The 115343-nt window shown below is 44.9% G+C and carries 103 protein-coding genes and 2 pseudogenes (2 of these 105 cut by a window edge); 25 read left to right on the top strand and 80 right to left on the bottom strand.

The genetic code is table 11. The annotated features are described in order from the left end of the window. The 4 genes from GUA98_RS07075 to GUA98_RS07090 form a co-directional block, all read right to left on the bottom strand. Positions 1–3035, bottom strand: the 5' portion of a protein-coding gene (locus GUA98_RS07075; protein ID WP_193722535.1) for a discoidin domain-containing protein. Its footprint begins 337 nt before the window's first position; the window shows 3035 of its 3372 coding nt (coding positions 1–3035); the start codon lies at positions 3033–3035; its stop codon lies off the left edge, out of view. 288 nt (positions 3036–3323) lie between these two features. Then, entirely contained in the window at positions 3324–4937 is a 1614-nt protein-coding gene (locus tag GUA98_RS07080) for an extracellular solute-binding protein (RefSeq protein ID WP_193722536.1), read from the bottom strand. Between the two features lie 38 nt (positions 4938–4975). Further along, positions 4976–5896 carry a carbohydrate ABC transporter permease gene (locus GUA98_RS07085; protein WP_415753000.1) on the bottom strand — a complete coding sequence of 307 codons (921 nt, stop codon included), beginning with the start codon at positions 5894–5896 and terminating at the stop codon, positions 4976–4978. 16 nt (positions 5897–5912) lie between these two features. Then, the gene (locus GUA98_RS07090) at positions 5913–6803 is read right to left on the bottom strand and encodes an ABC transporter permease (protein WP_227779464.1); all 891 of its coding nucleotides are present in this window, start codon (positions 6801–6803) and stop codon (positions 5913–5915) included. Between the two features lie 319 nt (positions 6804–7122). On the opposite strand from GUA98_RS07090, the gene GUA98_RS07095 reads away from it, so the two are divergent. Then, on the top strand, positions 7123–8922 hold the full coding sequence (locus GUA98_RS07095; protein WP_227779465.1) for a sensor histidine kinase: 1800 nt from the start codon (positions 7123–7125) through the stop codon (positions 8920–8922). Beyond that, positions 8903–10522, top strand: coding sequence for a response regulator (locus GUA98_RS07100; RefSeq protein ID WP_193722538.1), 1620 nt, complete (start codon positions 8903–8905; stop codon positions 10520–10522). Before GUA98_RS07095 ends, GUA98_RS07100 begins: the two co-directional genes overlap by 20 nt. Before the next feature lie 333 nt (positions 10523–10855). Here GUA98_RS07100 and GUA98_RS07105 read toward each other — a convergent pair whose 3' ends face one another. The 4 genes from GUA98_RS07105 to GUA98_RS07120 all read right to left on the bottom strand — a co-directional run bounded on the left by GUA98_RS07105 (position 10856) and on the right by GUA98_RS07120 (position 15050). Beyond that, on the bottom strand, positions 10856–12034 hold the full coding sequence (locus GUA98_RS07105) for an MFS transporter (RefSeq protein ID WP_193722539.1): 1179 nt from the start codon (positions 12032–12034) through the stop codon (positions 10856–10858). A gap of 143 nt (positions 12035–12177) precedes the next feature. Beyond that, positions 12178–12480 (bottom strand): ArsR/SmtB family transcription factor, encoded by a 303-nt coding sequence (locus GUA98_RS07110; RefSeq protein ID WP_095357945.1) that lies wholly within the window; start codon positions 12478–12480, stop codon positions 12178–12180. Positions 12481–12839: 359 nt separating this feature from the next. Beyond that, positions 12840–13820: an SDR family oxidoreductase gene (locus GUA98_RS07115; protein ID WP_193722540.1), complete on the bottom strand. Its 981-nt coding sequence runs from the start codon at positions 13818–13820 to the stop codon at positions 12840–12842. A gap of 351 nt (positions 13821–14171) precedes the next feature. Further along, positions 14172–15050, bottom strand: a complete 879-nt coding sequence (locus GUA98_RS07120; RefSeq protein ID WP_193722541.1) for an alpha/beta fold hydrolase — start codon at positions 15048–15050, stop codon at positions 14172–14174. Positions 15051–15202: 152 nt separating this feature from the next. On the opposite strand from GUA98_RS07120, the gene GUA98_RS07125 reads away from it, so the two are divergent. Continuing rightward, positions 15203–15901: a MerR family DNA-binding transcriptional regulator gene (locus GUA98_RS07125; RefSeq protein WP_153978645.1), complete on the top strand. Its 699-nt coding sequence runs from the start codon at positions 15203–15205 to the stop codon at positions 15899–15901. A 255-nt stretch (positions 15902–16156) separates the two neighbouring features. Here the strand turns inward: GUA98_RS07125 and GUA98_RS07130 are convergent, their stop codons facing one another. Both GUA98_RS07130 and GUA98_RS07135 read right to left on the bottom strand, forming a co-directional pair. Further along, positions 16157–16816, bottom strand: coding sequence for a DUF2306 domain-containing protein (locus GUA98_RS07130; protein WP_193722542.1), 660 nt, complete (start codon positions 16814–16816; stop codon positions 16157–16159). Positions 16817–16866: 50 nt separating this feature from the next. Next, entirely contained in the window at positions 16867–17886 is a 1020-nt protein-coding gene (locus tag GUA98_RS07135; protein ID WP_193722543.1) for a DJ-1/PfpI family protein, read from the bottom strand. A gap of 193 nt (positions 17887–18079) precedes the next feature. Here GUA98_RS07135 and GUA98_RS07140 point away from each other — a divergent pair, with 193 nt between their 5' ends. Beyond that, a complete protein-coding gene (locus GUA98_RS07140) occupies positions 18080–18793 on the top strand; it encodes a response regulator transcription factor (RefSeq protein WP_193722544.1) in 714 nt (237 codons plus the stop codon). Then, positions 18771–20096, top strand: a complete 1326-nt coding sequence (locus GUA98_RS07145; protein ID WP_193722545.1) for a sensor histidine kinase — start codon at positions 18771–18773, stop codon at positions 20094–20096. Before GUA98_RS07140 ends, GUA98_RS07145 begins: the two co-directional genes overlap by 23 nt. Before the next feature lie 166 nt (positions 20097–20262). On the opposite strand, the gene GUA98_RS07150 is transcribed toward GUA98_RS07145, so the two are convergent. The 4 genes and pseudogenes from GUA98_RS07150 to GUA98_RS07165 all read right to left on the bottom strand — a co-directional run bounded on the left by GUA98_RS07150 (position 20263) and on the right by GUA98_RS07165 (position 23253). Beyond that, a complete protein-coding gene (locus GUA98_RS07150) occupies positions 20263–20802 on the bottom strand; it encodes a nucleotidyltransferase domain-containing protein (RefSeq protein ID WP_193722546.1) in 540 nt (179 codons plus the stop codon). A 235-nt stretch (positions 20803–21037) separates the two neighbouring features. Further along, positions 21038–21865 (bottom strand): aldo/keto reductase, encoded by an 828-nt coding sequence (locus tag GUA98_RS07155; RefSeq protein ID WP_193722547.1) that lies wholly within the window; start codon positions 21863–21865, stop codon positions 21038–21040. Between the two features lie 101 nt (positions 21866–21966). Then, positions 21967–22306 (bottom strand): annotated as a pseudogene (locus tag GUA98_RS07160) (family 1 glycosylhydrolase); the annotation flags it as partial. 53 nt (positions 22307–22359) lie between these two features. Further along, the gene (locus tag GUA98_RS07165; protein WP_193722548.1) at positions 22360–23253 is read right to left on the bottom strand and encodes a LysR family transcriptional regulator; all 894 of its coding nucleotides are present in this window, start codon (positions 23251–23253) and stop codon (positions 22360–22362) included. Between the two features lie 115 nt (positions 23254–23368). Here GUA98_RS07165 and GUA98_RS07170 point away from each other — a divergent pair, with 115 nt between their 5' ends. Next, a complete protein-coding gene (locus tag GUA98_RS07170; protein WP_193722549.1) occupies positions 23369–24757 on the top strand; it encodes an MFS transporter in 1389 nt (462 codons plus the stop codon). A gap of 440 nt (positions 24758–25197) precedes the next feature. On the opposite strand, the gene GUA98_RS07175 is transcribed toward GUA98_RS07170, so the two are convergent. Further along, positions 25198–25824 carry a TetR/AcrR family transcriptional regulator gene (locus GUA98_RS07175; RefSeq protein WP_193722550.1) on the bottom strand — a complete coding sequence of 209 codons (627 nt, stop codon included), beginning with the start codon at positions 25822–25824 and terminating at the stop codon, positions 25198–25200. A gap of 121 nt (positions 25825–25945) precedes the next feature. On the opposite strand from GUA98_RS07175, the gene GUA98_RS07180 reads away from it, so the two are divergent. The 3 genes from GUA98_RS07180 (at position 25946) to GUA98_RS07190 (ending at position 29232) form a co-directional block, all read left to right on the top strand. Continuing rightward, complete coding sequence (locus GUA98_RS07180; RefSeq protein WP_193722551.1) at positions 25946–27514, top strand: FAD-dependent monooxygenase; 1569 nt, start codon at positions 25946–25948, stop codon at positions 27512–27514. A gap of 91 nt (positions 27515–27605) precedes the next feature. Further along, on the top strand, positions 27606–28550 hold the full coding sequence (locus GUA98_RS07185) for an ABC transporter ATP-binding protein (RefSeq protein ID WP_153978651.1): 945 nt from the start codon (positions 27606–27608) through the stop codon (positions 28548–28550). Next, a complete protein-coding gene (locus GUA98_RS07190; RefSeq protein ID WP_193722552.1) occupies positions 28525–29232 on the top strand; it encodes an ABC transporter permease in 708 nt (235 codons plus the stop codon). The genes GUA98_RS07185 and GUA98_RS07190 overlap by 26 nt, the downstream gene beginning before the upstream one ends. 234 nt (positions 29233–29466) lie before the next feature. Here GUA98_RS07190 and GUA98_RS07195 read toward each other — a convergent pair whose 3' ends face one another. The 16 genes from GUA98_RS07195 to GUA98_RS07270 all read right to left on the bottom strand — a co-directional run bounded on the left by GUA98_RS07195 (position 29467) and on the right by GUA98_RS07270 (position 44763). Then, positions 29467–29898 carry a universal stress protein gene (locus tag GUA98_RS07195; protein ID WP_193722553.1) on the bottom strand — a complete coding sequence of 144 codons (432 nt, stop codon included), beginning with the start codon at positions 29896–29898 and terminating at the stop codon, positions 29467–29469. After that, complete coding sequence (locus GUA98_RS07200) at positions 29891–31135, bottom strand: CynX/NimT family MFS transporter (RefSeq protein ID WP_193722554.1); 1245 nt, start codon at positions 31133–31135, stop codon at positions 29891–29893. Before GUA98_RS07200 ends, GUA98_RS07195 begins: the two co-directional genes overlap by 8 nt. 217 nt (positions 31136–31352) lie before the next feature. After that, complete coding sequence (locus GUA98_RS07205; RefSeq protein WP_193722555.1) at positions 31353–31913, bottom strand: helix-turn-helix domain-containing protein; 561 nt, start codon at positions 31911–31913, stop codon at positions 31353–31355. A gap of 434 nt (positions 31914–32347) precedes the next feature. Beyond that, complete coding sequence (locus GUA98_RS07210) at positions 32348–33442, bottom strand: Ger(x)C family spore germination C-terminal domain-containing protein (RefSeq protein WP_193722556.1); 1095 nt, start codon at positions 33440–33442, stop codon at positions 32348–32350. Next, entirely contained in the window at positions 33439–34584 is a 1146-nt protein-coding gene (locus GUA98_RS07215) for a GerAB/ArcD/ProY family transporter (protein ID WP_227779466.1), read from the bottom strand. Before GUA98_RS07215 ends, GUA98_RS07210 begins: the two co-directional genes overlap by 4 nt. After that, positions 34557–36023 carry a spore germination protein gene (locus tag GUA98_RS07220; protein ID WP_193722557.1) on the bottom strand — a complete coding sequence of 489 codons (1467 nt, stop codon included), beginning with the start codon at positions 36021–36023 and terminating at the stop codon, positions 34557–34559. The genes GUA98_RS07215 and GUA98_RS07220 overlap by 28 nt, the downstream gene beginning before the upstream one ends. Before the next feature lie 432 nt (positions 36024–36455). Beyond that, positions 36456–37001 carry a GNAT family N-acetyltransferase gene (locus GUA98_RS07225; protein WP_227779467.1) on the bottom strand — a complete coding sequence of 182 codons (546 nt, stop codon included), beginning with the start codon at positions 36999–37001 and terminating at the stop codon, positions 36456–36458. Positions 37002–37509: 508 nt separating this feature from the next. Continuing rightward, on the bottom strand, positions 37510–38298 hold the full coding sequence (locus GUA98_RS07230; RefSeq protein ID WP_193722559.1) for a glucose 1-dehydrogenase: 789 nt from the start codon (positions 38296–38298) through the stop codon (positions 37510–37512). 284 nt (positions 38299–38582) lie between these two features. Next, positions 38583–39104: a carbohydrate-binding protein gene (locus GUA98_RS07235; protein ID WP_227779468.1), complete on the bottom strand. Its 522-nt coding sequence runs from the start codon at positions 39102–39104 to the stop codon at positions 38583–38585. After that, entirely contained in the window at positions 39088–39969 is an 882-nt protein-coding gene (locus tag GUA98_RS07240) for a lytic polysaccharide monooxygenase (protein ID WP_193722561.1), read from the bottom strand. Before GUA98_RS07240 ends, GUA98_RS07235 begins: the two co-directional genes overlap by 17 nt. 385 nt (positions 39970–40354) lie before the next feature. Beyond that, positions 40355–40687 carry a chaperone CsaA gene (csaA, locus tag GUA98_RS07245; protein WP_193722562.1) on the bottom strand — a complete coding sequence of 111 codons (333 nt, stop codon included), beginning with the start codon at positions 40685–40687 and terminating at the stop codon, positions 40355–40357. A 26-nt stretch (positions 40688–40713) separates the two neighbouring features. Then, positions 40714–41037 carry a putative quinol monooxygenase gene (locus tag GUA98_RS07250; RefSeq protein WP_193722563.1) on the bottom strand — a complete coding sequence of 108 codons (324 nt, stop codon included), beginning with the start codon at positions 41035–41037 and terminating at the stop codon, positions 40714–40716. A gap of 142 nt (positions 41038–41179) precedes the next feature. Next, positions 41180–42031, bottom strand: coding sequence for an SDR family NAD(P)-dependent oxidoreductase (locus GUA98_RS07255; protein ID WP_193722564.1), 852 nt, complete (start codon positions 42029–42031; stop codon positions 41180–41182). Between the two features lie 360 nt (positions 42032–42391). Beyond that, positions 42392–42967, bottom strand: coding sequence for a TetR/AcrR family transcriptional regulator (locus GUA98_RS07260; protein ID WP_193722862.1), 576 nt, complete (start codon positions 42965–42967; stop codon positions 42392–42394). Between the two features lie 125 nt (positions 42968–43092). Continuing rightward, positions 43093–44208, bottom strand: a complete 1116-nt coding sequence (locus tag GUA98_RS07265) for an L-dopachrome tautomerase-related protein (RefSeq protein ID WP_193722863.1) — start codon at positions 44206–44208, stop codon at positions 43093–43095. Between the two features lie 276 nt (positions 44209–44484). Then, the gene (locus GUA98_RS07270; RefSeq protein ID WP_153978672.1) at positions 44485–44763 is read right to left on the bottom strand and encodes a hypothetical protein; all 279 of its coding nucleotides are present in this window, start codon (positions 44761–44763) and stop codon (positions 44485–44487) included. Positions 44764–44947: 184 nt separating this feature from the next. Between GUA98_RS07270 and GUA98_RS07275 the strand changes: the two genes are divergently transcribed. The 5 genes from GUA98_RS07275 to GUA98_RS07295 are packed head-to-tail and all read left to right on the top strand — an operon-like array spanning position 44948 to position 47261. Further along, a complete protein-coding gene (locus tag GUA98_RS07275; protein WP_153978673.1) occupies positions 44948–45190 on the top strand; it encodes a spore gernimation protein GerQ in 243 nt (80 codons plus the stop codon). 11 nt (positions 45191–45201) lie between these two features. Beyond that, on the top strand, positions 45202–45588 hold the full coding sequence (locus GUA98_RS07280) for a spore coat protein (RefSeq protein WP_095357838.1): 387 nt from the start codon (positions 45202–45204) through the stop codon (positions 45586–45588). Further along, on the top strand, positions 45585–46721 hold the full coding sequence (locus GUA98_RS07285) for a zinc-dependent alcohol dehydrogenase (RefSeq protein WP_193722565.1): 1137 nt from the start codon (positions 45585–45587) through the stop codon (positions 46719–46721). The genes GUA98_RS07280 and GUA98_RS07285 overlap by 4 nt, the downstream gene beginning before the upstream one ends. A gap of 31 nt (positions 46722–46752) precedes the next feature. Beyond that, positions 46753–46953 (top strand): hypothetical protein, encoded by a 201-nt coding sequence (locus GUA98_RS07290; RefSeq protein WP_153978675.1) that lies wholly within the window; start codon positions 46753–46755, stop codon positions 46951–46953. Between the two features lie 11 nt (positions 46954–46964). Beyond that, positions 46965–47261, top strand: a complete 297-nt coding sequence (locus GUA98_RS07295; protein WP_193722566.1) for a spore coat protein — start codon at positions 46965–46967, stop codon at positions 47259–47261. A gap of 195 nt (positions 47262–47456) precedes the next feature. On the opposite strand, the gene GUA98_RS07300 is transcribed toward GUA98_RS07295, so the two are convergent. The 5 genes from GUA98_RS07300 to GUA98_RS07320 form a co-directional block, all read right to left on the bottom strand. Further along, on the bottom strand, positions 47457–49196 hold the full coding sequence (locus tag GUA98_RS07300) for an ABC-F family ATP-binding cassette domain-containing protein (RefSeq protein WP_193722567.1): 1740 nt from the start codon (positions 49194–49196) through the stop codon (positions 47457–47459). 254 nt (positions 49197–49450) lie between these two features. Next, positions 49451–49867 carry a YjdF family protein gene (locus tag GUA98_RS07305; RefSeq protein ID WP_193722568.1) on the bottom strand — a complete coding sequence of 139 codons (417 nt, stop codon included), beginning with the start codon at positions 49865–49867 and terminating at the stop codon, positions 49451–49453. 383 nt (positions 49868–50250) lie between these two features. Then, the gene (locus GUA98_RS07310) at positions 50251–50946 is read right to left on the bottom strand and encodes a hypothetical protein (protein ID WP_193722569.1); all 696 of its coding nucleotides are present in this window, start codon (positions 50944–50946) and stop codon (positions 50251–50253) included. Between the two features lie 143 nt (positions 50947–51089). Further along, positions 51090–52442 (bottom strand): HAMP domain-containing sensor histidine kinase, encoded by a 1353-nt coding sequence (locus tag GUA98_RS07315; protein ID WP_321573842.1) that lies wholly within the window; start codon positions 52440–52442, stop codon positions 51090–51092. Between the two features lie 71 nt (positions 52443–52513). Further along, entirely contained in the window at positions 52514–53221 is a 708-nt protein-coding gene (locus tag GUA98_RS07320; protein WP_193722571.1) for a response regulator transcription factor, read from the bottom strand. Positions 53222–53376: 155 nt separating this feature from the next. Between GUA98_RS07320 and GUA98_RS07325 the strand changes: the two genes are divergently transcribed. Beyond that, a complete protein-coding gene (locus GUA98_RS07325; RefSeq protein ID WP_024630063.1) occupies positions 53377–53634 on the top strand; it encodes a GlsB/YeaQ/YmgE family stress response membrane protein in 258 nt (85 codons plus the stop codon). A 145-nt stretch (positions 53635–53779) separates the two neighbouring features. Here the strand turns inward: GUA98_RS07325 and GUA98_RS07330 are convergent, their stop codons facing one another. Together GUA98_RS07330 and GUA98_RS29440 are read right to left on the bottom strand one after the other, a co-directional pair. Further along, positions 53780–55177, bottom strand: a complete 1398-nt coding sequence (locus GUA98_RS07330) for a catalase (protein WP_193722572.1) — start codon at positions 55175–55177, stop codon at positions 53780–53782. A 259-nt stretch (positions 55178–55436) separates the two neighbouring features. Beyond that, complete coding sequence (locus tag GUA98_RS29440; protein WP_227779469.1) at positions 55437–55916, bottom strand: pentapeptide repeat-containing protein; 480 nt, start codon at positions 55914–55916, stop codon at positions 55437–55439. Between the two features lie 527 nt (positions 55917–56443). Between GUA98_RS29440 and GUA98_RS07340 the strand changes: the two genes are divergently transcribed. Beyond that, entirely contained in the window at positions 56444–57982 is a 1539-nt protein-coding gene (locus tag GUA98_RS07340; protein ID WP_193722573.1) for a glycine betaine uptake BCCT transporter, read from the top strand. A gap of 200 nt (positions 57983–58182) precedes the next feature. Further along, on the top strand, positions 58183–59439 hold the full coding sequence (locus GUA98_RS07345) for a sugar efflux transporter (RefSeq protein ID WP_227779470.1): 1257 nt from the start codon (positions 58183–58185) through the stop codon (positions 59437–59439). A 355-nt stretch (positions 59440–59794) separates the two neighbouring features. Here GUA98_RS07345 and ggt read toward each other — a convergent pair whose 3' ends face one another. The 13 genes from ggt to GUA98_RS07410 form a co-directional block, all read right to left on the bottom strand. Continuing rightward, positions 59795–61375 (bottom strand): gamma-glutamyltransferase, encoded by a 1581-nt coding sequence (gene ggt, locus GUA98_RS07350; protein WP_193722864.1) that lies wholly within the window; start codon positions 61373–61375, stop codon positions 59795–59797. 58 nt (positions 61376–61433) lie between these two features. Further along, positions 61434–62762, bottom strand: coding sequence for an amidohydrolase family protein (locus tag GUA98_RS07355; RefSeq protein WP_193722574.1), 1329 nt, complete (start codon positions 62760–62762; stop codon positions 61434–61436). Then, on the bottom strand, positions 62759–63205 hold the full coding sequence (locus GUA98_RS07360; RefSeq protein ID WP_227779471.1) for a cupin domain-containing protein: 447 nt from the start codon (positions 63203–63205) through the stop codon (positions 62759–62761). Before GUA98_RS07360 ends, GUA98_RS07355 begins: the two co-directional genes overlap by 4 nt. 40 nt (positions 63206–63245) lie before the next feature. After that, positions 63246–64928: a CocE/NonD family hydrolase gene (locus tag GUA98_RS07365; RefSeq protein WP_193722575.1), complete on the bottom strand. Its 1683-nt coding sequence runs from the start codon at positions 64926–64928 to the stop codon at positions 63246–63248. A 96-nt stretch (positions 64929–65024) separates the two neighbouring features. Then, positions 65025–66359 (bottom strand): FAD-binding oxidoreductase, encoded by a 1335-nt coding sequence (locus GUA98_RS07370; protein WP_193722576.1) that lies wholly within the window; start codon positions 66357–66359, stop codon positions 65025–65027. A 47-nt stretch (positions 66360–66406) separates the two neighbouring features. Next, positions 66407–67423, bottom strand: a complete 1017-nt coding sequence (locus GUA98_RS07375; protein ID WP_193722577.1) for an ABC transporter substrate-binding protein — start codon at positions 67421–67423, stop codon at positions 66407–66409. Between the two features lie 35 nt (positions 67424–67458). Next, positions 67459–68325: a fumarylacetoacetate hydrolase family protein gene (locus GUA98_RS07380; RefSeq protein WP_193722578.1), complete on the bottom strand. Its 867-nt coding sequence runs from the start codon at positions 68323–68325 to the stop codon at positions 67459–67461. Continuing rightward, a complete protein-coding gene (locus GUA98_RS07385) occupies positions 68322–69164 on the bottom strand; it encodes a creatininase family protein (RefSeq protein WP_153978691.1) in 843 nt (280 codons plus the stop codon). The genes GUA98_RS07380 and GUA98_RS07385 overlap by 4 nt, the downstream gene beginning before the upstream one ends. A gap of 71 nt (positions 69165–69235) precedes the next feature. Next, positions 69236–70423, bottom strand: a complete 1188-nt coding sequence (locus GUA98_RS07390; protein ID WP_193722579.1) for an amidase — start codon at positions 70421–70423, stop codon at positions 69236–69238. Between the two features lie 21 nt (positions 70424–70444). Next, positions 70445–71257 carry a cysteine hydrolase family protein gene (locus GUA98_RS07395; RefSeq protein WP_193722580.1) on the bottom strand — a complete coding sequence of 271 codons (813 nt, stop codon included), beginning with the start codon at positions 71255–71257 and terminating at the stop codon, positions 70445–70447. 63 nt (positions 71258–71320) lie between these two features. Beyond that, entirely contained in the window at positions 71321–72349 is a 1029-nt protein-coding gene (locus tag GUA98_RS07400) for an ABC transporter substrate-binding protein (RefSeq protein ID WP_193722581.1), read from the bottom strand. A gap of 26 nt (positions 72350–72375) precedes the next feature. Continuing rightward, the gene (locus GUA98_RS07405; RefSeq protein WP_153978695.1) at positions 72376–73254 is read right to left on the bottom strand and encodes an ABC transporter permease; all 879 of its coding nucleotides are present in this window, start codon (positions 73252–73254) and stop codon (positions 72376–72378) included. Positions 73255–73284: 30 nt separating this feature from the next. Next, positions 73285–74082, bottom strand: coding sequence for an ABC transporter ATP-binding protein (locus GUA98_RS07410; RefSeq protein WP_110822780.1), 798 nt, complete (start codon positions 74080–74082; stop codon positions 73285–73287). 273 nt (positions 74083–74355) lie between these two features. Here GUA98_RS07410 and GUA98_RS07415 point away from each other — a divergent pair, with 273 nt between their 5' ends. After that, entirely contained in the window at positions 74356–75954 is a 1599-nt protein-coding gene (locus tag GUA98_RS07415) for a PucR family transcriptional regulator (RefSeq protein WP_193722582.1), read from the top strand. A gap of 199 nt (positions 75955–76153) precedes the next feature. Here GUA98_RS07415 and GUA98_RS07420 read toward each other — a convergent pair whose 3' ends face one another. The 3 genes from GUA98_RS07420 to GUA98_RS07425 form a co-directional block, all read right to left on the bottom strand. Then, on the bottom strand, positions 76154–76300 hold the full coding sequence (locus GUA98_RS07420; protein ID WP_167301698.1) for a hypothetical protein: 147 nt from the start codon (positions 76298–76300) through the stop codon (positions 76154–76156). A 249-nt stretch (positions 76301–76549) separates the two neighbouring features. Beyond that, positions 76550–76687, bottom strand: coding sequence for a hypothetical protein (locus GUA98_RS29445; protein WP_227779472.1), 138 nt, complete (start codon positions 76685–76687; stop codon positions 76550–76552). Positions 76688–76817: 130 nt separating this feature from the next. Beyond that, positions 76818–77267, bottom strand: a complete 450-nt coding sequence (locus tag GUA98_RS07425; protein WP_193722583.1) for a MerR family transcriptional regulator — start codon at positions 77265–77267, stop codon at positions 76818–76820. A 169-nt stretch (positions 77268–77436) separates the two neighbouring features. Between GUA98_RS07425 and GUA98_RS07430 the strand changes: the two genes are divergently transcribed. After that, positions 77437–78288 carry an aldo/keto reductase gene (locus GUA98_RS07430; RefSeq protein ID WP_193722584.1) on the top strand — a complete coding sequence of 284 codons (852 nt, stop codon included), beginning with the start codon at positions 77437–77439 and terminating at the stop codon, positions 78286–78288. A gap of 241 nt (positions 78289–78529) precedes the next feature. Here GUA98_RS07430 and GUA98_RS07435 read toward each other — a convergent pair whose 3' ends face one another. The 5 genes from GUA98_RS07435 to GUA98_RS29450 all read right to left on the bottom strand — a co-directional run bounded on the left by GUA98_RS07435 (position 78530) and on the right by GUA98_RS29450 (position 82433). After that, positions 78530–78949 carry a MarR family winged helix-turn-helix transcriptional regulator gene (locus tag GUA98_RS07435; protein WP_153978699.1) on the bottom strand — a complete coding sequence of 140 codons (420 nt, stop codon included), beginning with the start codon at positions 78947–78949 and terminating at the stop codon, positions 78530–78532. 226 nt (positions 78950–79175) lie between these two features. Continuing rightward, on the bottom strand, positions 79176–80192 hold the full coding sequence (locus tag GUA98_RS07440; protein ID WP_193722585.1) for a hypothetical protein: 1017 nt from the start codon (positions 80190–80192) through the stop codon (positions 79176–79178). 18 nt (positions 80193–80210) lie between these two features. Further along, on the bottom strand, positions 80211–81209 hold the full coding sequence (locus tag GUA98_RS07445; protein WP_193722586.1) for a hypothetical protein: 999 nt from the start codon (positions 81207–81209) through the stop codon (positions 80211–80213). Positions 81210–81232: 23 nt separating this feature from the next. Then, the gene (locus GUA98_RS07450) at positions 81233–82153 is read right to left on the bottom strand and encodes a helix-turn-helix transcriptional regulator (protein ID WP_193722587.1); all 921 of its coding nucleotides are present in this window, start codon (positions 82151–82153) and stop codon (positions 81233–81235) included. A 91-nt stretch (positions 82154–82244) separates the two neighbouring features. Beyond that, on the bottom strand, positions 82245–82433 hold the full coding sequence (locus GUA98_RS29450; RefSeq protein WP_095286843.1) for a hypothetical protein: 189 nt from the start codon (positions 82431–82433) through the stop codon (positions 82245–82247). Between the two features lie 54 nt (positions 82434–82487). Between GUA98_RS29450 and GUA98_RS29455 the strand changes: the two genes are divergently transcribed. Then, positions 82488–82643: a hypothetical protein gene (locus GUA98_RS29455; protein ID WP_227779473.1), complete on the top strand. Its 156-nt coding sequence runs from the start codon at positions 82488–82490 to the stop codon at positions 82641–82643. Between the two features lie 7 nt (positions 82644–82650). Here GUA98_RS29455 and GUA98_RS07455 read toward each other — a convergent pair whose 3' ends face one another. Continuing rightward, positions 82651–84582 carry a fructose-1,6-bisphosphatase gene (locus tag GUA98_RS07455; protein WP_193722588.1) on the bottom strand — a complete coding sequence of 644 codons (1932 nt, stop codon included), beginning with the start codon at positions 84580–84582 and terminating at the stop codon, positions 82651–82653. Between the two features lie 358 nt (positions 84583–84940). Here GUA98_RS07455 and GUA98_RS07460 point away from each other — a divergent pair, with 358 nt between their 5' ends. Next, a complete protein-coding gene (locus GUA98_RS07460; protein ID WP_153978705.1) occupies positions 84941–86104 on the top strand; it encodes a glycoside hydrolase family 27 protein in 1164 nt (387 codons plus the stop codon). After that, positions 86105–86308 (top strand): hypothetical protein, encoded by a 204-nt coding sequence (locus tag GUA98_RS07465; RefSeq protein WP_095286840.1) that lies wholly within the window; start codon positions 86105–86107, stop codon positions 86306–86308. 48 nt (positions 86309–86356) lie between these two features. Here GUA98_RS07465 and GUA98_RS07470 read toward each other — a convergent pair whose 3' ends face one another. Further along, positions 86357–87172 carry an AraC family transcriptional regulator gene (locus tag GUA98_RS07470; protein WP_193722589.1) on the bottom strand — a complete coding sequence of 272 codons (816 nt, stop codon included), beginning with the start codon at positions 87170–87172 and terminating at the stop codon, positions 86357–86359. Between the two features lie 202 nt (positions 87173–87374). Here GUA98_RS07470 and GUA98_RS07475 point away from each other — a divergent pair, with 202 nt between their 5' ends. Beyond that, complete coding sequence (locus GUA98_RS07475) at positions 87375–88910, top strand: carboxylesterase/lipase family protein (protein WP_193722590.1); 1536 nt, start codon at positions 87375–87377, stop codon at positions 88908–88910. Positions 88911–89062: 152 nt separating this feature from the next. On the opposite strand, the gene GUA98_RS07480 is transcribed toward GUA98_RS07475, so the two are convergent. Continuing rightward, entirely contained in the window at positions 89063–89956 is an 894-nt protein-coding gene (locus GUA98_RS07480) for a LysR family transcriptional regulator (protein WP_193722591.1), read from the bottom strand. 152 nt (positions 89957–90108) lie between these two features. Here GUA98_RS07480 and GUA98_RS07485 point away from each other — a divergent pair. Continuing rightward, positions 90109–91159, top strand: a pseudogene (locus GUA98_RS07485) (YeiH family protein). A gap of 247 nt (positions 91160–91406) precedes the next feature. Here the strand turns inward: GUA98_RS07485 and GUA98_RS07490 are convergent. Then, positions 91407–92201 (bottom strand): Cof-type HAD-IIB family hydrolase, encoded by a 795-nt coding sequence (locus GUA98_RS07490; RefSeq protein WP_193722592.1) that lies wholly within the window; start codon positions 92199–92201, stop codon positions 91407–91409. A 225-nt stretch (positions 92202–92426) separates the two neighbouring features. Between GUA98_RS07490 and GUA98_RS07495 the strand changes: the two genes are divergently transcribed. Continuing rightward, complete coding sequence (locus tag GUA98_RS07495; RefSeq protein WP_193722593.1) at positions 92427–92975, top strand: hypothetical protein; 549 nt, start codon at positions 92427–92429, stop codon at positions 92973–92975. Positions 92976–93282: 307 nt separating this feature from the next. On the opposite strand, the gene GUA98_RS07500 is transcribed toward GUA98_RS07495, so the two are convergent. The 17 genes from GUA98_RS07500 to GUA98_RS07580 form a co-directional block, all read right to left on the bottom strand. Next, the gene (locus GUA98_RS07500; RefSeq protein WP_193722594.1) at positions 93283–94248 is read right to left on the bottom strand and encodes a hypothetical protein; all 966 of its coding nucleotides are present in this window, start codon (positions 94246–94248) and stop codon (positions 93283–93285) included. Further along, complete coding sequence (locus GUA98_RS07505) at positions 94217–94738, bottom strand: RNA polymerase sigma factor (RefSeq protein ID WP_193722595.1); 522 nt, start codon at positions 94736–94738, stop codon at positions 94217–94219. Before GUA98_RS07505 ends, GUA98_RS07500 begins: the two co-directional genes overlap by 32 nt. Before the next feature lie 242 nt (positions 94739–94980). Then, entirely contained in the window at positions 94981–95349 is a 369-nt protein-coding gene (locus tag GUA98_RS07510) for a hypothetical protein (protein WP_095357757.1), read from the bottom strand. Next, positions 95333–95698 carry a YolD-like family protein gene (locus GUA98_RS07515; protein ID WP_153978715.1) on the bottom strand — a complete coding sequence of 122 codons (366 nt, stop codon included), beginning with the start codon at positions 95696–95698 and terminating at the stop codon, positions 95333–95335. Before GUA98_RS07515 ends, GUA98_RS07510 begins: the two co-directional genes overlap by 17 nt. Then, a complete protein-coding gene (locus tag GUA98_RS07520; RefSeq protein WP_193722865.1) occupies positions 95695–96912 on the bottom strand; it encodes a DNA polymerase IV in 1218 nt (405 codons plus the stop codon). The genes GUA98_RS07515 and GUA98_RS07520 overlap by 4 nt, the downstream gene beginning before the upstream one ends. A gap of 347 nt (positions 96913–97259) precedes the next feature. Then, the gene (locus GUA98_RS07525; protein WP_193722596.1) at positions 97260–99761 is read right to left on the bottom strand and encodes an FAD-dependent oxidoreductase; all 2502 of its coding nucleotides are present in this window, start codon (positions 99759–99761) and stop codon (positions 97260–97262) included. Beyond that, a complete protein-coding gene (locus GUA98_RS07530) occupies positions 99758–100075 on the bottom strand; it encodes an ArsR/SmtB family transcription factor (RefSeq protein ID WP_227779475.1) in 318 nt (105 codons plus the stop codon). Before GUA98_RS07530 ends, GUA98_RS07525 begins: the two co-directional genes overlap by 4 nt. 291 nt (positions 100076–100366) lie before the next feature. Then, positions 100367–103621 (bottom strand): PQQ-binding-like beta-propeller repeat protein, encoded by a 3255-nt coding sequence (locus GUA98_RS07535; protein WP_227779476.1) that lies wholly within the window; start codon positions 103619–103621, stop codon positions 100367–100369. Between the two features lie 24 nt (positions 103622–103645). Beyond that, positions 103646–104653, bottom strand: coding sequence for a zinc-dependent alcohol dehydrogenase (locus GUA98_RS07540; protein WP_193722598.1), 1008 nt, complete (start codon positions 104651–104653; stop codon positions 103646–103648). A gap of 26 nt (positions 104654–104679) precedes the next feature. Then, positions 104680–105543 carry a carbohydrate ABC transporter permease gene (locus GUA98_RS07545; protein WP_193722599.1) on the bottom strand — a complete coding sequence of 288 codons (864 nt, stop codon included), beginning with the start codon at positions 105541–105543 and terminating at the stop codon, positions 104680–104682. Further along, positions 105537–106514 carry an ABC transporter permease gene (locus tag GUA98_RS07550; protein ID WP_193722600.1) on the bottom strand — a complete coding sequence of 326 codons (978 nt, stop codon included), beginning with the start codon at positions 106512–106514 and terminating at the stop codon, positions 105537–105539. The genes GUA98_RS07545 and GUA98_RS07550 overlap by 7 nt, the downstream gene beginning before the upstream one ends. 86 nt (positions 106515–106600) lie before the next feature. Continuing rightward, entirely contained in the window at positions 106601–108190 is a 1590-nt protein-coding gene (locus tag GUA98_RS07555; protein ID WP_193722601.1) for an extracellular solute-binding protein, read from the bottom strand. A gap of 69 nt (positions 108191–108259) precedes the next feature. Then, positions 108260–109132: a Gfo/Idh/MocA family oxidoreductase gene (locus GUA98_RS07560; protein WP_153978722.1), complete on the bottom strand. Its 873-nt coding sequence runs from the start codon at positions 109130–109132 to the stop codon at positions 108260–108262. After that, entirely contained in the window at positions 109129–110226 is a 1098-nt protein-coding gene (locus tag GUA98_RS07565) for a dihydrodipicolinate synthase family protein (protein ID WP_193722602.1), read from the bottom strand. Before GUA98_RS07565 ends, GUA98_RS07560 begins: the two co-directional genes overlap by 4 nt. Then, positions 110227–111243 carry an NAD-dependent epimerase/dehydratase family protein gene (locus GUA98_RS07570; protein WP_193722603.1) on the bottom strand — a complete coding sequence of 339 codons (1017 nt, stop codon included), beginning with the start codon at positions 111241–111243 and terminating at the stop codon, positions 110227–110229. Between the two features lie 174 nt (positions 111244–111417). Next, positions 111418–112791 (bottom strand): extracellular solute-binding protein, encoded by a 1374-nt coding sequence (locus GUA98_RS07575; protein ID WP_193722604.1) that lies wholly within the window; start codon positions 112789–112791, stop codon positions 111418–111420. A gap of 233 nt (positions 112792–113024) precedes the next feature. Then, positions 113025–115343, bottom strand: partial view of a DUF5107 domain-containing protein gene (locus GUA98_RS07580; protein WP_193722605.1) — the 3' portion only. 1032 nt of this gene lie beyond the right edge of the window; the window shows 2319 of its 3351 coding nt (coding positions 1033–3351); the start codon falls outside the window, past its right edge; the stop codon is at positions 113025–113027.

The following is a 115343-nucleotide window of genomic DNA, read 5'->3' on the forward strand; positions in this document are numbered from 1 at the left end:
AGATCCTTGCTGGTACCACTATTAATAATCGTTGTATCCGAGAACTGAATGCCCGTGTTGTTTTGGAAATGGTACCCCGGGAAGACGGTATTCATTCGGATTGCTGAACCGCCAACTGTATCAACTATCAGATTGTTGGTGGCCTTATGTCCGCTACCTCCAAAAAAGGCGATTCCCGCTGCACGCCAGTTGTTCTCGATAGTGTTAAACGAGAAGGTGTTGTTCACTCCTGCAGGAGCACCATTCACGTTGCTGGTCCATACGGCCAGACCATCATCACCATTGTTGCGAACACTGCTATTACGCACTGCCGAGTTGCTCGTGCCTTGTGCAAAATTGACACCATCAGCAAGGTTATTCCGAATACGACTGTTCTCAATGACCAAGCCATCGGCGATGATCGCTGGTGTGTGTGCATAATCCCCTACCCAGAACCCGCATTCAAAATGCTCAACCCAAACATTGCTGACCTTTGAGTTTTTACCAAAATTGTCCATAAAGCCCTTGTAGACTGCATTCTCGCTATAACGCGAGCGCAGCATGGAGTTCATATAGACATTGCTGAAGTCGAGTTTGCCTTGCACTAGGAAAGAAATACCACCCGATGCTGCATTCGGATTGGTGAATTGAATATTTGTGTGCCAAATGCCTGCACCAACAACCGTGAGGTTATTAATCATGTTTGTTGGCGTTCCAATCTTCCACATGTTGCCCAGATGGAATGTACCTTCCGGGATATATAACGTTTTGCCTGTAGAAACGGCGGATTGAACGGCTGCTTCAAATGCGGCAAGATCATCCTTACCATCGTTAGCCACCGCACCAAAATCGGTTACCGAAACAGCGTTGGCCGGACGCGAGATTGCAGCAGGTACAGATTCGATTTCAAGAAAATCAACGCCATATTCAAGGTTATCCCCATTGGTCTTTTGAATACGAATCGTGTCTCCAGCTTTCAGAGGTGTATCCAGTTTCCAGTGAACTTCGTCAAAACGGAACAATGGACGTCCTGCGCTGGGCGTATCTCCCGGATGATCACTAGAGAAATACTGCCAGTTGTAATAAGAGGTCAGAGGAACGGTTTTGACCTTGCTGCCATTTACATACACATCCAGCGATCCATCCAGTCCCATACCGTCTGCCGAATCCGGCATCGTAAATCGCATGGTAACCCCGGCGCCGCCTTCGCCTTGTCTGACCGTCCATTGTGCGTAGGAACCATTGGTTGGCAGGGCAATATACTTCTGCCCCGAGGCTTCCGACGCCGTTAATGCCTGGTCAAAAGTCGGTGCTGACTTCAGCGTTGCACTACCTCCACGTGTTGCATCATCCGTATCGTACCTTGTGTACGGCATGCTCGCTCCGCGGGCAGAATATACAGTCAGCGGGATTGTCGATACGTTGTTCGATTGTTTTACCTGGGCTTCATTACTATCGGCGGCAACGGTCGTTGTCACATTATAGTTACCGTTTGCAGCTGTCCAGCTGCCGACATTGACATTGACGGATGCACCCGGAGCCAACACACCGTTATATGAGCCAGAGTACGTCTGAATGGTTGCTCCGACAGCATTTTTGAGTACAACGGTAACACCGTGCGCACCGCCTGCTGAAGCCTGATTTCCCTGATTTTTCAGATTAACAGCAAAAGCTACCGTGCTGTTTGCGGTAGGATTGCTCGGACTCCAAGAGACCGTTCCTACCAGATCCGAGCTTGTAATTGGTGCAATGATCAGAGCAGATGAATGCGTATAGTGGTTGTTACTTTCATTTTCTTCGATGATCTGATTTTTCTCATCCACCTTCGCACTTAGCGTATATGATGCGGCGGTCCGGTTGCCGGCGTTAAGCGATACTGTTGTTGAAGCACCGGCCTGCAGCGCATTTACAGATGCAGAACCAGCCAGCTCATTATTCAGATAAAAGTTGACGATAGATGCCGGAGATGCAGCAGAGCCCATGTTTTTAACTATGGCATTCAGCGTGATAGGACTGTTTTCAACAGGTGAAGAAGGTGTCCAGGACATGCCTGTAATCGTCAGATCAGGATTCGGTGCAGCGGTGCCAAATACCTGAAATTCAGCAATTTGACCAGCTGGTGCACCCGAGTTCGCTGTAATGTTTAATTGCAGACGTTTCACCGTTGCTGTAACAGGAATCTTCACGTTGTTACCTGAAGCTGGATTAAACGTGTACGATTGGGCAGACACCAAATTACTGAAAGTGGTTGTGTCCTGGTTATGTCCAAGTACTTGAATCGTCTGCGTTCGTGTACTCCAAATCGGATCCGGGTTTAGTCTCAGTACAATGGCTGTAATCTGATGATTGGAACCGAGATCCAGCGTCAGCGTGCTCGGATTGCTGCCTCCCTCCCAGTACGTATTGATATTATTATCGTTTGCATTCGCAGCGACATAAGACTGACTGCTGGAAGATGCCGTGATTGCTTTACCGATTGCAATATTCGTTCCTTCCACAGGTATTCCGGGTTCGGTCGGTTCAGGACTGGGTACCTGCGAAGATGGACCGTAAATTTCAAATTCGGACAATTGAGCAGCGGGCCATTCGGTATTTCCGGTCACCATGAGACGAACATATCGTGTTTCTGTTGCTTCAAAATTAATCGTAGTTGTATTCTCTGCCACGGATGGATCAAATATATAGTCCTTGGAAGCAACGATATCTGTGAACGTTGAACCGTTACTGCTTCCTTGAATGGTGATCGTCTGTGAGCGAGTTTCCCAGGCTGAAGGCAGCTTTAATTTGATTTGTTCAATCGTCGTATTTGTTCCAAGGTCCACTTGTATCCATTGCGGAAATGCGTTGTTTGCACTCTCCCAATACGTCGTCTGATTATTATCAATCACATGGGCCGGGCTATAGGTTTGGTTGTAGCTGCTTGCCGTAACCTGTTTACCCAGTGACAGATTCTCCCCACCAGCAGCCGAAACTTTGGCAGGAAATCCTACATTCAGGAATATGTTCGAGACCAGCATCGTTAATACGAGTGACCATACAATGGTTTTGCTGCGCATTACATTCCTCCTCAGGATGCTATAAACCGCTACTTAAAATATTCTCTGCGCCACTCCGAGCGCAGTACCATCTTCGATCCCTGATATCCCCGGATTTTTTGAATTACCTTCTCAAAGGGAATATCCGGTGAAGCTTATGCTTCCGATACAGCATTCTTTCAGAATGCTTTTAAGCGAGCAATCCACTTCCTAAGATCAATCGGTTCTGCCTCTCCATTAATGCATGGATGTTTGGTGCGGTTTATATAGCAAAATTTTTTTTCAAATAAAGTGAATCTTAATTCCAGCTTATTTAACGTTCATATAACGCTCATAAGCATCATTACGGATGGTCACCAACCGTTCAAGACCCATGTCATTCAGCTTTTTGACATAAGCATCCCACCCCTCTTCAATACCTCCTTTCGTTACCCATTGGGCACGCATCGTTGCCACATAACCATCAATATCCGTTGTCAGCGTTGGCAGCTCCTGAAACTCTTCTGCATTGTACATGACCTTTGGATAAGGCGTTGTTACATCTGCGCTGCCCAACTGATCGATTTGCAGTTTGAGTCCGTCTCCCGCCTCTGGATTGAGCTTGATGTTTTCTTCAAAGGAAGGGCTTACATATTTAGGCCCAAAATCACGCAGCGATTGATCCCAGTACCATGCATCGGCACTTGTGCCTGCAGGAGGATCCATCAGTGTGTAGGTACCATCATCATTTTTCTCAATAACAGTTCCGATTGCACCCCAGAAATTCTGAATGCTAGCTTCATTCGTATAGAATTGATCGGCCCAGCGTGCTGCTACTTCCGGAACCGTACATGAACTTGTAATGAGCAATTCATTACGAGCCAGATTCATACCGCCAGGGTCGCCTGGCTGATAACGTTTGCCATCAGGTCCTGCAATAGGCGCAATCGCTTCATACTGGTCGCTCCACTTGCCAAACACCGCATCAGGGGTCCATTGGTTACTGAAGCCGACAATGGGAATGTCTGCATTTTGCCATTTGGCTGAGGTCATGGTGTTGTCTTGGGTGAACAATTCCTGATCGATCAAACCTTCTGAATACAATTTATGCGTGTAAATAAGAGCTTCTTTATAAGCGTCCGTTGTTGGAAAATAGACCGGTTTGCCATCCTGAACGATCATGCTGCTTGCATTAATATCCGTGATCCCGAACGGATTCAGAAAGTCCATATTCAGACCCGTTTCAGTGTATGGAATCTCATCCGGTTTCCCGTTTCCGTTTGGATCTTTCTCCTTAAACGCTTTCAATACCTGATACAGTTCTTCTGTGGTTGTAGGTGCCTTCAACCCTAGTTTATCGAGCCATGCCTTGTTGATTACAGGTTGATTCCTGCTCTTCGGACGGGAAGGTAATCGGGTAGGCATGGAGTATATTTTGCCGTCAGGAAATGTGCTTATTTTCTTCATGTCAGGCGTCTCTTCCATCGCTGCCTTCAAGTTAGGCATATACGAATCGATGTATTCATCCAGCGGACGGAAATAGCTCAGGTTATTGACAATGTCGGAATCGCTGAACACCTGATCCCCCAGAATAATATCCGGAAGCGTACCACTCGCCAGCATAATCGATTTCTGCTCACCCCAGTCATTAGAGGACATGACCTGCCATTCAATTTTTACGTTAGTCTCCTTCTCCAAATCCTTGAGCCATTGGTTCTGGGTGAAGGTGTCACCCATGTTCCCCCAGCGAACCGTTAGTACTTTGAGTGTTACCGGGTTATTGACAATCGGCAGTCCTTCTTTATTAAAATCGCTTGATATTGGAGTCTCTGCAACCTCGCTGCTATTACCACTGCTGCATCCAACAACGCTTACCAGCATCACGGTAACGAGCAGCAAACTATTCATTTTGGTAAAAAACTTCTTGCCTATCTTCTTCCTCATGTAGGACCCTCCTTGATTCGTAATGAATGACATTTGCCTTATTCCTTCACTGCGCCGATCATCACCCCCTGATTGAAATACTTTTGGATGAACGGATAGACACACATGATCGGAATCGTGGCAATAATAATCACGGAATACCTCATTAGATTTGCAAGACGCAAGGCGACTTGTGCAGCCTCCCCGGTTCCCATGCCAGACTGCATCTGATTCGTAATGAGAATGTTACGCAGGATCAATTGAAGCGGATACAGGTTAGGATCTTTCAGATAGATGAGAGCATTAAAATATGAATTCCAATACCCTACGGCAATCCATAACCCCAAAACTGCGATGATTGCTTTGGACAAGGGCAGTACAACCAGCACAAAATACCGCAGATTACCACAACCATCGATCTGGGCTGCCTCCCAGAGATCCCCTGGAATACTGGTCTGAAAGAATGTCCGGGCGACGATCATATCGAACACCACCACAGAAAACGGAAGTACCATGACGAGAAACGTATTGTAAAGGTGAAAATCGCGAATGGTCAGGAAGGTTGGAATTAAACCGCCACTAAAAAACATCGTAAAAATAAAGAACAGAGAGAAAAATTTTCGTCCAACCAGATCTTTTCTTGATAAGGCATAAGCCGCCGAAATATTAACAACAAGTCCGATAAGCGTTCCTACCACCGTGTATAGAATGGTATTGCGATATCCGATCCATATATTTTCGTGCCTCAGCAGTTCCTTGTACCCTTCAAGCGTAAAGCCTTTGGGAAAGATCCATACCTGTCCGTTAGCCACAGAAGAGGGATCACTGAAGGAGGCAATGACTATAAAATAGATCGGATACATGATTGCAATCAGAAAAAGAATAGCAAAAGCATACATTATACCTTCTGCCACTGTCATGCGTGATCGTCGCTTCACTCGGGGAGTTCTGGTGGTTGCTGCCGTCTCCATAACGCTCATTTGGTTGTTCTCCCCTTCACCATAGACTGTTCTCACTGTATTTCTTGGACAACTGATTAACCAGAATCAGCAAAATGAAATTAATCACCGTATTAAACAGGTTAATTGCCGAGGAGAAGCTGTATTGACTGCTCAGCAAACCGATTTTGTATACATACGTAGACAGAATCTCACTGGAAAGGATGTTCAAGTCGTTCTGCATAAGATAGACCTTCTCAAATCCAACACCAAGCAGTCCGCCCATCCTTAGAATGAGCAGCGTGATCGCCGTCGGCAGAAGCATCGGAATATCAATATAACGTATCTTGTGCCACCTGCTTGCCCCATCGACCGTTGCCGCTTCATAGAGGCTTGGATCTACGGCAGACAACGCGGCAATATAGATGATGCTGTCCCAACCGACGTGCTGCCACACATCAGACCATACATACACGCTGCTGAACAGAGCCGATGAGCCCATTAAGTCCGGCGCCTGTGCTCCAAACAGCTGATACATATTGCCAACCAGTCCAGTGCTAGGCGAGAACAAAATTAGCATTAATCCGACCATGACTACCGTTGAAATAAAGTGGGGCATATAGGAGACGGTCTGGAAAAATCGCTTGAACCTCCCTGCCCTCATCTGGTTCACCATTAATGCAAGCATAATCGGCAGAGGAAATGTAGCTAAACTGTACAGGCTGATTATAAGTGTGTTACGTATCGTATTCGTAAATTGATAGGAATGAAAAAACTTCTCAAAATACTTGAATCCCGCCCATGGACTGCCCCCGATTCCTGAGGCCGAACTATAATCCTTGAATGCGATAATAACGCCGTACATTGGCTTATAAGCAAAAAGTAGTGTTAACACGAAAGCCGGTAAAAGTAAAACGTAAAGCCCCCAATTACGCCTGATTCTTTCCATTGTCTTTCCAAAGAATAGTGGGTAAGTCCGCACAGTTCTTTCTTCCCTCCTTCCCATATACTGATGCTGTTTTCCCGTTTGAATCTTTCATCTCAGGAATAACCTCAGTATAAACGGCTTCCCACTCTCTTTATCGGACCCCTTCGTACGGTATTCGGACTTCTGATGTTCCTTTCTGGGGTTGCCTGCGGGTAACCTCATTCTTGCGAAAGATAACATATTGCAATCCAGACCTTCATGTGTGTATTCCGGACTTTTGAACTCCAAAAATACAAATCTTTATGTTTTTTTCATGCAAAGGTTTTATACTATTTCTGAGATGTTAAAGCGTTTACATTATGAAGCATTCAAGAAAGGGTGTATTGTTCTGGCAAACCTGGGCGCCATTAAACCCTATCCGATTCGTCATTATATTCGCATGATGTTCGTCATTTCATTTGTCGTGTTCGTTCTGGATCTGATCATCAGTGTCGCTTCCATCTCCTTGGTCAGGCAGCAGTCCGCCCAATACTTGCAGGACACCACGGATCTGTACATCAATCGCATTAATCATGATTTTGCCTACATTAATCATTTCATGGGATGGACTCTCGCCAATGACGAAAATCTGGAAACGATGAATACGTATGGTGTGAATAGCATTCCTTTTCTGAAGTCCAACGAGAAATTACATAAGCTTTTTGCCGAATTACAACGAAACTATGGCCAGTCGTACAATTTCTTTTATTATTTGGAAAACAGTGAATACTTCCTCAACTGTGCGCCAATAAGCATCTCTTATTCGGATTATTCTGAAGTGAAAAGACAGATCATTACTCTTACTCGTGATAAAGCTGTATATGAGAAGTTCTATTCCCACTGGACACCTATTCACGTGAATGGCACTTCATATCTGATCAATATTGTACCTTACTACAATAGGTATCTTATCGCGTTGATCTCCGCAGATGATCTCATCGCTCCGTTACAGCAAATGAATCTGGGCTCGAGCGGATACGCCTCTCTCGTGGATGTGAATGGCATGCAGCTTTCCGGACCTGCCAGAGGAGAAAACAGCGTTGAAGCAAAGACTTCGTTTATGGATGTGCTCCAGTCACACAGCGTAGTCAGCAGTGACTTTTCCAACGCGGATTTCAGTGCACGCATGGTTATCAAATTCGGTGCATTTGAGAAAATCATGGTGGCTCAGCTGCTCATCATGCTGCTTTTTTTGATTGTAACCTCCTCATTAAGCGCAATCCTTATGTTTTTCAGAAAGAATCTGCTTGTTCCCATTCAGCGTTTTTCCAAAAATCTTGCTCGAATAAACGAGGGTGACGAGGCGACAGATCATAAGAGCAGCCGGATTACGGAACTGGAACAGGTTAATGCACAATTCAAGGAACTGGTGGGCCAGATTAAGCGCTTCAAGATTGATCGCTATGAGCAGGAATTGGAGAAACAGAAAATACGTTTGGATTATATGAAGTTACAGATCAAACCTCACTTTTTCCTTAATTGTCTGACAAGCATGTACAGTATGGCACAGATGCAAATGTTTGAGGAGATTGAAAGCATGGCTCTCGCCACGTCCCGGTATTTCCGGTATATCTTTCAAAGCGGAGACAATTTCGTTCTGCTGGAGAACGAGATTGAACATGTGAGAACGTATCTGGACATCCAGAAATCACGTTACCGCGATGCCTTCTCCTATCGAATTGCAACGTCCGAAACGATCACAGGTATCGCTGTTCCACCACTGGTAATACAAACCTTCATCGAAAATGCTGTCAAATACGGAGTCTCACGGGAACGGGAATTATGTATTACGTTATCCGTTAATGTAGAACAACAGGAAAATGGTGATCGAGTGCTGATCCATATCTCTGATACGGGACCCGGATTTAAGCCTGAAATTCTTGAAGCTCTCATCCGTGGAGAAGCACTGGAACAAACAGGAGGCAACCGCATTGGCATTATGAATACCATTCAACGTTTGGAGCTGCTATACAGGCATGAAGCTGCAATTACGTTTGCAAACGACACCATTGGCGCTCGAATCACGCTTTCCTTGCCTAAAATGGTATTGAATTCAGAGCGTACTGGAGAGGTGATAAATCATGAATGTATTGCTGGTTGATGATGATTACTTTGTTGTCATGGCATTGGAAAATAAAATTGACTGGGAAGCCCTGGGAATTAATACGATCTTCACGGCCTACAATATTGCGCAAGCCAAAGAGGTACTGCAAAATCATCCGGTTCAGATTCTTGTATGTGATATTGAGATGCCGCAGGGAAGCGGACTCGAGCTGCTCGCCTGGGTCCGTGATGAATCGTATAACGTACAAACGATCTTTCTTACCAATTATGCCGATTTCAACTATGCGCAAAAAGCCATCGAGTTGCAAAGCTTTGATTATTTTCTAAAGCCCATCGAATTCGACAAGTTGACTCTGATTATTCAGAAGGCAGTTGCCAAAGCCCGGGATCAGCAGTTTATTCAGAAGGCCATTCATGAAGGTGAACTTTGGCAGAAAAATAGAAGCAAGCTTATTGAGGACAGCTGGCGCAGGCTCATCTCCAGTAAAGTCTATCTGTCCAGCTCCGCTGATGTTTCTGCATTTTTGTCTGAGCAGCATCTGCCATATGAGCCAACGGATCTATTTCTTCCTATGCTGGTTAATCTGTTTCCGTATGATGGTACGCTGGGCAAAACCGACAAAAATCTGTTTGATTACGCTTGTTTGAACGTGATGGTTGAACGGTTTCAAGACCGCAAGTTCTCTATTGAAGCGATATCCGAGATCAAGGATCATAACTGGATGGTTATTATTAAATGGAACAGGTTACCGGATGTACAACTTATCGAATCGATGTGCAGCGCCTTCATTCCGGAGGTAAATAGCTACCTGAAATCGGATGCCTGCTGTACGATCGGCTTCTCTCTGCCGCTCGGGCAAATCCATCATACGGTGAATGAACTATTGTTGATGAATGAGGAGCGAATCAAACACCGCAACCAAACCTTCTTGCTGGAGAACTACAAAAAGCCCAAATTAGATTATATACCGCCTGATCTGGGACTGCTGGAGCAATTGCTGAATGAGAATCGTTTCCAATCTTTTCTGGATGAAACCGGTCGTTATATGCATCAACTTGTCCATGAAGGCAACGTAGGTACCGCTGTACTCAGTCTTTTGCGTCTTGATCTGGTGCAGCTAGTTTATGCCCAATTGAAAAGTAAGGGAATTGAAGTCCACAAGCTGTACATGGGCAGTACGAATGATCAATTGTTCATGCAGTCTCTGCATTCGATTGAAGATATGCAATCGTACATTGCCTATCTGGTCAATACGGCTGCGGAATATATGAATGACTCCGAGCAGCCGACGTCGGTTGTACACGAGATTTCCCAGTATATACGCACCCACTATGGAGAAGACCTGACAAGAAATAGCCTTGGAGACAGGGTTTATATGAACCCTGATTATCTCGCAAGGCTGTTCAAGAAAGAGATGGGCATGTCCCTCGGCAATTATGTGATTCACATCCGTCTTGTAGCTGCAAGGCATCTATTGGAGACCACCACACAATCGATTCATTCCATTGCCGGACATGTGGGGTATACCAACTACTCACACTTTACCAAACTGTTCAAACAGGAAATAGGATGCAGCCCTAATGAATATCGTAAAAAATATAGAGAAAGTTCACACGCAATAGGATGCCAAGGCTGACGATTAAGTTAATCAACTGCTTTCCAAATACCTCTCCAGCATAACCGCGATTCCTTCTTCATTTTATTATTTGAATATCTGCCGCAATTAGCAGTAACGGCAGAGAATCTCCATTCCATCGCGTTTAGGCATCAACCTTGTTCGATGTGTGCAAGGTCCTCTACTACAGAAAGCTGCAGAAGATCCTTGGATCTACCTGGAGCTTTCTTAAGTAATAGGTTTACAAGTAGTTTAGATTGATTGCTCACTTTGAATAATATAATTAACTATTTGTTGAGCATCGGATCTAACCCAACCTTATAGAGCACTCTCCAGGAGAGTGCTCATTGTAATTCATCTATAGTTGATGCTGGAATTAACTTTTGTAACGGTATTCATTTTATTTAGGACGACCAATGCAAGTATGGCAATCGCAATCCCTGCAGCACCAATCCATGTAATCGACGTGAGAGAGATCGTTTCAATAGCTATCCCTCCCACTCCAGCACCTGCTGCCATAGCAAGCTGCATCATGGACTGATTAAGACCAAGCATAACTCCTGATGCCTCAGGTTCAATTGTCGTTAAATGATATTGCTGCGTTGGACCGGATGACCATGCTGAGAAGGACCACAACAAAAGAACGATCATAACACCAAGTAATGTATGGGTCACAACGGACAACAGGATCAGCATGACAATGTGGAGTGCCAATCCACCGGATAATGTTCGATGAACGCCCCACCGGTCCGTACTGAATCCGCCGATTTTGGAACCAATCATGCTGGCTATACCAAATATAAGCAATGCGCCGCTGAGATATTTATCACCTAATCCCGATACTTCAATCAAATAGGGAGAGAGATACGTATAAGCGATGGAGTAACCTCCAAGCCAAAAGAAAGTAATCGATAATCCCAATGCAACTTTAGGCTTTTTCAATAATCTTAACTGCTGTCTTAATGGGATGGGCGCGTCACCCTTAATACGCGGAATGGCGAAAGAAAGAATGATCATTGCGATAATCCCCACAAGTGCAATCCCCCCAAACACGGATTTCCAACCAAGAGTGTCGGCTGTGATTCGTCCAAGAGGTACACCAACGATTAATGATGCCGTGAAACCCATGACCACTGTGGCAATAGCACTTGCTTGTTTGCCTGCAGGTGCTATTTTAGCTGCAATATTTAAAGCAGTGACCACAACAACTCCCGCACCAATCGCCATAATGATACGAGCAACTACAAACAGGCCATATCCTGGTAGGGTAAATGCGAGGATATTAGAAATCACAAATATTCCTAGGCCAATCAGGATTAATTTTCGTCTGTCCATACTCGCGGTTACCGCCATTAAAATTGGAGTGAATATAGCATAGACCAGAGAAAAAATGGTGATTAACTGACCAGCTGCAGCAAGTGAGACATCAAAAGACCCGGCTACCTTATCTAAAATGCCAGATAAAATATACTCAGAAGTCCCAACCAAAAAACTAACGATAGCTAAAATATAGACCTTCAAACTCGATGACATATATAATACAACTCCTTTAATAAAGTATAATAAATTACATATCGCGAAATGTAGATATGTATAATTACAGATAAACATATAACGAATTGTCGAAATGATTGGCGAAGAAAAAACTGAATTCTTGGTAAGAACTCAGTAACGACTTACATATCATTCATCATATAACGAGCCAACTGTTTTATGGCTTCCTCGTCTCTCTGATAATACGTAAATTTGCCTATCCGTTTTGTTGTAATCAACCCTGCTCGCTGCAATATCGTAAGATATTGAGAAGCCGTTGACTGTGTCATGTTAAGCTTGTCGGTTATTTGACTTACACAAACCCCTACTTCCTTCATATCCACTCCTTCATGGGGTTTGAAATGCACGTATGGTTCTTTGAGCCACTGTAAGATCTGTAACCTGGATTCATTCGAAATAGCTTTAAATACTTCAATTGGATTCATAACACTTATTATATCGATCATTTGCGATATGTCAATTTAAATTTCTTATAACATATAGATCATGGAAAGTACCATCCAATCGCCAATCGGTACAAGTTCTTGTCCTTGACTTGGGACAAGAAGCTTGTTCCGATAAACTAATGAGGTGAAATCGAAGTCTTTATGTCTGATATGATTTAGATTATTGGATAATTCAGCTCGTACCTTGGGTAGCAATAGTATGGTGGTCTCAGCCCTATCTTTGACATGGGCCAGGAATCCTCTATATAGACCATCTTTACTTTTTCATTTGAATGGTTTACAAGCAATAGCTTTACTTCTGGATTAAACTCATATCTCAAAATGGTAACCCCCTTCGATTAGGAATGTGAGGACTCTCCCCCATCAACATGAAGAACTTGACCAGTAACAAAACGAGAATCATCAGAAGCAAGATAGACAAAGGTTGGCGCGAGTTCAAATGGATGGGCAACGCGTTCCATTGGATTAAATGCTCCGTACACAGCGACTTGGTCTGACGAGAAGCTTGCGGAAATAAGTGGAGTCCAAATTCTGCCGGGGGCGACGGCATTGACTCGGATCCCTTGTTTCACGACATTTTTTGCCAGAGCACGTGTCCAACCGACTATTGCGCCTTTTGTGGCCGTATAATCAATCATTTGCTGCTCACCTACGTACGTCACCACCGAAGAAGTGCCAATGATTGAGCTGCCTGGTTTTAAGTAAGGAAGCGCTGCTCTTGTTGTGTAAAAATGAGAATATATATTCACTTTGAAGGTGTCATCAAATTGTTCATCGGTAATGTCAAGCAGACTTAGTTGTTGGAATTGGATACCCACGTGGTTACAAAGAATATCTAGACGTCCAAACGTATTTACGGTCTGTTCTACAATGGAGATACACTGTTGTTTGTCTCGCAAGTCACCAGGCATTAGAATACAACGTTGTCCGAGTTGTTCAATTCTCGTTTTTGTTCTATTTGCATCCTCATGTTCATCTAAGTAAGAAATAGCGACATCTGCGCCTTCTTTAGCAAACGCAATGGCAACTGCTGCACCAATCCCACTGTCACCTCCTGTAATAAGTGCAACTTTTCCTGTTAGCTTTCCGCTCCCCTTATAATTCGGATTTTCGATAATTGGAAGGGGTACCATTAATTTTTCCACGCCGGGATGGCGGAGCTGGCGCTGTTCAGGCAAACTTATCGGAATTTCTTGGTAACGCGTGATTTTCCCATAGTTAGGGTACATAGGATAGGGTTGAGTTATCATATTCGCCTTAAACATTTGTTGCATTTGCTTTATTTGGTCTAGTTGACGACTTTGGTCGTTTTGATCCATGGAAACCTCCTGTAGAAACAATTTTCTTCTATAGAATGTTTATGTTGATCACTAAAAATAAAGTAATAATAGTGAGAAAAAAGTTGATTCATGTTGTCCACGCTCCCCTCTCCTCTGGTTATTTGCCTCTAAGACATAGCTCCACTAAATCGTGCACATTCTTATACTCGGCTTGGGACAAGAAATTGTACCCATAAAACACAAAAAGCCGCTAAATATAGCGACTTCAATCAGACTATGTCTTGTCCCTCCGCAATTTCATACGTTACGATAAAATGTTGTTAGATGAAATATTGTAGACTAGGGCTAGTTAACTAAAGGTTTCTGTTAGTTCAATCAATATCTGCATAATTAGTTTTGTTTTAATGTTTTAATCAACCAAGCCTTTATCAATGGCAGAACTATGATTGGTTGCATGGCTTTGGTGTGATTTATCTCATTTCCCTTTATGATTTCTACCTCCCATCCCCAGTGTTGTAATTCTTCTTTAGTTTTTTCTAGTATTCCTACAATATCAACTGTGACACTCCCGAAGTTTTCTCCATAAACAATGGTATCTTGTTCACCTGCAAACGTCAGTTTTGGAATAGACAACTGATGTTGAATGTTTCGATCATTAAAATTCATTAAATTTTTATACATTGTTACAAATTGTTTGGTTTGATTTGTGTCAATCTTCACCTTTATCATATCCCAATCGATCTCTTCTGGACTTTCAATGTTTTGTTGTTCATCGAGAACTGGAGAGTTTTGATTCTCCAAAGCCTGTTGGTACGTCTTGTTGGTAACTACCATCATTTCTTTGTATGGACCATCCAATGGGGGAAAACCACCCATAATTAAACTTTCTAATCGATTTGTCCTAATGGCTAATTGTAAGCCAACTAAAGCCAACCAAGAGTAACCATAATAGCTGAACGTATTTATGTTCATTTCATCAGCAATCAATATCAAATCATTTACAATGTGATTAGGTGTAAGATTTTCTGGATTCGTGTTTTGCAATCGATGTCCTTCATAGTCAAAATACATAACTTGAAACTCGTTTACCAGTCCTTCAACAAAGTGTTTTCCAAGCTCAGGATCCATTCCCCACAACTTTAAGTTTTCTGCTTCTTGCCCATAAACAGATTCCTTTGCTATGGGTAACATGATTGTCTTATGATTGGGATTTCCAACTAAACCAACTTTTATTTCTGTTTCATCCATAAGTTTAATGATTTTCTCCATATGAATCCCTCCTGGCTTGTTTATACTACTATCATATAACGTTCATGCAATCTTTCGGTTTTATGATTAATATCCCTTTAGTGATAGGAGTTCAATTAAAATATACTTATTGAGGCACTTGAAGCTTTTACTTTAATGAAGGAGTATTAAAAATGGATAAATACACCCCCAAGCAGATTGCTGAAATTTTAAATATCAGCACCACAACCTTGCGAAGATATGAAGAACAAGATCTGATCCCAGAGGTACCGAGAACGATAAGTAATCACCGTATCTATACATCGGTCCATCTCCAAGCTTTTAATGTTATTAGAACTTTGTTAAAAGGTTATGAAATTCCTAGGGTCTACAAAGTAATGAGAACGATTAAGAAAAAAAGATTTGATACAGCTCTTTGGTTAGTAAATGAACAACTATTTCATATACAAGTCGAGAAGCAAAGAGTGGAAGAAATACTCACTATGATTCAAACTACTGATTTTACACAATTTAAAAAGTTTAAATTAAAGGAACTCATGAGTATTGGAGAGGTTGCAGAGATAGCAGGCGTAAATACTTCAGCTATACGGCATTGGGAACACGAAGGATTGATTCATTCAGAACGAAACAAAAACAACGGTTATAGGTTATTCACCCTGCTTGAACTACGCAAAATATTAGTCATTAGCAGTTTAAGAAAATCTGTTTATTATATCGAAAATATGAAGAAGCTTTTACATGATCTGGATTCACACTCCTATGTTCAAATTGAACGATCTCTTCAGCTCGCTTTGGAAAATCTAAATGAACAACTTTTTCTTCAATTTAAAGGCATCGAAGAACTAATGAAATATGTAGATTTATTAGAATAGAAAACATATATATGAGATGAACACGGGTTAGCTCTTTCTTTTCATATACTAATCAACAAATTTAAATGAATTGTTACCTTTCTTGGACTAACCTGCGCATAAGCTTAACAAAACAGCCGATCACATTGATCGGCTGCTCCTTTGTATAATTACGCTACTGTTTTTAATGAACTCGTTTTTTTAGAAAACAAGAGAGGATCTCAAACCAATGTCAAACCGCATGATTTCTGCCGGCCCGGTAACGTGGAATGTGATCTACGAAAAATAGGTTCCGCTAGTTTTGTTCTTTTCAATCTTATTCAGATACCGGATAATCATCTCCGGCAAGATCAATAACAGAACGAGGCTGCTATACAAACCATATGTATAACTACTCGCATAGGCCAAGCCGAAGCCTTCATTGAACATAAACGTGATTAGATGAATCAACATATTCGTAAAGCAAAAAGCATAACTTCGGATCATGTAATTCCGATGTTTTACGATTCGTTTCTTTTTAATCTGCACAATCGCCATAACTGTCATGACTGGCCAAATGATGTTGATTATGTTAAATGCAATGCTGTTGATTTTGCCGCCTGTGGAATAAGGAGCCATGTACCCGGATGTTAGCACAACCAGCATCACAGAGACGACATAGACATACCCGTTGATCCGATGAATTTTCCGGTGTTTCTCCAGTATGAAGCGTGAAAAATTGACTAATCCTGCTGCCATTGCTAAACATGCAAATGCAACATGAATGTACATGATTTTCAGCCATACCGGAAGATTCAATTCACGCTTCAGCCCGGTTTTGTGACTGAGAAATGCGGTTGCTTCCGGATCGAATACGTAATGCCTAACTAGCGAATACAGAATGAAAATGATGCTGACACCGACCAAAACGCGGTAGGCCATGTTTGTTTTTCTCATAAATGAACCTTTCCATTTCTAATTTCATCTGTCGTTACATTGAAGCTCAATCAAACTAAGCGATGCCCATTCAGTTTCGATGCTGGCAAGAAGGCAGCCTTGGCAGTTCCAGTCATCACATCCCCTTGTACGATTACCTCAAAATGGAGCTGTAACTTCATCGGTTTGCTTACCCGAAGATCCCAGACTAACTTATCACCCTGATCCCGAGGATGGATGAGTTCCACGGTCTCCCCGTCTTGCGTAGCTGTGCCTCGAATGCTGCCGTTATCTGTATGAATCACAAGCCTAGTTTCTAGTTTTCCAATTGGTGTTGAGATGATTACTTCCCATTTCCCTTCATAATCAGGCGCAGAGGAATGCATCTGCTCTATGGTAATCGGCGCGAATTCGGTTCCTTCTTCTTTTCCTGGCGCGTCCATGTCATCCGCCCGCACCACCCCTTCTGCTTTCCATACCGTTCCCCGCCGTTCAAATTCAAACAGCTGTTCCACGGCATGTGCAATGCGAGGGCCTAGTGCACGTTCCACTAAGTATAACGCAACATCAAGCCCAGAAGTCACACCACCTGCACTCACCAAATTGCCGTCATCCACTATGCGTGCCTGAATAGGAATCGCACCGGTAGCGCCCAATACTCCTATGCCCATATGATGTGTAACTGCGTGTCTGCCTTCAAGCAAACCAGCCATGGCAAGCAGAAGCGAACCGCCACACACCGTAGCAACTAGAACATCTTCTCGTTCCAATGCTTGTCTAATTTGTACAGAAATTTCTGTACCAGCAGCACGGTTCAGAATAATTGGAATTGAATCAGCCTCCTCTCCGGAGACTTTACCGGATGCGCCTGGCACAAGGATCATGCCCCCACATTCAGGATCCAGTTTCCCAGTCGCCTCGATCTCCAGCCCTTGAATGCCACTTGTAACGTGCCTTGGCCCTTCCGCGGTGACTAATTCTACCCTCAGGGCTTCTTCGGCATACATCGATGCCGCAATAAATACTTCATAAGGCGCAATTGCATCCAATAGATCAAAACCATCAAACAACACAATTTGAACATTCAGCATAAATATGCCCTCCCTATGATTTCGATCTTGATGCAGGGAATTCTCCCTGTTCCTTTGAAAAGGATACCAACAAAACCTCTCGAAAGAAGGCGCACACCCGCCACAAAACCATCAACAAAATATCACAAAATTATAAACATTCATTCGTTTTAAATACGACCATGTTACACTAGGTTTTGAAGGTGGGATACGTATGAACGATTCAATTACTGTGCTTATTGTTGACGACGACATTAGCATTGTCGAATTATTAAAAGACTTTTTGGAACACGAACAATTTCGCGTCATCACGGCTTGCAACGCTACTGAGGCCTGGGATGTGCTCCAGCACTGTGCCATTCAATGTATCGTATTGGACATCATGATGCCTGGACAGAACGGCTTCGATTTGTGCCGCCAGATTCGCAAAGTCAGTCCTGTGCCGATTTTGTTCTTAAGCGCCAAAAGTGATGACGTGGATAAAATTAGAGGGCTTTCGCTGGGTGGAGATGACTACATTGTGAAAACGGCTTCTCCTGGCGAAATTGTCGCTAGAGTGAAGGCTGTATTAAGACGTACCTCTTCCCCACCTCAAACCACGGTAGAATCATTGCTGGAAAACGGTCATCTGCGATTAAACCTCGTATCCAGAGAAGTGTTCGTAGAAGGCAACAAGGTCATGTTTACCCCCAAGGAATATGAATTGTTGCTGCTGTTTACCCAGCACCCCAAGCAAGTATTTACGTATGATCAGTTGCTTGACAAGTATTGGGCTGGCATTGGCGACAGACATACGGTTCGTGTGCATGTAAGCCGCTTGCGCGAGAAGATCGAAATCGATCCGGCTAACCCGCAATATCTGGTGAACGTTTGGGGCGTGGGATATCGCTACGAAGGAGGTTCACGTGAGAACATTACGGATTCGTAAACTCATGCTGCTTTTTCTGCTGTTCATCCTGCTGTTGCCTTGGCTCCTCTTTTTGACCGCTCATTTTATCGAAACCGGAACCTTACGATTTTCCTCAGCTCCACTGCTGAATGAAAAACAACAAATGCAACAGAATGAGATCATTGGGCAGATCGAAGCGAATATGAACCGCTGGAGTGTACCCGAATGGCAGGTGCAGTTGAAAGGCCTGTTGGATGATACAAACATGAATGTTTCCCTGCTCTCCGCTGCCGGAAAGGAGATTTATCGTAGTAATGCGGACCATAACAACAGATATTCATCGGTTGAACGATATACATTGCTCGCAGATGGTCAAATCAAAGGGAAAATCGAACTTTACATTCCTAAAACAAACCAGCTCCAAGTGTTCTCCATCTTGATCGGATTTTTGCTTGCCTTGTTGGTCATCAGCATGGCGATGCGCTATTTTTTGATCAAACCGCTTGAGAGGCTTAGTACGTCTGTGCGATTACTTGCTTCTGGGGATTGGAACGTGCCTATTCCTGCTTCACACATCAAGGAGATTGCCGATGTCCGGGATGCTTTCGACGAGATGGTGCAGGGTTTGCAAACGTCTCACTTGAAACAAACGAGCCTCGAAGAGGAACGTCGTTTCGTCATTGCCGCTGTCGCGCACGATCTTAGAACCCCGCTCTTTGCACTGCGTGGATACCTCGAAGGACTTGAGCTGGGGATAGCCCAATCACAAGAAAAAACAGCGAAGTATGTCGCCGTATGCAAAGAAAAAGCATTACAGCTGCACCGTTTGGTCGAGGATCTATTTACGTTTTCCAAAATGGATTATAGCGAAGATATGCTTCTCGAAGAAGTCGTAAACCTGCACGCTGTTCTGCAGCAATCAGTAGAAAGTGTGGCGCCCTCGGCTCAGCAAAAGAATATCTCAATAAATTTGCATTTAACAGGTACATGCATTGTTCGCGGCGACGCTCATCTCTTAGAACGCGCGATCAGCAATTTGTTAGATAATGCCGTCAGATACACGCCTGATTTCGGAAAAATGATAATAGAGTGCAACAGCATAACCGACCAAGTCAGGTTTACAATTCGGGACACGGGTTCAGGATTTGCAGAGAATGAACTGAAGCGGGTATTCGAACCTTTATTTCGAGGCGAGATGTCCCGGAACCGTTCTACTGGAGGCAGCGGTCTGGGTATGGCTATATCCGAACGCATCATCCGGCGACATGGAGGCGAACTTATGGCCGACAACGATATCCGCGGCGGAGCACTCTTGTCGGGATGGCTTCCATCCATGAATTAATCATGCAAGAGGCTACCAATTGATTGATAGAGACCAGTCCATTAGTAAAACAAGCAGCGATCATACAGATCAGCTGCTTTTTTAGTTTGATTAGGCTATCATTTGTTCGTTAGTTGAATGACACACACTCTCTCCAATTAGTGTAACTAAGTATCTTGTCCAAACATCAATAATCTAACTCGGTTATTATACGGTGCAATATAGTTTTGCTATTTTCATCCTTGGGTCGAGGTTCTCTACCGATTTGTTTGTAAACCTCCTTTTCCTCTAAAAGTTGTCTCGGGTGTAAGACATGAGCTGATATTCCGTTTAACATACAGCTTTGTGATAGCAACGAATCGTGGCGCCATACCCACTCTGGTAAGCCATTCATAATAATACTTCCATCATCAGTAACCGTTATGTAGCCAAATGTAATATCTACGCCATCCTTACTAAAATCAGACTGCCTCCCACGAAACTGCTCTTTTACAGAAGTCTGTTCATAACCAGCTTTCGCAAGTGCATGTTCTAACTGCTCTCTGTTTTGTATCCATGCTATCAGGTCAATATCGTCATGTGGACGGGTAATCTTTCCGACCAAAAAATCTATTGCCCATCCACCACGCAACCAGAATTTGCATTCAATTGTTGCACAAATTGTGCTTATTTCACTTAACAACTTTAATTGTGACTCTGTTTGGTTACCAAACGCTTGATCTACCATGTGTATCCCCTTTCAAAATGAAACCCATACCTTTTACACAAATAATACCATTAAAATTACGTCGATGTGGGGTCGTCCAATGCCCACTTGCAATACTTGGATAACTCTTTGCGTATAATAACAAAAGTAAAGTGCATCAGACAGTCCGCTTGTTTTAGAAAGAAAAAGCAGTTGTTTTAAAAAAACAACTGCAAAATTACACCCCTAGTTTATACTTAATCAGGATTTATGTTCTTTATGATCGGGATCGAAACTTGCTCATATCAGGCTTGGGGAGCTTCTCATTTTTATTTAACAAATCAATGCTGCTCATCTCTTCTTCGGTCAACGTGAAATCAAAAATCGAAATATTCTCCAACAGCCGGGTTGCATTAAATGATTTGGGAATAGTCACAAAACCACTCTGTATATCCCAACGCAGAATGACCTGTGCTACCGTTTTGCCGTGTTTATTTGCGATATTCTCCAGCGTTTCATTGCCAGACAGCTGACCCTTCATCATTGGGGACCAGGCTTCCATCTGAATTTGATGCTGTTTGCAGAAAGCTCTTAATTCCAGATGAGTTAAATGAGGATGGAATTCGATTTGATTGACCATGGGAACAACTTCTGCCACAGACAACAGACCTTCCAGGTCATTAATTTGAAAATTGCTTACCCCTATGGCTCTGACTCTTTTTTGTTTGTACAGATGCTCTAGCGCTCTCCAAGTATCAAGGGACTTCCCCTCGACCGGCCAATGAATCAAGTATAGATCCAAATAGTCCAATTGCAACTTCTCCATGCTGGATTCGAAAGCATGCAGCGTCGAGTCGTACCCTTGATCCCCGTTAGCCACTTTTGTGGTTATGAATATATCTTCTCTTGGAATTCCTGACTCAGCTACAACCCTGCCCACCTGTTTCTCATTTTCATAAGCCGATGCTGTGTCAATACTCCTGTAACCTATTTCCAAAGCCTGTTTAATAGCTTCCGTTGCATCTTCACGTTCGGGCGTCCAGACCCCAAGTCCGATCCATGGCATCTGCACTCCATTCCTGAGTTGGGTATAGTGACGGTTCATAGATATATCCCTCCTGAATATTTCTAAAAAACCTCCTGGATCCAAAATCCAAGAGGTTATTGTAATGATACATATTAATAATTATATCGTGTCTGATGATTCTAGTCCAAGTTTGAACCATTGGATGCAATGACTTTCTTGTACCAGCCAAAGCTTTTCTTTCTGACCCGTACCGTTTTTTATTTCCCCAGTGGACGCGCTAATCAAGTCAATGGGCCCCCAGCTAATATATCCCATCAGATCAACGCCGTCCTGAATCGCTTTGGAAACTTGCGAGAGATGCTTCCGTAGATAATCGATACGGTAATCATCATTAATGACGTCGTTTGCTTTTACGTGATCCACTGCTCCCAGACCATTTTCCACGATAAACAATGGTTTCTGGTAACGATCATACAAAAAATTTAGAGCAAGTCTCAATCCAAGTGGATCAATTTTCCAACTTAGGGGTAATCGGGTTGTACCCTGTTTCCTTAATTTTCTCCTAATCAAAATCAATCAATAAGGGTCTGCTTGGATATCGACCCGAAGTATTCCACAACTACCTCACGGAATTCAAGAGCAGCCTGCGAAATGTACCGACTCCTGTGCCATAACAGAGCGATCTCCCGTACCAACTCATGATTCTCTACTTTGAGATATTTGATATGTTCCCCAGAATACCTTGCTGTACTTGGTATAAATGCTATGCCAATTCCCGCTTCCACTAGAGAACTTAGCCTTGCAGGTTCATCGCCTTCATACACATATGTAGGTATAAATCCAGCCGATTTGCATATAGAATCCACTAGATCGCGAGTACCGTAGCCTCTTTTTACCCCAACAAAAGATTCATCCCTTAGCTCAGTCAAAGATATGCTGTTTCGGTCAGCAAGCCGATGCCCTTTGGGAACAGCTACAAGAATCGGGTCGATGAACATGATTTGACATTCAATGTCTTCCCCTCGTATAGGAGGTGAGGACAAGCAAAAATCAACCTCTCCTCTATGAAGAAGCGTAACCATTTCCTGCGTGGTAAGCATTTGCACATGAAATTGGATATTAGGTCGCTTGTTCCGAAACTCTCGAAGGATCTGAGGCAATGTGCTTGCAGTGGTCACCGCCAATTCGAGTGTGCCATGTTCTGCGCTGGACAAATCGCTAATCTCCTGCTTCCCCTGTTCCAATTCAAACAATGCCCTTTCTGCACGGAGATAGAATCTGCTTCCAAACTCATTCAATCGCAGTTTCCTCCCTACTCGATCGAATAACGGGACTCCCAAATCCACTTCCAAGCGCCCAATCGTTTTGCTTAGTGATGATTGAGTGACATGCAAACTTTGTGCTGCTTCGGTCATATGTTCCAAACGAGCTACCTCGAGAAAATATTTCAGTTGAAGAAGTTCCATTTTACACCCTCCACTCATTCCTTTGAGTCAATGAAATCATAACACAAAATGCATTGGAATAAATAAATGATTTCAAGTACGATGATGACACTAATATACAGAGTGGGGGATTGAAATGAGTATTCGCAGTAGGTGGTTGATGATTTCCGTTGGACTAGGGATTCTATTGAACCCTTTGAATTCTTCAATGATTTCAGTTGCTATTCCAAGGCTGCAAAATGGGTTCCAGCTCGACTTTACTGTGGTATCCTGGATTATTTTTTCGTTCTACATCGCGAGTGCTATCGCTCAACCGATCATGGGAAAAGCCAGCGATTTATTCGGTAGGAGGAGGATATTTCTTAGTGGACTTGTTGTATCCTTCGTTGCATCATTATTAGCTCCACTATCCCCAAACTTTGGATGGCTCATCGTGTTCCGCATTGTGCAATCCGTCGGAACAAGCATGATGGTTGCGGTTGGAATGGCCATTGTGCGAATTCATATTACGGAGAAACAAGCAACTGCACTGTCAATGTTATCCATATTCTTATCCGGAGCGGCAGCAATTGGCCCCTTTATTGGCGGGGTCATCATTCATTGGTGGGGCTGGCCTGCTATCTTTTTGGTTAATATTCCTTTCGTGGTAACAAGCTTTTTATTAGCTTGGAAGCATATTCCTAAGGATGATCCGTCTAAGACATCCGTTTCTCGCAACATGTCCTTTCGCAAATGGTTTGAATTGATTGATGCATATGGAGTCCTGCTATTCACCGTGGGTCTGGTTGCTCTGCTCGTTGGATTATTGTCCGCAAAATCATCTGGTCAAATTTCATTTAATAACGCTATTGTCGGACTGATTGGCTTCGTTGGACTGGGAGCTTTCGTGCGACATGAGCTAAAAGCCAAGGAACCCTTTATTCCTTTACGCACTTTCGCTAAATATCCTGCTATGACTTGGATCAATGTGCAATTCACGATCGTTAACCTGCTTTTTTACTCTCTCTTTTTTGGGCTTCCTTCTTACTTGCAAATCGTACGTCATATCAGCGAGTTTCATACAGGGATGCTCATGCTAAGCTTAGGCTTATGTTCGCTCATTGCTTCGCCAATTGCAGGACGCTGGATCGATAAATCAGGACCCGGGCCAGCATTGCTTATGTCTGGTATGCTGATGACATTCGGGTCCATGTGGATCGTAACACTGGATCAGACTTCTCCCGTTATCAGTGTGTGTCTAGCTTTAGCTGCATTCGGTATTAGCAATGGGTTGAACAGTGTCGCTATGCAAGCAGCCTTATTCAGAAGTTCACCAAAAGAAATTATTGGTGTAGCATCTGGAATATTTAATACATCAAGATACCTGGGAACCATCCTCTCTTCTTTACTAATTAGCATCGTAATGGGGAATAACTTCAGCTTCGAAGGATTTCGAATACTTGGAATGATCCTCACGTTAATTGCATTGTCATTGGTATTCATGAATTGGCGGCATAAGGAGACAGGGCAGTTACATGAGTCCTAATTATCTGACAGATGTAAACTATCCAATGTTACTCAACAGAAAGCGGCAGCTGATTGTGAAAATCGGCTGCCGTATTATCTTGTTGAATTAACGTTTCCCGCTATTATCATGACGGCAGGATAATCTTATCATCTCTTATCATCTATTCATTAACGATATTTGGCGGACCAACTTATTGTCTTTTTATTATTCTTCTATGGACATTTCTCAATACCACGACGATATTACAACAAAAAAACCGTTAATATTAAACTTAACGGTCTAAAAAATTCGATATGTTTTCATATGAATCAACTATTTTTTGAGATTACACTCGATGTAGTTTATTTGCTTATTGATAAGATAACTATACTTGAGAGCTATTTTGGGGAACGATTGATCTTCATCTCAATGATTTTCTTTCCCGAGAGGAACACTGATCTCCTCACTTCTCTTCCCTGCTATTTTCCATATGCACAAAGAAAGACGCGTACGCCTTCTGTGATGATGCGTTTGGTTTGTTGTTCCCCCAAATCGCCTGCTTTTATCGGTTGATCAAATACCAACAAAAACGTTAAGGCAGCGAAGTGTTTAGTAGCCATTACAGGATCGGGCACATCGAGCAGTCCGGTTTGTCCAAACTCGGTAAACCTCCTGATTATCCCCTCTTCCGTTGCGTTATCCAGCTTTTCTAGAAACGAGCCAGGCAGGTTGGCGGCTTCCAAATTAACCAGACGGATCAAAGCACTGTAATCGGACGAACCGTTCGCAGAAGCTACGAATTGTTCGCAGAATAAGATAAGCGCCTGCTGCAGATCCTCAAATTCCCAGAGGTAGTCTGATATCCCTTGCTTGATCATGTCCAGAACCGCCTCACTGGTTTCTTCCACTACAGCAATCAGCAAGTTCTGTTTGTCGCCATAATAATCATAAACGGTCCGTTTGGAAACTCCCGCTTTAGCTGCGACTGCATCGACGCTGGAGCGATCAAACCCATCTGAAAGAAACAGGTCTCGTGCTGCCGCCATAATTTTGGCTCGTTTGTCTGAAGAGCCTTTACGTATTTTTTTGTTTACCGTATTATCCATCCTTATGTTTCCCCCCTACAGATATACTATCAAAAATAAGTTGCACTTTACAAACTACACTGTACGGTGTAGTGTAATTATTGCAACATATCATACTCTCTGATCAAGGAGGATTTCATCTATGAAAACCGTGCAGTCTGTTGTTGATGTTCTCATTGTCGGGGCCGGACCAACAGGTCTTACACTTGCCTGCGACCTTGCCCGTCGAAACGTCGACCATCGTATTATTGAACGAAGCCCCTTATATACCGTAGCGTCTCGCGCCAAAGCAATCCAGCCCCGCTCGCTTGAGGTTGTTGATGATTTGGAGGCCGTTCGTTACATTGTGGACACAGGTGTTGTGGATTTGCCTGTTCGTTACTATACCGCAGATGGCAGGAGTGTCGACAATCCGGCTATTACCATTGCAGCCAGCGCTGAATTGGAGACACCCTATCGTGATCCGGTCTGGATTGCTCAGTATGATGTGGAAAAAGCATTGCGCGAACGCTATGCGGCGCTTGGCCGTCATGTTGAGTTGGGCGTGGAAGCTGTAGGGCTTGAACAGGATTCGGATGTTGTGACGGTAACCGTGAATTCACCACTTGGAGAAGAGCACATTCGCGCTCGTTATGTCGTCGGCGCTGACGGGGGCAAAAGCAATATTCGCAAGTTTATTCACGTACCGCTGGTTGGGGAAACACACGATGATGAGCGATGGTATCTTGGCGATGTCCGATTGGAAGGGTTGGATCGCGATCATATTCATATCTGGACATCTTCGGAGGGGATGGTTGGGGTGACACCACTTCCGAAATCCGATATTTGGCAGCTGCAGGCTACAATTCCGGCAGATATCGAAGAACCTGAGCAGCCATCACTAGAGGCGTATCAAGCCATGTTTGACCGACGGGCCGGAGCAGGACTTGTTCGGCTCACGGATGCTTCCTGGCTTTCCATCTACCGTGTCAATGTCCGTATGGTTGAATGTTACCGTAACGGCCGGGTCTTCCTTGCCGGCGATGCTGCTCATGTTCATTCGCCGGCCGGCGGTCAAGGCATGAATACGGGCATTCAGGATGCGTACAACCTCGGTTGGAAGCTGGCGACTGTCATACGCGGAGCAGACACCACCTTGCTTGACACTTACGATGAGGAACGCCGTCCTGTTGCTCAAACCGTGCTTGAGGACAGCACAAAGAAGATGCAAGAGGTCATAGGAACGGCGACTGAAGGCGGTGGATTGTCCCAATCTTTGAGCACCATATCTGACGATCTGACTAGTGGGCTTCTCATTTCCTATCGTTCAACTTCTCTTACCTGCCCGTCTGCCTGTAGGAATCTTACCCGTTCATTGCCCGGGGACCGTGCTCCTAATGCCGAGGGTCTGCAGGGTATAGGATTTGCAGGAAGTGTATTTGACCTATTGCGCGGCCCACACTGGACTCTTTTGGCTTTTGTAAACCGCACAGATCATCCTTCTTTAGAAAATATCGCCTACAACGAACTCCATGTGCATTGCATCCTTCCATCGCATGCGGAAAAAGTGGAAGGAATAATAGATACCGAAGGGAATACCTATCGGATTTACGATGCAGCAAGTAATGAACTTGTATTGATTCGTCCCGACGGTTACATTGCACTGCGGGCCTCTATTAATGATACCGCATCGCTTATAAATTATTTGAATTCCATTTATCGAGCAAATTGATTTGGTCATGGCCAGCGGAATTTGTTTCAACATCTCATATGGATGACGGCTCTTATATTCGTTTTATTTTGGTTATGGAAGGACTGTTACTATGGAAGATATTATTCGAACCGTTAACTTGACCAAGCAGTACGGAAGTAATGTTATTGTAGATCGCGTTTCGATTTCCGTTAAGAAAGGAGAAATCTATGGATTCCTTGGGTTGAACGGTGCAGGGAAAACGACGACCATCCGAGCTCTTCTCGGAATGAGTAAGCCTTCTTCTGGAGAAGTGTATTTATTTGGTCAGTGCTGGGCGAATGGGAATCCCGATATGTCAAGACGAGTAGGTTATATGGTGGAAGTTCCTTATGCCTACCCTACCTTTACGGTTAGGGAAAACTTGAGTTTAGTAGCCAGATTGCGAGGATTATCGGTTCCGAAGGCAGTTAACGAAATTATGGAGCAATTGAATTTGACCCAATATGCAGATAGTAAGGCAAGAGATTTGTCACTTGGAAACGCGCAGAAACTTGGATTGGCCAAAGCATTAATTCATAAACCGGACGTCCTGATTCTTGATGAGCCAACCAATGCGCTTGATCCAGCCGGAATTGTCGAGATAAGGGAGCTGCTGAAAGCCCTAGCGTCTCAACAAGGGGTTACCGTGTTTATATCGAGCCATATCCTTGAGGAAATATCCAAAATGGCTTCTCGAATCGGCATTATTCACAAAGGCGTATTGCTTGAAGAACTGACAACAAAAGACTTTGAAACCATCCGCCGAAAGCAGTTGATAATCGGAACAAAGGATGATCGAAAGGCTCAAGCTATTCTTACAGAGTCCGGGTATGCGGTACATTCGACTTCGAACGGCTTTGCGCTACCGGACGAACATGCCGTTAAACATCCCGAACATATTGCGAGATTGCTTGCTCATCATGAAATACCGCTTACCTTGCTTAACATTGAAGAAGAGAATTTGGAGCATTATTTTCTCAATGTAATCGGAGCCGAGGAGGAAAAACGTATTGAGACCATTGTTGACAGCCTGTAGTGTTGAAGTTTACAAATTGCGTCGTTCCTATGTTTTATGGGGCACGCTTCTGTTTATATTGTTTGTGATCACGTTGTTCTTAGGACAGCCCAATTGGCATTCCTTTTTTGAACGGACTGCGTTTTTGTACGCATCTGTGTTTGGACTGCTGGGGTTTGGATTGGTAACAAGTTGGACATTCGGCCGAGAGTATTCCGATCGAACGCTTAAGGATTTGCTCGTTTTACCTGTATCACGTGGTAAAATTGCGATTGCCAAATATGTCGCAATTATATTCTGGTGTTTTGTAATGATGTTGATCAGCTTGGTTTATGCCTTAATACTTGGTTTTGCACTCAGACTTCCTGGCTTTTCGTTTGCGATTGTACAACATTATTTGTTCTTAATACTTACTATTGGTGCTCTCCACCTATTATTAAGTGCACCTCTTGCCCTATTGGCCTGTATATCGCGAGGTTATCTGGTACCGATCGGTTTTGCATTTACAACTTTAATGTTAGCATTGGTGTTCGGTCCTACCGCCATTGGAGCCTATCTGCCATGGTCTGTCCCTGCTTTGCATTTGCAGGAAAGCGGAGTATCTTTATTTCCGTTGCTGGCTACTAGTTACTTACTGGTTTTCTTAATCGGACTCCTAGGTCTCATTGGAACGGTTACATGGTTACAAAACAGAGAGCAGTGATTACCAGTCTCTTATTCTTCATGGAAAGTACAACCTTCAACATGTATCTGAGCTCTGTAGCATAGGAAGGCTCAACCATATCGTCTACAGGCCCTCCCTCCATTATCTTCAGCGCCAGCATTTGATCAGCTAAAAGGATATTGAAACAGCGGCATGGTAGGACACAAAATCCCACCATGCCGCTGTACGTTCCACGTTCGTATATTAATACGTCATCTCTGCATTACAGAGAAGTTAATGAACAATGAGAACTGGACAAATTGCCAGCTGGGAAACCTTGTGGCTGACACTTCCAAGCATGATTTCTTTTATACCGCTTAGCCCGCGGCTTCCAATAATAATGAGTTGCTGCTCAGTATCCCTTGCATATTTTAATATTTCATGTGCAGGGTTTCCCTTAAGATGAACTGTTTTCGGGTTAATCCCCTCAGATTCTAATTTGGATTTGGCTTGTTGTAATTGTTCCAAACTCGCTTTCTCCATTTCGTTCAATATTTCTTCCAGGAAATTCTCTGGTACATATGTCATGCCATTCGAAACATATTCCTGGCTGACATGAATCAAGGTAACTTGAGTTGATTTGTTTCGGGCTATTTCAACGGTTGCATCAAGGATTTTGTTCGTTATTTCATCTTCATCAATGGCCACCATAATGTTCTCAAACATTTTTATCTTCCTTTCCATGCAGCACATAGCTATACCGATTACCTACAAAACGGTTTCTTGCTGCTCCAATCCCAACTAAAAAGAGTAAGACTGAAGCACCAAGTAGAATGAAAAGTGGCAGTTTCCAGCTATTTGTCGCATCATGCAGATATCCTATAAGGGCCGGACCGACTGCGGCAAGAAGATATCCGATTGATTGCGCCATGCCTGACAGTTCGGCAGCTTGATGGGCATTTTCAGTACGTAATCCAAAAAACATCATGGACAAACTAAAGGCGAAGCCTCCCCCAATGCCGAGGATTATAATCCATAACAATATGATATCGGAACTACCGTAAAGAAGTCCGAGCGTTCCCGTCAAAAGCAAAGTGGTTGTGATGCCCACTAACAAACGTTGGCTAGACATTCGCCCAGCAATAACGGGAACAAGAAAGGTAAATGGAAGCATGGCTAACTGCACGATCGAGAGGTACCATCCGGATTGGTTGGAGTCAATTCCTTGTTGCTTTAAAATTTCGGGCAACCATGCGATCAACACATAGAACACCATAGATTGAATACCCATAAACAAGGTTACTTGCCAGGCAAGAGGGGATCGCCATACATTGACATCGTTACTGTCCTTCTGTTGGCTCGTCGTGGCTGTTTGCCTCGTTTGATTTCTTAATTGGGGTAACCAACAAAGGATCGATACGAAGCTTAGAATCCCCCATATTCCCAATGCTCCCTGCCATTTTAGACCTGCGTTCACGGCTAGCGGTACACTTATTCCTGATGCGATTGCTCCACATAAACTCATTGAAATGGAGTAAAGACCTGTCACGGAACCTATTTTATTTGGGAAATCCCTTTTGATAATACTAGGCAATAATACATTACATACGGCAATTGCGAACCCGAGAATTGCAGTTCCTAGATACAGGTTAGCTGCGCCAGATAAAGAACGTATTACAATCCCAACCGTCAGAAATATGAGTGCAATCAAAATGATGCGTTCAACACCATACATTCGTCCTAATTTGGGTACTAGAGGCGATAATAAAGCAAAGGCAAGCAAGGGCAGCGTTGTTATGAGGCCGGCTAATGTATTTGAAATTTGAACGTCATCCCTTATGAGACTCACTAAAGGCCCGACTGAGGTTAAGGGAGTACGTAAATTAGCTGCAATCACTATAATGCCGAGAATGATAAATCCTATAGAGGATGGAATGGCTTTTTTATTTTGTTGGTTCGGCATTCTTCAATTCTCCCTTCTGAATTTATACGTATAGTTTGTTTCCTGCTGATTAAAAAAAGACGCAATAACATCCGCGCGGACAATAAAAGTATATTATAATATATTATTATTTACAATAATTATTATTTAATATATTTTTGGTTGTTTGGAAACAAAAATACAACTCCGATTTCCCGTCATGGAATTCGGAGTTGTATGATAAGTCAAATTATGATCTTTAGAAACCATACTTTAAAGAGATATGGAGCACTGTCTCGCTATTCGTATGATTGGTATAAGCGTGAGGACAATCTGCACGAAAACTGATCGTATCATATTGATTCAATGTGTGAATCTCTTCGTTGACTTGAATTTCAATGGAACCCGTCATTACTGTTGCAATTTCAGTTGTATTAACATGATGACCTTCAGGGTGATACGAGCTATTTGGCTGTAAGTAAGCCCGACACATTTCAATACCGTTGCTTTTAAAGACGGGTTCAATGATCCAATTTTTTTGATCATTAGAAAATCGCAGTCCTTCGCCCGCTCGATACAAACTCACAGGGTCTTCTGATTTGAACAAAGCCAAGAGCGGCATAGATATGCCTTTTGATATTTTCCAAATAATCGCCAACGTTGGATTGGTCTCGCCGCGTTCGATATTCCCCAGTGTAAGTTTGCTTACGCCCGTTAATTCCGCCAAGTCATCCAAGCTCATATTTTTTTCTTTTCTGTACTTTTTCAAGGCACCACCCAATTGTAATACCATTTGTTTTGATTCATTGACTTCATCCATTAAATATTCACCTCAACCGTAAACTATTATAGCTAGTATATTGTTTATCTGAATGCTTTTCCAGACGATAAGTATTTGTTCCGCAACTGTCTTCTGCTAATAATTGTGTTTGGAAAGCCTCCCTCCTCAATATTTAGATATAATGTATATACTTCCAAGTATTTGAGATTTACAACATTTTATTTATAAAGTTATTTTGAAAGACAAGCGATCAATCCATCGTAGGAAACCAAGGCAATATTCAACGGGTGGCGAAGGCCACCCGTTGGCTACAGAATAACTATTTACAGCCATTAAAAATTGCCAATTTGGCTAAAATGGTTCATCTAAGTGAATGGGGTCGTGAGCTGAACCTAACAATAAAAAGTATCAGCAAGGAAGCAGGCCAGCTCCCACTTCGTCAGGCTCAGTCCCTTCGTAGCAGCTTGTTTTAATCACGAATGCCGTTCAACATGATTTAAAGGCTGTATTTTGAGGTCGAAGTTAACATTAATTTTCATACTTCCCCAATATTTCAACCATTGCTCTTCCGTTAATTCTTTAGAAAACGGCTTGAGCGAATGTGTTCCAACTTCTAAGGGATCCACTTTCAACTGTTGCATGCTTTTTAATAATACTGACGTTTTTTCCTCAAGGTATACTTCAATCTCATGAATGAAATGTTCCAATTGTTCCTCGCTTTGAATATTCTTTTCTCCCTGGTATTCCTCAATTCTTCCTTTCAGGCCCACATGTAAAGTCAAGGATGAATAGTCACTCGATAGCTTCATGCGAATTTTGGATCGAATTCGTCCTAAACTGATCGATAACTTTGGAATAGCCAAGACTTTTAAGAAATGATCGTTATCCAGAAGTTGAAAAATCTCATCGCTTATGTCTTGAGTGACCATTGCTTCTTTGTCATTTCGGAACAAGGCTGTTCCTACGTAATTGAAATTGTTCTTATCCGCATGAAAAACGGGCAGAATCGGATCCTTAAGCGGAGAATATAACTTCTTCATAAATTGATGAATATTGACAATGCTCATCTCACCTTGGTTATGCTTCTCGTAATGTTTTAACATCCGATAAAGGAAATAATCTTGGTTTTCTTGCTTCGTCAATTGATTTTTTATGTATTCATCAAAATCACCTCTTACAATCACTAAATAGACACGCATTGAAATATCGGGATCAACCAATATCGTATTGATCAGCTTTTCAATGCCTTCTTTTTTTGCCAGTTCCTCATTGATTAATATTATTCTCAGCTGTCCCTGTTTCAGTTCCCGATAATAAATTAAATTAAACTCCTTGCCTCCCTGCTTTATCAGATCAACTTCCTTGGAGAGAAATCGTTTTTCTTCTTTGATGAGTGGGGGTACTAAAGTGCTGATTTTAAACTTTCCCTCCGTCCCCTTGTCAACCGACCAGAAAACTACAGGAGCAATCTCTTCGATCAGATTGTTTTCGACATATGGAGCAGTGCAGCCGGTTATGCACATAAAGGTTACAATCGCCAATAAACCATAATACTTGTAGGGTATCATGCCTGCATACTCTCCTTTCGTTTAACCACAGTGAAAAGGATCGTAGGAACAAGCAAATAAATCAAAGCGCCCAGCCAGATTTGAAGGTTCAGTAACATCGTTTGACCCGGAACCGTTTGCCATAACCATCGATCCATGATGATGATACTTATCAAAATGACGAACCAACTCGACAACAATCCGGTTAGCGTTGTACTTGAATTCATTTTTTTCATAAAAACTCTTGCAGCTCCATAAAAACACAACAAAAGAATTGAAATGTCAAATACATAATTAAACATATGGAAAGAGATTAGAATGTACTCGATTCGTTCTAAAGCGCTCGTTTGAAGATAGCTTCCCATATATGCAACCGGAAAGTTGATCCTGCTTAAGAAGTTGGAACCGTAAAACAATACGGAAGCTATGAACAATAATGAATATTCCAAAATCGTCAGCATGTTGCCCATGACAAGATATTTGGTTATTTTTGTGTTGGAGCTTAACCATGGAACCATAAAGGCCAAATACACTGGACCGGAAAATGCCGACCATAAAAACAGCAAACCCTGCCATGATTGCCCTGACCATTCGGTGGGGATTAGAGGATACAAATCGCGGTAATTTGAAATCGACGAAAAGAAAAAAGGAATAAACATGATTAAGATCCACGCCCCGCATAGAAAGGCGATTACGACAAAACGCAATGTTTTTTCCATGCCATGTGAAGCCACAAATAAACTGATCGATAGAATAACGAGGATCAGCCACGTTTTATTCATTGATGGATAAATAAAACTATGGAGCATTTCAGCGTAACCCAGAGTGATGATTGAAATTTTCAACAGGATTATCAAAAAACCAAGTATCGCGAAAATTTGAACCGTCCGTTTCCCAAAAAGCTGTACAAATCCTTGATAGCCTTTTGCTGCATAACTGGAAGCAAACCATCTGGACAGCATCATCAAATTAAGTTGAGATAGCAGCCCCAAGGCGACAATTCCCCAAACCATATAGGAGTGAACCAAATAAACGGGCATGATTAGAATAAAATAATGCATTTGCGTTCGATTAACCAATAAAAGGAAATGGATGCCGCCAAGGGTGGAGGTTTGCTTGAATAAGGATAGAGTCTTCATTTCTTCATCTTCTCCTGTCGCCATTTCTGTAATGGTTTTAGATTACTCGGACGCGTTTTCATCCAAATCAAAGGCCCGCGAATAAAGAGGTCAATCCAATCTTTCCCATAAAAAGGAGAAAGGGGTGCTAAATAAGGTTGATCTAATGATGTTAATGCATGGATATGCGCAAGAATTCCGATCAGCCCGACCACGATTCCGGGCAAACCAAGAACTGATGCAAGGACAAGAAGAAAAACTTGCAACAGAACCATGGATTTTGTCATTTGATAGTTGGGGACTAAAAAGAAAGCAATAGCGGATATGCCCATCAGAACAATAAGCACTTTACTTGCAAAGCCTGCTTCTACAGCTGCTTGTCCTATAACAATACCGCCGATAACACCTAAAGTTTGACTTGTTTTGGTCGGCATTCGCAAACTGGCTTCTTTGATGATTTCCAGCGTTACGATCATGAAAAGTCCTTCCACAAACGGAGTAAAAGGCAATTTGCTTCTCGATTCCAATAATACGAAGAGAATCGGTAGCGGAACCATTTGGTAATGAAACGTCGTTAATGCTACATAAAAAGGAATCATCGTCAAAGAAATAATAAAACTTCCATACCTCATTAAACGTAAAAAACTGGCTACCGGCCAACGAAGGAAGTAGTCTTCTGGCGATTGGAATAGATGAAATAATGTAATGGGAGCAATTAAAGCAAACGGTGAATTGGAGACTAATAAAGTCAGCTTACCCTCACCTAAGGCATAGGCACAGGCATCTGGGCGATCCGTTTGTAGAAACTGCGGAAAGACCGTATGGTTATGATCTTCAATAAAAGCTGCAAGCTGTGCGGAATCTAAAAACTGATCGAAATCCACACTTTCAATTTTCTTTCTTGCAATGGAAACAAATTCCGGATTAATGATTCCGTCTATGTACATTAACACAACTTTCGTTTTACTGAGTGATCCGATAGTGAAGCTTTCTGTTTTTAATGTCGTTATAGGCAAACGTCTGCGCAACATTGTAATGTTTTTATCGATTTGCTCGCTGAAACTGTCTTTCGCTCCATATATGACCGTTTCCGTTTGGGAAGGTTCAACTGCCCGACCAAGAGGATTTTCCAATTGAACGCCTAACCATTGATCGTTGACGGAATCGTAGAGAAGAATAAATCCTTGCATTATTTTTTGCCCAGCATCTTCGATCGATTTAACTTCCGAAACTTCGGAATTGATTATGCATGAAGAAAGCGAATTTCCGGCAGCTCGATGAAGTGGCTGAATAATCGCCTCGTTCAAACGCTCTGGATCAATTAACGTTTTTATAAATAAAAGATAGACTGAAGCACCGGTACCCATTCTGTGTTCAACTACTTCGGCATCATCCATATGGTTTAATTTCTGTTTTAATTCATCAAGCCATATGGACATGGACTCTTGAGGATTTTCCATCTGAGGTTCGTGTTTTTCAACCATGGTCTTCTCCTCCTGTATTCTAATTAATCAATATGATCATATGCTTAGTATGTTGTCCTGTAATCGAAAAATCATACGACTGGCCCTGGATCGGAAGCTTGGTAGCGAATTGTTTTGGGAAAAATGAACAAAAAAACCAACGCGACCGACAACATGTCGGTACGCATTTGTTAGTTTAAATGAAAGAATTATCCATAAGCCTCAATGTCTTATTTATTGCTGATGCTGAACTGATGTTCATGTCCATCCGCTTACATTACATTGTCCATAACCATTATTTACCACCTAAACCATTGTGTCATCAGATTTAAGACCAACGGTATGACGACGACTGCCGTTATGGTATATTACGGAACCGTTTCGCCTCTAACATCGCTTCCATCCGTGAATTATAATCCATATCTTCCCTTCTCCAGTTATTGAGGAAAAGGGTCACCTCTTCCGGTAAGCAACCTTATGAAAAGCTTGGATATAACGAAATAGTTCCTCACCCTTATCAGACACATGCGTGTTTTCATCCAGTGGCAAAATCATTGCCTGATACGGTTCAGGTACCATACTATATTGATGAACATAGGAGGTTAGGACAAATCCGTTGTGTTGCCAAAACTGAATGCGTTGCTGATGAGCCTCTGTTGTCCCGGACTCCGCCTCGATGATTATCCCTTTGACTCCATGTTCCCTTATGGCCCAAGCTCTGAGTTGCTTCAGCATCCAGGTTCCGATACCCGACCCACGCAGCTTCTGTTCAATCGTAAGGTAATCGATGATCAGGATGCGGTCTGCACCATTCCCCACCAGTCCAGTAACTGCCATCGCCACCACTTCTCCATGATGCACGCCCGTATGTAAATAACCAATCCCCCGATGCAGCATACTGCGAAGAATCGCTTTTGTCTTGGCGCCCCTTGGAAAAGCCTCATGATAGATCCGCTCCATCCGGTCCCACAATGCTTCATCCCACGCCTCTATAGTCATAAACTCTATTTCCAGCACTTTTTTCACCCCCAGTTTTTATCAAAACCAATCTTGCAATTGTTTCGTCCAAATCCCAAGTTCCAAGTTATAATTAACGGATGCTGCACCAACAAAAAAGCAATGAGGTTTGCAAAAAAATGTACCGGTGTCACATTAAGCTTTCCTCTCTTAGAATCCAGTAAAATCCCCTTTAATATACTAACCGTGTTAGATTAAGATCAGTCTACGAAGAAAGCGGCTCTATACGCTCCCTCTCATATTAATATTGTACTCCAAAATGGTTTGGAGCATATTCATTTCCAAATCTGTTGTATAGGGCTGAAACATAAGTATATCAATAGATCATGTACTGAGAAAAATACAGACAGTGTCATCGTCATAGTCCAGATGGGAAGCAGGTACTTATATTCAGCACAAAAAAGAGCAAGCCATCTTTTGGATGACCTGCTCTTTTTCTTCATGTAAAGCCTCCTCTTCATGACATTGCCAATGAGGGGGCTGCAAGTGATTAGTATTGGTTCGATTGTCCGCCATCAATAGGAATAACAGCACCATTAATAAATTCGGATTCACCGGATAGCAGGAAGGCAACAAGACGGCCTACTTCTTCAGGTTTACCAAAACGTCTCTTAGGGTTTATGCTAACAAATTCTTTGCCGGCTTCTTCCCATCCTTCTTCGCCACCGATTTGTTTAAGGGAACCGACAACCATCGCAGTCATAATCGCTCCTGGAGCAATAGCGTTGATGCTCAGGTTATATTGTCCGTACTCGATTGCTGCATTTTTCGTCATACCCGATACAGCGTGTTTACTTGCGACATACGCCGCCTGATTCAGAACTCCGCGAATCCCGCCAACAGAGGCAACATTGACAACGGAACCGGATTGTTGCTCTTTCATCACGGGAAGAACGTATTTCATGCCATAAAAGACACCTTTAAGGTTAATGTCAATAACTTTGTCAAACACTTTACTGTCATATTCGGCTGTAGGAGCCTGAGTACCTTCGATACCCGCATTGTTGTAGAAGCCATCGATGCGACCAAACTTTTGAACTGTATCATCCACATATTTTTGAACAGCTTGCTCATCAGATACATCAGCAGTAAGCAGAAGAACTTCTGCCTCAGGTGCAACTTCCAGAATTAATTTCTTGGTCTCTTCAAGTGAAGGTTGATTAAGGTCAACGAGAGAAAGCTTGGCACCCTCTTTTGCGATTTCAAGTGCCGCTGCTTGCCCAAGACCTGAGCCTGCTCCTGTAATTAAAACAACTTTTGATTCAAAACGTTTACTCATGATCCGTACTCCTTTATTAAGTGAATTAACGAAATATTCGTCTATTTTAGATGAGAATCGAATTCTCAATTAAAAACCTTACATTGGAAATAATAAATCACAAAAAATTCACTTGCAATAATCAAACACATCCAAAGTGTCCGCTAAACAACGTTTTATACTCATATGTTCACCCAAGTAAGCAAAAATAAATATTTGTAATCGATTATGTTGAAACTGTCATTCTCATGTGATAGCTATCCATTCAAAAAAATCACTCAGGACAATTCCTGAGTGACTTTCGACTATTCTGGCAACCACAATGCAAGGACTTCGGAAGGAGTCCAAGTATATATTGATGTGTGAGCTTGACGGCAAATATAGATGACCTCTTTGTAAAGAACACGATCCCCGATGCGGTATGACGTATTCTCAGCCCAAGCCTTTGGTACATCCGGTTCTATAACTGGAGGAGATGACTCAAGTGTAGTAACAGTAATCACGTTACTCGCTTCAGATACATTCCCAGCAGAATCCTTGGCTTTGATTGAAAATGTATACGTCGAGCTTGACTTCAGACCAGTAACCTCATAACTTGTCACGGTTCCATTTACAGTAGCGATCCGATCTGATCCTTGGTAAATGTCGTAGCTGCTAACGGCCACATTATCCGTTGAACTGGACCACATCAGACTTACCGAGGCTGCACTCACGGTATGTGCGTGAAGATGACTTGGAGCCGTTGGAGCTGAAGTGTCAGGTATGTTTGCAGAAGTTGTCTGCACCGTAATCTCCGCACTGAGAGGTGATTCATTTACCTGCGGCATCAATCGCTTTTAACGCATAGGTATAAGTTGTTCCTTGACTTAATCCATTTACATCATAAGATACAGATGTTCCTGGAATAGTCGCAATCTTGTGTCCATTTTGATAAAGTTCATAACTCATTACACTTACATTATCAGTCGAAGGATGCCAGCTAAGTGTAAGTGATTTTGTCGTAATGTTGCTTGCTGTAAGATCTGTTGGAGCTGTTGGCGCTGTTTCATCGGTGTTTGATCCATTTCCACTACCCGATTTCGTTAAATTTACGTCAAGCGCTTGATAAAAGGCATTACCAGTATCAGCGATTTCCCAAACGCCGAGAATAACATGATAACCGGTACGGTCTGCTGGTATATCACATTGATGTGAGACCGATTTCTCTGGCATTTTCCCGCCATCACTGTAGCTACAGAACAGTTCTAAATCCTTACGCTCAATCGGAGCATTAGGGTTCCAGTCTTTTTTGGTTATGTAATATTTCCACTCTTTTGTTGCATGTGCCGCAGTCAATTTCCAGGTAAATGTTTGGCTTCCTGTTTGCATGTCCAGCTTTGTCCAACGTTCTGCCGATTGAGTATATAACTCCGGAAAAATACCTCCACCTGTAATTTCCCCATCGGATGGGCCTCCCACCGGAAAGTTCCCTTTTGCTTCCACACTCTGTGGTTCATATTGGACCTGACCGCAGTTACTATTGAGATTCTGTTGGCACAAGTATGCACGACTGGCTGGTGACTCTAGGTAACCGTGAGCTGAGATGACATTTGCATACACCAGCAAAAACAATATACCCGTTGCAAATACCAGGATCGTTTTCGGTATCAAGGATATTTTCCTAACACCTGAGATCGAGAGATAAGTTGACATAATAATCCTCCTGTAAAGTCTAATGATGTGAACAAGAAAATTTTATAAAATTTTACATGGAGTCAGTAAGAGAACAAAGTTCTAATTTCTTTTGGATAAAAAACCCTTGTATTGATATTTGTTTTGTTGAAAAACAGGAGAAAAGTCGTATTAGCTCTTGGTTTGAACATGTGATAATTGAACCGATTAATGAGATTTGTTTCTGCTCATAAAACAATTCACGATTACTCCAAAGGATTGTCAGAATAGAGAGAGATTCCATATTCATTTTGACAAAAAAACCGCACCTCCGATCTGTTAGATGTTGTCTAACAATTGGGGTGCAGTTCACACATTGGTCAGCTGCTTTCTTATTTGTATTCAGTTCACGTTCTCGTCGTCTAACTTATGCAATAGGAGTACCGTTAGGGATTTCAGTATCAGGCTTCAATAGTATTACATCTCCTTTTTCCGGAACTCCACCCAAAACTAATACCTCCGATTTGAATCCAGCAATGCGCCGAGGAGGAAAATTGACGATTCCAACAATTTGTCTTCCTATGATGTCCTCAGCGTTGTAACGCTTCGTTATTTGTGCACTTGAGGATTTCATCCCGATCTCCGGTCCAAAATCAATCTTAAGCTTAATCGCTGGGATCTTTGCTTCTTCAAAAAACTCCGCTTCCTTAATCGTTCCGACACGAATATCTAGTGCTGCAAAATCATCGATCGATGCCAATGTTTGACCTCCCTAGTGTTGTAGGTTTAATGCGCTGGACGAAACGGTCTCAGGAGTCGAATCCCTTCCTCAATGGATCCCTCCATCAGTTCTAAGAGCTGGGGCACCAGTTCCTGCATGCGCGGGGCGCTCAGGTGCCGATCGAGGGCTTCCCGGTTTTCCCAGCGTTCGTAGATGATGAATGTACCAGGCTGGCCTTCTACCTCGTGAGCCTCATAGTCAATGTTACCCTGGTCGTTGCGTGACGGGGTGACAGCTGCAGTCATAAACGCCTTCATTTCTGCTTCTCTCCCTGTCTTGGCTCTAGCCTCCCATAGTACAGTTACGTAACGGTTATTTGTATCGTTCATGCTAATTCCTCCTAATTTATAAATAGAATAGTCACTGCATACCCAGAACGGGATAACGCTAGCCTCATCATTAGACCACCTAAAGATCCACCTACAACAATGGCATGTTCAAACGGTTGTTGTGACATCAGTCATACTCCCGTTACTGCAGCTTCATCTGGCTGCGGAGCATCCGATCGAGAAGTTTATCCGGGAGAATACGAACCAGTCGGGTCAGCAGTGCCGAATCTCGGCCAGCCGTATAGCGGGTGCGCGGATTACTTGCGTGGATGGCTCGTGAAACCACTTCTGCCACTTTCTTAGGAGGAATACCGCTCGTTGCCCACAATTCAGCCTGCGCCTTCACGGCGTCAAAAAGACGATCATGGCGTCTGTGCTGATCGGGCGTCATCAACTTGGACAGCCGATCGGCTGTCGTAACTCCTTTCTCCGACAGGCTGGTGCTGACACCGCCCGGAGTAATCATGATAACTTTGAGTCCGAACGAGGACATCTCTCTGCGGAGGCTGTCATTGATCGCTTCCATCGCGTACTTTGCAGCTGAATAAATTCCGAAACCGGGCATGGAGATTTTGCCGCCAACGGATCCGATATTAACTACGCGTCCGCCGCTCTTCAGCAAGGCAGGAGTAAGCGCCTGAATAACCGCAACCTGCCCAATCACGCTGACTTCGATCTGACGACGAAATTCATCCAGCGGAACCATCTCAAGAGGTGCATTAACGGCAATGCCGGCATTGTTGACCACGGCGCGCAGCGGGCGTCCAAGTGGATCTTGCTCCACTCGTTCGGCCAGCGCCCTTAGTGTGTCGATAGCGGTAATATCGAGAATCACCGGTTCGATATTGTTTTGTTTGATTTTGTCGGCATCTTCCTGACGGCGAACCCCGGCTAAAACGTGAAATCCTTCAGCGGCGAGCTGCTCCGCGGTAGCCCTGCCGATTCCACTTGAAGTACCTGTGACGACAACCATGTCTTGAGTTTTATATGGCATTGTAAACCTCCCGAGTTTGTTAAGTTATGAATCACTATATAGCACTGTTATACGGTCATTATAGCACCGCTATATTGAACTGTCTATAGCAGTGCTATATATTTTTTTATATTGTATTCCTCCTGCTGCCTGAACATCATTAATGACAAGCGCAGCGTGATATACATCGACGCTCACGTCGTACCGTAGCGTGAGGAATGAGCTCATCGAACCCCTTTGAAAATAAAAAAGATCGCCATCCTGCTTGGATAGGCGATCTCTCTTATGTGTTACCATTTGTGGTTCTTCATCTGTACCATGAAACAAAACAAAGCCCACATAGGGGCTTTGTCTGGAGTCTCCAGCTCTTTTATCGATCCCTCATTTTGAAGCAGAATCCGGCATTGGGATCAAGATAATCTGCATCACGCTTTCTCGAATGAGATCAACGACGTCGGGCTGGGGTGGGGGTGCCTTACGAATTTGGGACGTCACATACAGCCAAGAGGCCGTATTGGCAGAAGCCCAGACCAGATCTGCCGCAGCCTCGGCTGAAACAGCTAATTTTCCTGCGGCAGCAACTCTTTGAACATTTTGCACAAGTGCTTGGTACGACTGATCTGCCGCCTCGATATGGGCGCCCTCAAGCAGCCGTCCCATCATTGCCGCATATATCCGAGGACGGGCTGCCGCGAAGCGGACATAGTCATCCCACCCCTGACGAAGCGCCATCTCTGGAATAGGGGACTCCACTGCGGCAATTTTGCTTTCGAATAACTGTTTGAACGCTTCCACTATAGCTGCACTCAGGAGTCCATCGGCGTTACCGAAATGATGGTAGAGTGTAGGAGCCGTAACCTTCGCGATCGAAGTGACGGCTCGTGTCGAAAATTGGGCTCCGCCCTCTTCTTCCAGTACCTTAAGAGCAGCTGCTAATATTTTGTCATATGTGTTCATAATCACTATTATAGCAGTGCTATATACGTATGTCCATGACAATGCTGTACCGTATGACCATGATCATCCTGTTTGAGATCACAACATGGTGAAACCCTGCCTCTTTTCGTTTTAATCGGTTCTATTTATCCAAAAGTAGGTGCAGGTAATTCATCAATTTTCAAACGCAGTAAACTATACGGTTTTTTTCGCAAGTCTTTGCCATAATGAAATCTTGCCTGTCTATGTAATTGGTTCACAATTACATATAAGTATTGATCCGGACCAATAGAAAACGTATCTGGCCATAAAATTCGGGGATCATGGGCGATGGTTTCCATAATTCCATTCGGCAATATCTTACGAATACTATCGTTTTCATAATCTCCAGCATACACGTTTCCTTTTGCGTCCGTGATCATCCCATCCGATGCGCCCTTCTCTCCCCAATAGTGCACAAGATCACTTAATTTGAAATCCGGTATCGTTCTGTCTCTTAATGATTCTGTTGAGATCGAGTATAACTGGCGACTGGTTAATGGACAATAGAATAACGTTTTTCCATCAGGGGAAATGGCTATACCATCAGAGGCCAACCGAAAGGGAGATGTCGAACCATCTGGGTTTCGATTCATCAGAATTTTACCTTCCACTTTCGGTACAAAATACGGATCGGGTGAGGTTGAGCTTGCTCCATGCAACCGTCTATAGGCATTTCCGTTTTCTAAATTTACGACAATAATAGCCCCTGGACCATTGGAAGAAGAATCCGTTATATAGGCGTAACCTGCGTTACCTACACGAAAGTCAAATCGGACATCATTCAGATAGGTTGTCGGCAGGACCACATCATCTGCAAATGTATATACTTTTGTTATTGTATTTGTTTCTAAATCTACCGCGACTAGTTTTGCCCCCCCTATAATGGGTTCAGAAAAATTTGGTGCAGCCGTGTCCAGTACCCACAGGGTTCCCCTTCCATCTGCAACAACACTTTGCACACTGATGAAGGACATTGCAAGATTCAATGGGTTGATCAGATTCGTTTCTGCATTAGGATAAGGCTGCAGCTGACCCTCAACAATTTCCGCTACCGTAAATTTAACGTCATCTCCCCATTTCGGAAAGCAAATAAAGATACGCCCGGTTTCGGATACACTTACGCCTGTAGGCATAGCCCCGTAAAAGGAATGAACGAGTTCTAACTTACCAAAATATTCTTCCATGGGTAACATAGGCTGTATGATGTCCTCCTCAAACATAGTTGGATAGATATTACCTATAATTATGTTCAAGACGTTTTCTAATGCCTGACCCTTAATCATTCTTTTTCATCCGTAATTTTGAAATGGTCTGAACCATCTAAAATACAAAAAACTTCGGCGTAAGCCGAAGCATGTTGACCGTAACTATATATGTTCTAGGAAAATTGCTTCCTCCGATCGTCAACGCAGGGTAAATCCCCATGCAGAGAGTATCGGAGAAAAACTCGGAAAAGAAGGAAAATCTCTGCCAATATTATCAGTACTAGGACCGTTTTATTGTTGGTCCGGCAGACGTAATGCATTTGCGGAAGTTTGCGCTTGATCTAAAAATTCATCTGCTCGGGTCAATTGCTGCCGGGCTTTTTCCAACGCTTGTGAATTGGTTGCATTAGATTCATTTAACGAGCTTATTGCCTGATTTAGAGCCGTCTGCACCTCAGAAACTGCATTAGATGCATGCTGCTCCAGTGTATTTCCACTCGAGTTAAGGGCACCTTCTGCCGGTTTTCTTGCATTTTCGGTGGCTAGATCAATTTTGTTTTTATTGGGCACAGTGAGTCCTCCTCCCTATTTCAAAATCATTTAAAACAGAAATAAGTATCGGATTAAGATTTTGATTATATTCCTGCAATGGTATGGGAATATTCGGATCTTCCTCTTCCGCAATCCATTTTAGTATAAGTTCCGATTCGTTGGAAAATCTAACGTTAATGAAAAAGGAGGTGATCATTTCTCCATGAACAACCCAACACTAGCGCCGCACGAATCGATGGAACTGCATGAAGCTTTAAACTTTAAAACGCTATGCATCGCTAAGTCAAAACTGATGCAAGGCCTCGTCTTTGACCAAGAGCTAAAAGCTTTAATGCAAAAAGACGTCACTCAGTCCATACAACAGATCGCCGAGCTGCAAGCCATTTACGCGAGAGCTCCTTTCCAAGCGCCTGTTCCGAGTAGTCCGACACCTATAACACATTAAGGGGAGCTCAAATGAATACCGATTATTTAGACCCGATTAACTCATTAAATATGCCGGAAATGGCAGATATGACTTTTGCCATGGACTTCCTTATTCGTGCCAAGGAAGGTGTGCGTAATTTGTCCATCGCTCTGACGGAAACGGCTTCACCAGATGTAAGAGCCCTTCTGCACACTCAGCTTAAACAAGGGATTGCAATGCACCAGGAAATCTCGGAGCTCATGATTCGCAAAAAGTGGTTCCATCCTTACGAGCTGAATGAACAGTACCAACTCGACCAGCTATCCGCGAATAATACGGTAATGATCGGGCAGATGAATCTGTTCCCGGGAGATACGTCGCGTAAAGGGATGTTTGATCGGACCCCAGATGAACATATTGGAGGACATAAAGCATGAAGGCGGTAACGTATCAAGGGGTTAAAAATGTCGTGGTCAAAGAGGTTCCGGATGCGAAGATTGAGAAACCGGACGATATGATCGTAAAGATCACCAGTACTGCCATTTGCGGTTCTGACCTTCATCTTATTCACGGGATGATCCCTAACCTTCAGGAGAACTATGTCATCGGACATGAGCCGATGGGGATCGTAGAAGAAGTAGGCCCTGGCGTGACCAACCTGAAAAAAGGCGACCGTGTAATCATCCCGTTCAACATCGCATGTGGAGAATGCTTTTATTGCAAAAATCAGCTGGAAAGCCAATGTGACAATTCCAACGAGAACGGAGATATGGGCGCATATTTCGGCTACTCGGGAACGACTGGCGGATATTCTGGCGGGCAAGCCGAGTATTTACGGGTTCCGTTTGCCAATTTCACCCACTTCAAAATTCCAGAGAGCTGCGAACAACCGGACGAAAAGCTAAGCTTGATCGCTGATGCCATGACCACGGCATTCTGGAGCGTAGATAATGCCGGCGTAAAAAATGGAGATACGGTCATCGTTCTCGGATGCGGCCCAGTTGGACTCCTGGCCCAGAAATTCTGCTGGCTGAAAGGAGCAAAGCGGGTCATAGCCGTTGACTATGTCGATTACCGCTTGCAGCATGCGAAGCGAACGAACAACGTCGAAATCGTAAACTTCGAACAAGATCAAAACATTGGCAATACGCTCAAGGAAATGACCAAAGGCGGCGCCGATGTTGTCATTGATGCAGTAGGTATGGACGGCAAGATGAGTGATCTTGAATATTTAGCCAGCGGTTTGAAACTGCAAGGCGGCACCATGAGCGCATTTATTATTGCTTCACAGGCTGTCCGCAAAGGCGGCACCATCCAAGTCACTGGGGTATACGGTGGTCGTTATAACGGCTTCCCGCTCGGTGACATCATGCAGAGAAATGTGAATATCCGTTCAGGACAAGCTCCAGTTATTCACTATATGCCGTATATGTACGAGTTGATTACCTCTGGAAAAGTGGACCCCGGCGACATTGTTACACACGTCATTCCGCTCAGCGATGCCAAGCGGGGCTATGAAGTGTTCGATACAAAAACGGACAATTGTATTAAAGTCATCTTAAAGCCTTAAATATGGATAGATACTTGGGAGGACAATTCGAATGAATTCCAAATACGCATTGCATGAGGTGCTCGAGGTACATGAAATAGCTGCATTCAAGACGGTTTGCTTGACGAAATCCCAGACCATGCAAGCTCTGGTAACCGATCCGGAACTCATGCAAATTTTGCAACAAGATGTGACATTATCACAACAGCAGCTTCAAGAGCTCAGTGAAGTGCTATCTAAAGCGACTGTATAGGAGATAAAAAAATGAACCCAATATTAGAACACATGTCAGGCCTTCATACGCTTACTGATGACGTGATCGCAATGGATTTGTTGATAAACGCCAAGAGCGGAGTCAGAAATTACGCCATGGCTGTGACCGAATGTGCCACCCCCGAAATCAAGCAAATTTTGATGAAACAGCTCGATGAAGCGATAGTCTCTCACGAAAAGATATCAAATTACATGGTACAGCAAGGCTTATACCACCCTTACCATATTCCAGAGCAAATTCAGCTTGATCTGAAAAACATTCAAACGGCGATGAACATTCCGTCCTGACACCGTTTAACCACTGCTGGAGACTTCAGAGTGCATAGTGTACTGTGTCCATAATCCAGCAATGAAACAAGGGCGGATACACTCCGCCCTTGTTTCTGCTGCGTCACGATACAAAACTTAAACAAGCGTTTCGTTTCTTTTTCTTCGCCAGTTTTTCTTTGATATTCCTCGCGATACTAACGGGTACATTCCATTTTAAAGTAACTTAATTACCTCTTCTAACTCATCCACCAATACTTTGGCAAGTTCAAAATTAGTTTCTTTTAAAGCCAATTCTATTTTCATTTCAACTGATTTTTTCTGTTGTTCAGTTTCTAAATAATCTTTATCAAAATGACTAGCATAAATCATCTGTCTAAATTCCTGCATACTCATTTGGCTAATTGTTTTATCGTCAATGATTAAAACATAATCCATACCATTTACAACAGAATAAAAATCATGAGAAATCATGAGAATTGCACCTTTATAGTCTTCAATAGCTTTCTCAAGTGCAATTTGTGAGTAAGTGTCTAGATGGCTTGTCGGTTCATCAAGAAGCAACACGCCCGCTTGACTGCCAGAAACTTTAGCCAGTTGAAGCATGTTTTTTTCTCCACCAGATAATGATTCAATCTTTTGATCAAGGATTTCTCCTTCAAATCCATAATCTGTAAGATGTGATCTAATCTCATCATACGTTTTAAACCCAGCATCTATGAAATCATGTAGTATGGAATTCGAATCTTTTAGCATTTCACCTTGAAGCTGAGATAAATAAGCCACATTCACATCATCATTAATTTCAATGGAATCCTGATTGTTTTTATAGATTTCACGGAGTAAAGTGGTTTTCCCGGTACCATTCGGACCGATCAGGGCTACTTTGTCTGTTGATTTGATCTCGAAGTTCACATTTTCCAACAGCAGCTCGTCAAAGGAAACGCTATAATTATTGACTTTAACAACAACGGTGTCTTCGATTTCCTTATCGATACCAAAACGGATATTCGGCTGCTTAATATCGACAAATGGCTCTTTTATTCGACGCGCTTCCAATCTCTCTTGAAACTTGACTCTCGCTTTTAACGCTCTGCCTCTGGAGGCTTCCGAATTATACGTGGCGATCTCTCTGAGATTGTCGATGATATGATCGTATCTCTCAATCTCTTCAGCTTCAGCAACCGCGATTTCTTGAAGCTCGATCTTAGTCTGAAGCAGCGAGAAGTTGTACTCGATATATCGCCCGTCAAACTCTTGAATCTCCTTGTTTTCAAGGTGAATAATTTTGTTGAAACAATGATTCAATAGATAACGGTTGTGTGTAACAACCAGCAGCATGCCCTTATGGGAATTAATTAATTTTTTAAGCGAATTTAGGTTTTCAAAATCCAAAAATACATCGGGTTCATCCATAATCAATAAGTCTGGACGATGGAGCATTTCCTTCATTACTTGAATAAGTTTAAATTCCCCACCACTCACGTCGGATATATTGAGATCTTTGAGTTTCATGAGGTTGGCCAGGTTTAGCTGCTTATTAATGGTGTTTTCGAAATTGTCCCCATCCATCGATTCGAATGCATCCAAAGCCAATTGAACCTTCTCCATCAGCGAATCCATGTCAGACGTGGTGGACATCTCCGCATACAGAGCTGTGATTTCATCCTGTATCTTAATAAATTCTTCGCCGATATATTCAAATACGGTTATTTCTTTCGTTTTGTCGACTTGCGGGAACTGACTGACATACCCTATTTTGCATTCCGGGTCTATCTCTAACTTGCCCTCGAACAAATATCTTTCCGGATCTATCAGTATATCGACGAGTGTACTTTTCCCACTGCCACTTGTTCCTATAAAAGCACAATGTTGTGCCTCTTCTAACGTAAATGAAATGTTGTTATATAGTTCTTTTTGCGGAAATGAAAAGGATAAGTTATCAACTTTTATCATCGTGTTACCTTTCTTTATAACCTTAATGGTGACTATTATTAAATAAATTATTGAACACAGACTTTCAGAGTAACACTGTTTACCAACGAGTTCAATCTATTTAATGATGTTCAGGAGTTATTGCTCTTGAACTATATATTTTTTTCATTTTTGGCCCAAAGTTTCAATGCCTATTTAATGGTATTTTTGCATATTTATTAGGAATGAAAAAAGAAGCACATCTACAAGACATGCTTCCTCTTTGGCCATCTTGACTATTTGCCTCGGTGCTTCTTCTTAGCCTTTTGAACTCTTAGTTGGTATTTTCTCTCATTCTCTTCGAGAATTTGTTGACGATTATGCACTTTTCGTTGGAGTTTCCTAGACTCTAGGTCCAGCTTTATTGCCTCCTGAGCATGACTAGTTAAACCTCTTTGGGCAATCTCCTTAGACGCCTGGCGAGCCAATCTTTTCGGATTTACTCGAGTGTTTTTGCTTCGTTTAGCATTCGTCTCTACCGTAGTAAGGCTCATTACTTTCATCATTTTCTCACTTACGAACTCTAAAACCTCTGAATCCTTCGGTTCGTTACCAAAGATATGACGACAAGCTCTTAGACGTCCCTGCTCTTCCTGCTCAATCACTCCGATCCAGAACTTACAACTTTCATCAAACAATACGGTAAGTTTCACAACTTACTCCCCCTCTGTTTATACTGGAGTGATGGACATCCCGAGGGGGGAAGGTCACTGACACAAGGAATATCCTTATGCGACCGGACTACCAACCGATCTGTGTTTTTACACTCTATAAGGTTATATCACACTTTTTACAATTGTTAAACTGCTCCACTAACCCGCCTGTTTGTTTAAAGAAATGACGTGAAAAATTACGATTAGATATTCGCCTAAATCATGAAATCGTACACGCGCTTGTCCATTCCGATAATCGGTATTGGTTCATGACCTTTTCTACCATTCTAAAAACAAGATTACAAACGAAAAAATACCTGCCCTCTCGGGCAGGTATTAGAGGTGAATCGTATGAATGGCTTAGCCATATTGATTCCTAAATATTAGTCGAGAAGGCTGTAGATCTGAATGCTCTCCACCTTGGCATCCTTGATATGAAACGACATCACATCCACATAATTAGACGGCTCGTAACGGAAGTCATCCTCTTCATCTGGAGCTCCATCACCTAGCAATTTCCCCTCAGGGTAGGCGTTTTTGAGTGTATCCAGACTATCTCCTGCTTTAATGTTTCGTACTGTTGCATACTTAGGATCTGTTATCTCGATATGAAAGATGGAGTCTTGTTTCCCCTCCGGTATACTGATTGTTTTAATTTCCAGACCAGGATACGTATATACCTTTTCTGTAAAACCGATTAATGTATCCATGTTGGTTCCATCGTCGGCAGTGTACGTATGGGATTTCAGATTATCCGGTTTCCCGAGCATCTGTTCCATCTGCTCTTCATTCGCTGTGTCCGAAATCGCGATGGTGTGCTCATTATAGACAAAAGCAAGCTCCTTCAGCACCACATTGCCTTCCTTCTCCACCGAACCTTCCTTAATCGCTTCACCACTCTGTTCTTCCGAATTGTCTGAAGCAGGTGCGGTATTCGATGCTCCTTCACCTTTGGCCTGTTCGTTCTGCGTCGCCTCTGGCGACTTGGCACCACTAAACTGACAGCCCGTCATTGCAAGTGCTACCGTTAGTAAAATACTCATCAGGGTGACAGCTCCAGCTTTGTTTATCCGTTTCATCATGATCCCTCCATAAATGTGTGATTTGTTCTTATGAAGTGATTATAAAAAAAGCATTTGTTAGTCTTATAACAGAAATGTACCAATCTTGTAACGTTACCTATTTAGGCTTGGCTTGGCTTGGCTTGGGTTTAGCTGCAGGTCTACACACGAGGCAAAACAATTGTAACGGTCGTTCCTTCCCCGATCTGACTTTCCATGTCGATATATCCATTAAAGCGCTCTACAATCTCCTTGCAAATCGAGAGTCCCAGACCTGAACCGTTCGCTGTGCTTGCATTTTTTGCCCGGTAAAATCGTTCCTGCACTCTCTCCAGTTCATCGCTCGCGATCCCGATACCTTGATCACGTAACCGAATAATGATCTCGTTTGGCGTATGTTCCATCTCTAAATTAATCTGTGAGTAATTGCCTGAGTATTTGATAGCGTTGTCCACAAGGTTGGCAATCGCATGGGACATTAACATTGGATTGATGTTGGCGTAAACTCTTGTTGAATCCTCATCATCCGGTTCTCCCTGTGCTTTACTAACCATAATCTTGATCCCTTTATCCTGGGCCTTCGCTTCCATATTCATTACCACTTGCTGAATCAGTTCGTTCATTTCCGTTTTCTCGGCTTCCAGTTCGTTAGAACCAGCCTTGTCGAAGCGGGATAACAGCAACAGTTCATTAATCAAGCGTGTAAGTCGATCCGACTCCTGCAGCAGGTGACCGTAGATTTTTTGCAGTTCCTTGTTCTCATTCTCCCCTTCAACCAAGTATTGAGAGAAACCACGAATGGCTGCCAAGGGTGTTTTTAACTCGTGAGATACGTTGGAGACAAATTGTTTCTGGTACTGAATGTAATCATGCAGCTGACGCCCCATGGAATCCAGCCCATCTGCCAGCATGCCCAGCTCATCCTTCCGGTTAAGATGAACTCTTCGAAACTCTTGTCTAGAGAAACTTTGCACTGCGCCAAGCAGCACCTTAATCGGCTTGGTTGTGTTGCGGGCAATCCACAGACTGGCTAACGTAATTAGCACAATGAATCCGCCTGCACCCACAAACAGGATATAACGGATTTGGTCCATAATCGCATAAAAGTACGAAATGTCGTCCACGAACTCATACACATAAGCATTTTCGTAAAATTGATTCTGAATGGGAGTTGCAAAATAAAGCAGATGATCTTCCGTTACGGTGTAGGCATAACTGCCGCTCAGGGCTTTCTCAATATTTTTGTCAAAAATAAGCGGTTTGCCATCATTAATGATGATGCCATCCACAGCCAAGCCCAGCAATTGCTTGGAGCTGTCGTAGATACGCACTTCTTTGCCTGATGCTTTCAGCTTCTCCAGAGCAAGTCTGACGATTTCCTGGGTCTGCGGCTCTCCTGTCGACGATCTATGCTGTGCCAACACCTCACGGAAGGACAACTCGGACAGATCCGCCTTCTCCATCATCTGTTTTTCAATGGTAATGAAGCTGTAATAATCAATGGCTTTATTCACCGCAAAAATGATGATGCCAAAGGACAGCACGGAGAAAAATAAAAAATTCAGCAGTAACCGGGTTGCATACTTCAGGCCTCGCCACCTCCAAGTTGATAGCCGAATCCATAGATCGTCCTGACATACTTCGGTTCGTCCGCGTTATCCTCCAGCTTCTTCCGCAATCGCATGATGGTCATATCCACACTACGACTGTCTCCCATGAAGTCATATCCCCATCCGATCTGCAGCAGCTCATCCCGGGTAAAGATTTTGTCCGGCCTTCTGAGTAACGTTTCCAGAATTTTAAACTCTTTGGCTGTTAAAGACACGGGCACACCGTTCTTCAGCACCCTTCGGCTTTCCAGATCAAATGTAAGCTCTTCATGAATGATGCGTGTAGATTTCACCTCAGTTCCTTCACTGGATTCCTCCTTGCTCTCGTTTCTTCTCAGAATCACCTTGATCCGAGCGAGCAATTCACGATTGTCAAAGGGCTTGGTCATGTAATCTTCCGCCCCCAGCTCAAGTCCGAGCACCTTGTCGATAACCTCATTTTTGGCAGAGAGCATGATCACTGGAACGGCACGTTTCCCGGTGATTTCCTTGCACAGGCCATACCCGGAGCAGTCAGGCAGCATCAAGTCAAGCACCACTAAATCGGGTTGAAAAGATTCAAGCAAATGCAGGCCAGTTTTGCCATCCTCTGCGGTCTGCACATCGTAGTTTTCTCGCCTTAGCACCAGCTCAATTAAATCTCGAATTGCAATTTCATCATCAATGATTAGGATTTTCTTCATTGTACACCCCTATGTGGCCTTATTCTCCAGCTTCAATTATATTTAACCCAATCTTAGCACAGACACTTTAGATTCCTCCACCAACTGGAAGATGAGGTATATTCCACTGAGCCCAACATAACTTGTAATAAACCCGAAGAAAGGAGAACAACTCAATGGATCTGCTCTGGGTACTCATTGTTGGTGGACTTATTGGCTGGCTAAGCGGCAACTTGATTGGGCGTGACGTACCGGGCGGTGTACTTGGGAATATCATTGCGGGTTTTATCGGTTCCTGGTTAGGAACAGAATTGCTGGGACCAAGAGGTCCGGTGATTGGCGGATTTCATATTATTCCAGCCATCGTTGGCTCGATAATTGCCCTGCTCATCTTCTTCGCTCTGGCACGCGGCGGAGCCTTCCGAAGACGTTAACGAAGTGAAGCGGAAACCGTTACCGTCGTTAATTAGAATTGTATTAAGATGCTGCCACGGCATAGTAGGTAAAGGATAAACACAAAAGGACCGAAAGCATTCATCGATGAAAGATGAACACTTACGGTCCTTTTTTTGTACTGAATTATCCCTTCTTCAGCGCAGCGATCTGGCGTGCTACCCTTTCGGCTAATGTTGCATCGGCCTCGAATAAATAGCCTAACACAATCGTCTGTATCTCATGAGAAACTGCCGATAAATCATGAGCGAGGTTCTGAACAAGATGATCCTGTTGAATTCCTGTTAAAGACTGGTAGAATTGTCCCGCTTGGGTGAAATTATCAGCCTTCGGAATATCGGATCGAACGAGCCGGCCAGCTACATAGCGCCCTTCTCCACTCGTTACCTGATCCGTCGGTGACCAGTTGGCTTGATGGTTAATCGGAATTTTGCGAAACTCTGATCCAAGGCGATGGCGCTGTGAATCCCAATAAATATTACTGCGGCCTTGCAGCATTTTATCATCAGACAGCTCAGCACCATCCAGCAGGTTGGACGGGGAGAATGCCAGCTTCTCGATCTGCTCCTGATAATTCGTAGGGTTCTTATCCAAGACGAGTCGACCAACGGGCAGAAGCGGGAATTGACGCACATCCCAGACTTTCGTGTCATCCAACGGATCGAACGGCAGCATTGCCTCATCCTGTGGGTTCATCAACTGCACATACAGCCCATACTGGACAGGTGTACCTTGTGCAATCGTGTCATATAAATCTTTACCCGAATAATCGGGGTTCTCGCTAGCCAGGCGAGCCGCTTCTTCCGCATCGATATATTGCTCTCCAGCTAATGGTATCCAGCGATATTTGACGTAGAAGCGTTCGTTCTTTGCATTTTTCCATACATAGGTGTTAACACTGTGTCCTGGCGTATGGCGGAGGCTCTTGATCGTCCCTTCGTCCGAGTACAGTCGTACAACGAAATGGGTTGCCTCTGGTGCTCTAGCAATGAACCCCCAGAATCGATTCGGATCAATGAGATTGTTAACAGGTGATGGCAGGAAAGCATGAATTGACTCAGGAAACCGGATCGGGTCTCGTACGAGAAACACGGGGATATGATTACAAAGCAGGTCGAAAACGCCTTGCTCGGTATAAAATTTCGTCGAAAATCCACGCACGTTGCGGGATGTATCGGGTGTTCCTTTGTTGCTGACCGCAAGTGAGAAACGAACGGTAACGGCAACCTGTTGCCCTGGCTTTTGCAAGAAACACAGGTTCGTATAATCGGCCATCGAGTGTAAGGTTTCAAAATAACCCAATGCTCCGAATCCCTTTACGTGGACCGGGCGCTCTAAAATTTTTTCGTGGACAAAGGTTTCGAGTGTTTCATGCAGCATGCTGTCCTGCTCCAGAATCGGCCCCCGTTCCCCTACTGTCTGTGAATGGTGTTCTGGCAACTGCTTGGCATGCCACTCGGATTGCACATTGCCTCCCTTCCTGCTTCGACTGTTTCCCTGATTATTAGCATTGTTACCGTCCATTGTTCCGCCCCCTATACCTACATTCTCGGGGATATATATGCATGGCTAGGTACTCAATATGACAGCATGTCATATTCGGAGGCTGTATCTAGAACCTTCAACGAACAACTACTGGGACAACCTTGGTTTGAAACTTCGATGCGTTTTTTTTAATAACAGACCTGTGACAGGATCATTCTCGCTGAACGTCCAGACTACTGAAAAATCGTTCAACAAAAACATCACCATATATTTTCTTCATATGTACTGTGTTAAAAATCTATTGATTCATATGCTCAAGCTTGCGCAGACTGCGTACCAGTACTTTCCGTTCATCGTCAGATAGATTAGGGTCATGGTCAATCTTCATCATCGCATTTTTCACACGTGAGGACACCTGTTCAACATACAGATGATTTTTGGATTTTGGCGGAATACATTGCGTCAGGTCACAGTTCACGAAACGAACACCTTCAAGGATGCAGTTTTCAAAATTGGCGATTAGCTTTTGTTTGCCATTTCCCTCAAACGTAATATCAATCAGCTTGCCGGTAAAGGAACAATTAACGATATTCGCCGCTTGTAAAATCCGGTCATTGAATCTGCACTTAACAAAAGCACAGTCGATGAAGGTTGCATTCTCCAATGTCATGCCTCTCATATCGCAGGAAGAAAACTCACAATTGGTGAAGACAGCTTCACCCTTGGCAATGCCAACTGAGCGCAAGTCGGAACGAATAAATGTACAATGATCAATCATAGTATCCGCAAAAAATCTCGCATTGTTAAGATCGCAGGTATCAAACACAAGTTGATTCAAATTACAGTTCCAAAAAATAGGTGAACCAACATTCGAGTTTTTTATAGTCGTTCCGCTTATCGTTACGTGCTCATACCTGACAATATCAGAAAATAATTCGTTATCTATGGACATACCAGACTCGAGTCTTCTCATCCTTCGCACTCTTTCATTTTTTCCTTCAGAATCTCTTATCATTAAAAATACACTATACTTTCAAATGCTTCTTCTAAAAGTGATGATTCCCTCTTAGATTTTTCAAGATATATCTATGTAACTAAAACCCAATATTCTAATTCCACCATCTCAGTTTAACAGGCAATTATAGATAATATATTATTCTGGCAGGATCAAAACAAACCGAAGGGTGTTTCAACACAAGGCGGTTTGTTTTATTTTATCAACAGCTGGCTTTCCGAAATATTACTTGCTGGACTAGTACATACTAAGGAAAAGTTGGATGAAGCTTACATAACGGGGGTCTCTTCATGGTATTTACAATCACAATTATCATCGTAGCACTATTTGCGATATGGGGAGCCGTCGCTCCTGATCAGCTGGCTGATGCGGCTAACGTAGCCTACAACTTCTCTATTCAGAATTTTGGCTGGTTTTATTTGCTAGCAACACTGTTCTTCCTGATCTTCGCTTTCTATCTGGCATTCAGCCGATTTGGCAATATCAGGCTGGGGGATGACGATGATGAACCGGAATATTCTACGGTTTCCTGGCTGTCCATGCTGTTTAGCGCTGGTATGGGCATTGGGCTGGTTTTCTGGGGAGTTGCTGAACCGCTGTCCCACTATTTATCCGCACCGGAAGGAGCGGTACCCGAAACAACACAAGCCGCAAGACTTTCAATGCGTTATTCCTTTTTCCACTGGGGGCTGCATCCCTGGGCTATCTATACCGTCATTGGTTTAGCGCTCGCTTATTTCCAGTTTCGGAAAGGCTACAAGGGGCTGATTAGTTCAACCTTTATTCCTTTGATCGGTGAACGTCTTGCTGCAGGCTGGCTTGGCAAGATCATTGATATTCTGGCCGTCATTTCCACCATCTTTGGTGTTGCGACCTCGCTTGGTTTGGGTGCACTTCAGATCGGTGGGGGGCTGAATTACTTATTCGGCATTCCCAACTCAACGCTGTCCCAGGTTGTCATCATCGCCATTGTAACGGTATTGTTTTTAATCTCGGCTACCTCCGGTCTGGATAAAGGTATTAAGATGTTGAGCAACACCAACCTCGTTATAGCTTTGCTATTAATGCTGTTTGTTCTGGTGACTGGGCCGACTTCTTTTATATTTGACACATTCACGACCACCTTGGGCAGTTACCTGCAGAATATTATTAACATGAGTTTAAGACTTACACCGTTCTCCAGAGAAACCTGGATTGGAACCTGGACGCTATTTTACTGGGCATGGTGGATCTCGTGGGCTCCTTTTGTTGGCACGTTTATCGCAAGGGTATCCAAAGGAAGAACCATTAAGGAATTTGTAATTTACGTCATGGTTATTCCAAGCCTTTTCGGATTTATCTGGTTCTCTGTCTTTGGGGGAACAGGACTTCAGTTAGAATTGTTCAATGCCGCTCATCTGGCGGAAGCCGTGAAAGAAGACACAACGACCGCTCTATTCCTTATGCTGGAGCAGCTGCCTCTAGGCACGATTACTGCCTTCGTTGCTACTCTTCTGATCATGATCTTCTTTATTACGTCGGCCGATTCGGCTACCTTTGTCCTGGGCATGCTGACGTCAGATGGCAAGTTGGACCCGAGTACAAGAGTAAAATTAACCTGGGGAATCTTGCAGTCCGCCATCGCGGTAGTCCTGCTGATCAGCGGGGGATTGAATGGCCTCCAGACGGCCTCCATTGTGGCCGCCCTGCCGTTCGCTGTTGTCCTTATCGGCATGTGTGTCTCCCTGCTTAAAGCTTTGCAGGCTGAGGACAGAGAACGCCGTCAGAAGGAAAAACGACAGCGCCAAAAACTGAAACGATTACTGGAGGAACAGGAACTCGCAAAATGAAGTTTCCTAGAGCTAATGTATACTTGATCTCTATAGAGAAGGCACCTGCTTTTAGGCGGGTGCCTTTTTATGAGACTTTAACGTATTTTTTCAACAAATATATTCGCTCCATTAACCTTAATATGACTGTTTATTAATTTCTCCAAATGGGTGTAAACCATTTTCCAGTAAAATACAATTAGACGAGATAAAGCAAGGTCATGTATGGTGATTACATAACAACAAATTTTGAGGAGTACTTTCACACTATGATCAATCGATTCGTTAGTCTATTTTCCATTCCTTCGTATGCTTTACTCTTTATCTGTATGGCATTGCAGGGAATGGGCATTTCGCTCAGCACCCCCTTTTTATCTATTTACTTCACGGAAAGGCTTGGCGTATCTATTGGCATGTTTGGTCTTTATCTAGCCGTTACACTAATTGCAGGAATATGGATCAGCACGCTAATCGGGAGACGTTCCGACCTCGGCTTAAATCGAAAGAGCGTTTATCTTTTCTCTACTCTCTCTAATGCCCTGGCCTTTAGTGGATACTTGTTCATTCAGGATTTTCCGATTTTGTTCATTTACATGACTGTGTTTACTGCCCTTGGTGCACCAGGGATGCCCCAGTTGTTTGCAATTTCCAGAGAAGCAGTGATCAAGAGTCATTTTACGGAGCGTGCGTTTGCTAATTCTACCTTACGTTCTGCTTTCTCACTCGGCTTTATTACAGGTCCTTTAATCGGAACATTATTGCTCGCTGCTGTTGGATTTAAGGGGATCTTTTTAGGTACGATCGGTGCTTTCCTACTTGTTGCTCTGCTTGTTTTCCTGTTTCTCAAAACAAACACAGAAATACAGAGCAATCATGCTGAAGTGAAAATAAAAAGTTTCCGGCTGGCTCAAAACCGAGATATTTTAATTCCTTTTCTAATTCTGATACTCATGTATACCGCTCATTGGATGAGCAGCATAAACACGGCTCTCTTTATTACAAACAATCTCGGGGGAACGACAAGCGATGTCGGTTTAGTCAGCAGTATATGTGCTGCGCTGGAAATTCCTTTTATGATTGTACTCGGTCTACTTAGTGCAAAATATAGTAATCGAATCTTGGTGTTATGTGGAGCTATTTTCGGAGGAGCTTATTATTTCGTTATTCTCATTTCAAACGCGATGTGGCAAATGCTTGCAGCACAAATTTTGCTCGCTGTTTTTGTCGCCGTCATTTCTGCGATTGGTATTAGCTACATACAGGACCTGCTGCCCAGAATGCCAGGATATGCTTCCACGCTATATTCCAATTCATCCACAATAGGCAGACTGCTTGGCAGTCTTGTTGGTGGCGGAGTAGCCAGCATTGTGGGTTACCGATACTCATTTATCTTCTGCTTTATCCTTATCATCGCTGCTGTGATTATGCTTACGGTAAGTGGACGACAGCCTGCAGATGAACCGCAAATTTCAACCTAACTACGCCGATTCAACGGGATAATATAGATATTTGGGATTTTCTACGTGTGGGTCATAGCATCTTATTCTAAACGGCAAAAGCAGCTGATCACTTTGATTAGCTGCTTTTGTTCAGCTATTAAGTAATCGTTTACTGTTAGTTTATTAGAGTAACCAGCTGGTGTTCCCCTAACATAGAAAGACCGCCATTAAAGGCGGTTTTAAAGTTAATCAGTTCTGCCCAACAATAAGTCCTGGGATATGGAGAATCTGTGATGATTCGCTGTAAGCCTTGATTTTATGCACCATTAGGTATTCATTCTGTTAAAGCTAGAGTCACTCACCCTAATTAGAGCGTGTCGCACCTTGTTCTAGTTCACCATCCTATAGCCGCACCGTCACAACGAGGGTCTGTCCCCCCGAGAAGGAAGCCATTGTCATCGATCATAATGGCATGCGCATGTCCCATGACTCTAGCAAAATCTTCAACTGTGTGTACCTTGTGTCCGGCGAGATGTAAACGCTGCTGCACTTCTGCTGCGATCCGTCCCTCCACTCTCAATTCTTGCGTCGCCTCTCCCCATGTTCTTCCCCACACCCAGCGGGGTTCACGCACAGCGGTCTGGGGAGTCATACCATAATCCACCATGCGGGTCAGCAGCGCAGTCTGTGTCTGGGGCTGACCTTCTCCTCCCTGGGTACCGTACAAAATATACGGCTTCCTATCACGGCAAGCCATTGCCGGCATCAGCGTATGAAAGGTTCTTTTGCCCGGTTCCAGCCTGTTCACATGCGACGAATCTAGCGAGAAAAACGAGCCTCGGTTCTGCAGCAATATACCGGTGTCTCCCCCAACCACGGCCGAGCCGAACTCAAAATAGAGACTTTGGATAAATGAAACGGCATTACCCTCGCTGTCTACTACCGCAGCATATGCCGTATCATGCCCTACCGGCTGGGTATTCATCGGCAGAGCTCGCTCCATATCGATGCAGGCCGCCAGCTTCGCAGCATAGGATTTGGATAGCAGCCGGTCCAGAGGAATGGAGGAAAATTGTGGGTCTGTCAAATAACGATCGCGGTCACGGAAGCTCAGCTTCAGCGCCTCCACGAGCAGGTGATAGTACTCATAGGAACCATGCTCGATACTCTCCAAATCAAACTGCTCTATAATTTGAAGCGCCATTATACCGGTAAAGCCCTGTGAATTCGGCGGGACCTGATAGAGATCAAGCCCTCGGTAACTCCCTTTCACCGGCTCCACCCATTCACCTCTGTGTCTCGCAAAGTCCTCCAGTGTCAGCAGACCGCCCTGCTCCTTAAGTGAGCGAACAATCTCTTGACCCACACTGCCTGAATAAAATACGTCTCGACCCTGGTCCGCAATCTGGAGCAGGCTGCTTCCCAAAGCAGACTGCACAAAGCGGCTGCCTTGCTCCGGGACCTTGCCTCCAGGCAGATATATGGCGGCAGTCTGTGGATAAGCTGCCAACACATCGAAACGCTCAGCCGTATTGACATGCTGGTCCGGCGATAGCGGGAAGCCTTCCAGCGCATAACGGATCGCGGGCTCAAGCACCTCCGCCAGCGTCATCGAGCCATATTCCTGTAATATGGCATCCCAGCCGTCCACCATCCCCGGCACGGTAATGACGCTTCGGGGTCCTCGCTGCGGGATGGCTGATTCACCGGCAAAGCAGCTCGCGGTAATCCGGCTTCCCGAACGTCCACTCGCATTATATGCCCTGACTTTTCCCTCTTCGGTGCTATAGGTTAACCAGAAGGAATCGCCTCCCATTCCCGTCATATGAGGGTATACGACGGCAAGACAGGCGCTCACCGCCACGGCAGCATCGAAGGCGTTACCTCCCTGCTGCAAAATACGCGATCCTGCCGCGCTGGCCAAAGAATGTGGACTGACTACCATCGTCTGTGTGCCTGTGACTTGTGGAACCATCTTGCCACCTTCTTTCTCTCTTATGTTCAACTGACGGTAACTCCTGTTTGTTGTCTAATCATGTTACCCATTCAGACGCGAATGTCTGAGCTGTATGTAGAGCAGACTGCCATCTGCCGGAGGCATACACCCAGCGACTCATTTTTGTACCTGATAGCAGCTGCGTGACATCTGAAGCATCCGTGACAACAAAGTTGCAGTCATGCCCTTCTTCTATTCCATACTCTTCGCAGCCCGTGATTTCAGCAGGTATATCCGTGATCATCCGCAGCAGCTGCACCAAATCCCGTTCACTGCCCATATGGGCCGTATACGATGTGATTTGGGCGATCTGTATCAGATCCCCGCGGCCGAACGGATGGAACGGGTCTTGAATATTGTCGGAGGCCGCAGCAAGCGGAATGCCTTCGGCAAGCAGCTCGTTAATGCGTGTTGTACCCCGTCTTACCAGGCCGCGATCTTCCCGTCCCTGAAGATACAGGTTCACCGCAGGCAGCGTTACCGCGTTCAGACCAGCTTCCTTCATCTTCGCCATCACATGCTGTGCATCTTTTTCTGTCATTGCGGACAACGAGCACAGATGATCTGCCGTCACTCTGCCCTGATAACCGTAGCGAATCGTATGCTCTGCAATGCTCAGCACGGTTTTTTTTCCGGGATGATCACTTTCATCTGCATGCAGATCAATGGGTACGCCGAAACGTTCCGCTAACCGAAAAATTCTGCGAATCTCTCTTTCAGAGTCATCTGCCAGATGAGGGGCTCCCCCCAGTACATCAATTCCCATCCGCAGTGCTTCCTCGATGGCCTCATCCGCAGCTTCATGATTGCCGCGGAACGGAACCATGAGCGCATATTGGATAGCCATACGGCCCTTCAACTTCTCCCGTACTTCCAAGGCTGCCTCGATCGTCCGAAAGGCCACCTCTCTCCCCAAATGAAGAGGGAAGTCAAGGTGGCTCCTTATGGTCGTGGTCCCGTAGCTTAGTGCCATTCTGGCGGCAGTCAGCATGCGTTCCGCTAGCTGCTCCTTGCTGAATGTCTGTACAGCCTGGCTGTAATTAAGAATGGCTTCATGAAGTGTGCCGGATCGGTTCGACACCTGCGAGAGCGAAAAGGCCTTATCCAGATGCATATGACAGTCAACCAGGCCAGGAAGCATCATGCCGCCCTGCAGATCGATGCAATCCGCGTCTGAGAGCCGTTTCAGATCCGATCCAGCCTGATGCGGGACCATCAGACGGGAAGCACCGCTTTCCCGTGCATCAAGGAAACGATCTTGAAGGCGGATACTAGCCCATTTTCCAACCTCCGCCTTTAGTTCATAAAGACAGAGGTCTTCCCGGTGCGGAAGGCGTACATTAATGAAATGCAGCCCTGCACTCATTGTGCGGTAGCCAGCGCCTGAAGCACGGCCAGATCCTCCTCGTCAAGCTCGGTGGCCGGACCCGCTTTGATCATATCCGAGAACATTTCGTCCGGTACCATGGTCGTCAGACAATATAGACGTGTGCTGCCCGTGTTAATAATATCGTGGTGGTTGCCCGGTGGAATGATAATGAATGAGCCTTGGCGGATCGGAGTCTCATACTCGCTGCCAACTTTGGCTAGCCCCTCCCCTTTTAACACATAAAAATATTCATAAGCCTCCCGGTGTTCATTGGATGGAGTTCTGCCTCCAACCTCGAAAATCTCCACAAATGAAGTGAAAGGAACCTGCTCCCTGTCGCACAGCAGGATGAACTTATTCGTATCCTGTGCGGAAATTTTGTGGACGGGACAATTCTCAAAGTTACCAGCAACCAGACCTGGAATGTTCACCATATACATTCAACCTCACTTTGATTGATTTTAGTTTATGCTTCGCTTTTCATCTTTTTACCGGCAACCTCAAACAGGATATGTCCTGTTCTGTACTGCGAACAGCCGTGGTGGCAATCTTCAACCCACCTGTTCCCGTGCTGTTCTTCTCGTCCCTAACACCGTTCGGATGCCGGGCGAATAACGGGAAGGCGCTGCCTGTCAACTCAAGCCGGACATACGAGCCAGCCGGAAGGGTAGCCGCCAAGGGGCGCAGCCGGATCTGTGCTGTTCTCCATTCATTGGAAGCATCTGCTCCTTCACTGCAGATTTCCGTGCGACCCACACTCAGCAGCCGGGCAGTCCCTTGCTCGGATACGGTGGTAAGGATGGCCACCAGATCCGTCGGACCTCCCAATGTTTGGTACTGCACGGATAACTCCGGGGACCCAAAAATCGGGATATCCTCTGCAAGCGGTCCTCCCGTATATACCAGAATCTCTTGCCGTTCCTGAATAACAGCTCGGTCGGACGGCAAGTAGGAGTCCAGGCGCATCGGCAGACGTGAGTCGTACACGAATACATCCGGCACAGCCTCCTCCACATCTTCCTTATGCTTTTCCAGTCTCCCCCCTCCTGCCGCACCGTTCGCCGGGGTCTGTGACCCAGACAGATAAAACCATTCGGACGGAGAGGCCCCATCCTCAAATAGAGAAGGCAGCTGTTCCGCCGTATGCCATTCAAGACTCAACTGGTCAAAATATCGGATCGGCAGTTCACCAGACAGTTCCATGTCTTCCTTGCCCTTCAGCCAATAATCAAACCAGCGCACCTGCTCCAGATGATGACCACCATCTGCCTGCTCGCCATGATCGATTCCGCCCGCTCTGCGCCCCCATGGAATGTGGGCCCACGGGCCGACAACGAGCCGATGAAAGCAATCCGGCGTGGCCGTAGCTTGCAGCGCTTCGAACGATTGTAACGTACCCATGAGGAAACCGTCATACCATCCCCCAATATGAAGCGCCGGCACGGGTTCCTTTACGATATCGTTGATCCAGTTCATCTCCTCCCAGTACTCATCGTACGCTTGATGATCGATCCAATCATAAAATGCGGGAAAGTATTGCTCCAGAATTGGATGTCTTTCATTCAATGGCATTTTCCAAAGCATCTCATCGGGGCTGCGCATGAGTCGTGAGCATTGCTCTGCCGTTTCGAAGTCGCCCGCTCTTTGTGCCGTGTCACGAGCCAGCTGGAAAGCCCACGGCAGATGGTTGCCAAGTGCGAACGAGCCATGCGGATAAAATAAGCCATGATACATGTCTGCCGGACACATGCTCGGTGCAATCGCCTGGAGCGCAGGGGGGTGAAGGGAAGCTGCTGCCCATTGTGTTAGACCTTGATAAGAGAAACCGTACATGCCTACTTTCCCGGTCGAGCCGGACAGACCGGCTGCCCACTTGATGGTATCAAAACCGTCCTCTGCTTCTTGAACAAACGGATTAAATTCGCCTTCCGACTCTCCCCGCCCCCTGACGTCCTGAATTACTACGATATATCCCTTACTTGCATACCAGACGGGGTGGGCATGCGTAACGGTAGAAGCAATCGACCGTCCGTAGGGCTGGCGCATCAGCAGCACAGGATATTCTCCTGTCTCGTCCGGCAGGTATATATCTGAATACAACGTTATGCCGTCGCGCATTGTGCAAGGGACCTTTCGCCGGATGACCACATTTCCAAATTTCATGCAACTCGCTCCTTTGCTGTAGATACGGATTGACTATTAAAATCCGCATGGCACGTTAACTTCTGCAGGTTGCGCCATTCTTCCATCATCCGTTGATCAGACACCGCTAACAGCCGAACGCTTTAATTTTTCCTGATTCAAAATGCCCTTCGGGTCGTTGCGGTGTTTGATTTCCCACAAACGATCATGCGCGTAGGATCGCCCGCCTTCCTTCAAATCCCATGTATGCGGATTATTGACTACAACCCGGTTTTTCTCGTAACTTTCCATCAGCTGATTCAGGTTTTCCTCCGTTGTGAACGGGACCAGCGGCAGGCCAGAGATCAGCAAATTTCCGTTTTGGCGGGCAAACTCGATGTGATTCATCACTTCTGGATATTCCTCTTTCATAGAGGAGATTTGCTCAAGGGCACAGGATGAATCAAAATTCAGCTGCAGATAGGTTAAGCCAGGGTCTGCCTTGCGCGCCCACAAAGTTGTATGATTCCATGTGAAATCGGAGACACCTAGACCTTTGTGATACTGTTCGGCAGAGACCTTCATAGCCAAGTGACCTCCATACTCCGATAGGATCCGTTCAAGCTGGGATTCGTTGGCTGTATCCACTTCCAGTAATGCGACAGCATGGTCAGCGGGGAGATCAAGCGGAAGAAAATAGGATGGTACCGGCCATTCATGGATGGAGATTAGCCGTTTCACCAAGGAAGTGTCCTCAGCAACCGCCTGCCCAAAGCGAAAAGCCTGTTCAAAACCGTCAAAGGTTACGGCCCACTGCATCCATTCCACTCGGGGAGCCAGATTGATTTCCACTTCGGACAAAATGCCGATTGTACCGTAAGTATGCAGGTAAGGCAGCACTTCGTCTCCCTGGAGCTCAATGGTACGGGGATGAACCTCAACGGTTTTGATTTTTAGCGAACGTACCAGCCCATCCCAGATCGTCCCCCAGCTGATCGAACCGATGCCGCCAAATCCGCCGCATAAAAACCCGCCGATCGTCGCGGATTGAAAGGTGGAAGGCATCGTACGCAGCTCGTAACCTGCCTTGCGGGCAGTGGATTCCATTTTGCCGAGTCTAGCCCCGGCCTGGATCCGCATCGTGCCTTCTCCCATTTCGAGCACCTTGTTGTATTTGGCCAGATTCAGGACGATTCCGCCTGTGACCGGAACGCATTGACCATAGTTGCCGGTGCCGTTCCCCCTGATGGTCAGCGGAACTCCCAGCTCTGCTGCTATGGAGAGCAGATTGTCAAGTTCTTCCTCGGTGCGCGGACTGGCGATGCACTCGGCGACCTTACCCTGCAGCTGACTGGCCAGCACAGGAGAGAAGTGATGATAATCCATCGAATATTTGGCAAGCGCCGCCTCCTCCCACTGCAGCAATTCCGGATCCATGCGTTCTTTCAATACGGCTATCCAATGTTCATTCATTCGGTTCCCCTCCCGTATTTGTAATACTCATCTCCCAAAGGAATCTCTTAGGATTTTGGCAAGAATTCATCCGTAAACACCTTACTGACATCAGGTTCCTCTTTCAATGCCCCAATCTCCTTAAGCTGCTTTCCGAGCTCCGTCCAGCGTTCCTCTGTCATGTAGCCAACACCATGTGTCGCCGCATCACCTTCATATACAAACGGGATAAGTGCTTCTGCCGCATAGTTCAGCTTTTCTTTCGTAAAATCAGGGTTTTCCTTTAAAATGACGTCATTCACGGTATCATAATTGGTCTTGTAATAATCCCAGCCCTTCATCGAAGCCTCGACATAACCACGCACAATATCAGGATGATCCTGAATATACTGCTCCGTTGTGAACAGCACATTGGAATACGGGTTATAACCGGCGTCTGCCAGTAGCAGGAAATTAATATCCACATTCTGCTGCTTCATCTCGTACGGCTCACTGGTTACATAGCCCTGAATCGCAACCGTATCATCGGCTACAAAAGGAGCCAGAGAACCGGTATAAGCCAATTCCTTCACGTTACCCAATTGGTATTTACTCTTCACAAAATCCCAGAACACCGAGCCTGTCCCCACGTATACGGAGCGGTTGTTCAAATCGGCCAGGGAGGACATGTTCTGATTGGCATGAACCATAAGTCCCTGCGGGCTTTTCTGGAATATCGTCGCAATCGCTACAAGAGGGATTCCTTCTTCACGAGCGACCAGCAATTGATCCGCTGTAGCCAGTCCGAACTGCGCCTTGCCTGAAGCCACGATCTGTGTTGGAGACACCTGCGGCCCACCTGCTTGGATGGTCATATCGAGACCGGCCTCATTGTAATATCCTTGTTCCTTTGCCGCATACAGACCCCCGTGCTCCGCTTGTGCAAACCAGTTTGTCACCTGAGTAATTGCCGTGAGTTCCTCACTTCCCCCCGTAGCAGCGGCATTCTGAGCAGTTGGCTGTTTCCCGCAAGCCGCCAGCAACGTGGATAAGGAAATCATTGCTGTGAGTATAACGACAGTTCCCTTTTGTCTGTACTTGTTCATCTCATTACCACTCCCCAAGGAAAATTACGGATGATTTACTCTACTACTGCTACCGGATTTCGAAGCGTCATAAAGCCACTGATTCTACACTCGGCGACATCTCCTTGCTGAATCCGGACGGACCCGGGTGTGCCTGTCATGATCACATCTCCCGGATAGAGAGTCATCATCTGCGAAAAATACGAGACAATGAACCATGGATGATACATCATACGAGACACCGTATTGCTATGAATAACCTCATCATTCAACACCGTTTCAACGACGAGGTTCTGCAGATCGCCTATTTCATCAGGTGTTATTAGTTGGGGTCCGAGACTGAAAAATGTATCGAATACCTTGGATCGCTGCAGGAATCTGGGGTTCCGTGCGTGAATGTCCTGGTTAGTCATATCCAGCGTTGCGGCAAAACCGGCAATGACCTCCTGAGCACGTTCTTCCGGCACATTTTTGCAGGTTCGACCGATGATAATGCCAAGCTCTGCTTCTGTTGTCACATTCATATCCTGAGCCGTAAGCTGGATATACTCTTCCGGCCCGATCAGGCTGGAGTCCGGCTTCATGAAGCAGACCGGCTCGCGCTCTGGAGGAGTAGATGCGAGATCAATCGCTTTTTGCACATAATTCATGCCAATTCCCCATATTTTACGAGGGTGGCGGAAGAGAGGGGCAGGTATAGCTTCTTCTGAAGGAATGAAAGGGATGGATGAAACTGTTCTATCCCCGTGCTTCTGATACCACTGGACAAGCTCCTCTAGCTGGCCTTGCTGCAAGATCTCCATAATGTTGGTGCCCCATGAGCTTCCTTCCGCCCTGTTGATCTCCTCTAGAAGTATGAATCGTTCCCCATGTTCAATCGCTGCCTGTTCACCATCGCCGTGTTTCAGACTGACGAGCTTCACGGGGTGCTTCCTGCTGGCTGTTGAACCGGTTCAGTCCCCCGGACATCGGTGATTTCAAAATCACACAGTTCCTCCAGCGCCTCTGACAAAATCGTTGAGATTCGTTCCTGAATAATCCTGCCTTTCTCAGGCGTGGCCGTCGTAGCATCACCAGCAATGCCGGTAGCGGAGATATCTGCCATCTTCCAGGCGAAACGAATTTTCCCTTCTAATGTAAGAAAGCGGTAAGAGGACATATCAGGAAGCTCTTTGACGAGAAACTCCTCCTTCACCCAGTCCGGTTTAATGGACATCACGAGAGAGGTCTCATAATCACCACCATGAATACCGTATTCCAGCTCCTCGGGAGACAGGAGGTCCTCTGCCACATTCAGACTGCTGGGACTGAGATAGAAAACCATCATCCCCGTTCTGATCCGTATTTCTCGTGATACTGTATTTAGCAAATCCACGTTGCCGCCATGGGTATTAAACAACAGTAACTTGCGAAAACCACTAGCCTTCAGACTTTCTGCAATGTCCAGCATGATGGCATGTAGTGTGCTCGCCGATAAGGAAATAGTGCCCGGAAGCCCGATATGTTCATTGCTTTTGCCATACGAGACCGGAGGCAGCAGCCAGATCTCCTTATCCGCCCGCACCCGCTCCAGCGTTTGGGATAATGTCGCTTCCCCAATCAAAGTGTCCGTATATACGGGCAGATGGGGGCCATGCTGCTCCACAGCTCCGACTGGGAGAATAACCAGTGCCTTATCTTTCGGCAGTTCTTTGACCTGTTTGCTGGTCAGACGAGGCAAAAATCGTTCCTCCCACGCTGTTCCTTCATATCGTTGAAACATAACTGACACCCTTTCTCCTGCAGCTTTATTGTTTTCACGCTTACTTCATGTCCATATATCAAATGATGCTCTTATCCTTTTACTTCTGAGTTTACTGCTGAAAGAAAGGATGTGGCCCATTCGAGCAGACGTTGATCCTGTCCCGGACCTGCAATGATCGAAATACCGACCGGGCATCCCAGCACCCCGGCAGCGGGGATCGTAAGCTGCGGTAGACCCGACAAACCGGAGATGCAGGTTAAACGCATCGTTTTCACTCTTCGTTCTTCAATTAAAGGCCCGCCCAAGCCCAGCTTCGGGGCAACTCCAGTCGTCGTCGGAATCACAAGCACCGTATCCGTTCTGAGCAGGTCAGCCATGTGCTTGCGTACCTCAACCCGGCGTTCAGCTGCCTTCTCCTGATCTCCACGTTCAACAGTGCTTGCCCAGGAGAATCGCCCTGCCGTATCTGGCCCGAAGGTCGGCTGCTCACGTTCAATCCACGCCCCATGCTCCTGCCATATTTCATAGCCCTGGATCGTCCTGAACAAGGTCATCCATTCAGGTAGACCCTGCGGGGCGATGCGAACCGTTTCATGGCTCGCAGCCATGCCGCACAGCAGCTTCAGGTAAGGGGCAAGCGCCTCTTTGCTCTCAGTATCAGCAAGCTCCCACGCATCCTCACCGATGAGCACCCGGCTGAAGCCTGTACCCGAGTCTGTCTGCGGCAAAAGCACTTCTCCTATCCGGTACAGCGTCTCGAGATCCCGTGCCATCCAGCCGACGGTGTCGAAGCTGGGAGCGAGTGGGATAACGCCTTTCGCGGAGACAATGCCATGCGATGGACGCATTCCATAAATTCCACAGTACGAAGATGGCACACGCACCGATCCTCCCGTATCCGTTCCAAGGGAGAAGTCAGCAAGCCCAGCGGCGACAGCTACCGCCGATCCGCTCGATGAACCTCCAGGGATACGATCGGGAGCCCTTGGATTCACTGGTGTTCCATAATGAACATTTTCACCATTCAAGCTGAACATCAGCTCATCCGTATGCGTCATCCCCGTTAGCCTTGCTCCTTGCTCCAATAGCAGGTTGAGCGTTTCCGCGTGTTCCGCCTCGGGCCCATGCGTCTGGAGCCAACGTGGATTACCCGCGCCATTTGTATGGCCACGGACGGCAAACACATCCTTGACCATAAAGCTGAGTCCGTTCAGCCTACCCTGCCCTGTCGGTTCAACGTTTACCTGGTTGACAACGGCGTTCCATTGGTCCTTCATTGCGTCATCCCATCCTTCCGTTCAGCCTTCTAGCGATGCCAGCTCTTCCGAGTTGTTTCTCTCTATAGGGGTCGCTGCCCCGTTCAGCTCTTCTACCAACGAGGTGGAATCCGTAACGAAGCCATAACATTGCTTGATATTGTACAAGGTCGCTTCTATGCAGAAATCCGGGGAGCTTGTTGCCGAGCAATCCTCCAGAAGTATGCCGTCATATCCGAGACAAGCCGCGTCCTGCAGTGTATGCATGACACACTGATCGAGATTTACCCCGGCAAACAACACTGTTTGAATATTAAGATTGCGGAGAATACTGTCCAGTGGTGTATCCCAAAAACCGCTCATGCGATATTTATCCACATAGATATCATCGGGGGACGAATCCAGACCATCGACAATTGCCGTTCCCCAACTGCCTTTCTCCAGCACCTTGGAGCCGTTCCCCGGCAGCGGGTCCCCAATGCCGTTGCCCCGCCCATCCGAATTGTATACATGAAGCACGGATGGCGGCACGTTCATTCGGTCTTCCCGGTTGCCCCAGTTCACCCATATCACAGGCACTCCCGCTTTGCGCAGCTCAGGCATCAGTCGGTTCAGCCGGCTGACCGGGTTAAGGAGCGGAGAGGTATCGACCCCAATGGAATCCAGCCATCCACCCGGTGTACAGAAATCATTCTGCATATCGATGACAATAACTGCCGTATGCTCGAGATCAAATATGACTTCCTGAGGCTGTGCAGGGAGGGTTACTGACTTGCCGTACTTTTGCGTTCGCCTTAGATCCACCAGCGTTTCGGACACTTGCCAATAGCTCTTTCGATTTCCAAGTTTGAACATATTAAGTCCCCTCATTTTTTCTGAAATTTCTGATTTGAAGCTTCAAATCCTTTTGGTTCAGGTTTATGGCTTCATCAGATACTCCGTTGTAAACGCCTGGGTAACATCTAGTGCCTTCGTTAATCCTCCGCCCTTGATCATCTGATCCTGGAGGGTACTCCAGCGTTCCTTTGTCATGTAACCAATACCATTTGCCTCAGATTCCTTGTTAAGAATAAAGGGTTTTTCCTGCACAGCTTCATAATTCATTGCTTCTACCGTCATATCGGGATTATAGGTTTGAATAAACGGGTTTACCTTTTCATAGTTGTCTAGATAATAGCTCCAACCCTTCTGACTTGCCTGCACCACAGCTTCAACAACATCAGGGTGCTCTTTAAGATAATCTTCCGTCGTAAAAAGAACGTCTGCATAGTTCGCGTAACCGGAATCGGCGATTTTCAGATAGTCCACCTCAACCCCCTGCTGAGAAAGTGCGTAAGGCTCATTCGTGATGTAACCCTGATTGAGCGAACTCGGGTCATTGATAAAATTGACAAGCTGCCCGTTATACTTCATTTCTTTTACATCTGTCAGATTGTATTGGTTCTTGATATATTCCCAGTAAGGCACCGCTGTACCGATGTATACGGTTTTGCCGTTCAGGTCTGTGAAATCCTGAATGTCCTCCCCCTTGTGGTACATCAGAACCTGCGGTGTGCTTTGAAAACCAGCAAGGATACCGACAACAGGAATTCCCTGTTCCCGGGCCTTCAAGATTTCATCCGCATAAGAGATACCGAATTCAGCTTTGCCTGCAGCGACAAGCTGCATGGTTGACACCTCGGGGCCTCCTGGCTGAATCGTCATGTCGATCCCTTTGTCCTTATAATAGTTCTGCTGCAATGCCGCAAAATAGCCTCCATCTTCCCCTTTGGCGTACCAGCCCTCGATCAGTTTCACCTGCTTCAAATCTGTTCCGGCTTCCCCACCCGCCGAGGCGGCGGATTCTAGAGCGGAGGAATTGGAGCATGCGCTTAGAAGCAGTAGGATCAAAGAAGTCGCCGACAGCAGCCATTTCTTGTAACGAAAGTTCATATGATGTTTGGACATGTTGGATCTCTCCCCCGGTTCTGGTATCATTTCATTGCTGATTCATGCCAGGACTTCAAAAGTTTGTTCGACACCATGTTGATGATCAGGAAAAATGCGATTCCTAGGGCCGATGCTGCTAAACCGCAGGCGAACAGATAAGGAGTTTGCAGGCGGGTTGCTGCAACGGTAATCCCGTAACCGAGTCCTCCTTGTCCGCCACCAATGCCTGCAATGTACTCACCCACGATCGCTCCGACAACCGAACTGGAGCATGAAATTTTCAGCCCTGCCATAATGTACGGGAGTGCCGCAGGAAATCTCAGCCTCCAAATGGTTTGCAGCTTGCTTGCATTATACAGATAGAATAAATTCTTCATGTTCTGATCCGTTGAGTTCAATCCGATCAGCGTATTCGATAAAATTGGGAAAAAGCTGATTAAGAATGAAATGATCACAATGGCATTTATTCCCGCTCCGAACCAGATCACTATGATTGGTGCTACCGCCACGACCGGAATAGTCTGTAGGATAATAGCGTAGGGATATACGCTTTTTTCTACCGTTTTGGACAGGGCCAGTAGAATGGCCAATGAAATACCGAGCACGACACTGATCGTAAAGCCAATCAACGCCTCCACAATGGTTGTGCTTACCGACGTAATCAGATTCGCGCTGTTCTCAGCTGCGGCTGCGGCAATATCGGATGGCTTGGGCAAGATATATGGGGGCATTCCGAGTATCCGCACGATTAATTCCCATCCACCGATAAACAGGACAAACACGACGATTGGCGGCAGAATTTTTTTCATCAGTCCAATGACTGGGCTCTCTTCTGCCGGATGATGGCTGCGGGCATTGTCCTTCCCAGAAGCTCGGATACCTGGTGTCGTTTCAACGGCTGGATTAGCTACCATCTCTTCCATGTTGCTTCCCACTCCTCTCATTTCTGGCTATCAATGATTCAGTACATTGGACACGCTGCGTACATATTCACCGAATTCAGGCTGGGTCCGGAATTCATCATCCCTCGGATAGGCAAACGGAATATCAATGAAATCCGAAATTTTACCGGGACGAGGCGTCATCACTACGACTTTTGTTGATAGGAACACACTTTCGAACACGTTATGCGTAATGAACAGAACCGACATCTTCTTGTCCTGTTCCCAAATATTTAGCAATTCATTCTGCAGCGTCTGCCTGGTAATTTCATCAAGGGCGCCAAACGGTTCGTCCATTAACAGCAGCTTGGGACGGGATATCAACGCTCGTGCAATGGATACTCTCATCTTCATTCCGCCCGACAGCTCTCGGGGCAGCACCTTCATATAATCCTTCAGGCCTACCAGCTCTAGAACCCGCTCCCCTTCGGTAATTCGCTCCTTTTTGGATACGCCACGCAAAGTAAGAGGCATGGTGACATTATCAATCAGCTTGGCCCAAGGGAGCAGGGTATGCTCCTGAAATACAAAGGCAATTTCATTCTGTTTACGTGCTTCCTTTGGGGAAGTACCCAGCACGGTCAGATGACCGGAGGTCGGTTCCGTCAAACCGGCAATCATATTGAAAATGGTAGATTTCCCGCAACCGGAAGGACCGACAAAACATAGAAATTCTCCTTCCCCCACATGCAGATTCGCATGCTGCACAGCTACAGTGCCATTGGGGTAGATTTTGCCGACATCATCGATTACAAGCATGGAACGGCTGTCCTTTTGGGCCGCTGCCTGTTGATTTTGGGTGAGCTGCATCTGAATCCCCTCTTCTCTTTGAAGTTGTGTCCTATCATATAGCCAAAAAATATGCATGTAAATATTCCTGACACAATTTTGGTTTTTTATCTAATGGTATACGCTTTACGTTGGTTCAAAAACAGAACATTCTAGCTTTTAGGTTAACTTATATGACATGAATATAACAAAAAGGATTGCAGGAATTTAACAAGACCCTATATAATTGCTTAAAAAGTGACGTGGTTTCCGGTACCTGATTCAGATATGTATCGTTTAGGAGGATGGATTGACATGCATTTAACTATAGAAGATGCGTTAGCAGTGTACCCGTTATCGGAAGGCAAGTTGGCCGCCGGTAAAAAAGGAATTTCTCGAACGATCAGCTCCATCAATTTGATGGATGCGCCGGATGTGATCAACTGGATGAAAGAAGGGGAGCTCTTGTTGACTACAGCTTATGCGATTAGGGATTCACCCGAGGATTTTGTTAATTTGCTGCAAAAGCTGAATGAACGTGGAGCCTCCGGGCTTGGCATCAAGCTTGGTCGATACTGGGCAGAAATACCAGAGATAGCTCTGCTGGAAGCTGATCGGCTGGGCTTGCCCCTAATTGAGCTTCCCTTTCAATTCACCTTCTCCGAGCAGATCACCGCTCTCTACCAATCCGAGTTCCAACGCGATACCCGCCGGCTAAATGAATTGCTTGAAACACAGAAGAAGCTGGTTGATTTTGCGATGCAGGCCGATGAGTACACCAATTATTTTCAAAGTATCACAAGTATTTTAGGGGTTCCTTTAGCCATCGTTACCTCTGAAGGACAGACCTTGTATAACATGACACGTTGTTCCGATTTGGAGCTGTTGAGCGATTGGCCCTGGAATCAGGACAATCGGTTTTACAAGTCGGCGAACAACCTGTTGTATCGGGTCCCCCTGCTGAAAAACGGAAAGTCATACGGTTACTTGCTGATACAAACTGAAAATCTGCTGGAAGCACATGAAATGGAGGGCATTTTTCACCAAGCTGCCGTCATTCTTTCCTATCATCTGGAGGTCATCCAGAATCAGGAGGCTACTGCGGCAGGCAGTCGTCTTGGCATGGCCATGGAACGTTACTTAAAGGGGAACGCCTCTCTGAAAACGGTGCTCGAATTTGCTGAAGCATTGGGAAGCACATTTTGGAGCACACCCTACGTATGCATGGTATCTTCCACAAGAGCGGATGCTTGGGACCATGAAAATCAGAGGCGCAAACTGAGGGAGATTCAGAATAGACTTCAGGACCATCCCAAAACATCCTCCTTGGAATCCCATCATTTTTATGTGATGAACCGCATATATTCACTCTTCCCCCTTCTAGAAGAAGAGGCCAAGGATCGAAGGAAGTATGAGGATTCGGTACGCTTGTATGCGGATTTGATGCATTCATGGGACCACGGAACAAGAACATGTTTTATCAGTAAAGCGAGAACGGGCATAGAGGAGTTCATCGACGGCTTCCGGGAGTGCGGGGAGGCTGAGAGAATCAGTACGGAGCTTGGTTTAAGCGAACCGATTGTCATGTTTGCTGACCTGGAGTTTATTTATCTATTCAAGCATATTCCGCAGGAGGTTATGGTCCGGTATTGCTCTTATTTATTCCGTCCACTCATGGACAAAGAAGAGGAATACACCAGTGAGATGATGCACACACTTGAAGCCTATTTTGCCAACAACGGCCAAGTGAATGAAACGGCACGTGAGCTATATATCCATCGCAACACTGTACTGTACAGGCTGGAGAAAATTTCGGGGCTGCTGAATTTGGATTTGAAGAATACCGATCATCTGCTGCTCTTAAAGCTGGGACTTATGTTTAGGCACTTGATGTCGTCAGATAGACAAGTTTAAAAAAGGTCAATTGTCGTCGTGCTCTATTCCACCCCAATAAAAAAACCTCAGCAGGTTTACCGAGCTGAGGTTAATAAATTATCCTTGTTCAATTTTATCTTTAGCTGCTGCCACTCTAGTGTCTTTTGATTCCGCCTGGATTTCGCATCAGGTGCTTCGAATACTCCCTAATTGACGACTAGAGCCGCACCTAACTAATTCATTTAATAACTTCCACCTTTTTATCCCCTGCTGTCTTTGCTACCTCTAACGTTGTATGACCTTGGATCGCGACGATCACGCCTGCAGCCAGCATAGAAACGATTAAAGCTGCGCTTAGAGTTGTGGACATTTTCTTCTTGACCATAACCATACCTCCGGTATCTATTATGTAATAAGCAATTCAAAATGGACGAGTCGATGTTGACTTCATCATTGCAAATAAGGGATTACAATAATTCGCTTTTCTGGTGAAGTAACCCAGTTGTTGATTGTATTATAACCCACTGCAAATGATTGTAAAGGGATTTTTTTCTAGGTTTAGATAAACAAAATATTAGGCGCGGCAAATAAAGCTGTAGACTATAAATCCGTTATTTGGCCTCTTCCAGCACGACTACATGGCTAGAATAAGAGAAGCAACACTTATATTGGCCTGAAGATAGATGGATATCAACCATTCCTGTGTTTTCATCGCGAGTGCTTTGCGGGATTTTACATATTTGAAACCAGCGAGTGGTATCAAACCCAGCATTGATTGTACTTAAACTCTATCAATTCATGGGTCGATGACTGCTCGCTAAAAGTATACTGACCTAGAATGGAGTTCATGTTTGAGACTATACTTGATTCCGCACCTGCACTTTAACCTGCGTTTTTGTTCATTATAGATCACCAGCAGAGGAAGCGTAAAATACGTCGCTGTGCATATGTTTTATTCGTTCCCAGTTAGCGGGATTGGTTGTGTCCAGGGAGCGGTTCTCCATTATGCCTTGATATAAAGCGGTCTTTTCTTCCAAATGTGCTAAGTGCTGTTTGGCTTCTTCAAACTTAGCAAGAGCTGCTTCTCTATGCTCCATCATAAGTGTGTACCGTTGTGGGATAGTTGAATCTCCTACGAGACAGTAATCAACATACATTTTAATATTATCAATCGGCATCCCGGATTGTTTGAGACATTTGATGCCATGTAACCAGTTGATTGATTCTTCGTCAAACATTCGAACATTATTCTGATTGCGCTGTACACTTGGCACCAAGCCTTTATCTGTATAAAAGCGAATAGCGTGCTCGGTGAGTCCTGTGATCTGCGCGGACTCTTTGACGGTATGCATGAGAAGACCTCCTTGAAAAATATAAATTCCAGAGTATGCTTGCCTTCGTGTAACACGAAGGTGATAGGCTCATTGTAATGCAACTCGACCATGAAGGTAAACCCTGTTGAGGTGCCCGAATTCGAATCTAGGGCCATTGCATTATATTTAAATATTAGGAGGAATTACGATGCAAACCGTAACATTAAACAATGGGGTAAAAATGCCGATTATCGGCTTTGGTGTTTACCAAGTTCCGGATGCTGAAGAATGCGAGAATGCAGTATATGAAGCGCTGATGGCTGGTTATCGGTTGATCGACACTGCATCCGGTTATTTGAATGAGGAAGCTGTCGGACGTGCGGTCAAGCGCAGTGGCGTGCCTCGTGAAGAACTGTTCATCACGACCAAGCTCTGGGTCCAGGATGCCAGTTATGAGAGCGCCAAGCTTGCTTTTAACAAATCCTTAAATAAGCTGCAGTTGGATTATCTCGATTTATATCTTATACACCAGCCGTTTGGCGATTACTACGGTGCTTGGCGTGCCATGGAAGAACTGTACCATGAAGGTAAAATCAAGGCGATCGGTGTTAGTAACTTCCTGCCAGACCGTCTGATGGACCTTATCATGCATAATGAAATCGTGCCAGCTGTTAACCAGGTCGAAACTCACCCGTTCTATCACCAAACCGAGAGTGCCACCTTTATGAAAGAACAAGGAGTTCAACATCAGTCGTGGGCTCCGTTCGCTGAAGGGCTTAATAACATGTTTGGCAACGAAGTGCTGATATCCATTGCTGCAAAACACAGTAAGTCTGTCGCGCAGGTCGTGCTGCGCTGGCTTGTGCAGCGTGGGATCGTTGTCATTCCGAAATCAGTAAAAAAAGAGCGGATTGTCGAAAACTTCAACATCTTCGATTTTGAGCTCAGTACCGAGGATATTGAACAGATTACGGCCCTTGATACGCGGAAGAGTCTTTTCTTATCGTATCACGATCCGGAAGTCGCCAAGATGATGGGAAACTGGAAGATTGATCTGTAAACCCTATTGTAATGTACAAAAAGAATGTTGATCTGTCAGATCAACATTCTTCGTTTTTCTTATCCATCCGATTCAAAAGCAGACTATCTCAGGACTCGTAATTGAAGTATTCTACATCCATATAACCTTGTTGTGTTTTGAGATTCTAGTTGTATAACCCAATTCGGTCTCCCCGATCGTGTCCCCATCCCAATGGATAGACTTCACCCAGGTTATTGAATTTTTCGCCATCCAGGCTGTATTAACCAACGGTCCCCATATTCGTTACTAACTTTTCTAGTTTATCAGCGTCATCCATCGTTAACGAATGGAACTGAGTATCAGCCAAGCTATACAGATTGGGAAGTATACAATCGATTACGTGTCTGCCTTTTTCGGTTAGTTGTACGAATATCACCCGACGATCCGAATGACAAGGAATACGAGTTAGCAGCTTTTTATTCTCCAGTTTATCCAAGATATACGTCAAAGCCCCACTAGTCAAAGAAACATGTTGAGATATCTGTTGAATTGCTTGTTTCTCTTCATGTTCAAGCGATACTAACACAGAAAGCTCCGTAAAATTGAGATCTGCTTTCTTTAACTCGCTCCGAAATTGGTCCTGAATCATTTTTGACATTTGAATGAAATGAAGACATGCTTGATATCGAAAATTATTCATGGTTTCTCACTCCACTTTATATATCTCAGTTTTAAGATTCTTTATTTAGATATTACTTGTTCTATGTACTTTTGTCAATTTAAGACCAAGCTCAGGATCAACATTTCTTGTTACTGATACGTAAAAAAGCCTCCATATTCAATCACCTACAATGCAAGTTAAACGCAAAAAAACCTCCCAGGCTTCAAAGAGCTCGGTTCGGTTTTTATTCACAGCATGATGACAGCTATCTCAGTCCAACATCTATAAAACGATTTCCGATGGTTTCGGGAAATGCCTGCTTAATTGCATCAATGGCTCGTTGTTCCGTTTCTCTCGCTTGATGGAGTAGCGCTATCACAGACTGTACACACTCCGGTTCTTTGACATCCCATAAATCACAGTGATCAACCCAACGAATCATCTCCATATAAAGATCTGACAAGGATCTATATTCTTGTATGACCTGAGCCATCTGGTCAGAGAGGTATCCGAGACCTGCAACATAGCTGGCAATAATTTCTCTTGATCTGCAATAATATCGGAGAACTTCAGCAGCTTGCCTCGGTTCATAAACACTTGTTTCCAGTGCTGAAGCCATGGCAGAATATGCAGCAGAGCCGCAAGCGTAATCCTGAGGTGGCAGCATGTAATCATGGATTTCCCATTTGTAGACGGCCTGAATCAACGATTCCTTACAGACCTCCCACAAATCTACCGCTCTACAGGATTCAAGCACTTGATAATACCAATAAGGCGTTCTATTTCTCCCAAAAGAATCGTAAGGCAAACGAGTAACGTCATGGCCGTCGCTGTTACAGAGGAGCAAAACCTGCTCCACATCATCATACCCGGCAGCAATAACAAATTGGTCATGCCATACTATGGCCCCCACACCCCGATCAATGGATGTCTTAATGTCCACCAATGCCTGTTTTTGATACAGCGGAAACGTCGGTGCAAATGAAAACCCGGCTGCCTGACTGACCGTTACTCCAATAAAATCAGCAGCTACAAAATTCTCTGCCATCCAGTTATAGGCTGAGATTGATTCTTCGGTCAGACGCCGATCTACGACCAATCGAAATACTGTTGCTGTCATGCCCGCAATCATGTGAAGCGGGAATTCCGTCCACTTCTTATGTATTAAAATGCAGTGCATCACATCTGCATATGAACCCTTGCTGCTACTTATAATGTTTGCATCCTTAGAATGCTGGGCATGATCCGATTGAATCAGGTCCAGATAAACTTGTTTTGCCATGATCCTTCCTCCCTCTGTCTATCTTGGTGAGTGCGCTCCCCATCGTGGTACAGTTGAGCGCTTACGATCAGGGAATTTTAAGGATATGATGCGAAAAAAATGGACCGCTTGCTCTTCTAGTGCTTTCGCTTCCATTAGAACCTGTGCCAGCTTTTCCGCTGCATCCAGCTCCAGATTCCATTTGTCCTCCTGCTGACTCATGAATCCCCTCATCTGGTGAATTAACCTTCCAAGCTGGTCATAACATGAATAAGCTTGGTCCAGCTCATCCCATATGCCTTGCATATCCCGCAGGTACAATCGAATTTCATTTCGAGACTGACAATAAGATTCCAAAAGATACGTTGCCCCTGATGAATCATAATCTCCACTTCGTAGAGCTTGCACCCATACGTCATATGCCAATCGGCCAGAAGCGATGTTTTGATCTGGTAATAGTCGATAAGGGATATCCCAATCCTCGATAGCAAGTCGTAAGGATTCCAACAACATATCCTGTTTGGGTATTGGAATCTGCTCACCAAAGATCTGACAATACCAGAAACCTGTGAAGTTTAGCCCGAAATTGTCATATAGCAAAATCTGAGGATCCTTACTCCACCTATCTTGCAAGTAAAAGATACCATCGTTGTCATCATATCCATGGATAACCCCGAACTCCGGAATCCAATAGATTACTCCTTTTCCCTCGTCTAGACTTCGCTTCACCCATTGCACTGCATCCATCTGATAATAATCGAATGTAGAATGTCGCGTTCGTCCTCCATCCCAGATCGTAAATATTCCCAGGTTGTCGATTCCAGGGCGGTGCGCTTCTCCCCATTGTCCATACGCCGTTACCGACATGGGAAGAAGCCTGCGATGCACCGAAAGTTTAAAAGCCATTCCCGTATACCCGGAGAGCAAATATTTTGCACCTTGAAACTGACCTGTATGGGTCAATATGGCATGCAGACTATCCACAAATGATTTGGACTCTCGTTTTACCACCAGGTTGTTTAACTGTACTTCGGCCAAGATAAGATCTCCCTCCATGGTCTTTACTTCACTTGAGCATGATTTGAATTGTGAAGTCTGTTAAGAATTGCGTCTGCATGGCTCTGCATCCTGCGTCTTAGCCACCCAGGAGATATTAATTCCTCCCACTCACTTATAAATAATTGCTGCATGAAAGCCTCTGTATCATAAAATTCAATCGCGTGAATCCGATCTTGTGTATCCCGAATTCGATACCCTTGCCACTGCTCTGTTTGCTGCACTTCTTTCAGACGAATCTCAGCTATAAACGGTTTTCGAACAGGCAGAGGTTCTTCCCATCCACTGAGCTGCATGTCTGAATCACATTCGAATGTTTCATCCGTCAATCGGACATGAACGATACCCTCCAGCCGTATGGCACTTTGCTGTACAGGATCCGTTTCATAGCCAATGACGTAATCAGCATTGTACTGGGATACGATCTTCAATGGACACCAAGGAAACTGCCTTTCACCGGAAAAGTCTCGGTAATACATATGTACTTTGAGTGATTCTGTTATGGCGTGGGATAATAATTCAACATGCTGAAGAAGCTTCGGCGATGCAGCGAATGTGGGAAGTGGTCGGCTCAATATTTTCTGCTCTTCAGCCGTAAATCGCTCTAACAGATGCGCCACACGCTTGACCACATCAGATTGCTCGTGATTAAAATGCCGATAACGATGAGCCAGATACTTAAGGACGCTCTGTTCTTCTTCTGTCATATATAAATGGGGTAACCGATAGGTCTGGTCCTCATAACAATAACCTCTATATTTTGCGAGATATAGTAAAGGAGCGCGTAATGAAATCGCCATATACTCAATATCGCGCTGTGCCTGACGCCGGGATATCTCAAATTCACGGGCAAGCCAGCTGCTGTTCGGAAAACGTCCGCTTCGAATCTGCTCGTCAAACCAGTGAATACGATGCATATTACTCATCTTTACAGGCCCCCAATTGATTCCACAATGTGCAAAACGTAACCCCATTATACCAAACGAATGGCCCGCTCCGAAGAACAGGCCTGCTACGTTATACGGTTGCTCTATCCACTCTGGATTGCACAGCTTTGGAACATTTCTTGCATACTTTCAGACTTGTCCCATCTGTTTTCGTTTGTGAATACAACAATTTAATACGTGTGCTGCTGCATACCGGACATGTTCCCCGCCCCCGGGAAGGGATATTCCACAAGACACGTCCTCTTTTGGTTTTTGCCAATGGTGTGAACCTCTTTTCAATGTAGTTTGTGTGTTCACCGTTATTATAGAGCTCATGGTACGACATAGAATGTCGCAGCAGTACGTATTGGATCAGACCAATCCAAAAAAAGAAACGCTCGCACAGGCAGGGTATGATAACTTTCCTGCCTGGTACGAGCGTCTACACCAAATTGCACTCCAACGGTATGATCCGGGTGAGTACGGTTAGCAATAGTTTATTTCATCGAGCGATATTCCAGTAAATCTGTCAAATTCGAGATCTTCTGCAGCAGCTTCTCCCCAATGTTGGTTTCCCTCACCAGTTTCCGCGCCAGTTCTTTGTCCACCAGTCTTTTTATGGATAAAACGTCCGTTCCGTTACACAGCACATCTTCTTTTGAATTAAATTTCTGATGAGCGACGAGCTGCATGCCGAAGGAATTATACAACAAGGTATATCCCGCGATGCCCGTTGTGGATTGATAAGCTTTGGAGAAACCACCGTCAATGACGACCATTTTTCCGTTTGCTTTGACAGGGCTCTCTCCACGAATTTCTTTCACTGGCGTGTGTCCGTTAATGATATGTCCATGATCCGGATTCAGATCAAACTCCTGCAGGATCTTTCGACAGATATCTTCCTTTTCACGTAAATGGTAGTATGGGTTCTTTCTCTCCTTATGCGCTTCCTTATCTTCGATAAAGTACCGTTCAAAAGTGGTCATTTCTCTTTTGCCAAAGAGTGAGGAACATTCCCCTGTCCAGATGTACCATACCATATCCGTCGCCAGATCTTCTGTCTCTTCCAGATGTGCAAAGGAGTAGCGTAGGTTCTCTTCAAAAACATCAAGCAGCTGGCGGCCCGCATACGTCTTGCCTTCAATCTGCATTTCTTCCATATTTCCTTCTTCATCCAAAGGAATACAGCCGTGGATTAACAAATTCCCGTTGTATTTTAAATAAAGGCTGCCCTTTTTCATAAGAAAATTCATATGCCGAGCCAGCTTCTCGGAATGCTGAACGGAGAACAGCAGCTTTTCCATCACCTGGCGTTCTTCCTCCAGCAATTGTTCAGGGTTCAGCGGATTTACGGTTGCAAAACAGGTGTTTTCCAGCTGGTACGTTTTTCCGCAGATGTTGATTTCGTTTTTGTCATAATCGATCTTCTCCAGTAGAAGTCTTTCAGACATGTTAAAGTCTGGGCGTCTTTTGATAATCGGCATTTCAAGCTTAAACTGGATCATGGCAATGGCCTGGTGAATCTTGGTGATCTGTAGAATTTCCTGCTCCGATAGGTTATGGCCGCCCTGCAGCTTAGGTCTGAAAGATGGATTATCTTCATAGTATTTCTCCGCCAGGTTTAACAGTGGGCGAAGATTGATTCCGTATACATCTTCGATGATGTCCAGATTGTCGTATCTCGCGCAGATCCGGATAATATTCGCAAGGCAAACCAGAGAACCTGCATAGGCACCGATCCAGAGCACATCATGGTTGCCCCACTGAATGTCTACAGAATGGTAGTTGATTAACGTATCCATAATTTTATCAGGGTCTGGCCCCCGGTCATAAATATCGCCAACCACATGAAGGTGGTCAACCACCAGACGCTGGGTCGTATAAGCAAGGCCGATAATGAGATTGTCCGCCTGCCCCAGGGATATAATCTGCCGATATATTTCCTCGTAATACGGATCCTTATTGTTGGTCGTATCCGTCTTGTATAGAAGCTCTTCTACAATATATACATACTGTTTAGGCAGAGCTTTCCGCAGTTTGGAGCGTGTATATTTGGAAGAAGCGTAAGAAACAAGCTTAAGCATGTTTTCAATCGTTTGTCTGTACCACTGGTTCAAAGCCTTTTTATTGCTCAGGTCCCCTATAACCAGCTTTATTTTTTCTTCCGGATAATAGACTAACGCCGCAAAATCATTAATTTCCTGCTCTGTCCATATCTCACGAAATAATTCTTTGATTTTCTCTTTCACGGTTCCTGAACCGTTTCGTAGTACATGCTGAAAAGCCTGGAACTCCCCGTGCAAATCACTGACAAAATGCTCGGTTCCCTTCGGAAGATTGGAGATTGCTTCAAGGTTGATAATCTCTGTTATGATTTTTTCTTCCGTATCATATTTCTCAGCAAGTAGATCTAAAAATTGCTCATCCAAAACAGATGTCCCCTTTCAAGGAATGATCGTGATGTATAGTTGGGTCCAATCTTTGCAAATGCAATTATAACCAATCTATATATGTTTTTTTATCAAACACGGAAATCGTTCTAAAGGCTATCCGCAAAGGTCATTATACTCCAGTTTCTCCTGGTTCAACAAATTTCATTGAATGATTGTACTTGGCTTTTGGTTTATTTAAGCCACTGGACAACATCAGTCCATATGGAAGCAACGTCAAGCTATGGCTGAATTCATATTTATCGTTTAAGTTCATTGTAGTTATTTTGAAATATTAATTGTTGTGTCTACTCTATTCATAACTTATGAAACCAGAATGTAGGAAGGAAGCGAGATTATGAGCAATCATTCGTTAATGGGGTTTGCCCCTGCACTAGGATGGAATTCATGGAATACCTTCACGTGGGACATCAATGAGCAGTTGATTCGGGATGTTGCCGATGTGTTTGTTACAGAGGGTTATCTGAACGCCGGATATGAGTACATCGTCATTGACGATTGCTGGAGTCTGAAGGAACGGGATGCAGATGGCAATCTGGTCGCAGACCCCGCTAAATTTCCGAGTGGAATGAAGGCGCTTGCAGATTATATCCACGACAAAGGTCTGAAATTTGGCATGTACTCCTGTGTTGGCACACATACTTGTGCAGGTTATCCAGGCAGCTTCGAGCATGAATTCCAGGATGCTGCGTTATTCGCCGAGTGGGGCGTGGATTATCTAAAATATGATTACTGTTTCAAGCCGCGCCATATCTCAGGTGAGCTATTATACAAGCGCATGAGCCTTGCACTTAAAAACTGCGGGCGGGATATCCTGTTCTCTGCCTGCAACTGGGGAGAAGACAACGTATATGAGTGGATTCGTGAATCAGGGGCTCATATGTATCGCTCCACCGGTGACATTCGCGACAACTGGCAATCGGTCAAGGACCTGGCGCTGTCCCAGCTCGGCAAACAAAGCTACACTGGCTCCTTCTGCCATAATGACATGGACATGCTCATCGTTGGCATGTATGGTGGAAGCAACAACGACTTTATTGGAACCATCGGCGGCTGTAATGACACGGAATACAAAACGCACTTCTCGCTCTGGTCCATGATGGGATCACCGCTCATGATTGGATGTGATGTCCGCAAGGCCAATCAGGCCACCAAGGATATTCTGTTGAACCCCGACCTGCTTGCTATTAACCAGGATGCAGAAGCACGCGGTGCCTATCGCATCAAACCCGAGCCTCAATGGTTCCATACAGATGATGTATTCATGCTGGTGAAGGTGCTGACAGATGGCGATCTTGCCATCGGTTTCTTCAACTTGAGTGACAGTCAACGCGAGCTGTCCCTTCAATTCTGGGATATGGGGCTGCCTTACGCCGCGGGTTATTCCCTGTCACTCTACGATTGCTGGGAACACAAGGAGCTGGGTGTATTCCGCGAGCGTTATGCACCGGTGGTTGGGGCCCATGATTGTCTCGTCGTGCGAGCCAGATTGGTGAAATAAATGGCACAGAGCCGGCTCTGCACCACTTGCCAGGTTCCGCTCTCGTCGGATGATGTGGGTATTTATATCAAACTGGTCTCTCGAACAGCCCAGCAATTCCTCTGTATCGACTGTCTCGGTGTGAAGCTGAATTGCGGGCGGGATCCGATTGAGAAGCTGATTCGTTACTTCCGTGAATCCGGGAACTGTGCACTTTTTCGATAAAAAACAATATGTAATCTGTCTATTCGTTAGTGTACCGACCGCATTCCCTTAATGTTCTGCTTGTTTCTGATGCAACAGCATGTAGGCTGATGGTGTATATGATGTCGCCTTTTTGAATACTCTTGAAAAATATAGCGGATCATTATACCCAACCGAATAGGCTATGGATTGAATGGACAATCTGGAAGTCTTCAGCAGGTCACAGGCGCGCCGGATACGGCATGCCGTTATATACGCCGAGATGGATTCGCCTGTAGCTTCTTTGAACTTGCGGAACAGGTAGCTTCGCTCCAGATTCACGGCCTGTACAATCTCCGCAACCGTCAAGGTCGATTTCCAGTAGTTCTGCTCAATATAGGTTCTCGACAGCCACACATAATCTCTGGCTTCCTCCTGCGTCTCGCGTGGAAAATACTCCATGTAATAGGACAATAACAGGTGCAAACGCGCATCTGCCCTAAACACTTCACTTGGTGCTGCCCCCGCATTCCAGGCCAGGTGAAACCAGGGTTCCAAGGTTTCCGGCGCAGCTGGCAGTACGGGATGCTGGACCGAAAACTGTGTCAACTCTATCAGTCGTCCTGCGTCTCGGCCGTTGAACTCCATCCATACGTATTCCCAAGGGTCGGCCGGGTCGGGATAGTAATAGATTTCTTTTTGCGGAAAAATAATAAAGCTCTCTCCGGCACCCAGCCGAAATTGCTGGCCCCCGGTTTCCAGTGTACCCTGCCCTTGCATGATATAATGTAGCGCGTAAACGTCACGCACGCCCGGTCCCCACTGGTGAAGATTGACGGGTTTATGGGCGCCGCTTATGAAATAAACTTGAATCGCCCTGCTCCCGTCTAGCCATAATGAGTCCACATCTGGCTCCTCCTTTCTTGATACCAGTCATTATATATGATTTTGTAGAGTTTTTGATTTATTTTGATGCTAGAAACTTCCTTTCAAGTTGCTTATGATCGAGATAGTGGTCTCATAACCCAACAGATATATGTAAGCGCAACCACAAACATCTTGGATCGACATGAATAAAAATGCTCAATTCAGAGAGGAGAATGTTGTGTTGCTTAGAATCGTTCAGGTAGAAAATGGCCAAGTTCAGGGGCTGCCTGCCGCAGACCCACGTGTTACCAGCTTTAAAGGTATTCCATTCGCCGCCCCACCGGTAGGCCAGAACCGCTGGCGTGCACCACAACCTGCATCCGATTGGGATGGGGTGCTGCAAGCTTTTGATTTTGCCCCCACCTCGATGCAGGCCCCGACCGTCATTGACGATAATAACATCTATACGCGAGAGTGGTCTGTTGATCCCGATCTGCCGATGAGTGAGGATTGTCTATATTTGAATGTGTGGACACCTGCCAAGCGAATGGATGAGAAGCTGCCTGTGTTTGTCTGGTATTTTGGCGGTGGGCTTCAGGTGGGTCATACTGCTGAAATGGAATTTGATGGTGAGCGCATTGCCCGCAGAGGCATTGTCGTGGTTACCGTCAATTACCGTCTGAATGCGTTTGGTTTCCTGTGCCACCCCGAGATTAGCGCTGAATCCCCACAAGCACCTGCGAACTTTGGACATCTGGATCAACAGGCAGGTACGGCCTGGGTGAAACGTAACATCGCTGCCTTCGGCGGTGATCCGGATCAGATAACCATTGGTGGACAATCTGCAGGCGGCGGCAGTGTGCTAAGTCAGATGACTTCCCCGCAGAACAAAGGCCTGTTCCAGCGAGCTGTCATCATGAGTGGAATTGCGACCGAACTGTATCCCAATGTGCGCGTACCTTCTGTCCGCGGCACACTGCGGGATGCAGAGCAGAAGGGCGTTGATTTTTTCCGTTTTCTGGGCGTATCCAGTTTAGATGAAGCCAGACAGCTGGACGCCGTCACGTTGCGGGATAAAATTCTGGAATATCAAAGCTTCTGGGGAACAGTTATCGATGATCAGTTCTGTACAGGTGATCCGTTCATTCGTTTCATACAGCATAAGCGCGAACTCGTTCCCGTTATGCTTGGGCATACCTCTTCCGAGTTTTGGACCCAGCCTGCGGTAAGCAGTATGGAGGAACTGAAACAAATGGCGACTGAACTATTCGGAGAGGATGCGCCCGCCTTTTTGCAGCGCTGTGGAGCCGATACTGGAGATCTCGATCATATATTGCAGCAGGCATCGATCCGCATGATTGAGCATGCGATTCAACTTGTGATCCGCTCCAATAGTGGTCATCCATCCGAGACGCCGCTCTATTATTATAATTTCGACGCAGAGATTCCGGGCTGGGATCAGCCAGGCACGTTCCATTCCGTTGATCTGTGGTTTTTCTTCGAAACGCTCGCCAAATGCTGGCGGCCTTTCGTCGGTAAACATTATGACCTGGCGCGCCAGATGTGTAATTATCTGTCCAATTTTATCGCGACAGGTGATCCGAATGGTCTGGATTCCACCGGCAAACTTTTGCCCTATTGGATTCCAAGCAGTACTGAGCAGCCTTACCGCATGGAATTCGGTGATACGTCCCAGTTACAGCGTGCAGAGCCGGGGCCGGTACTTGAATTGGTCATTGAACACTATTTTAAAAAGCAGAGTGAGCCCGTTGTGTAACATTTATACTTTTAAATGAATCAAACCCTGAAGAGCCTTGCAAGTATGCATGGCTCTTCACGTTGTCTCGCCTGTCGTTACTTGATCCGACTGCTCACCAAATGCTGCCTAATATAGGGAGTTACCCTGTAAGTGATTTAGATCAGATTAGATCAGATAAAATGACTATCAAGTTTCAGCAATCTTTCCGCGAAAACCTCGTTTGCTCTGGTAGGAATATGATCTATCCGGCGAACTAAGGAAAAGTTTCGTTCGATGTGGATATCTGGAATGGTGATTTCCTTCAACATGCCAGCGGATAACTCCCTTTTTACAACCCAGCGGGACAACATGGCGATGCCTAATCCAGAGAACACCGCTTCTTTGACGCCCTGACTGCTGTTGAACACGTATGAACGGTTTACCCGGAGTCCCGTCTGAGCCAGAAATCGATCACTAGACGATCTGGTTCCGGAACCCATCTCGCGAAGTATCCACACTTGATCTTGCAATTGTTCCAGATCCGCAATCACCGAAGTTTGAAGAGGATATCCTTCCGCTGCCACAATTATCAATTCGTCCTTCATGAATGGTGTCACGTTCAGATCTTGGGCCTCTATGTCCTCTTCAATCAAACCAAAATCGATATGATTATCTCGAATAGCTTCCACCACTTGAGATGAATTTTCGATGAATACTTCCATGGCCACTTCAGGGTATTGCCTGGCAAATGATGAAAACAGGCGAGGTAAAACATATTCTCCAATCGTAAAACTAGCCCCAATTTGCAATGAACCACTAACATTATCGTGTAATCTGGCAATATCCAATTTCGCCGACTCATATAGATTCACCATTTCCTTGGCACGTACATATAGCAGCTCCCCAGCCTCCGTCAGTTTCACCCATTTGGGCGAACGATGCATTAACTTTACATCAAATTCCTTTTCTAATTTACGAATGTGTAAGCTAACACCGGGTTGTGATAAATGCAATAGTTCTGCCGCTCTAGAGAAATTGCGCTGTTCTACTACCGTTATGTACACTTTCAAGCTTTCCACGATCATATAATGCATCTCCCTCATAGGATTTAGCCCAAATATTACTCCAATCATTATGATTCGTTATGATAAGCATTTCATTCCGGTATTTCTCTTTTCAATCATAACTAATTATAGTTATCAGTGAACAAGAAATAAAGAAATCGGACGTGATATCCATGAATTCAACTGCTGCCTTGCTGCAAGAAAAAAAGAATAAACAAGGGGTTGTGCTGGGAATTGGGCTTACTCTAATGCTTGCCCTTGCTGCCAAATATGCAGCCGGCTTTCCTTTTCTACACATCATGGGCCAGCTTGTACTTGCTATTTTGTTCGGCATGATCTGGAGAGCGGTCAGGAATGTACCTGATCATATGGTGAGCGGAATTTCCTTTTCAGCAAAAAAGCTTCTGCGATATGGAATCATTTTGCTTGGCATGCGGCTGAATTTGAAGGATATTCTTCATGCGGGGCCCAAGGTTGCCTTGATCTCCTTCCTGAACATTACCATAACCATTTTCGTTGTGTATGGCATTGCCAAATTTTTTTCACGTCGAGAGACGTTTGGGGCTATTAACTGCATGCGGAACAGCGATATGCGGAGCAGCAGCAGTTGTAGCCATTGCACCTCAGATCCAAGCCAAAGACGAAGAAGCGGCCATTGGTGCAGCTACTGTAGCGATTCTGGGAACCATTTTTACGATGGTATACACCCTTCTATATCCATTTCTACACTTGTCTGCATCAGGATACGGCGTGTTTTCAGGCGCTACATTACACGAAATCGCACATGTGATTGCAGCTGCAGAACCTGTGGGCCAAGATGCTGTGGACCTGGCTGTCATTGTTAAATTAACGCGTGTAGCCATGTTGGTGCCCGTCGCTATCTTGATTGGATTCTGGACGAATCGTTTGGATCGCTCCAAAAATTCAGGTAACAGCAAGATGAATAAAAGAAGCCTGAAATCCCTCCCGATCCCGTGGTTTATTTTCGGATTCCTCATGATGAGTGCTCTGAATACGCTGCAGGTTATACCTTCAGACTTGACGAATTTAATCATTCTTGCAGCTTATATGCTGATTGCTATGGCCATGGCTGGTCTGGGCCTTAGTGTAGATACAGTTACGTTTCGGCGATTGGGCCTAAAGGCTTTTGCAGCTGGCTTTATTGGCTCCATCGTTCTTTCCCTCATCGGATATGTATTTTTAAAACTATTCAATCTCGGCTGATGAAAATAGTGTGCCATCTATCCCACTTTAGACAAACCTTACTACGATAACTGAAAATAAGCCGCTAATATAGCGGCTTCGATGGAATCATCTTCTTGTTCCTAGACAATAGGTCTACGAAATAGTGACATACCCAGATCTTATTTTATACTTTTTTACCAAATTTCACTGCAACTCATTCACTTATATCATAGAGATGTTGTATCAGGCTAACGTTTCCGGTTAGTTGGATGATTTACTGTAGAGGTTATATCACAAATTTTCCAATGGCATTAGCCACACCATCATTATCATTTGAATCGGTTATGTAAACGGCGCATTTCTTAAGTTCAGTGATCGCGTTCCCCATGGCTACAGGAAATCCGGACAGATGGAATAGGCCTAAATCGTTAAAATCATCCCCAAACACCATCACATTTTCTGAATACACCCCAATTTCACTTAACACCCATTCCACTGCTTTTTCCTTTGAAGCGGATTTATGCATGATTTGGATCAATGCTCCTCCATCCGTTGCGATGACATTCACATGGTCACCAAATTGCTCGCTTAGATCCTTCCATTTGTTGCAACCTAGAACTAATATTTTGGTTGGGGATAGAGAGTCTATATCGTGTTGGTCAACAACCTGAGGTTTCAGATCATTTGTACGGATACCAAATGGAGGGCATTGAGAGTCCAGAATTGGTTTACTTGTGTACCATGAATCATTAACCTCGTATGCGATTACGGATTGAGGCATGTTTAACTCGATGAATGTATTAATCTGTTGGTTGATCTCCAAAGGGATTGGAATATGACGCTCATTTTGTTTCGATTTGCATATAACTAAAGCGTCATTGTAATAAATCATGTAATCTACAAAAGGAAACTGCTTCACAAATTGATTTGCCGCTCTAGGCGGCCTTGCCGTGGCAACGATAATATGTATCCCCAAATCAAAACATCGTTTAACAGCCTGAACATTCCTAGAAGATATCAATTTATCACTTCCGAGCAAAGTTCCGTCCAGGTCCAGCACAATGGCCTTAATTGTAGACATCCGACCCCTCCCCACACCGCTAAATTGGTAAAATAATACTATGCTTCTAGAGGTGTCGTCAACGTAAAAAGAAATTGCAGATATGCAGGATGAAAAACAACCTTTGTGGTTGGGAAAACGATCAGTCCGCGTTTCACCTAAGATTATGTTCGAGAGCAATGATCTGGAGTGTAACTTATTCGTACTCCGTCGTGTTTAATCTTCAAATGCCATAAGGAGGGTTCAATGCCAAAAGCCATTGTAACAACATTCCTGTCTATCTTTCTAATTTTTCTGACAGCATGTAGCAACGATAGTTTGCTAAAAGACAAACCAAGTATATCGGAAAGTGAACTGAAATATGATGCAGCTTCCGATATAACAATAATGCAAGATACTGTAACTAAATCATCGTCGAATATTGACTTTGAAGCTGGTTTGACCATTGACCTAGATTCAGCTAAAGACTTGTTAAATAAAAATGAGCGCCCCGCGCTAAGTGTACTCGAAAAGAACCTGACTGCTCTCGTGCAGCATGATCACAACATGTACCGATCGGGTTTTGTTAATGATCGACTTGCCGATGCGATGGAATTTTATTATGGGAAGCAATTCCAATATACATTTTCAAGTATCGAAAGCATTGAGGAAAGTACATCTGTTAGGAATCAGGTGCATGTTACGGTTCTTGGTGAACGTCTGGATACAGCAACCGACTCGGTTGAAAAAGTAAAATTGATGTATGCTATCCGGCAGAATGCACAACAAGATTGGGATATCTATACCATTGATTAAGGTCATTCATCTGCATCTGCTTATTATCTAGATTTATTAATAAGAAACATCCCTTTCCATGATCACGAAAAGAATCAAGTTGGATGACGTAGTTGAAGAAATCTTCGAGACTCTCCTCTCCGACATGACTCATTCGAAATTTTCATTAAACTCAGTAGTCAACAGTAAACCACCTCTCATAGATCGCACATGTCATATTCCGTTTTGGATAGTTTAGAACATAATGAAAAGAGTTGCCTGCTTAGGCAACTGTTTTTTATCGATGCGCTTTCACTCCCTCCATTCTTACTCGCATGATCATCCTGCTTTATTGGCCTAAACCATCCCAGAAGGTTTGGAAAGTACCTTTCTCCACCTCAAAAACGACGGGTACATTACCGTACCGCACCAGTCCTTCTTTGAACAGAACCAGTGGGACCTGCGTCTTGTCTTCCAGCGCTAGGTAGATAATCTTCCGGTCTTCCTGACCATAAAGATGCTCTTCCAGGTCTGAAGTCATGGCTAGTGGTTTGGACTCATATAGTTCGGAAATAAATTTTTCCAATGATGGGTTCGCTGTCAACGGCTGTAACTGTGATAAGCCATTATTCCAGCTTTCAAAGGTCTCCCATTGTACAGAATTGATGTTACCTTCGAGATTCAGCTGGCCAAACAGATCGACACCGCTCCCGATCGTGATATCATTGTTCTTGTCAAACAATTGAGCAAATACCTGACCATTCATTTCGGTATATGACATGATTCGGAAGTCCTTATCATAGTCATCAACCATATAGATATCCGCTTCACCAATGTTGGAGGCCAGCTCTTTATATTCATCCTGACTACTCAACTCATTAATGCCACCCGTTGTAGTACCCAGCTTTTCTCCACGCAATGCCAGCGCATCCTCACCGTTAAGTGTTGTCGGGGACTGCGTATAGACATGCCCCTGGTATACAACCAGTTGAAGCATACTTGCCTTTGGACCGCTGCTATTTGAATTGGGGAGTTCCGTCTTCGGAATCACTACCGGGTCAAATGTAACGTTCACTGCTGCCATTTGTGTCCCCGGTTGTGTCGAACCGTTCCACTGCTGCCATAAGCTCGGCGCAGCCAGTCCGATGCTGGCAGCAATGACAACACTCGCTGCAATGTAAAGAGGCTTGCGCTGGCGTTTTTGTTTATGGTGCTGCACATTGGAGATGTTCTCCATGCGTTTTCTCATTTGGTCATTTGTTTTCATTTGATCCACCGCTCTCTTATAATTTCGTTTGAATTGTTCCTCGTTCATTCGGTTCCTCCCCTTCAAGCTCCAGTTTTAACAGCTGTCTCCCCCGCTGTAATCGCATCTTCACCGCTGACTCGCTAATCTGTAAAATTTCACTGATTTTTCGGACTGGATAATCCTCGTAATAATACAGATGAACCACCGCTCTATACTTGATGGGCAATGACAGCACGAGTTCAATGAGCACCTGGTCTTCAGGGTCATCGGTGGTTAGGAATTCTGCTCCCTCCAGATTGACCTCCCGTTTGCGCCAGCCTCTACCTAATAAGGATTTGCAGTGATTGGTGATGACTCGGATCAACCATGCTTTCTGATGCTCTGCATCGTTGAACGTAGGGGCTTTTTCCATTAGCTTGATGAAGGTATCCTGAGTAGCTTCCTCCGCGTCCTCTCGTCTCCCAAGGTGTACCATGGCAATTCGGAACAGAGTATCCGCATAAGTCTCATAAATGTTCATCACATGATCGCCCGGTTGGGGCACGGATCGCCGCATGGTTGTTCAGCCCTCCTTTATACCTCTAACACTCTTAAGGACGGCATTTGGTCACATTTTGTTGAAAAGTTTCAGGATGTTGAAGAAATGATTGGATTCGGCATTCAATATGCATACAAAAATACCGACCCTCAAATTTCAAAGGTCGGTTTACCCATTCGGGAGAAGAAAACAATGGTTATAACTTTCATTATGGTCCACCCTTTGCAGTTATATACCACCTTCTGCTCTAACTCTAGTTGTTATTTGGACAATTCAGTAATATCAACGTTCATATGCTCCGTAAGCATTAAGGTAACATCCACTTTCACTTTACTCCATAATAACGTCATTTTATGAATGTAACCTCTCACCGAATAATTTACCGTTAAACTTAGCTCAGACCTCTGTTCATCAATGATTTTAATATGGTGTTCCTTTAAACTTTGTTTGGATCGGTACATCTCTAAAGCGATTTTCTTTTGGGTACCGTCTAAGTAATCAACATAGACCGATTTCATCTTAAAGTTTGAAGCGTATATTTTATGCTTATCTACCTCCAGAGCACTTAACAGATAGGGAAGCTCTACCAGCCTTTTCACGAGTGCAAGTTCCTCAGAAGTCTGTCTCACCGTACACGCCTCCTTCTTCAAGTTTGACCGTGACCAATTGATCAAAATCGACCCATTCAAATCCATTGTGCATTTCAATTTTGATTTTCTTTCCAACGGTACTGACTGAAGTAACGATTCCGTGTATATATCGATTGCCCGACTCATTAAACACTTCAATGGTGGCTTGTAATGTATAGTTGAGCGACATATCAACATTTTGAGCCATGATCTCCCACTCATCCTCATGAATTAGCGGTTTGGCTTGAACATGAATTTGAGTACGATGCTGTATGATTCGCTCTTTATGTTGTGGAAGCATCATGCGGCTCGATTCCCATAATCCATTGGCCTCAAGTTTTTTGCTCATTTGTAGTGCCCCCCAATTTTAGATGCTCTATCGATTGCCTGACCAGCAGCTGTAATGGAGCTTGCTCGAAGTATGGCAATGTCGCCAAATCGATCCTTAATGTCGTCCATCACCTGATCAATAGCCCGTTTGTGCTCCTGATCATCAAAGAAAGATAGTTGATATGTATCCGCGTCGGATAATTGAGAAAGGGATACGCCTACACGGCGCACCGGTTGCCCATCCCAGTGTTGATGAAATATGCGTTTGGCAATCTTGCACACATCAACGGTTATGTTTGTTGGATCAGACAGCTTAACCTGCCTGTGAAAGCCTGTTGGATGGTCGAAATCTGCTCCAGACACACTCACGGAAACGACACTACCCATCAGTCCTTTTTTACGAGCTCTTCGGCATACTTCAGTACAGATATCAAGGATGACCACTTCGATCTCCCAAGCCTCTGTGTAATCTCTAGGCAAGGTCATTCCGTTGCCAATATCCTTTTGTGTACTGTGTGTGTTGACGGTTACCGGCGAGTTATCGAGTCCATTGGCGATGCGCCAGATCACTTCTCCATTCACGCCCCATTTACTCTTGAGTTGGGTAAGAGGTGTATTCGCCAAATCTCTAATCGTTCGGATACCCATCTTCCACAGATGTTTTTCCATTCTTGAGCCAATCCCCCACATATCGCGGATGGGCTTATCTCCAATGTGGAGGTGTAATTCTTCTTTCTTTAAGTGGAAAATGCCCCCTTTGACCTTTTTAGCGATCATATCGCAGCACAATTTACTAATGATTTTGTTTTCACCAATGCCCGCTCTTGCGTAAACCCCTGTTTCATTATAGATCTTATCTTGAATTTGCTTGGCTAGATCGACAGGATCATTACCAAACAGATGCATAGACCCTGTAAAATCAGCGAATAATTCGTCTATACTGTACGGCTCAACCAGATCGGTAAACTCCTCAATAATGGACATGATTTGAGTAGATACTTCAATGTATTCTTGCATATGAGGTCTAACAATGATTAGTTCAGGGCACTTCTGAAGCGACTGCCAGAGTGGTTCTGCGGTGGATACACCCCTCGTTTTGGCTAATGGACAAGCAGCAAGAATAATGCCAGAGCGTCTTGCTGGGTCGCCTGCAACGGCAAGTGGTCTATTTTTGTATTGAGGCATTTTCGCCTTTTCGACTGAAGCATAAAAGCTCTGCATATCTATGAGCATAATGGTTCGCTGCTTAGTCAACACTGAAATCACTCCTGTACTTAAGAACGTATGTTTGTATATATTATAAACCGAACACACGTTCTTTATGCAAGAGGTAAATATTTATATTCATCCGAGGGATAGTCATACTCAACTTTCAGAAACGTGTCTTATGACAAAGAAAGACCCTGAGGGAACAAACCCTCAAGGTCGATCAAAGACTTTTTCATGATTGATCTCTTTTTCTCAATTAACTACGCAATATCTCATATACACCCCAACGATGCTACAAAAGGAGCCCGAGCCATTAAAACAATAAGATATAAGATATCTATTGTGTAATAAATATAAAGTGCATATCCCTTCTATATAAACAGATTATGGTTTGATTTGTCAGCCTGGCCCAGATAATAACCAACCCCACCAATAGTAACCTGATCCATGATCTCTTCCCGCTGAATCCCCATCAGATCCATAGACATCTGACAAGCAACCATTTCAACACCTTGTGCTAACGCAGTTTGAATCAATTCTTCCAGAGAGGCGACGTTGTTTTTCTTCATGATGCCGCGAATAACTTTAGGACCGACACCAATCATATTCATTTTGGACAAGCCTAACTTGTGACTACCACGTGGCAGCATAAGATCGAACATACGGCCTATCATGTTTTTGGATACCGGTCCCGGCTGATGCTTGCGAATAACATTTAGTCCCCAGAATGTATAAAACATGGTTACTTTGCGCCCGCTTGCAGCTGCACCATTAGCAATAATAAGAGAGGCTATTGCTTTATCCAGGTCGCCACTGAAGACAACCATCGTACTGGCAGGTTCCACAAGTTGAGCTTCCGAAGCAGATGATCTGACCGGCTCTGTCTGCTTCGTTAGTACTGCTTCTATGATACCGTTCTTACCACGTTCCAACTGTAGGAGTGCTGCGCCAGACATTCCTGCCCATGCCTTTACATCTTCGTAAAACCCTGGATCAGAAGCTTTTACCCGCAGCGTTTCTCCATCGGATAGTTGATCCATCTTCTGCTTTACTTGTATTAACGGACCAGGGCAGCTCAATCCGCATACATCCAATTCCTCATCGATACGTAATGGCTGAGAAGAGAGTTGATCCGTCTGATGTAATGTATTTTGCTTTGGATGAGAAACATGATTGCCATGATTCTGATCATCTGTAACCTCATGCTTTTGGGCAGAATACGGAGCTGGTTTAAATTGCGCTTGGCGATACGTTTTGAATCCACCACTCAAATTTTTAACGGTGAAACCGTGCTGACGCAAAATTTGTGTTGCAGTATATCCCCGTAAACCTACTTGGCAGTATACCCAGATTTCTTTAGAGACATCTAGCTCATCCATTCTCTCACGAAGCTCATCCACTGGGATGTTTAATGATCCGGGAATGTGGCCATTCCGATGCTCCAGCTCGCTACGTACATCTAGTAATATGGTTTGCTCCGGCTGGCGCATAGACAGCTGATCATAGGTGAATGTGTTGACACGTCCAGCCAGAATATTATCTGCTGCATACCCAGCCATATTAACCGGATCTTTTGCTGATGAATAGGGCGGTGCATAGCTCAGTTCAAGTTCAGTCAAGTCGCTTATATGACCCCCAAAATGAATAGCAACGGCAATATCATCAATCCGTTTATCCACTCCTTCGAATCCGACTGCCTGGGCACCCAGGATTTTTCCTTCAGGTGAGAACAGCAATTTCAGAGTAATTGCACTCGATCCTGGATAATACGATGCATGAGAAGCAGGATGAACAATCACCGTTTGATAATCCACGTTATGACGTTTTAATACCTTTTCATTGCTGCCCGTGGTTGCTCCAGTCAGTCCAAACACTTTAATAATAGAAGTCCCTTGTGTTCCTTTGTAGGTAGAATGTATGCCAGCAATCCGATCCGCAGCAATACGTCCTTGTTTGTTCGCAGGACCTGCAAGCGGAATCGCTGTCTTGGTTCCATGGATGTAATCACTGACCTCAATTGCATCACCAACCGCATATATATGCGGTATATTGGTTTCCATGGCCTCATTAACAATGATGTGTCCACGTGTCCCCAAGGCAATACCACTGCTTTGCAGAAATGAGGTATCTGGGGACACGCCAATCGCGAGAATCACAAGATCTCCTTTTAAAACGTGACCATCTGCAAGCTCGACCCCGATGCCATGCTCCATTGATCGAAAACCCTTAACACGCTTGGAAAACTGCAAATTAACACCATGCTGCTCCATTTCTTGTGCCAGTGCAGCTGCGAGTTCAGGATCAAATGGAGTTAGCACTTGTTCGTTACCCTCGACCAGCGTTACATGTAGTCCAGCTTCCCTCAAATTTTCTGCCATTTCAACACCGATAAATCCACCACCAATAACGATTGCTGATTCGTTGTTAGATGCACTTAATGCATCTTTGATTCGATCAATATCTGGAATGTTACGCACTGTATAAATCAATGGATTATCTATACCCGGCAAATCAGGGACCATCGGACGTGCACCGGGAGACAGAATTAACTCGTCATAGGTTTCTTCGTATTGACCGCGCTCCTCGCTGTTCACTAGAATCGTTTGATGCTGGGGGTTGATGGATATGACCTCACTCTGTGTACGTACATCAATTCGGAAGCGATCTGCCATTCCTTTAGGTGTTTGTACTAACAAACGGTCACGCTCAGCAATCGTTCCGCCGATATAATAAGGTAAGCCGCAGTTGGCGAATGAAATGTAGGGACCCTTTTCAAATATGATGATTTCCGCATGTTCATCCAGCCGGCGTAGGCGGGCAGCTGCTGACGCACCACCCGCTACTCCACCAACAATGACTACTTTTTTACTCATGATTCACATTCATCCTCTCCAAATAAAACAGTTATAATCTGTTCAATACGTTGGTTTGCAAGTATATAATTCACTTCGAGGCCATTTCGCTCCGTATCAACAATTCCTGCACTGCGCAGCTTCTGTAAGTGCTGGGAAACGGTTGATTGCGGCAGATCCAGACACTCCTGCATATAGGAAACATTACATTTCTTTTTACGCATCAACCCGCGCACAATGCACAGGCGTATAGGATGGGAAAGGGCCTTCAGTAAGTTAGCAGGTTCCTCAAACTGCTTCAAATCACCGCTATCGTTAAAACCGAGTTTATCCAAAGTTAACCCTCCTGTATCGTTATATTAGAATAATACGATATAGTAAAATGAAAGTCAAACGACTTTGTTTGTTATTATTATCCATTGTAGCGGATGATCTCCTATATTAACTCACTCTTAATTCTATACTTCATCTTATTATTAGGACAATAAAAAGACGCTGTCACGCGCCATGACAACGTCCTTTTTCAATTAACATATTCACTATCCTCTGATTTACTATTCTTAAATATTACATATTCAAGCCTGATCGAGATTCAGGTCCAGAAAAGCTTTTCATTCCAATAAATATTACATTTGTGACCCCAACTGTATCAAAACCTCTGCATATTCTTGAGTTATTCCCTTGTCAATCTTGGCTTGCACTTGATGGATAAATCCATTGATTGCGCCTTTTTTCCCTCCCTCATTACCTGATTCATCGGCTCGTTCTACTTTGGTCAATTGTTCCTTCAATCGATCAGCCAGCTCTTGATCATTAGCGAGGAACTTGTCGATAAGTCCTGCCATACCTTTATAGGTAAGGATCACCTCATAAGAAAAAGAAGAATTCGTAGCGTTCCCAGCGATATCATGAGCGGAAGCATGGACCAAATGCTCCCCAACACCATTCAAATAGGCGGGGCGATCAGCAAGCACAGCATCACAATCACTTTTAGCTACACCTGATAATGCATCCTGAGCGGAGCATTCGATCCGGACTTCCTCATCCAGCTCGTAGACGGATTTTCCTGAAAACTCGATGATAGGAGCCGTTTTGTCAATCTTAACTTCGGTAGTAGAGGGTACCCCGGGCACACCATAAGCCGATACAGACCAATAAGTTACGGCCGTCACCCCTTCTTCGCTTACGGTAAATTCAGTGCTACCGCCTTCGGTCTCGCGCAGATTGATTTCCTCAGCCCCCGAAGTTTCGAAAAAGATGGAGCTTGCTCCTTCCGAGTTTAGCGTAATTGAAACATCTTCATGATGCCAACCCTGCTCATTTGCCTGCGGATTAAACACAGCTTCAGTTAAGGGAGCCGTATTATCTTTAACCGTTACGGAAAAATTGTCATAGTAAGCTGTAGAGATATTATAGCGGCTGGTTACCGCAATTAGTCTGCCGTAAGACGTTCCTTCCGGTGCCGTACCGCGGAGAGTTACTTTTTGCCATTGGTGAAGTCGCGATTCATCCAGATGCGTTTCCAAAGTAGACAAGCTCTGCCCTTCTGCGTTATAAAATCGGAACATGAAACCAGGCTGGCCTGACTCAATATATATTTGAGTACTTGCGGTATACTCCTCTCCAGGCACTAATGGAATTGGATCGCTTTGCACTGCAACGGAGGCAGTACGAACAAGGTCCGTTGTTTTCAGGCTATAATCACCAGCATAACTCTTGTTGCTGCTTCGCTCAAAATAAACATCTCTACTTGTTGCAAACAGTGAAGTCCAGCCCGGCAGCTTTCCGCTCTCTTCTGGCTGCTCCAACCCCGCATTGTTTACCGGCAAAGGGAGCCCCGGCGGTTCGGCCACAATCTCTCCATCAATTTGGATTCGATACAGAATCGTATTGGTTGCGAGATCTGTAAAATACAGGTCCCCATCCATCCCAAGATCAAATCTCGAAGCATCCGTTAATGTTCTGAAATCCAGTGTTTCGGGATCAATCACTGTCAGCTTGTTGTTAAACAGGACATACAAAAGTCCGTCTTTCGACCAACGCATCGGATGATGATGCCACTGGGTGTAATAGAGCTTCGGATATATCTTTTTATATTTTACAAGTTGGTACGTGTCTGGATCGATTGCAAATATATATTCGTAGGATGCTCCCCAGATCAATCCATCCGGCCCGAGAGACAGGTCCCCAATGAAAATCGGATCGACAAGTTCGGGAATATCCAGCGTAAACTCCGTTATTTTTTGCTCATTTTGAACATCCCACACAAAAATTTTGGCCTCCTGCTCGCTCGGCGTGGAGCCCAGTCCTCCTCTGATGGTCGTAGATCCAAAAACCTTCCCGTCTACATAAGCGGTACTAAGCACACTCTGATTCTGAACCACGTTTCGATGGACTTTGGTTTCACCTGTAGCGGTGTCATGGACTGTAAGCGATCCTCCCAGCGTCCCGTATCCGGAGATGGTCGAAATAAACAGCTTGCCGTCCCCTTCAGACATATGCACAAGACGTTCCTGATCGTTCCCGAGTACAGCGAGACGCTGCGGATTCGTGCTTCCCGGTTCCTGATTCAGATCATAAACGTACAAGCCACCTTCCGGGTAGACTCCCATATAAACTTTGTTTCCAATCGGGTATACACTGTCCGCTTGACCAATGCTGAAAGGTTTTGTCGTCATGCTCTCTAAATCTACCAATGAAGATCTGGCTTGTGAACCCGTTGTTATCAGCTGTGTATCAGATACACTTTGGAGACGATTGACGACTCCCGGCAATCCCGGAATAATTGGTGGCTGTACGATGACCTTTTGGGTATCGATATTGAGCATGGCCACTCCGCCGTCATATCGTACCGTAACGAGCGTTTTTCCCGGCAGCTCGGGATTGTTCTGAAACTCGACCCAATCCGCCCCTCTGAACCCACTCTCATAGGTCATGCCGGTTTCCTCTACCTGATGTGTCACCAGGTCAAAGGTTTTCAGTTTTTTCTCGGACATATAATACAGCTTTCCATCCACAGAGTCAGCTGCGTGAAGACCGGTTACCTGCTGGAGCTCCACATCAAGCCAGGTTCCTGTTGTAGTATCGTAAATATAACCCTCACCCGGTACACCACTTCCATCCGTATAACGCGCGAACAAATAACGGTTATCGATCGTACTCAAATCGTATACTGTATCATTTTTGACGGTAAGCGAAGCAGCAATATTCGTTTTTTCACCTGTAGCCAAATCCACACGCACGATCTGTTCATGGGCTGTACCGGCATAAATATATCCCCCCTGGTAAGCAATGGAGCGGACATACTCCTGATCAAGCGCACCGATAACACGGCCATAATCCCTCACCTGCTTGGTCACAGGATCATACTGCCAAACCTTGCCCCCCGGATAAGTCCCCACATACACTCTACCCTGTTCATCCGTCGTGATACTATTGGAGACAGACTGTCCTTCAAATTGAGCCACTTGAACAGCCTGATGGGTGACTGGCGAATACTCCCATAATCGTGCACCCGATCCTTCGGCAGCCACATAAAGCGTACCGTTCGGCGCAACGGTATGCGCCCAGGAGCTTTCCGATGGCCCAAGTGAAATCGTCCGAAGCAGTTTGTACTCTTCGAGGTCAATCACATTCAGGAAGCCAGGCTTGCCTTTACTCGTGGCATACATGACTGGTTTTCCATCCTCATAGCCTACCGTTCCGTTAAAGACAGCTACCGTGTAATTGTTGGGAACAAGCAGTTCTTCGGGGGCGCCGAAGTTTTTTTGAGTAAGCCTGGATTCCTCTGCTTGGGCAGGAGCAGACTGCACGGGAAACATCACAATAACAAGTAAACAACTCATGAACATGGTGATCAGGTTGAAATAAGGCTTTTTCATCACACATCTCCCCTTCTTCATGCATTAAAAATACTTGATCAGCGTGGCAAGTGCCCCTTGAGCCGAATCGGATTGATAATTTTCATAAGCTTCAGATGCTTCATCCAAGGTAAACATATGCGTAATGGCGGGACTTACCGTAATTCGCTTATCAGCAAGCAGCCTGACGTATTCGTCCATATTTCTTCCTTCTGTCCACCGCACGAAACCGATGGGATAATCCTGATTGTGGTGCTCGTACTGCAGATCGTACCTTCCAGGTCCGCCTGCTCTAGAGATAAGGACCTGGGCTTCTTTGCGAAACATCAAATCTCGTGAAAACTCCATGGACAAATCACCAACGATCACGACTTTTCCACGGTCACGAAGCCACTCAAGTGACTTGTTGATCAGCACTTCTCCAGGCCCGCCAGCACATAAGAGGATGGAATCGAATCCTAAACCTCCCGTTTCGTTCATCACAAAACGCTCCACTTCCTCTTCAGTTGAAAAGCCTGCTTGAATGCCCATCTGCTCCTGAAGCAGCTGTACCCTCGCTTTGCTCAGATCGTATGCAGCCGTGTGACATGCACCAGCAGCGGCGATTTGGGCCACAAGATTACCGAGAATGCCCAGTCCAACGACAAGCACCTTGTCGCCGAATCTCACGTCAGCCGTACGAAGCGCATGTATGGCGATGGCTCCGAGCCCGGTAAATGCAGCCTCTTCTGGTTTCACATGTTGAGGTACTTTAGTTACCAGATTGGTCGGTACCGAAATGATTTCTGCATGTCTTACATAAGGCACACCATAACAAGCCACTCGGTCTCCCGGTACAATATCTCTCACTTCACTTCCCGTTTTTTCTACAATCCCAACAGCGCTATAGCCAAGGTATACCGGGGATTCGCCTGATCTTTTAATCGCACTCATTTCCGTACCCGGACTAATCCCGGAATATTCGGTCCTCACTTGCACATGTCGTTTGTTCAGTTCGGGTATATCCGCTTGCAATATCGCGACCTTTCCTTCCTTTGCAGCAACGATTTTCATTAGATACGGCTCCTCCTTCAGTCGATTTAGCCTTTTTCCGAACCGAGCATCACCCCTTTGGCGAAATACTTCTGGGCAAACGGATAAATGAGCAAAACGGGAATCATCGAAAGTACGATGGTTGCATTTTTAATCGACTGTGGGGCAAGGGCTGAACGATCCACAAGTCCCGCGTCGTTTTCTGCGCTGTAGATTAACATATCCCGCAGCACGACCTGCAAAGGATATTTATCCGGATCGTTTAAGTAAATCAGCGGTAGGAAAAAGCTGTTCCAGTGGCCCATGAAATAAAAAAGTCCGATGGAAGCAAGCGCAGGCTTGGATAAGGGAATGACAATGTTAAACAGAATCCGATATTCGGAAGCTCCGTCGATCAGGGCTGCTTCGCGGATCTGGGAAGACATGTTTTCGTAGAAGCTTTTAAGAATGATCAGTTCCATTGTCCAGATGGCATTGGGAAGTACGAGTGCCCAAACCGAATCTGTTAACCCCAGCTGCTGCACGACCACATACGTGGGAATAATACCGGGATTCAAAAACATGGTGAGGACAATGGCCATCATAAAAAATTTGCGTCCGAAAAATCCTTTTTGCGACAAAGGATATGCAGCTACAGCCGTAAAGAGTAAATTCACAAACGTACCGAATGCCGTATAAAAAATAGAATTCAGGTAGGCTCTTGGAATCGTGTCATTTTTAAGCACCTCGACATAAGCCTCAAGGTTCAGCCCTTTCGGAAAAAGAAACACCCTACCTTGAACGACCGCTGCAGTATCACTTAAAGAAACAGCCGTAATGTACACGATGGGATAGAGTGTCGCTACAGCAACAAGACAGAGGATCAGCGAATTCATGACACTAAAAACCGATATTTTGCGCTCACCTACCATAAGCCATTACCTCCCAGCCGTTTGCTGATCGCATTGGCGGACAGCAGCATCACCATTGCAACGAGCGCTTCGAATAATCCTACTGCGGCTGCATAACTGTAATTGGATTCAAGCAGTCCTTTGCGGTATACATACGTTGAAAATACGTCTGCAACGTCATAGGTCATCGGATTATAGAGCAGCAGCACTTTCTCATAACCGACGCGAATCATGGATCCGGTTTTCAGGATGAACATGATAAGCATCGTGGGAAACAATCCAGGAAGCGTAATATGGCGGATCGTATGGAAACGACTGGCACCGTCCACCTTGGCCGCTTCATAAAGCGTAGGACTGATTCCCGCAATGGCTGCCAAATAAATGATGGATTCGTATCCTGCGTTCGCCCATATTTCCGAAATGACATAGATCGGACGGAACCAGCCCGGATCTACGAGAAAGTATTTTTTCTCAAAACCAAGAGCAGCCAGCATTTGATTCAAAATACCATGGTTTGGGGAGAGAAAATCGATAATCATGCTGCTGATAATGACCACGGACAAAAAGGCAGGCAGATAACTGAAGGTTTGAACAGATTTTTTAAACCATTTGGTTCTGACTTCGTTCAGCAGAAGGGCAAGCATGATGGGAAAGGGAAAGCCGAAAATAAGGGTATATAATCCCAAGAGCAGCGTGTTCCGGAAAAGCAGCCAAAAATCTTGGTTCGTAAAGAACTTGATGAAATGCTCCAGTCCCACCCATTCACTGCCAAGCACTCCTGTAAACACACTGTAGTCTTTGAAGGCAATAATCAATCCATATAGGGGCCCGTAACGAAAGATGACATAAAATAGGATGCAAGGAAGAAACAGCAGAAGCAGCTGCCTGTCGCGCTTAATATGATTCCACGTCTGTTTAAGCCGACCTCTGAAGCTCTTCTTTCGCAGTTCTTTATGGTAAGCTGCCGAATGTTCCGTGCCGATGTCTGCCATAAGATTATCGCCTCCAATACCTTTTTCCCTAAGGAGGAAACGTTCCAAGCATCGCCTCCTCCAGTTCAATCATGTCTTAAGCTCATTTATTTGGATTCGTCATATCTTTTTTGAGCTTCATTATAGATTGCCATCAGTTCCTCCACACCGCCTTTGCTGATCTGACCTCTGAAATTCTCCCACTCGGCATCTCCGTAGCCGGCGTCAAGAATATATTTGGAGTTGAATTCTTCAGCTGATTTTTGCAGTGATGTCTGCAGCTCGGCAATCTTGGAGGTTTCGTCGTCCGTAAAATTAAGTATCGGATCAAGGGGCTCGAAACGCTCCTCTTTCACGATTTTATCCTGCGCCTCCTGTTCTTTCTCCGAGAAACGATAATAGATGCTTCGATGGTCCGGTCTTAGGTAAGCTCCTTCGAGCCACATGGCATAACGATCCTCGAGCACGGTTATATCCACAAGGGGAAGATCCTTTAGTTCCGGATACACCGGATATCCGTCCTCGCCCCATTCGAAGTTCACCGTTTCCACTCCGATCGTCATTAACTCGCTCCCGGATGGGCTGGTCAGATAATCGAGTAGTTTAAGTGAAGCTTCTGTATTTTTGTTCTTGGCAACAGCAACGCTGAAATCTGAAACCTCGGGCAGAGTTCTAATATTGCCGGTCGGTCCCACGGGATTGGCATACCTGAGGTCATAGTCTGGATTTTGCTCTTTGATCTGGTTGTAAAAGAGATCCAGGCGTCCAATCCAGTCAAACGTGACAAACGATTTGTCTGTGGTCATCTTGGTCGTCCAGGAATCCTGCGTATCCGTCAAAAATTCTGGATCAAGCAGTTTTTCGTTGTACAGCTTCTTCATGAAATCAAGCATATCCTTATGCTCCTGCTGTACTGCAGCGTACTTCCATGTACCGTCTTTTTCATCATAATAGGCAGGGTACTGATCCGTATTGCCGAGTCCCCAGCCGAAGGCCCAATCTCTGAAGATATTAGCCAAGCTCTTGGAGGCATAGGGGTAAGAATCGGGATAAGCTTCTTTTACTTTTTTCAGAGCTTCATAAAACTCGTTTGTATTCGTCCATTCCTTGATACCAAGCTCATCGAAAATATCCTTCCTGAACATGAATCCGTGATTGACTTTGCGATTGAGATTATAGATAGGCCAGGTATATATATTGCCGGCTTCATCGCCGAAAGATTTGATGACCCAGTCGTTTTCTTCCATATATAGCTTTTTGAAGTTAGGGAGCTGATCTGCGTATTCATTGATGGCAACGACGCCGTTTTGTTTGCCGATTTTCTTGAGTTCGGCCGGTTTTAGCCCTGTAAAAATGTCCGGCAGCTTACCGGATGCCACAATGACTTTTAATTTATCCTGGTAGGTTTGTGGGGAGTACGTTTGGAAGTTCACTTTAATACCGGTCCGTTTTTCAAGCTCCTGAACAACCAGTTTGCTCGGACCCAGGTCTTTTGCATTGCTTGGCAGCATGTACGTGATGGTCGTCGGCTCATCAACAAGAGGCAAAGTAAGCCCCCCTGTATCACCGTACTGTCCGGGTTCCTGGGGCGGTAGGGCGGTCGAACCGCCTTTGTCTGTACCGCTGCTGCATGCGGCAAGGATTGAGGTCAACAGTGTGATCGCAAGTAGTATGGAAATCCTCTTTTTCAGCTTCATCAAACATTCCTCCTTCAGATAGGTGGATCTGATTCACTAGAGCAAGGAGTCAAGACGTATAAGGTTTGATCACATTTCCATGAGGATGGTGCATTTTTGTAGACGACTTTGCTCTGCGCACTCCAAAAACCGGATAACTTCCAGCGTTTCGGAAGGATGCACGGTGCACACGCCGTTTTTAAGCCAATTCATGACCGACTTCAGGAGCTCTTTGTAGCTCGGTTCAAGCGAGATATGCTGGTTAGCGTTTCTGTTATGCAGCGTTATTCCAAAGTTCTCTGGACCATTTCGGATTCCCCGGATCATCCCCATCCTCCCCTCCTTCCAGGTTCCAGTAATGAGCTCGCCATGATCGGTAGAGAATGCGGTCACTTCCCTGCATCCAGGGCCCATGACTTGAAAGAGTAGTTCTGCCGAATGGATGCCGTACCAAAAATAATGTCTCTGCGTAAATTCGATGTGCATTGGGCCGTATACGTCCGCCCCCAAGATGTCTCCTCTTGTGCATTCAGGCAGGGCTTCGGCATAACGCAAGCTTGAAGCACTCATTAAAGGGATTTGAAACTCTTCTGCGAGTCTGATGATTTCACCTGCGTCTGCTGAAGACAAAGCAAAAGGTTTATCGATAAATACGGGTTTCCGGTAAGAACAGATCGCCGTGAACTGATTCAGATGTATCCTTCCGTCGGCACTCAAGATAAGGATGGCATCGGTGTTTTCTGCTACTTGCTGCATCGTGGGCATCAGTCTCACTCCGTATTCTTCCGTCATCCGGCCGGCAAAAGTGTTAACACGGGTGAAGCTGAGTGGAAAATCCGGAGATCCGCCCGCATATGCAGCCGTCACAGTCACATCTGCAAAAAGAGTCTCCTGACTTTCGTGAAGAATACGGGTGAAAGCCAGGGCATGAGAACTGTCAAGGCCGATGATTCCGATATTCATGACTGGGAAAGCGCAGCAACCCTAAGCCACTCATCCAGATGCTGCTTCACAAAATCATCATCATTCAGGTGAGGATACTGGCGGTATACCCGATTGATTTCCTCTTTTTGCCCGTCAGATAAGGTCTCCTGCGGATTCAAGCACCAAATTCCTCTCATGAGACCCTGCCTTCGAAGAACTTCGTGTATCCCCGGTATACAGCCAGCAAACTGATGGGCAGGATCAAAAAAAGCGGCATTGGCATCTGTAATCTCCACGTTTCGCGTGAGCAAGTCCCGTGACAACGGTGATCCCTTGGGCTTGCGGAGACGCTTCACTTCTTCCAGCAGCTGGACCGCTTGATGTGTCCAGACAGCGAAGTGACCCAGCAGCCCGCCAACGATTTCTTTTTCCATGGTGCCTTCTTCCGTTTCGAACCGAAAAGTTGTAAGTAGATCCATCAGAATGTTGTCATCGTTCCCTGTGTACAGTGCAATTTCATTGCGGCGGCTTGAGCAGCAAACCGCTCGGACAACATCAATCGTTTGATATCGGTTAAAAGGAGCTATTTTGATGGCGATGACATTATCAATTTCAGCAAAGGCCTGCCAAAAATCGAAGCTCAGCCAGCGGCCACCAACAGAAGGCTGAAGATAAAATCCGATGACCGGCATCATTTCGGCTATCTTTTCCGTATGCCGAAGTAGGTCTTGCTCACTCCAATCATGAAGTCCACCCATACTGAGCAGCACCGCATCATATCCAAGAGCTTTACCAATCCGGGCTTCTTGCGTCGCCTGTTCACTATCCCCGCAAACCCCCGCCACTTTGATGAAGGGCCGCTGCAGGCGAGCTTGCTCCGTTTCCTCTGCGGCCAAGCGGAGCACCCGTTCATAGAGGTTAACCTTGGGATCCCGAATCTCAAATTGGGTGGAATGCACACCAACTGCAATTCCGCCAGCTCCTGATGCGATGTAGTACTTGGTCAGCACCCGCTGATAGACTTCATCCAGCTCTCTGCGTTCATTCAAAGCAAGCGGATGAGCGGGGATGACCAACCCTTCATGGAATGCAGCTGCCAGTTCCGGTGTAAGTGAAGCTTGTTTTTTTTCCATTCAGAACCTCCCCTTCCTCTCCGAAAAGTGGGTTGGTTTGTTCCACGTAGGTCCTCTGGATTCAACCCATTCGGCAATGAAATCAATCATTTCCAGCAAGCCTACTCTCGGATAACCGAATTCGCGAAACGCCTTAGCTGCATTGCTGAGTAGAGCCGTTTCGGATTCACTTCCCTCAAACGATGCAGTAATACCAAATCTTTTGGCAAACTGCTGCGCTGCCCAGCGTACGGACATGGTTTCAGGTCCGGTCACATTCAAAATTTCGGGAGGACTTTGGCACTTAAGCAGGCTCCTTAAGGCAATCTCATTGGCATCTCCCTGCCATATCACATTGGCATGCCCCATCGTAAGTGATACTGACTTGCCTTCATGGACCTTTTGGGCAATTTCGAGCAGCACCCCATAACGTAAATCAATGGCATAGTTCAAGCGGTACAGCAGCATCGGCGTGCCATACGTATGAGAGAAGTATTCAAACATTCGCTCTCTCCCCAGAGTAGATTGTGCATATTCACCGAGAGGTTCTGGAGATACCGATTCATCTACTCCGCCGAGAGCCACCGGGGAAAAGGGATACACGTTCCCGGAAGAAAAAACGACGATACGCGAATCTTTATACTTTTCTGCCACTCTTCCCGGCAAATACGTATTCATTGCCCACGTATAATACTCTCTGCCCGTTGTACCAAACTTGTTGCCAGCCATATATATGATGTTGTCCGCTGCAGGCAGCTGCATGAACTCGTGATCGTCCAAAAGATTACAGGAAATCGTCTCCACTCCAGCGCTTTCAAGATCGTTCTTCACCTCCTGATCCTGAAACCGGGATACAGCAGTCACCTTCTTGTTCATTCCTCCCGCTCTGATGGCTTGTGCGGCCAATCTCGCAAGACTTGGGCCCATCTTCCCGCCTGCGCCCAAGATAAGAAGATCCCCGTCCACTTTATGTAAGTCATTGATTAGCCGATCTGATGCCTCCGAAAGCTTTGCTTCCAATTCAGCCACGGTCTTCATCCGAATACGTTCACCTCTCCCTGTTAACTTTCATAGTTGGATCTTATGTGGTTCATATTTTCAATAAGAAATTAGCATACGGTACGTTTTCTGTCAACTGGTTCTTTTGTAGTTCATATAAAATAAAAAAAGCACTACCTGATGGCAGTGCCTTTTTAAGCTTCTATTCGTTTTTTATAACTTGAGACTTTTAGACGGAAGCAGCACTTCAGCGAGTCCCTCTTCATCCATTAGATAAGACATGTACTGCTTCAGGCTTTCGCCGAAACGAATCTGAGTTTTCATGGAAATCGACAGATCCCGATACGTCATGTATTTCGAACTATAATCACGGTGAAGCTCCAGCCTGGACGGTTTGTTTTTAAGCTCAACTGAATAGGTTTCCGTTATATATCTGCTTGCAGGTAGACTGTAGGTCTGCTGCCTAATATAGGTCTGTGCCTCATCTGAATGGAGATAATTCACAAAGCAGGCTGCCGTGTCCTTTTGGCACGATTCTGCACTGAGAGCAATGGCCGTTGACAGAAGAAGTGTCCGATCATTCTTAAAATGTGGTAGCTGTGCAATATCAAAGGAAAAGTCCGCATTTTTAAGCTCATTCAGCATGTAATATGTGGTTAGCATGACGGATACCTTCTGCTCCTTAAACAGCTTCTCGGCTTCAAATTCACCTTGTGCCAAGGCAAGCGGAAATATGCCTTCCTCTGTCACAAGATCCCTCAGCCATCTCAATCCTTCTGTTGGAAAGCTAGTTCCGTTCTGAGCTGGACTGGAATCCGCCGAAGATAGATCGTCCTCATTTTGCATCCAAAAAATCGGCCACCGATTCATGGAAAATAACTGAAAAGCGATACTGTAGCGATGTGGTGCCTTAAGTTCTCTGAGCAGCGCCGCCAGTTCATCCCAGCTCCAGCTGCTATTCGGTTCACCCAGTCTCTTCTCTCTCAGATGCTCCTTGTTGTAACACAAAATAACAGGTGAATAGATGAAAGGCTGTGCTGCCAAAACACCCGATTCCTTCTCAAAATATGTTGTAAGAAAAGGGTAAATTGTCTCGTCTCGATCCTGGTCGACCAACAAATCAAGGTACTTTTTTTCTTGGAATTGGTACATATCCTGCAAGTTGATGGTTAACGCATCGACAATCCCTAATTTGACAAGATTAGCGATACTGTCTGAATTCATATAAGGAAGCTCAATGGTCTCCACATGAATATGTGGGTGTTTCTCGTGGAACCGCTTAATAAGCTCCTCCATCCCTGCTTCTTTATAAAGTGAGGGATATACACCAAAACGAATGGTTTCCCTTGAAGCAGGCTTTGCCACCTGCGTGCCCACCCTGGGGATTTTAACGATCAATCCCTCCTGTACAAGCTCATCCAGTACGTATCTTACGGAGTTTTTACTTAAATTGTACTGTTCTGTTAGTGCCAACTCAGAAGGCAGAAATTCTCCCGGGCTGTAAGAGCCGGAGTTAATTTTTTGCTTCAGGTCGGCAGACATATGTCTGGTTCTGGTCTGAAAAGTATGACGATCAATTTTCGCCATGGGCCGTTCCACCTATCCTCTTCATCTTTTTTTATATTTTACCTATATTTTCATTGTATTTCCTGATTATTGTTTTTATTATACCAGATATGAACCAGATTTACACACAGTAAGTAAATGAATTCACAACCCAATCACTCCAAGTTTCTTGGAAACAAGTAAAATCCGGAACGGATTGTCCCGGATTTCATTAAGGTTAACTCTACTGCCCATGAGATTTATCCCTATAATGCTTAACATAATTCCAAGTGAATTCGCGCTCCCTGGTGGTTAGGCTCCAGCTGTAACGCTTCATTAAATCGTTTTTGGGCCTCTTCTTTGTTCCCAAGACCCAGTAATCCAAGGCCAAGCATAAACAAGCAGTGGGTTTGATTCCGCTTATTCAAATCATCCTCAAATACCAGAAAATCAGGTAAGGAGACAGCAAAGTAGTCGATTTTCACATCATCAAACAGATGTCGTTCTGCGTAGTCAATCAGCTTGTTAAATCGGCGCTTTGCTTCTTTCGAATTGTTCAATTGATCCCACGCTAGGCCTTGATAGAATATCATCTCTGGTGGCTGATCATTGTAATACATCGCACTCGCTGGTTCCTCCAACCCTTCTGATGCGAGTTTCCAATGATACACAGCCTCTTCTAGCTGTCCGAGTCCCTGATAAGCCATGCCCAGCTCATAGTGAATACTGTTCTCTTGCGCGCCTTCAAGTTTGCCCTCACCCAGATTCTCCGGATATTGAAGCGCCCGTTGAAGCAGGTAAATGGCTTCTTGATAGGATTGACCTGCATTCTCCTGCTTGGCAAGCTCAACGAGAGCTAGTGTATATTGTCCTGTTGCTTTTCCCTCCCCGCCTTCCCAAGGATGAAAGCGGCGACTTAATAATAAAGACAGTGCTTCATGATGTTTGCCTAGCGTGTTCAGCAGTGTAATATGTTCGAGATAAAGATCGTCGCGTTGTTCGACCAAGTGAATGTGTTCCTGAAGCTTCGTTAATCGTTCTTGTGCTGAAACGCCCATTTTCTTAAGCAGCTGATCGAGCTCGTAGAAAACTCGGGCATCATCCTTGTCACATGCAAATGCCTGATGAAGCGATTGCAATGAAGCTTCTGCGTCATGACGTTTGTTATAATAGGCCAGCGCAAGATTGCGGTGAGCCGTGGCGAATTGGTGTTCAAGGCCCGTGGAAATCTCCCAGTGCTGTATGGCCTCTTCCGCTCGTTTTTTATCATAATACAGGTTACCTAAATAATAATGGGCCTTACTATCCGATGGATTTTTATGGACTGTATGAAGCAATACACTTAGATCAAACAGGCTGTTCGGGAAACAGTAATCCGGGGCAGCCGCCCCTCCAAGGTGACGTTCATGTTCTGCTTTATCCGTGAGTCCCATCTTGTCGTAGACATAAGCAAGTGTATAATGAGCCATTGGATACGTCATTCCGCTCTGTTTGGAGCATATTTCTTCTAATAAACCTGATGCTTCCTCATAGAAACCACTTCCTGCATAATCCCAAGCCAGGTTCAAGTAATTATGCGCGTCATCTCTCAACAACCGGCGTAGTTCCGATTTCACCAGATGAGCCTCTTCGGTTTTCCCGATGGCTTCAAGATTCATGAATTTCTCATATCGTGCACCAAAATCCGCAATGTCCATCGTCAGCGTTTCGTCTGCAAACACAATAGCTTCCTCATAACGACCCAACCTGCGAAAGAGCGCCGTTTTTACGAGCCTTGATTTGTAGTTTCTTGTATTGCGAATCAATGCACGTTCTACCAGATCCAGTGCTTCGATAAACGCACCCCGCAGGGAAGCAATCTGGCTTAATGCGTAATAACCGCTATCCTGATATGCTGCAGACCACACTGCTTTATAAAAGGCTTGGAAAGCCTCTTCATTTCGTTCCTGGAGCTGGAGCGTCAAGCCAAGTTGATAATAAGCTTCACTGTCGTACGGATTGGGATTTCGCCAGGTCAATGACTCAATGGCCTTTCGGAAATGCGACTCCGCTTTCTCCAAATAACCTCTTCGAAGCAGAAGTGTTCCATAAGCAATGTTGAGACGAATATCAGAACCATCTCTTCTTAATCCTTCTTCGTAATAGCTTTCCGGTTCAAACGTAGCGTGCCTGTACTGCTCCAAATGAAGTCCGGCAAGATACAACTGTTCTGTACTCTTGAGTTCTTCTGGACGAGGAAGCGGTTTGGCGGCATCCGGAATCTGTTCGATGGATGGTTTCGCCGGCTTATAGCTGATGAGCTGCTTTTGCTTGGCATCTCGCACTTTGACAATAAGGTCATGCTGCTGATCTTCATCGTCCAACGTAATGATCGTTTTGTAAGTCGACTCGGGCGAAAGTGTAACCGTATCATTGACATACGTACGCTTACGTCCCTTCAGTTCAATTGTCGCACCTTCAAATATAGATGTCGCATAGGCCATTACTGTCGCAACGCGGAGTTTTTCATCTACCTCTAAATTCACCGCTGCATCGATAGAAGCGTTTTTGACAACGCCAATGTTTTTGTACGGCATGAAATATTGGGTAAACGA

Source organism: Paenibacillus sp. P13VS (assembly GCF_015143645.1).
In the GTDB taxonomy this organism is placed as follows: domain Bacteria; phylum Bacillota; class Bacilli; order Paenibacillales; family Paenibacillaceae; genus Paenibacillus; species Paenibacillus xylanilyticus_A.

What these genes read in the sequence shown, in the direction of transcription:
- GUA98_RS07080 (WP_193722536.1), bottom strand. Translation starts at nt 4,937, where the DNA reads ATGAGGAAGAAGATAGGCAAGAAGTTTTTTACCAAAATGAATAGTTTG.
- GUA98_RS07085 (WP_415753000.1), bottom strand. Translation starts at nt 5,896, where the DNA reads ATGAGCGTTATGGAGACGGCAGCAACCACCAGAACTCCCCGAGTGAAG.
- GUA98_RS07090 (WP_227779464.1), bottom strand. Translation starts at nt 6,803, where the DNA reads ATGGAAAGAATCAGGCGTAATTGGGGGCTTTACGTTTTACTTTTACCG.
- GUA98_RS07095 (WP_227779465.1), top strand. Translation starts at nt 7,123, where the DNA reads ATGTTAAAGCGTTTACATTATGAAGCATTCAAGAAAGGGTGTATTGTT.
- GUA98_RS07100 (WP_193722538.1), top strand. Translation starts at nt 8,903, where the DNA reads ATGAATGTATTGCTGGTTGATGATGATTACTTTGTTGTCATGGCATTG.
- GUA98_RS07105 (WP_193722539.1), bottom strand. Translation starts at nt 12,034, where the DNA reads ATGTCATCGAGTTTGAAGGTCTATATTTTAGCTATCGTTAGTTTTTTG.
- GUA98_RS07110 (WP_095357945.1), bottom strand. Translation starts at nt 12,480, where the DNA reads ATGAATCCAATTGAAGTATTTAAAGCTATTTCGAATGAATCCAGGTTA.
- GUA98_RS07115 (WP_193722540.1), bottom strand. Translation starts at nt 13,820, where the DNA reads ATGGATCAAAACGACCAAAGTCGTCAACTAGACCAAATAAAGCAAATG.
- GUA98_RS07120 (WP_193722541.1), bottom strand. Translation starts at nt 15,050, where the DNA reads ATGGAGAAAATCATTAAACTTATGGATGAAACAGAAATAAAAGTTGGT.
- GUA98_RS07125 (WP_153978645.1), top strand. Translation starts at nt 15,203, where the DNA reads ATGGATAAATACACCCCCAAGCAGATTGCTGAAATTTTAAATATCAGC.
- GUA98_RS07130 (WP_193722542.1), bottom strand. Translation starts at nt 16,816, where the DNA reads ATGAGAAAAACAAACATGGCCTACCGCGTTTTGGTCGGTGTCAGCATC.
- GUA98_RS07135 (WP_193722543.1), bottom strand. Translation starts at nt 17,886, where the DNA reads ATGCTGAATGTTCAAATTGTGTTGTTTGATGGTTTTGATCTATTGGAT.
- GUA98_RS07140 (WP_193722544.1), top strand. Translation starts at nt 18,080, where the DNA reads ATGAACGATTCAATTACTGTGCTTATTGTTGACGACGACATTAGCATT.
- GUA98_RS07150 (WP_193722546.1), bottom strand. Translation starts at nt 20,802, where the DNA reads ATGGTAGATCAAGCGTTTGGTAACCAAACAGAGTCACAATTAAAGTTG.
- GUA98_RS07155 (WP_193722547.1), bottom strand. Translation starts at nt 21,865, where the DNA reads ATGAACCGTCACTATACCCAACTCAGGAATGGAGTGCAGATGCCATGG.
- GUA98_RS07165 (WP_193722548.1), bottom strand. Translation starts at nt 23,253, where the DNA reads ATGGAACTTCTTCAACTGAAATATTTTCTCGAGGTAGCTCGTTTGGAA.
- GUA98_RS07170 (WP_193722549.1), top strand. Translation starts at nt 23,369, where the DNA reads ATGAGTATTCGCAGTAGGTGGTTGATGATTTCCGTTGGACTAGGGATT.
- GUA98_RS07175 (WP_193722550.1), bottom strand. Translation starts at nt 25,824, where the DNA reads ATGGATAATACGGTAAACAAAAAAATACGTAAAGGCTCTTCAGACAAA.
- GUA98_RS07180 (WP_193722551.1), top strand. Translation starts at nt 25,946, where the DNA reads ATGAAAACCGTGCAGTCTGTTGTTGATGTTCTCATTGTCGGGGCCGGA.
- GUA98_RS07185 (WP_153978651.1), top strand. Translation starts at nt 27,606, where the DNA reads ATGGAAGATATTATTCGAACCGTTAACTTGACCAAGCAGTACGGAAGT.
- GUA98_RS07195 (WP_193722553.1), bottom strand. Translation starts at nt 29,898, where the DNA reads ATGTTTGAGAACATTATGGTGGCCATTGATGAAGATGAAATAACGAAC.
- GUA98_RS07200 (WP_193722554.1), bottom strand. Translation starts at nt 31,135, where the DNA reads ATGCCGAACCAACAAAATAAAAAAGCCATTCCATCCTCTATAGGATTT.
- GUA98_RS07205 (WP_193722555.1), bottom strand. Translation starts at nt 31,913, where the DNA reads ATGGATGAAGTCAATGAATCAAAACAAATGGTATTACAATTGGGTGGT.
- GUA98_RS07210 (WP_193722556.1), bottom strand. Translation starts at nt 33,442, where the DNA reads ATGATACCCTACAAGTATTATGGTTTATTGGCGATTGTAACCTTTATG.
- GUA98_RS07215 (WP_227779466.1), bottom strand. Translation starts at nt 34,584, where the DNA reads ATGGCGACAGGAGAAGATGAAGAAATGAAGACTCTATCCTTATTCAAG.
- GUA98_RS07220 (WP_193722557.1), bottom strand. Translation starts at nt 36,023, where the DNA reads ATGGTTGAAAAACACGAACCTCAGATGGAAAATCCTCAAGAGTCCATG.
- GUA98_RS07225 (WP_227779467.1), bottom strand. Translation starts at nt 37,001, where the DNA reads ATGACTATAGAGGCGTGGGATGAAGCATTGTGGGACCGGATGGAGCGG.
- GUA98_RS07230 (WP_193722559.1), bottom strand. Translation starts at nt 38,298, where the DNA reads ATGAGTAAACGTTTTGAATCAAAAGTTGTTTTAATTACAGGAGCAGGC.
- GUA98_RS07235 (WP_227779468.1), bottom strand. Translation starts at nt 39,104, where the DNA reads ATGCCGCAGGTAAATGAATCACCTCTCAGTGCGGAGATTACGGTGCAG.
- GUA98_RS07240 (WP_193722561.1), bottom strand. Translation starts at nt 39,969, where the DNA reads ATGTCAACTTATCTCTCGATCTCAGGTGTTAGGAAAATATCCTTGATA.
- GUA98_RS07250 (WP_193722563.1), bottom strand. Translation starts at nt 41,037, where the DNA reads ATGAACGATACAAATAACCGTTACGTAACTGTACTATGGGAGGCTAGA.
- GUA98_RS07255 (WP_193722564.1), bottom strand. Translation starts at nt 42,031, where the DNA reads ATGCCATATAAAACTCAAGACATGGTTGTCGTCACAGGTACTTCAAGT.
- GUA98_RS07260 (WP_193722862.1), bottom strand. Translation starts at nt 42,967, where the DNA reads ATGAACACATATGACAAAATATTAGCAGCTGCTCTTAAGGTACTGGAA.
- GUA98_RS07265 (WP_193722863.1), bottom strand. Translation starts at nt 44,208, where the DNA reads ATGTTTGAGGAGGACATCATACAGCCTATGTTACCCATGGAAGAATAT.
- GUA98_RS07275 (WP_153978673.1), top strand. Translation starts at nt 44,948, where the DNA reads ATGAACAACCCAACACTAGCGCCGCACGAATCGATGGAACTGCATGAA.
- GUA98_RS07280 (WP_095357838.1), top strand. Translation starts at nt 45,202, where the DNA reads ATGAATACCGATTATTTAGACCCGATTAACTCATTAAATATGCCGGAA.
- GUA98_RS07285 (WP_193722565.1), top strand. Translation starts at nt 45,585, where the DNA reads ATGAAGGCGGTAACGTATCAAGGGGTTAAAAATGTCGTGGTCAAAGAG.
- GUA98_RS07290 (WP_153978675.1), top strand. Translation starts at nt 46,753, where the DNA reads ATGAATTCCAAATACGCATTGCATGAGGTGCTCGAGGTACATGAAATA.
- GUA98_RS07295 (WP_193722566.1), top strand. Translation starts at nt 46,965, where the DNA reads ATGAACCCAATATTAGAACACATGTCAGGCCTTCATACGCTTACTGAT.
- GUA98_RS07300 (WP_193722567.1), bottom strand. Translation starts at nt 49,196, where the DNA reads ATGATAAAAGTTGATAACTTATCCTTTTCATTTCCGCAAAAAGAACTA.
- GUA98_RS07310 (WP_193722569.1), bottom strand. Translation starts at nt 50,946, where the DNA reads ATGAAACGGATAAACAAAGCTGGAGCTGTCACCCTGATGAGTATTTTA.
- GUA98_RS07320 (WP_193722571.1), bottom strand. Translation starts at nt 53,221, where the DNA reads ATGAAGAAAATCCTAATCATTGATGATGAAATTGCAATTCGAGATTTA.
- GUA98_RS07325 (WP_024630063.1), top strand. Translation starts at nt 53,377, where the DNA reads ATGGATCTGCTCTGGGTACTCATTGTTGGTGGACTTATTGGCTGGCTA.
- GUA98_RS07330 (WP_193722572.1), bottom strand. Translation starts at nt 55,177, where the DNA reads ATGGACGGTAACAATGCTAATAATCAGGGAAACAGTCGAAGCAGGAAG.
- GUA98_RS29440 (WP_227779469.1), bottom strand. Translation starts at nt 55,916, where the DNA reads ATGATTGATCATTGTACATTTATTCGTTCCGACTTGCGCTCAGTTGGC.
- GUA98_RS07340 (WP_193722573.1), top strand. Translation starts at nt 56,444, where the DNA reads ATGGTATTTACAATCACAATTATCATCGTAGCACTATTTGCGATATGG.
- GUA98_RS07345 (WP_227779470.1), top strand. Translation starts at nt 58,183, where the DNA reads ATGTATGGTGATTACATAACAACAAATTTTGAGGAGTACTTTCACACT.
- ggt (WP_193722864.1), bottom strand. Translation starts at nt 61,375, where the DNA reads ATGGTTCCACAAGTCACAGGCACACAGACGATGGTAGTCAGTCCACAT.
- GUA98_RS07355 (WP_193722574.1), bottom strand. Translation starts at nt 62,762, where the DNA reads ATGAGTGCAGGGCTGCATTTCATTAATGTACGCCTTCCGCACCGGGAA.
- GUA98_RS07360 (WP_227779471.1), bottom strand. Translation starts at nt 63,205, where the DNA reads ATGTATATGGTGAACATTCCAGGTCTGGTTGCTGGTAACTTTGAGAAT.
- GUA98_RS07365 (WP_193722575.1), bottom strand. Translation starts at nt 64,928, where the DNA reads ATGAAATTTGGAAATGTGGTCATCCGGCGAAAGGTCCCTTGCACAATG.
- GUA98_RS07370 (WP_193722576.1), bottom strand. Translation starts at nt 66,359, where the DNA reads ATGAATGAACATTGGATAGCCGTATTGAAAGAACGCATGGATCCGGAA.
- GUA98_RS07375 (WP_193722577.1), bottom strand. Translation starts at nt 67,423, where the DNA reads ATGAACAAGTACAGACAAAAGGGAACTGTCGTTATACTCACAGCAATG.
- GUA98_RS07385 (WP_153978691.1), bottom strand. Translation starts at nt 69,164, where the DNA reads ATGTTTCAACGATATGAAGGAACAGCGTGGGAGGAACGATTTTTGCCT.
- GUA98_RS07390 (WP_193722579.1), bottom strand. Translation starts at nt 70,423, where the DNA reads ATGAAGGACCAATGGAACGCCGTTGTCAACCAGGTAAACGTTGAACCG.
- GUA98_RS07395 (WP_193722580.1), bottom strand. Translation starts at nt 71,257, where the DNA reads ATGTTCAAACTTGGAAATCGAAAGAGCTATTGGCAAGTGTCCGAAACG.
- GUA98_RS07400 (WP_193722581.1), bottom strand. Translation starts at nt 72,349, where the DNA reads ATGTCCAAACATCATATGAACTTTCGTTACAAGAAATGGCTGCTGTCG.
- GUA98_RS07405 (WP_153978695.1), bottom strand. Translation starts at nt 73,254, where the DNA reads ATGGAAGAGATGGTAGCTAATCCAGCCGTTGAAACGACACCAGGTATC.
- GUA98_RS07410 (WP_110822780.1), bottom strand. Translation starts at nt 74,082, where the DNA reads ATGCAGCTCACCCAAAATCAACAGGCAGCGGCCCAAAAGGACAGCCGT.
- GUA98_RS07415 (WP_193722582.1), top strand. Translation starts at nt 74,356, where the DNA reads ATGCATTTAACTATAGAAGATGCGTTAGCAGTGTACCCGTTATCGGAA.
- GUA98_RS07420 (WP_167301698.1), bottom strand. Translation starts at nt 76,300, where the DNA reads ATGGTCAAGAAGAAAATGTCCACAACTCTAAGCGCAGCTTTAATCGTT.
- GUA98_RS29445 (WP_227779472.1), bottom strand. Translation starts at nt 76,687, where the DNA reads ATGCTGGGTTTGATACCACTCGCTGGTTTCAAATATGTAAAATCCCGC.
- GUA98_RS07425 (WP_193722583.1), bottom strand. Translation starts at nt 77,267, where the DNA reads ATGCATACCGTCAAAGAGTCCGCGCAGATCACAGGACTCACCGAGCAC.
- GUA98_RS07430 (WP_193722584.1), top strand. Translation starts at nt 77,437, where the DNA reads ATGCAAACCGTAACATTAAACAATGGGGTAAAAATGCCGATTATCGGC.
- GUA98_RS07435 (WP_153978699.1), bottom strand. Translation starts at nt 78,949, where the DNA reads ATGAATAATTTTCGATATCAAGCATGTCTTCATTTCATTCAAATGTCA.
- GUA98_RS07440 (WP_193722585.1), bottom strand. Translation starts at nt 80,192, where the DNA reads ATGGCAAAACAAGTTTATCTGGACCTGATTCAATCGGATCATGCCCAG.
- GUA98_RS07450 (WP_193722587.1), bottom strand. Translation starts at nt 82,153, where the DNA reads ATGAGTAATATGCATCGTATTCACTGGTTTGACGAGCAGATTCGAAGC.
- GUA98_RS29455 (WP_227779473.1), top strand. Translation starts at nt 82,488, where the DNA reads ATGGTACGACATAGAATGTCGCAGCAGTACGTATTGGATCAGACCAAT.
- GUA98_RS07460 (WP_153978705.1), top strand. Translation starts at nt 84,941, where the DNA reads ATGAGCAATCATTCGTTAATGGGGTTTGCCCCTGCACTAGGATGGAAT.
- GUA98_RS07465 (WP_095286840.1), top strand. Translation starts at nt 86,105, where the DNA reads ATGGCACAGAGCCGGCTCTGCACCACTTGCCAGGTTCCGCTCTCGTCG.
- GUA98_RS07480 (WP_193722591.1), bottom strand. Translation starts at nt 89,956, where the DNA reads ATGATCGTGGAAAGCTTGAAAGTGTACATAACGGTAGTAGAACAGCGC.
- GUA98_RS07490 (WP_193722592.1), bottom strand. Translation starts at nt 92,201, where the DNA reads ATGTCTACAATTAAGGCCATTGTGCTGGACCTGGACGGAACTTTGCTC.
- GUA98_RS07495 (WP_193722593.1), top strand. Translation starts at nt 92,427, where the DNA reads ATGCCAAAAGCCATTGTAACAACATTCCTGTCTATCTTTCTAATTTTT.
- GUA98_RS07500 (WP_193722594.1), bottom strand. Translation starts at nt 94,248, where the DNA reads ATGAACGAGGAACAATTCAAACGAAATTATAAGAGAGCGGTGGATCAA.
- GUA98_RS07505 (WP_193722595.1), bottom strand. Translation starts at nt 94,738, where the DNA reads ATGCGGCGATCCGTGCCCCAACCGGGCGATCATGTGATGAACATTTAT.
- GUA98_RS07515 (WP_153978715.1), bottom strand. Translation starts at nt 95,698, where the DNA reads ATGAGCAAAAAACTTGAGGCCAATGGATTATGGGAATCGAGCCGCATG.
- GUA98_RS07520 (WP_193722865.1), bottom strand. Translation starts at nt 96,912, where the DNA reads ATGCTCATAGATATGCAGAGCTTTTATGCTTCAGTCGAAAAGGCGAAA.
- GUA98_RS07525 (WP_193722596.1), bottom strand. Translation starts at nt 99,761, where the DNA reads ATGAGTAAAAAAGTAGTCATTGTTGGTGGAGTAGCGGGTGGTGCGTCA.
- GUA98_RS07535 (WP_227779476.1), bottom strand. Translation starts at nt 103,621, where the DNA reads ATGAAAAAGCCTTATTTCAACCTGATCACCATGTTCATGAGTTGTTTA.
- GUA98_RS07540 (WP_193722598.1), bottom strand. Translation starts at nt 104,653, where the DNA reads ATGAAAATCGTTGCTGCAAAGGAAGGAAAGGTCGCGATATTGCAAGCG.
- GUA98_RS07545 (WP_193722599.1), bottom strand. Translation starts at nt 105,543, where the DNA reads ATGGTAGGTGAGCGCAAAATATCGGTTTTTAGTGTCATGAATTCGCTG.
- GUA98_RS07550 (WP_193722600.1), bottom strand. Translation starts at nt 106,514, where the DNA reads ATGGCAGACATCGGCACGGAACATTCGGCAGCTTACCATAAAGAACTG.
- GUA98_RS07555 (WP_193722601.1), bottom strand. Translation starts at nt 108,190, where the DNA reads ATGAAGCTGAAAAAGAGGATTTCCATACTACTTGCGATCACACTGTTG.
- GUA98_RS07560 (WP_153978722.1), bottom strand. Translation starts at nt 109,132, where the DNA reads ATGAATATCGGAATCATCGGCCTTGACAGTTCTCATGCCCTGGCTTTC.
- GUA98_RS07565 (WP_193722602.1), bottom strand. Translation starts at nt 110,226, where the DNA reads ATGGAAAAAAAACAAGCTTCACTTACACCGGAACTGGCAGCTGCATTC.
- GUA98_RS07570 (WP_193722603.1), bottom strand. Translation starts at nt 111,243, where the DNA reads ATGAAGACCGTGGCTGAATTGGAAGCAAAGCTTTCGGAGGCATCAGAT.
- GUA98_RS07575 (WP_193722604.1), bottom strand. Translation starts at nt 112,791, where the DNA reads ATGGCGAAAATTGATCGTCATACTTTTCAGACCAGAACCAGACATATG.